Origin of the sequence: Siccirubricoccus phaeus (assembly GCF_008360935.1) — a bacterium.
Taxonomy (GTDB): Bacteria; Pseudomonadota; Alphaproteobacteria; order Acetobacterales; family Acetobacteraceae; genus Siccirubricoccus; species Siccirubricoccus phaeus.
Genome location: NZ_SRXO01000007.1, coordinates 166150 through 270334, shown reverse-complemented (window position 1 = coordinate 270334; position 104185 = coordinate 166150). Strand labels below are relative to the sequence as shown.

Sequence of the window (104185 nt, the reverse complement as noted above, 5' to 3'; positions counted from 1 at the left end):
AGCGAACTATCGGCACCACCTGGCGCAAGGTCGGCGCCATCCTCGACCTCGTCAGCCCAACCGAATGCGCCAACTATCTCGCCAACTCAGGATATGCTTCCGCCTAAACACAGCATGCTCTAGAGCGTGATCGCCGGAGGGCGGCATCGCCCGGAGGCGTGAATCTGCTCTACAATCCATAAGCTAGAGCGGTTTCGCGCTGCACAGTCAGCGTGAAACCGCTCTAGCGCGGGGCGGCACCTGCATCGCCGGCGGAGAGGCGTGGCGGCAAGGCGCCCGGCTCCCCCGGCCGGGCGGCAAAGCCTGCCGGCACATCCTGCCGGGAAAGGGCCGGGATCGCCCTTCCGGCGGCGGCCGGGCGCGGCGATCCGGCCGCCGCCTTCTGGCATGGCGGCTGCAACCGGCCCGGCGCATCCAGGCGGAGGCAGCATGTCCCTGTCCGGCGTCGGCGCGCCATCCACCCCGACCGGCCTGCCCAGCGCGGCGGGCAGCGCCGTGCGGCGGTCGCCGCAGGAGGAATTCCTCGAATTCGCCCGCATGACGCCGGCAGAGCGCATGCGCGCCGCCATGCTCGCGGAAATGGGGCTGACGGAGGAGGAGCTGAAAAATATGCCGCCGGAGAAGCGCGCCGCCATCAATGCGGAGATCGCCCAGCGGGTGCGCGACCAGGTCCTCGCCTCCCGCGAGCGCCAACCCGGCGCCCTGCTCGACCTCTCCGCGTGAGGCGGGAGGGAGTTGCCCGGGCCGGGCATTGCCCTAGAGCAGATCGCCGGAGGGCGGCATCGCCCGGAGGCGTGAATCTGCTCTACGATCCATAAGCTAGAGCGGTTTCGCGCTGCACAGTCAGCGTGAAACCGCTCTAGTGTCCTGCCCGCGAAGTTCGCTGGATTTCCAGCGAACGCAGCGGACAAGCAGGCCACTGAAAACAAAAGCTGGTGGCCCGAGAACGAAGTCCGCAGGATTGCGGAATCGGGACACTAGAGCGTCTTCACGCTGACTGCGCAGCGTGAAGACGCTCTATCTTATTGATGGTAGAGCAGATTCACGCCTCCGGGCGATTCCGCCCTCCGGCGATCTGCTCTAGCCTCGCGGCGAAATCAGGAGAGCTGTCCATGAAGGCCGCTGTCGTCACCGCCGAGGGGCTGAAGGTGCAGGAGGCGCCGGAGCCGGCGCCGAAGCCGCATGAGGTGCTGGTCCGCGTCCGCGCCGCGGGGCTGAACCGCGCCGATCTCGGCGTCGCCGCCGGCCAGGCGCATGGCCGCATCGGCGGGCCGGGCACCATCCCCGGGCTGGAATTCGCCGGGGAAATCGTCGCGCTCGGCGCCGAGGTGCCGCCCGGCCTCGCCCTCGGCCAGCGGGTGATGTGCAGCGGCGCCGGCGGCTACGCCGAATATGCGGTGGCCGATTGGGGCCGGGTCTCGCCCCTGCCCCAGGCCAACATGTCCTGGGAACAGGCGGCGACGCTGCCCGTCGCGCTGCAGACCATGCATGACGCGGTGGTGACGAATGGCGGGCTGCAGCAGGGCGATTCCATCCTGATCCAGGGCGCCAGCTCCGGCGTCGGGCTGATGGGGATGCAGATCGCGAAGCTGATGGGGGCCGCGAAGGTGCTCGGCAGCTCCACCAATCCGGAGCGCCGGGCGCGGCTGGCCGAATTCGGCTGCGACCTGGCGATCGACACCAATGCGGCGGATTGGCCGGAGCAGGTGCTGGCCGCCACCGATGGCCGCGGGGTGGAGGTGATCGTCGACCAGGTCTCGGGGAAGCTGGCCAACGGCAATCTGCGGGCCTGCGCCATCCTCGGCCGCATCGTGAATGTCGGGCGGCTGGGCGGCGCCCGCGCGGAATTCGACTTCGACCTGCATGCGCTGCGGCGCATCCGCTATATCGGCGTCACCTTCCGCACCCGCAGCCTGGAGGAGGTGCGGGAGATCAACCGCCGCATGCGCGCGGATCTGTGGGACGCGGTGGAGGCGGGGAGGCTGGGCCTGCCGATCGACCGGGTGTTCCCGCTGGACGAGGCGCCGGAGGCGCTGGCGCATATGCAGGCCAATGCGCATTTCGGGAAGATCGTGCTGGTATCCCCGTGAAGCCGCTGCGCGGCTCCCCCGGAGGCCCGGCGTCGCCAGATGCCCGCGCCAGACGCCCAGGGCACCGCACGGCCTGCCGCGGCGGGGCAACGGGTGGCGGAGCCGTGGCGCGCGCGGCGAGCCACGGCAGGGGTTCGGGCGAAGGGCCGGCGACAGCCGGGCAAGCTCAGCGCTTCAGCCCCAGCGTCACTTCCCGGTGCCAGATGTAGAGCCCACTCGCCACCAGCACCGCGATGCCGGCGACATCCCAGCCATCCGGGAATTCCCCCCAGACCAGCACCCCCATCAGCGTGGTCCAGACAATGGCGGAATATTCGAAGGGCGCCAGCAAGGTCGCCTCGCCGCGCCGGTAGGCCTCCGTCATGATCACCTGCGCCAGCGCCGAGACCAGCCCGGTGCCGGCCAGCAGCACCCACTGGTCCCATCGCGGCGTCACCCAGACCGGGATGCTCAGCACGCCGCAAACCAAGGCGGAGCCGAGCGCGAACCACAGCACGATGGTGGCGTTCGCCTCTCCCGCCTCGCCCATGCGGCGGATGGAGATCATGGAAACCGCCCAGGCCACCGCCCCCACCAGCACCGCGGCGATGCCCAGCAGCTCCACGCCGCCGCCGCTCCCCGGCATGGCCACCAGCAGCACCCCGCCGAAGCCGGCCAGCACCGCCAGGCCGCGTCGCGGCCCCACCTTCTCGCCCAGCAGCGGCACGGAGAGCAGCGTGAGGAAGAGCGGCATGGTGAAGCCCAGCGCCGAGACCAGAGCGAAGGGCAGCACCACATAGCCGTAGAACGGCCCGGCCATGCCGATGAGGCCGGAGGTGACCCGCACCGCATGCAGCCAGGGCCGCTGCGCCCTGAGCGCCTTCAGCCCGCCCGCCGCCCAGAGCAGCGGCAGCAGCGCCGGAATGGCGAAGAGGTTGCGGCAGAGCATCACCTGCACCAGCGGGATCTCGCCCTGCAGCGCCTTCACCTGCGCCCCGGCCAGGGAGAACAGCGCGGCCGCGGCCAGGATGAAGAGGATGGCGCGGCGGCGCGCGGCGCTGCTCGCGGCGCTCGGCTCTGCCTGGGCGGTCAGGGTCTCGGCGGCGGAAATGGCGGGGGTCCGTAGGGGGCGTTGGGTGCGCAGCCTAGAGCATTTTCAAGTCCGGCGGAATCGCCGGACGACTCGGAAAAATGCGACCAGGCAAAGGGCCAGTGTCCTGCCCGCGAAGTTCGCTGGATTTCCAGCCAACGCGGCGGACAAGCAGGCTACTGAAGACGCAGGCCAGTGGCCCGAGAACGAAGTCCGCAGGACTGCGGAATCGGGACACGAGAGCGGGTTCGCCGAGCGCAGGCGAGGTGGAACCGCTCTGGAGCGGCCGCCCCTGACGGGAACGAGCGCGCCGGCCCAGGGCGAAGGACGCCGCCGCCGGCCTTCGCCTTTTCCGACGCGGAATCGCCTCGGCGTGACATGCGGCCGTGATAGCCAGGCGCCGCAAATTACCCATCCTGGGGCTGGAGCGCGATCGCCCTCGGTGGAACGACCGAAGGCATGGATCGCGTGACCAGCAACGACCTGGAGCATGAGCCGCGAGCGCCGGCGAACGGATCATGCTCCAGGGCCGCCGGCACCGGCGGATCCCGCCCGTCCCATCGCCCCCGGAGACCCTCGCCGCATGACCGCCAGACCGCCCAAGGCCCCGCCCATCCCGCCGCATCCCGGCCTCGAGGTCACGGCGGACGAGATCGCCTGGAGCGGCCGCTTCGCCTTGCAGCTCGTCCGCTTCACCTATCGCCGCTTCGACGGCAGCCGCTCCGCCGAGCTGCTGTGGGAGCTGTGGCGGCGCGGCCGGGGGGTGGCGATCCTGCCCTATGACCCCGTCGCCGATGCCGTGGTGCTGATCGAGCAATTCCGCCTGCCGGCCCTGGCCGCCGGGCTGAATGCCGTGATGACGGAATGCCCGGCCGGGCTGCTGGAAGCGGGGGAGGACCCGGAACTCGCGGGGCGGCGGGAACTGGAGGAGGAGACCGGGCTGGTCGGCCAGCGCTTCGAGAGCATCGGCCGGTACATGCTGATGCAGGGCGGCTGCGACGAGACGATGCATTTCTTCGCCGCCCAGGTGACGCTGCCGGAGGCGGGCGGCACGACCCACGGCCTGGTGCAGGAGGGGGAGGATATCCGGCTGCGCATCCTGCCCGCGGCGGAGGCCTTCGCGCTGCTGGACGCCAACCGCATCGAGAATGTTTCCGCCGCGGTGTGCCTGTGGTGGCTGCGGCATCACCGGGAGAGGCTGCAGGGGGGGTGGAGGTGAATGGGGGCTTTGCCCCCATACCCCGGCAGAGGGCTCTGCCCCTGAACCCGACGGTGGGTGCCGCCAACCCCTCCTCCCCGGACCCCGGTCCGGGTCGCCGGTTCACCCTGTCGACGCAGACCGGGCCAGGTTGGCGCCGCCGCCGCCAGCCTGGCGCTGGGTCCGCCCGGGCTTGCCACCCGGCCCAAGCCGGGGGCATGAAGTCCCATGCCGACCGATCTGCTCTACCGCGATGACGCCTATCTGCAGGAGGCGAAGGCCACCGTCCTGGCCGCCGGGCCGGAGGGGATTCTGCTGGACCGCACCCCCTTCTACGCCCAGGCCGGCGGCCAGCCGGGCGATGCCGGGCTATTGCGCTGGGCACAGGGCGAGGCGCCGATCCTGAAGGCGGTGAAGGGCCCGGAGGATACGGTGCTGCACCTGCCCGCCGAGGGCGCCCCCCTGCCCCCGGTGGGCGCCGAGGTGACCGCCGCCATCGACTGGCCGCTCCGCCACCGCCATATGCGCATGCACACCGCCCTGCATCTGCTGTGCAGCCTGATCCAGGGCGCCGGGGTCACCGGCGGCCAGATCGGCGCGGAGCGCTCGCGCCTCGATTTCGACCTCGCCGCGCCGCCGGCGAAGGAGACGCTGACCGAGGCGCTGAACGCCCTGATCGCCGCCGACCACCAGGTGGGCGAGAGCTGGATCAGCGAGGCGGAGCTGGATGCCAATCCCAGCCTGGTGCGCACCCTTTCCGTCCAGCCGCCGCGCGGCGCCGGGCGCATCCGCCTGGTGCGCATCGGCGCCGAGGCCGCGCCGGTGGATCTGCAGCCCTGCGGCGGCACCCATGTGCGCGGCACGGCGGAGATCGGCCGCGTCGAAGTGACGAAGCTCGAGAACAAGGGCAAGCAGAACCGGCGGGTCTATCTCGTCCTCGCCGAGGGCGGGTGAGGCGCTGCCGGCAGGGGAGTGAGCGCGATGGAGATGCTGGTCTCGACCGAATGGCTGGCCGCCGAGCTGGGCAAGCCGGACCTGATCGTCTTCGACACCACGAAATACCTGCCGAACGAACCCTTCGACGGGAAAGCGAAATACCTGGAGGCGCATATCCCCGGCGCCCGCTTCTTCGACATCGACGTGGTGGCGGACCCGGACTCCGACCTGCCGCACATGATCCCGACCGCGGCACGGTTCGAGAAGCTGCTCGGCGCGCTCGGCGTTTCCACTGCCAGCCGGGTGGTGTTCTATGACCAGAAGGGCCTTGCCTCCGCCGCCCGCGGCTGGTGGCTGATGCGGCTGTTCGGCCACCACGCCGCCGCGGTGCTGGACGGCGGATTGCCGAAATGGCTGAAGGAGGGCCGGCCCACCGAGGCCGGCGAGCCCCTTGCCCCGGCCCCCACGCATTTCACCGCTGATTTCCAGGCGGAGCTGGTGAAGGGCATCGGCGATGTGAAGCGCATCATTCGCCAGGGCGGCGGCGGGGCGCTGATCCTCGATGCCCGCAGCAAGGGCCGCTTCGACGGCACGGCGCCGGAGCCGCGGCCCGGCCTGCCCTCCGGCCACATGCCCGGCGCCGCCAGCGTGCCTTACAATGAGCTGCTGAACGCCGACCAGACCTTCAAGGACCCGGAGGCGCTGAAGGCGCGCTTCGAGGCGGCGGGGGTCACGGCGGAGCGGCCGGTCGTCACCTCCTGCGGCACCGGCGTCACCGCCTGCATCCTGGCGCTCGGCCTGCTGCGCGCCGGCTTCCCTGAGGCCGCCGTCTATGACGGCTCCTGGACCGAATGGGCCGGCCGGCCCGAAACCCCGAAAGCGATCGCCTGATGACCGAAGACCCGAAGAAGCACGGCTTCGCCACCCGCCTTTCCCATGCCGGGCGCGCCGGCACGCATGTGCATGGCTTCGTGAATCCGCCGGTGCATCGCGGCTCCACCGTGCTCTTCCCCAATGTCGCGGCGCGGCGGGAGGGCGCGAAGCACCGCTTCGACCAGTACATGACCTACGGGACCCAGGGCGGCCCTACCCATTACGCGCTGGAAGACGTGATCGCCGAGATCGAGGGCGGCAGCCGCGCGCTGATCGTCGGCACCGGCCTCGCTGCCGTCGCGGTGCCGCTGCTGGCCTATCTGAAGGCCGGCGACCATTGCCTGATGCCCGATAGCTGCTACGGACCGGCGCGCAACCTCTGCGACGGGCTGCTGCAGGGCTGGGGCATCGAGACGACCTATTACGACCCGGTGATCGACGCCGCCGGCCTCGCCGCGCTGTTCCGGCCGAACACCAAGGTGCTGTACACCGAAAGCCCCGGCAGCCACACCTTCGAGGTGCAGGACGTGCCCGCTTTGGCCGAGGTGGCGCACGCCAAGGGCGCCCGCGTGCTGATGGACAACACCTGGGGGATCCACCATTTCAAGCCCTTCGCCAAGGGCGTGGACGTCTCCATCCAGGCCCTGACCAAATATGTCGGCGGGCATTCGGATGTGCTGCTCGGCAGCGTCACGGTGAACAGCGAGGCGGAGTGGCGGACGGTGCGCGGCACCGCCTCGCTGCTCGGGCAATATGCCTCGCCGGACGATGTCTGGCTGGCGCTGCGCGGCGTGCGGACCATGGCGGTACGGCTGCAGCGGCAGCAGGCGAGCGGGCTGGAAGTGGCGCGCTGGCTGGAGGCGCGGCCGGAGGTGCAGCAGGTGCTGCACCCCGCTTTGCCGAGCCATCCGCAGCATGCGCTGTGGCGGCGCGACTTCACCGGCGCCTGCTCGCTCTTCGGCGTGGTGTTCCAGCCGCGCTACACGGTGGAGGGCGTCAGCCGCTTTATCGATGCGCTGCAGCTCTTCGGCATCGGCGCGAGCTGGGGCGGGTTCGAGAGCCTGGCGATCCTCACCAGCGGCCATGTGACGCGCACCGCCGGCGGCGCCGGGTTCGGCGGGCCGATGGCGCGCATCCATGTGGGGCTGGAGGAGCCGGCGGATCTGATCGCCGACCTGGAACAGGGGCTGACGAAGCTGGAGGGGTAGACCGGGCTCCGCTCCGACCCATGCCCTGGATGCAGGACGGTTCCGCGGCTCGGGTGGGTGCCGCCCCCGGCTTTCCCCGCTAGGCTCCGCCCGATAGCTTCGGGAGGACTCCGCCATGCCGTCATTGCGCGACCTGCGCGGAACCCCGGCCCTGCCCATCCTCATCGGCGCTTCCCTCATGCTCAGCCTCGCCATGGGGCTGCGGCAGAGCTTCGGCCTGTTCATGGCGCCGGCGGTGGCCGATCTCGGCATGGCCGTCGCCGACTACACCCTGGCGATCGCGGTGCAAAACCTGGCCTGGGGGCTGCTGCAGCCCTGGTCGGGCGCGCTGGTCGCCCGTTTCGGCTACCGGCCGGTCATGCTGGGCGGCACGCTCGCCTATGTGCTGGGGCTGGTGGTGATGGCGACGGCCAGCAGCAAATACGGCATCTGGCTGGGGGCGGGCGTGCTGATCGGGCTGGCGCTGGCCTGCACCACCTCCTCCATCGCCATGGGCGTCGCGGCGCGGCCGGTGCCGGCGGCGCTGCGCAGCTCCATCATGGGGCTGGTCTCGGCGGCGGGATCGCTGGGCGCGCTGTTCTCGGCGCCGCTCGGCCAGGCGCTGACCGCCGGCTGGGGCTGGCGGGCGGGGGTGCTGGGCTTCGTCCTGGTGGCGCTGGCGATGATCCCGGCGGCGCTGGTCGCGGGGCGGGTGGACCGGGTGCCGATGCCGGCAACGCGCGGCGAGGCCGGCTCCGCCGGCGACGCGCTGCGCCTCGCCATGCGCAGCCCCGCCTATCTGGTGATGGCGGGCGCCTTCTTCATCTGCGGGCTGCAGCTCGTCTTCCTGACGACGCACCTGCCCTCCTACCTCGCCATCTGCGGCATGGACCCGATGCTCTCGGCCCAGGCGCTGGCGGTGATCGGCGGCTTCAACGTGCTGGGCAGCCTGTTCTTCGGCTGGGCCGGCGGGCGCTGGTCCAAGCCGGCGCTGCTGGGGGGCATCTATCTCTGCCGCTCGGTGGCGCTCGGCCTCTATTTCGTCATGCCGCCGACGCCCTTCGGCACGCTGGTCTTCGCCGCGGTGATGGGCTTCCTCTGGCTCGGCGTCGCGCCGCTGACGGCCGGCATCGTGGTCGGCCTGTTCGGCCTGCGCTGGCAGCCCATGCTGAGCGGCATCGCCTTCACCAGCCACCAGATCGGCAGCTTCCTCGGCGCCTATGGCGGCGGGCTGCTGTTCGACGCGCTGGGCTCCTACGACCTGGCCTGGAAGCTCGGCGTCGGCATGGGGCTGGTGGCGGGGACGGTACAGCTTCTGGCGGCCTTGCCGGGGCGGCCGGGGGTAGGAAGGCCGGCGGTGGCGTGAATGGGGGCTTCGCCGCCATGCCCCCAGCAGGAGGCTCTGCCCCTGCCCGGGGTTCGGAGGCGAAGCCCCTGATCAGCCCGCAGCCGCGCAGGCAGCGCAGACCCCTTCCAGCTCCACCGTCGCCTTCCCCGGGGTGAAGCCCACCGCCCGGGCGGCCCGGTTCAGTGCCAGGGTCACCCCCGGATCGCTGATTTCCGCGGTACGCCCGCAGCGCCGGCAGATCAGGAATTGGTGCGGATGGTCATGCGCCTCTCCGCAATCGCAATCCTCCGGGTGGTCCAGCGCGTCGATGCAGCCGATGAAGGCGTTCAGCCGTTCCACCTTGTGGATCAGCCCCTGCTCCACCAGGAAGTCCAGCGCCCGGTACACGGTGGGCGGCGCCGCCCCGGCCCGGCTCTGCTTCAACTGGTCCAGCAGCGCATAGGCGCCCACCGGCTGCGGCGCGGAGATCACCAGCCGCAGCACCTGCCGCCGCAGCTCGGTAAGCTGGGCGCCGCGGCGGGCGCAGAGCGCTTCCGCCCGGTCGAGGCTGGCTTCCGTCGCCCCTGCGTCCATCGACTCCTCCTGAACCATCGCCGGTGCCATATATAGTCGCATGACCGCCGATCCCACGATTCAGGCCCCACCGGCCCAGATTGTCGCCAACCCGCAGGCGCGGGCCCGGCTGCTGGACATGATCCGCTTCAATTTGCGCGGCCTGGTGCCCTGCATCGCCCAGCAGCACGATACCGGGGAAGTGCTGATGCTGGCCTGGATGAACCGGGAGTCCATCGAGGAAACGCTGAAGAGCGGACGGATGGTCTATTACTCCCGCTCCCGCAAGGAGCTGTGGCGGAAGGGCGAGACCTCCGGCCAGGTGCAGGCGCTGGTGGATCTGCGGCTGGATTGCGACGGCGACGCGCTGCTGGCGCTGGTGGACCAGACGGGGGTCGCCTGCCATACCGGGCGGCGGAATTGCTTCTTCTTCGCCCTGCGCGATGGCCGCGTGGTGAAGCTCACCCGGCCTGAGGTGGAACCGGAGGAGTTGTACGGCGCATGAGCCCGCCCCCTCCCGTTCCGGTCACGGTGCTGACCGGCTTCCTTGGCGCCGGCAAGACCACGCTGCTGAACAAGCTGCTGCGCCATCCGGCGCTGGCCGAGACGGCCGTGCTGATCAACGAATTCGGCGAGATCGGGCTGGACCACCTGCTGGTGGAACGGCTGGATGGCGATACGGTGCTGCTGAATGCCGGCTGCCTCTGCTGCACGGTGCGCGGCGACCTGGTGCGGGCGCTGCGGGACCTGGCGCAGCGGATCGAACAGGGGCATGCGATCCGCCGGGTGGTGGTGGAGACCACCGGGCTGGCGGATCCGGCGCCCATATTGCAGACGCTGATGAGCGACCCGCTGGTGCTCTTCCGCTACCGGCTGGACGGGGTGGTGACGCTGGTGGATGCCGTCACCGGCATGGCGACGCTGGACGCGCAGATGGAGGCGGTGAAGCAGGCCGCCGTCGCCGACCGGCTGGTGCTGACCAAGACCGATCTGGCGACGCCGGAGAAGCTGGCGGCGCTGCGCGAGAGGCTGCGGGCGCTGAACCCCGGCGCGCCGCTGCTGGCGGCGGCGCATGGCGAGATCGCGCCGGCGGAGCTGCTGGATTGCGGCCTCTACGACGCCGCCCGCAAGCATCCGGATGTGAAGCGCTGGCTCGATGCGGAGGCCTTCGCGGCGCAGGAACACGACCATGCGCATGGGCACGACCATGACCACCATCATGGGCATCACCATCACCATCACCATCATGGCCACGCCCAGCAGCACGCGCATGACCCCAGCCGGCACGATGCACGCATCCACAGCTTCTGCCTGACCTTCGACGAGCCCCTGCCCTGGGACGGCCTCGCCACCTGGCTGGAGGTGCTGACCATGACGCGCGGCGAGAATGTGCTGCGCATCAAGGGCATCCTGAACCTGGAAGGGCAGGAGAGCCCCATCGCCATCCATGGCGTGCAGCACCTGTTCCATCCGCCGGTGAAGCTCGCCGCCTGGCCGGAAGGGGATGACCGCAAATCACGCCTGGTCTTCATCCTGCGCGACCTCGACCGGGCGACGGTGGAGAAGGGGCTGAAGGCCTTCGCCGAAAGCGCGCGGCAGGAGGCAAGGGTCGCGCGCGGCTGAGGCGGCCGCCTGCGGGTGTGCGTCCGGGCCGGAGTCGCGGCCCTCCCCTGCCGGCCGGAAGGGTCCCCGCCCGGCCTGAAGGGGTAAGCCGTTCTGGACATTGTGCTTCCGCCGCGCGGCCATGCCGGCTGTTTCCAGCCGGCGGGAACGTGCTCTAGCATCCTTGTCGGCACGGGGAACGCCCCGCCCGCTCGCTTCGGCCAGCGCCCTGCCATCCCGGCAGGCAGCCTGGCCACCCAAGCTGCTCCCCCCGAGGCGCCATGACCGCGAACCCCACCGCCTGCCTGCTCATCATCGGCAATGAGGTCCTTTCCGGCCGCACCCGCGACGCCAATCTGCAATACCTGGCGACGCGGCTCGGCGAGATCGGCATCCCGCTGCGCGAGGCGCGGGTGATCCCCGACGTGCCGGAGACGATCATCGACACGGTGAACGAATGCCGGGCGAAGTTCACCCATGTCTTCACCACCGGCGGCATCGGGCCGACGCATGACGACATCACCAGCGAATGCGTTGCCCGCGCCTTCGGCGTGCCCTGGGAAGTGCATGCGGAAACCCGCGCCATCATGGCGGCGGACTATGCCCGTCGCGACCCGCCGGTGGAGTTCAACGCCGCCCGCCTGCGCATGGCGACGCTGCCGCGCGGCGCGGTGCCGATCCGCTGCACGGAGACGACGGCGCCCGGCTTCTCCATGGAGAATGTGCATGTGATGGCCGGCGTGCCGCGCATCATGCGGAGCATGTTCGAGGCGCTGGCGCCGACGCTGCAGGGCGGGCAGCCCATCACCTCGCGCAGCGTACATGCGGATTTCGTCTATGAGGGGCAGATCGCCGAGGGGCTGAGCGCCATCCAGGCGGAATTCCCGGCGCTCGATCTCGGCAGCTACCCCTATTACCGGCGGCGGCCGGATGGCGGCATGGGTGGCGGCGTGGCGCTGGTGGCGAAGGGGACGGAGCCCGGCGAGGTGGCGGCGGCGGCGCAGGCGATGTTCGCGCTGCTGGCGCGGTTCGGCGAGGCGCGCGAGGGCGAACCGGCGCCGGAATGAGGGAGGGCGCTGCCCTCCTCGTTGGACGCAGTGCGTCCAACCCCACCCGCAAAGGGCCGAAGGGCCCTTTGAACCTTTGAGTCTGGACCCATCGGTCGAGGCGCCAAACTCAAGGTTTCCAAAGGCCCTTCGGCCTTTGGCGGGTGGGAGCTCGAGGGAGGGCAGAGCCCTCCCTCGACACTACCTTTCCACGAACCGCGCCAACCGCACCGCCGTATGCCCCGGGCTGGTCCTGAGGCTCGGCATCACCAGCACGCAGTCGTCATGCGGCGTGCGCACCTCCTCCTCGCCGTCCAGCGCCAACAGCGTGTTCCGCTCCGGCACCACATAGCCGCCGCGAAAGGGACGGATGAAGGCGAAGCCGGCGGTCCGCGCCGTCACCGTCCGTGTCACCTCCACCAGCCTGGCCGGCCCCGGCTTCGGCCCCGCCGGCACCAGCACCGTATCCCCCAGCCCAACCGTGGCGTAGTGCCGCAGCAGCCGCGCCGCCGTGCTTTCCATGGTGGCGACCGTCGCCGCCTCCCAATGCGCGCCGGCCTCCAGCAGGATGGCGGTGCGCTGCGCCGCCGGCGCCGTGAAGGCGGCGAAGTCGATCAGCCTGCGGCCGCCGAGATGCCCGTCATCCGCCACCACCAGCGCCGGCTCGCCCAGCGTCAGCCCCAGCGCCGCCGCCCGCGGCGACCGCCCGGCCAGGATCAGCGGATCGGAGGGCCAGAGCATGGAGTGCAGATCCAGCAGCACATCCGCCGATTCGAAAACCGGCCGCAGCAGCCTGGCCCGCCGCAGCTCGGAGGAGCGGCGCCCGCCCTCCAGCGTCTCCAGATCCCAGACCCGGTTCAGGTCCTCGTCCACGAAGCGGCTAGCGGTGGGGTCGCTGGGGTCGAAGCGCGCATAGGCGTCCAGATTGCCGAAGACCAGGGTCAGCCGCCCGCGCGAGGGCCGCAGCCCGGCCCGCAGCCAGCGGTCCAGCACCACCGCCCCGCCGATCTCATTGCCGTGCAGCACCGCCACCACCACCAGATGCGGCCCGGGCGCCGAGGCGGCGAAGCTCCACACCCCCGGCAGCACGTTGCCGCCGAGATGCGGGCGGATATCCGGCGCGGCGATGCGCACGGCCAGCCGCGCCGCCTCGCCGGGATTCTGGCCGGCGGCAATGGCAGCAAGGGCGGGGGAGAGCTCCGACAGCATGGTCAGGCGCAAAGCGCCCCACCCAGCCGGTCCAGCAGGTCGAGGCAGGCCAGGATCTCGCTCTCCGCGATCCATTCCTCCGGCTGATGTGCCTGGGCGATGTGGCCCGGGCCACAGACGATGCTGGGCACGCCGGCGCCCTCATACAGCCCGGCTTCCGTGCCGTAGCTGACACGGCCGGCGCTGTTGCGGCCGGTCAGGCGCTGCACCAGCAGGGTCAGGGGCGCATCCTCCGGCAGGTTGCAGGCGGGCAGGACGGAACGCGGGGAGATGCGCATGGCGCAGCGCGGCCCGCCGGGCAGCAGCGGGGCCAGGGCCACCGCCTCCATATGGCGCTCGAAGCCGGCCAGCACGGTGCGGTAGTCGTCGCCCGGCACGCTGCGCACCTCGAAGGTGAAATCGGCGCGGTCGGGGACGATGTTCAGGATGGTGCCGGCATTCAGCGTCCCGGCATGCACGGTGGTGAAGGGCGGGTCGAAGCCCTCCGCCCGGCGGCCCTCGCGGGCGAAGCGGCGGCCTTCCCGGGCCAGCCAGGCGACGCCCTCCGCCGCGGCGTGCAGCGCATTCGCCGTCTCCCCGGCGCGGGAGGAATGGCCGGAGAGGCCGGTGATCGTCACGTCCCAGCTCGCATAGCCCTTATGGGCGATGACCGGCACCATGCCGGTCGGCTCGCCGACGATGCAGGCGGCGGGCAGTGGGCCGAGCTCCGCCAGCATCGGCGCCAGGGTGCGGGCGCCGTTGGCGGTGGTCTCCTCGTCATGGGTCAGCAGCAGATGGACCGGCCGGGCGAGGTCCAGGGCGGCGTAGCGCGGCATCATCGTGATGGCGCAGGCGGCGAAGCCCTTCATGTCCGAGGTGCCGCGGCCGATCAGCTTCCCGTCCTGCCGGCGCAGGGCGAAGGGGTCGGCCAGCCAAGCCTGGCCCTCCACCGGCACGCAGTCCACATGGGCGGAAAGCGCCGTGCCGCCGGGGATGGCCGGTCCGACCATGGCGTAGAGATTGGCCTTGCCCGCCTCGGCCGTGGGCAGGAGGCGGCAGGGGATGCCGCGCGACTCCAGCCAGCCCTGCACCATGTCGAGCAGGGGCAGGTTGCTGTTGCGGCTCGTCGTGTCGAACGCCACCAGGCTCTCGAGCATCCCGAGCGCCTCGGCGAGCATCCCGTCGTCCTTCGCCATCCCAAGTCTCCCGGGCACAGTCTATACAGGGTGCGCTGGGCGGCAATCGGGGGGGGTGGGCGTTAGCGGGGTCGTGGCCCGCGCGGCTCGCATTCCATCCTGCCGTCCGGATGGCGGCGCCAGGCATAGAGCCCGTCGCTGGTGCGGAAGCGGCGCCAGCCATGGTCCCGCCGGGCGAGCAGGCGGATGCCGCCGCGCGGGCCGATGATGTCCCAATCGTCGATGTCGCAAGCGATGCGCCACTCCGTCGGGCCGTCACGCACCATGACCACGCCGGGGATCTGCTGGTTGCCGACAATGCCGGGCCAAGCGAACAGCAGGAAGACCTCCAGCCTGCCATCACCATTGAGGTCGGTTACGACATGGCGGAGATGGATCGAAGGGTCGAAGTTGAAGGCGGAGCCGGACTCGTTGTCACGCCCCAGGCGATTGCCATCCAGGTTGATCGCCATTTCCTCGGCAATCCAATGGTCCGTCTGGCGGAAGGCGTGCAGGGCGGCCGCGACAGTCGGATCGAAGCGATCCCAGGGCCGATGCTTCGCGGTCGCGAAAGCGGCCTGGGACAGGAGCACAAGCATCAAAAGCACCGCGAAGCCGTGCCTCATTGATGGACTCTCTCGTATGGGGTGACAGCGAACGCGCGCAGGCGGCGCTCCACCTCGTTGAACCTTGAGAGATCGCCGCGCCCCCGAACGGGTGCCGGTATGGGTTGTCCTGCTGCGCGGTGTTCGAGGTATCGGCTGACGGTGCGGGCGCCCTCGCGATGCGCTGCGGCTGCCAGGCCTGATTCAGTCACCGGAACAGGACCGCCGCGGAGGCCCGGCAGATCCTGCCCGACAAAGCGATAGGCCCCCCGTGCTCTCAGTTGATCCTCGTTGCGGCCCATGACGTCCGTAAGCGCAGCCTCCTGTGCTGCGGGGTTCGCCAGAAACTCCGCCTCGCTGCTGACACCCGCGGCACGCGCACGAACGGTCCAATTGCCATGTTCGTCGCGCCATCTTGCATCCCAAAGCGGGTTTGGTTGGAGTTGATATCGGCCGAGCGCACCCGATGGATTGCGGGCCCCATAGCCGAAATCCCCATCGGTTCGCTGCGTCTCTTCCGCCGCGATCTGCTCCCGCCATTGCTGATTCGGTTGCCCCTCCCAGGCGCGTGCAGGGGCAGGCGGGGCTTGCCGCGCTGCATCCCTGGCCGGCGTTTGGTCGGCACCTGTCCTGGCCCGTCCCCGGGTCAGGACGACCTCGCTTTCCGCTTCATTCCCGCAGTCGGGGTTGCTGCGCTGATAGCCGCTCACCTCCTCCGGCCTGCCATTCCGGATGCGGGTGTAACCGCGGACTGCCACCACGCAGTCCCCACCCGATCCGCCGGCCGGCGGCGCACCGGCGAAGGGAGCATCGGCGAAGCCGGGGCGAAGTGCAGGAGACAGAGCGGCCATTGGGGCACCTCATCAGAAAGAGAATTTAATCCTATATCAATTGCCGTCGAAATTCAAGAACGAATTGCCAACATGGCGCTTGGGTTGTCGTCTCTGCCGCTTTCCCGGGAAGCCCCTATGCTCGGGCCCCACCACCGCTGAGAGCCATCGCCGTGCCGCCCAGCCCCCGCCCGCCCCGCATCGCCATCCTCGGCCTGCACCTGGAAGCCAATGCCTTCGCCCCGCCCACGCTGCGGGAGGATTTCGCCCGGCAATGCCTGGAACAGGGCGAGGCGATCACCGCCCTGGCGCGCGGCGGCCCCAGCCATCTGCCGGGCGAGATCCCCGGTTTCTACGCCCGCATGGATGCCACCGGCCCCTGGCAGCCCGTGCCGCTGCTGATCGCCGCCGCGCCGCCCGGCGGGCCGATCGAGCAATCGGTGTTCCTCGATTTCCTCGATGCGATGCAGCGCGGCCTGGCCGCCGCCCTGAAGCTGGACGGCGTCTATATCGCCAGCCATGGCGCCAGCAGCGCCACGGCCGACGAGGACAGCGACGGCACCATCGCCGCCATGGTGCGGCGGGTGGTCGGGCCGGCGGTGCCGATCGTCGCCGGCCACGATCTTCACTGCAACGTCAGCGAGGCGCTGGTCGCGGCGGTGGATGCGCTGGTGGTGTACCGGACCAACCCGCATGTGGACATGGCCGCCCGCGCCGCCGAATCCGCCGATCTGCTGCGGCGGATGCTGGCCGGGCTGCGCCCGGTGCGGGCCTTCCGGCGCCTGCCCATCACCCCGCCCAGCGTCACCCTGCTGACCGCCGCCGGCCCCTATGCCGAGGCGATCCAGGCCGCCGAGGCGGAGATGGCGGCCGACCCCGCGGTGCTGAACGCCTCCGTCGCCGGCGGCTTCGTCTTCAGCGATCTGCCGAAATGCGGGATGACGGTGACGGTCACGGCCGTGGATGCCAGGACCGCGGAAGCGGTGGCGGAGCGGCTGGCGCAACGCCTTCGGGCCGCGACGCCGCGCTTCACGGCGCGGCTGACGCCGCTGGAGACGGCGGTGGCCGAGGCCGTGGCGGCGGGGCGCGGCGAGGCGCCGCCGGTGCTGCTCGCCGATGTCGCCGACAACCCCGGCGGCGGCGGCCGCGGCAACACCGCCTGGCTGCTGCAGGCGCTGCATGCGGCGGGGGCGCGGGGCGTGGTGCTCGGCGTCTTCGTCGATCCGGCCCTGGCCGCGGCGGCGCATGCAGCCGGAGAAGGCGCCGCGATCGAGGCGGTGTTCAATGCGGTGGAAAGCGAATTCTCCAAGCGCTTCGCCGCGCCGGCGAAGGTGCTGGCGCTGCGCGACGGGCGCGGCATCGGCCGGCGCGGCACCATGGCCGGCCGGCGCTTCGAGCTCGGCCCCTCGGCGCTGCTGGAGCTGGCAGGCAGCGGGCTGCGCGTTGTGGTCGGCTCCCTGCGCCGTCAGTTGCATGAGCCGGCGATGCTGGAGATGCACGGCATCGACATCGGCGCGGCGCACTGCGTGGTGGTGAAGAGCCGCGGGCATTTCCGCGCCGGCTTCGACGAGTTCTTCCCCGACGCGCGCATCCTGGAAGTGGACGCGCCCGGGCTGACCAGCCCGGTGCTGCAGAACTTCCCCTGGAAGCGGCTGCCGCGGCCGGTTTTCCCGATCGACGCAGAAGCGGGCGCATAGGGGGCCTCCCCCGTTGGCGGCAGCGCCGCCACCTCCCCCGGCCCCCAATGTGCGTTTGCGGTCGAACCTGCCGACTCCGACCGGGGTCCGGGGCCAGGTCCTGGCCCCGGCGGGAGTGCAGAGGGCGGCGCCCTCTGCTGGGGGCTTGGGGGCAAAGCCCCCAACGGGCGAGCCCCCTACAGGAAATCCCGCAGCATCGCCACCAGCGGCACATCCGCCGGCGGCATGGGGTAGTCGCCCAGCTTCTGCGGCCGCACCCAGGCCAGCTTCTGCCCTTCCGCCCCGCGCACCGTGCCGCCCCAGCGCCGGCACAGATACAGCGGCATCAGCAGGTGGAATTTCTCATAGGTATGGGAGGCGAAGGTGAAGGGGCCGAGGCAGGCCTCCGTCACGTCGATATCCAGCTCCTCCTTCAGCTCGCGGATCAGGGCGCGCTCCGGCGTCTCCCCCACATCCACCTTGCCGCCGGGGAATTCCCAGAGGCCGGCCATGCTCTTCCCCTCCGGCCGCTGCGCCAGCAGCACGCGGCCATCGCTGTCCACCAGCGCCACGGCGGCGACCAGCACGATGGGCTTCGGCGGCGGCGCCGGCCTGGCCGCCGCCAGCGCCGCGCGGTCGCCGCGGAACAGCAGCACCGGCATCTTGCCGCCACGGGAGAGGAAGGGCTGCACCCCCTCCCCCGCCGGTCGCAGCCCGAGGCGCTGCAGCACCGCCTGGGACCGCAGGTTGTCGCGCAGCGCGCTGGCGTGGATCTCGGCGAGGCCCAGCGACTCGAAGGCCCAGGCGCAGAGGGCGCCGGCCGCCTCCGGCGCCAGCCCCTGGCCCCAGGCGCGGCGGCCGATCCAGTAGCCTAGCTCCGCCCGGCGCTTCTCGCCACGCTCTTCCCGCGGGCGGTCGCGGTCCAGGGTCAGGCCGATGCAGCCGACCAGCGCGCCGGCCTGCTCGATCGCCAGGTGCCAGGCCTCGCCGGCCGCCATCTGCGCCCAGGTGGCGGCGATCCATTCATCGGCCAATTCGCGGGGATAGGGGAAGGGCACGCGCGCCAGGGTCTTCGCCACCTCCCAGTCATTCACCAGGCGGTGGAGCGGGGCGGCGTCCTCGGGCGAGAGCGGGCGCAGCGTCAGCCGCGCGGTGTGGAGGGGGGTGAAATCGGGCGGCACGGAGTCCTCGGGAGCTGCCCCGGTATAGCCCGGACCCGGCCCGGCCCATACCGGTCCGGCGGCTTCTTGCGCGGCCGATCCGCGGGGTGGCCGGGCGGCGATCACGGGGGGACGACCGAAGCGGGATCGGAGCCCCAACCGGAGGTGGCGGTCGGGGGCAGCGATCCGCCTCCGGGCCGGGCGCCAGCGGCACGCCTCCGCTGCGGCGCCTCGCCGGCCGGTTGCCGCCTCCCCCGGGGGCCCCCGCTGCCGCGACCCTCGGCCGTGCCCCGGGGCTCACGCCGCCGGCACGGATGGCGGCGGCTTCCGCGCAACCAGCAGGATATCCAGCGGCCGTGCCCCTCGTGGCAGGCCGAACCAGCGCGCTGCCTTGGTCCCCAGCCACAGCGCCGCCGCCCCGGCCAGGTGCCAGCGCCAATAGGGCTTCACCCAGGCCCCTGGCGCAGTCCGGAAGGGCGTCAGCCGCAGCGCCCAGTGCAGCGAGGCCTGGGAGGGGTAGGTGGCCAGCGGCCCCACCTGCTCCACCTCCAGCCCCAGCGCCGCCGCCAGGGCGCGGCAGGCGCCCGCGTCCCACCAGCTCAGATGATGCGGCGGCAGGTTGACCAGGTTGTTGGGGAAGTCGGTGTGCGGCGAGGGCCAGATGGGCATGGCCAGCACCAGCCGCCCGCCCGGCTTCAGGCAGCGTGCCATGGCCGCCGCCATGCCCAGCGGGTCCGCCACATGCTCCAGCACCTGGAAGGCGCAGGCCAGGTCATAGGCGCCGGGGCAGCGCGCCGCATGCGCCGCGACCGTCTCGGCGCTGATGGGCGGGCTGCCGGGGGGCGGCGCGCCATGCGGCTCCAGCCCCTGGTAGCGGATGCCCGCCGGCAGCAGCCCGGCAAAGGCGCCATGGCCGCAGCCGACATCCAGCACCGCGTCCCCCGGCCGCGCCAGGGCGGCGCCGGCGCGGAAATCCCCCCGCGTCGCCGCCTCCCCGGCCATGGTCTCATGCGCCCGCACGCGGCCGTAGAGCGCGGCGTAGAAGCCCGGGCTGCCCGGCAGGGCGGGGTCGAAGAAGGCCAGGCCACAGGGGGAACGCCAGAGATTGACCCGCCCCTGGTCCCGCCGCAAGGGCGCCGGCTCCACCCGCGCCCCCCGGCGCCAGAGGTCGTAAAGCAGCTTGGCCGGGATGGATTGCAGCAGCTCCGCCGCCGGTTCGCCGGTGATGGGGCAGGGCGGCGGCGGCGGCTCAGCCAAGCGGGGGGAACCGGGCGACCACCCGCACCGCCTCCGGCCCCTCCACCCGGTATTCCACATGCCGCCAGCGCACCAGCCGCGTGCGCAGCATGCTCCAGCCCAGCAGGGCGACCAGCCCATCCGCCAGCGGCGGCAGCGCACCCGCCAGCATCTGCACCGCCAGGGCAGGGCGGCTGTCCCGCGCCCCGATCCGTGCGCCGATCCCGGCATGGGCGACAGCCCTGGTGACGCCGCTGGCGGCGAACATGCCGAGCAGCAGCAGCGCCCAGGGCGCCGGCGCCTGGCTCAGCGCATAGAGCCAGCCGAGGACGGAGAGATGGGACACGCCCATCAGCAGCGTCCAGAAGCCGGGCTGGCAGATCCGCACCACCTGAAGCTGCCGCCGCATGAAGCGGAGCTGGTCCATTGTGTCGCCATCCTTCGGCGTCGGCACGGTGATGGCGCCGCGCGGCAGCACGCGCAGCCCGCGCCGCCGCGCCGCCTGGCCGATGGTGAGGTCGTCCACCAGCGCCCGGTCCAGCAGCCGCGGCAGGTCCAGCACCGCCAGGGCGCGGCGGGAGAGGCCGACCGTACCGCCCCAGACCAGGCCGAAGCGCGGCGGCAGGATCAGCACCGCCCCCATCCGGTCGATCCAGGCCACCAGATGGCCGATGAGGCCCCGACCCTCCAGCGACTGCCAGCGGAAGCCGGTGACGATGTCATGCGTGCCGAGGATGGCCGGGGAGGCGGCGGCGGAAAGCCACCAGGGCTGCGGGCGGATATCGGCATCCAGCAGCACCGCCGCGTCATCCTCCTCATCCACCAGGCTGATGCCCTTGATGATGTTGGTGTTCTTCTGCCCCCGCCAGGGGACGTGGCCGGCCAGCACCACCTGCACCGGGAAGGGGCAGCGATGCGCCAGGGCGGTGATGCGGGCATGGGCCGGGTCCAGCCTGGATTCCACCGCCACCACCAGGCGCCGGGGCTGCAGGCTCTGCGCCGCCAGGCAATCCAGCAGCGCCTCCAGCCCGGGCTGCGGCCCGGTGATGGGCAGGATCAGGGTCACCCGCCCCTCCGCCTTCACCGCCGGCAGGCGCAGCCGCCGCCAGCGCCACAGGGCATGGCCGGCGAAGAGCAGCGCCGGCAGCAGCGCGGGCAGAACAGCTTCGAACATTCCGTCCAATCTAACTCAATTTCCGCCCCCTGGCGCTGAGCCGGACGGCATGGCGCGCCGGCTCGCTGCCCGGAGCGGCCGCGGCAGGAACGGCCCGCCTTCCGGCCAGGTCGGTAAAATGTTGTAGACTTTATACTTTACGAGAGCAAACCAGGATCCGGATGGAAGGCGGCCGGCGCCTCCGTCACGCCCCCCGCCCTGCCACGGGCTCGCCAAGGCCCGGCGCCCGTCCCGAGTCGCGGCGCGCCTCGGCCAGCGGGAGGGCGCCCATGGCCGCGGGCGGCGGGCGGCCAGCGGCGAAACCGGGCCCCCGGGATCACGTTGGGGGGGCGAACCTTCCGATGGACCCGACCCATGCGGATTCTGCTGCTGCCATTCGCCCTCTGCGCCGGCTTGCTGGCTGTCCCGGCCCTGCCGCAGGCCCAGACCACCACCGGCTCGCCCGGCGCCGGGACCGCGCGGCCCCTCCCGTCGCCACCCGCGCCGCCGCCACGCAGCGGCGACCGCTCGGGCTCGGATGCCTCGCCCAGCGCGCCGATCGACCTGGGGCCGCGGACGCCGGAGGCGAACCAGGCGCATCGGGGCGGCGGCGCGGTTCTGGAGGGCGCGCCCGGCGCGCCCGCCCCGGCGCCGCAGCCGACCCCGCCGCTCAACCGGCCGGCGCCAGGGCGCTGACGGGGAAGGGTGCGGCCGGGCGCCCGGGCCGGCCCGTTGCGCCGATGCCCGGGCGGCGCCCGTTGCGGGCCAGGCGACGCGCGGCCTGCCGCTGTGCCGGCGAGGCGGGCGGTCCGGCGGTCAGGACCGGTAGGACCCGTTGATGTCGATATAGCCATGGGTGAGGTCGCAGGTCCAAACCCGGGCCTTGCCCTTGCCCAGGCCGAGATCGATGGTGATCTCCACCTGCCGCCCCTTCATATGCGCGACCACGGGCGTCTCGTCATAGCCCGGCACCACGCCGCCTTCCCTGGCCATCCAGGTGCCGCCGACCGCCACCGAGATCAGGTCGCGATCCGCCGGCTCCCCCGCCTTGCCCACCGCCATGACGATGCGCCCCCAATTGGCGTCCTCGCCGGCGATGGCGGTCTTCACCAGCGGCGAATTCGCCACCGCCATGGCGACCCTGTGCGCCGAGCGGGCGGTCTTCGCGCCGGTCACGTTGATCTCGATGAGCTTCTGCGCCCCCTCCCCGTCCTTCGCCACCTGCAGGGCGAGGTCGAGCAGCAGATCGTCCAGCGCCCTGGCGAAGTCGCGCAGGATGGCACCGCCTTCGGCCGGCACGCGCTTGTGCTTCGCCTCGCCCGTGGCGAAGAGCAGCAGCGTGTCGCTGGTGGAGGTGTCGCTGTCCACCGTGATGCAGTTGAAGCTCCTCGCCACGCCCTTGTTCAGCAGCGCCTGCAGGGCGGCGGCTGGGATCTTCGCATCGGTCGCGACGAAGCTCAGCATGGTCGCCATGTCCGGCGCGATCATGCCGCTGCCCTTGGCGATGCCGGCGATAGTCACCGTGGTGCCGGCGATCTCCGCAGTGCGCACCGCGGCCTTCGGGAAGGTGTCGGTGGTCATGATGCCGCGGGCGGCCTCCGGCCAGCGCTCCGGCGAGAGCGCGGCGTGCAGGGCCGGCAGGGCGGCGGTCAGCTTCTCATGCGGCAGGGTCTCGCCGATGACGCCGGTGGAGGCGAGGAAGACCTCGCGCGGCTTGCAGCCGACGAGCTGGGCGGCGGCCTCGGCCGTGGCATTCACCGCCTCCCGCCCCGCCTTGCCGGTGAAGACATTGGCGTTGCCGGCATTCACCACCAAGGCGCGCGCGCGGCCACCCTTCAGCGCGGCGCGGCACCAATCCACCGGCGCGCCGGGGCATTGGCTTTTGGTGAAGACACCGGCGACGGTGGTGCCGGGGGCGAAGACCAGCATCGTCAGGTCGGCGCGGCCCTTGTAGCGGATGCCCGCCTCGATGATCCCCAGGCTGACGCCGGCGACAGCCGGCATCTCGGGCATCGGTACCGCGAGCGGCGATACCGGCAGATCCTTACCCGCCATGTGGCATTCCCCCTTCAGGCGCGCGGGGAGAGACGGCCCCCGCAGTGATGCAGGACGCCCTTATGCCGCCGCTGCCGCTACTGCAAAAGCCCGATCCGGCGCAGCAGCACCGCCTTGCCGGCGGCATCCTCGCGCATGCGCGCCGCGAAGGCGGCGCTGTCCAGATAGGGCCGGCTGGGCTGCAGGGTGCGGCGGGCCATCGCCACATAAGCTTCATCCGTCACCGCGCCGGCGCAGGCTTCCTCCAGCCGGGCCTTGATCGGCGCCGGCAGGCCGGCGGGGGCCAGCACGCCGCCATAGCTGGCGGCGGAGACCTCATAGCCCAGCTCCTTCACCGTCGGCACGCCGGGGAAGGCGGGGGAGCGCTCAGCGGCGAAGAGGGCGATGGTGCGCACCGGCTGGCTGACCGCGAAGGCGGCGACGGTGATGCCGAAATCCACCCGCCCGGCCTGCACATCCACCACCACGGCGCCGTCGCCGCGATAGGTGATGGGCTCCAGCTCCACCCCCGCCGCCTGGGCCAGGGAAACGCCCGCCAGGTGCTGGATGGAGCCGATGCCGAGATGGCCGAATTGCAGGCTGCCCTTTTCCCTGGCCGCCGCCAGCAGGCCGGAGAGGTCGCGCAGCGGGGAGTCCGGGCGGACGATCAGAGCGAAGGCGTGGTCGTAGGTCTGGCAGATCCCGTCCAGCGACTCACGGGTGTAGCCGAGATCGCCCCGGAGCATGGGGTTGACGATGAGGGGCGTGGTGGCGGTGAAGGTGAGGGTGTAGCCATCCGGCGCCGCCCTGGCGACGGCGGCGACGCCGACGCTGCCCGCGGCGCCGTCCCGATTCACCACCACCACGGGCTGGCCGAGGCGGGCGGAGAGGCCGGGGGCCAGGGCGCGCGCCAGCAGATCCGTGGTGCTGCCGGCGGGATAGGGGTTGATGAGCTGGATCGGATAGCTGGGCCAATTCTGCGCCGCGGCAGGCAGGGCCAGCAGCGCCAGGACGGCGGCCCATAGGGCGTTCCGCATTGTCGTTTCCTCCGTGGAGGAGGCATCTGAGCAAGGCAGGCACGCGGGGTCGAGAGGGGGCGCTGCCCCCTCTCGACCCCGCCAAGGGCCGAAGGGCCTTTGGAAACCATGAGTCTTGGACCCGTGGGTCGAAGCGCCAAACTCAAGGGTTCCAAGGGCCCTTCGGCCCTTGGCGGGGAGAGTTTGAGAGGGGCAGAGCCCCTCTCAACGCCTAGCCGGGGGCGGCGCCGCCCCATCCAGCAGCGAGGGCGCCGGCGCCGCCGGCTCCACCCTTTCGACCTGCACCGCCCCCCGCAGCCGCGCCACCACCGCCTGCACCTGTTCCTGCATCATCGTCTGCCGCAGCTCCGCGCGGCTCTCCTCGAAGCTCGGCGCCGCGGCCCGGCGCCGCGCCTCCACCTTGATGATGTGCCAGCCGAAGGGGCTGCGCACCGGCGCCGGGGTAACCTGCCCCGGCTGCAGGGCGAAGGCTGCCTCGGCGAATTCCGGCACCATGTCGGATTTCTTGAAGAAGCCGAGATCGCCGCCATCCCGCGCCCCCGGGTCGCGCGAGCGGCGCCGCGCCACCTCGGCGAAATCGGCGCCGGGGCGATTCACCTCGGCCAGGGCGGTGCGGGCATCGGCTTCCGAGGTCAGCAGGATGTGCCGCGCATGCACCTCCTCCTCCCCCTGGCGGGTGGCGGCATCCCGGTCATAGCGGGCACGGACCGCCTCCTCCGTCACGGTGGAGGCCACTTCCCGGCTGAGGATGGCCTGCTGCAGCTCCTGCTCCTCCGCCCGGCGGATACGGCGGCGCACCTCCTCATCCTGGTCCAGCCCGGCAGCGCGGGCGGCGATGACCAGCGCGCGTTCGGTGATGGTGCGGTCGAGGAGCTGGCGGCGGATCTCCGGCGGCAGCACCTGCGCCAGCATCGCCGGCGGCAGGCTGCGCATGTCCTGCGGCAGCACTTCGGACGCGGTGGCGAGCATGTCCGATTGCCGGATCGGCTCGCCATTCACCCGGGCGAGGACCGGGTCCTCCTCCGGCGCCTGGGCATAGGCGACGAGCGGCACGGCCAGGCAGGCGGCGAGCAGGGTGAGGCGGGAGGACATGCAGGGCAGGCTCCGGGAGGCGCGGGACAATGGCGGATGGGGCCAGGCGGAGCAAGGATGCGGGCTGTCAGGCCGCCCCCGGGCCCTTCCCGCCCCCCGCGGGGGCTGGACGCCGTGTCCAGCGCGTGGGAGTGCCGCTCCGCCACGGCAGGATCTGGGCGCCCAGCCCCGCTGCGTCCACCCCCCCCGCCCTGCGAAGGAGTGCCCGTGAGGGGCGCCGCCTGCCGCGCGAGGAGGCCGGCGTGCCCCTCTCGCCGCATCCGCTGCCCTGCGAGGGGGCCGGGCCGTTCCGCTACGCGAAACTATGGGGGCCTGCCCAGGCCGCGTCGATCCTGCCCCTGCGAAGGGCCCTCCCCCGCTGCGCTGGGGCGGGCGTCGCCCACGCCATGCCGGTCCCGCCCTGCGAAGGGTCCCTCCACCACTACGCAGGGGCGCGGGCGTCACCCACGCCACGCCGGTCCCGCCCTGCGAAGGGCCCTCCCCTGCTGCGCCGGGGCGCGGGCGTCCACCCAGGCCGCGCCGATCGCCCGCCCCGGGAAGGAGGGGTCGAAGGTGGCCGCCGCCACGTCCGGGGTGTCCACCCCGCTCTTCCCCGCAGGACGGGCGAGGCAGCCGGTCAGGCCGGTTCGGCGTCCCGTGCCGCCATCATGGCGCGGAAGGCCGGCCGGGCCTGGCAGGCGGCCAGCCAGGCCGCGACGCGCGGCGCCGCCTGGAACAGCGCCGGCGCCGGCTGGGCATAGCGCAGCACCTCCGCCAGGTTCAGATCGGCCACGGTGAAGCGGCCGCCCACCAGATGGCCCGTCGCCGCCAGCGCCCGGTCCAGCACCGCAAAGGGCGCCGCCAGCGCCGCCACTGCCGCCGCCGCCCTGGCCGGCTCCCGCTCCGCCACCGGCTTCGCCGCCAGATGGTAGAGCACCTCGAGGGCGTATGGCTCCGCCTCGGTGACGGCCCAGATCGCCCATTGGGTCATCAGCGCCTCCTCCGCCGGGTCGCGCGGGCCCAGCTCCCCGCCATATGACCGGGCGAGGTGGAGGTTGATCGCCAGCGACTCGAACAGCACCAGCCCGCCATCCACCATCGCCGGAATCCGGCCATTGGGGTTGATCGCCAGGAATTCCGGCGAACGAGTGTTCAGCGGCGCCCCGACCGCCAGCGGGTCCGGCAGGCGGTAGCCCTGGATGACCGGCACATGCCGGAATTCCAGCCCGATCTCCCCCGCCAGCCAGAGGTTGCGCGAGGCGCGCGAGCGGTAGCAGCCATAGATCGTCAGCATCGGGGTCCCTCCTGTCCCGGGACCTTCCACATCCCCGGAACATCCGGTCAAGCCGGGCAACGTTGACCTGGGCGCGGCCGGTGCCTATCTCTCGCCCCGCGCCGGGGCCCGCGCCATGTCCGCCCGACCGGAGAGGGCGCTCTCCTGCCCGGCTGCCAGCGGCGCCGCCACGGCCCGCCCCCGGAGTCCGAAGACCCGCATGTTCGCTCGCCTCGCCCGCGCCCTGTTCGGCACCAGCAACGACCGTGCGCTGAAAAGCCTGCAGGGCCGGGTGCCCGAGATCAACGCGCTGGAGCCCGCCACCGCGGCGCTCAGCGACGCGGCGCTGCAGGCCCGCACCGCCGAATTCCGCCAGCGCCTGGCCAATGGCGCCAGCCTGGACGACATCCTGCCCGAAGCCTTCGCCACGGTGCGGGAAGCGGCCAGGCGCGTCCTCGGCCTGCGGCATTTCGACGTGCAGATGATCGGCGGCATGGTCCTGCACGAGGGCAAGATCGCCGAGATGAAGACCGGCGAGGGCAAGACCCTGGTGGCGACCCTGCCGGTCTATCTCAACGCCCTGACCGGCAAGGGCGTGCATGTCGTCACGGTGAATGACTACCTGGCGAAGCGCGATGCGGAGTGGATGGGCCGCATCTACCGCTTCCTCGGCCTCACCACCGGCGTCATCGTGCATGGGCTGACCGATGAGCAGCGGCGGGAGGCCTATGCCGCCGACGTCACCTACGGCACCAACAACGAATTCGGCTTCGACTACCTGCGCGACAACATGAAGTACCGGCTGGACGAGATGGTCCAGCGCGACTTCAATTTCGCCATCGTGGACGAGGTGGACAGCATCCTGATCGACGAGGCGCGGACCCCGCTGATCATCTCCGGCCCCTCGGAGGACAGCTCCGACCTCTACCGCCGGGTGGATGAGGTGGTGAAGGCGCTCGTCACCGATAAGGCGACCTACGACAAGGACGAGAAGCAGCGCACCGCGAACCTCACCGAAGCCGGCTCCGAGCGGGTGGAGGAAGCGCTGCGCGAGGCGGGGCTGCTGGAGGAGGGCAACCTCTACGACTTCCACAACGTGACGCTGGTGCATCACGTGAACCAGTCGCTGCGGGCGCATGTGCTGTTCTCGAAGGATGTCGACTACATCGTCCGGGACGACAAGGTCGTCATCATCGACGAGTTCACCGGCCGCATGATGGAAGGCCGGCGCTATTCGGACGGGCTGCACCAGGCGCTGGAAGCCAAGGAACACGTCACGGTCCAGCCGGAGAACCAGACCCTCGCCTCCATCACCTTCCAGAACTATTTCCGGCTCTACCCGAAGCTGGCCGGCATGACCGGCACCGCCGCCACCGAGGCCGACGAATTCGCCGAGATCTACAAGCTCGAGGTCGTCGAGATCCCGACCAACGTCCCGGTCGCCCGCAAGGACATGGACGACGAGGTCTACCGCACCGCGCGCGAGAAATACGAGGCGGTGATCAGGCTGATCGACGAGGCGCGCACCCGCGGCCAGCCCGTGCTGGTCGGCACCACCAGCATCGAGAAGTCGGAGCTGATCGCCGGGCTGCTGAAGCAGCGGAAGATCCCGCACAACGTGCTGAACGCCCGCTACCATGAGCAGGAGGCGGGCATCATCGCCCAGGCCGGCCGCCCCGGCGCCGTCACCATCGCCACCAACATGGCCGGCCGCGGCACGGACATCCAGCTCGGCGGCAATGTGGAGATGCTGGCGCGGGAGGAAGCCGGGGCGAGCGAGGGGCCGGACTACGAGGCGGCCCTGGCCCGCCACAAGGCCGAGGTGGAGGAGGGCAAGGCACGTGCCAAATCCGCCGGCGGCCTCTTCGTCATCGGCACGGAGCGGCATGAGAGCCGGCGGATCGACAACCAGCTCCGCGGCCGCTCCGGCCGCCAGGGCGACCCGGGCGCCAGCCATTTCTTCCTCTCGCTGGAAGACGACCTCATGCGCATCTTCGGCAGCGACCGCATGGGCGGTATGCTGCAGAAGCTCGGCCTGAAGGAGGGGGAGGCGATCATCCACCCCTGGATCAACAAGGCCCTGGAGAAAGCGCAGAAGAAGGTCGAGGCGCGCAACTTCGACACCCGCAAGAACCTGCTGAAATACGACGACGTGATGAACGACCAGCGGCGCGAGGTCTATGCCCAGCGCCGCGCCTTCATGCAGGCGCCGGAGGTGGCGGAGACCATCGCCGAGATGCGGCATGAATGCATCGCGTCCATGGTCGATGCCGCCATTCCGGAGAATGCCTATCCGGAGCAATGGGACCTCACCGGGCTGGAGGCCAAGGTGCGGGACGTGCTCGGCCTCGACCTGCCGGTCGCCGCCTGGGCGAAGGAAGAGGGCATCGACGAAACCCAGGTGCGCGAGCGCATCGAGGCCGAGGCGGAGCGGCACTATGCCGCGAAATCCGCCAATCTCGGCCCGGAACTGATGCGCATGGTGGAGAAATCCCTGCTGCTGCAGGTCTTCGACCAATGCTGGAAGGAACACCTGCTGAGCCTCGACCATCTGCGCCAGGGCATCGGCCTGCGCGCCTATGGCCAGCGCGACCCGCTGAACGAGTACAAGCAGGAAGCCTTCAACCTGTTCAACGCCATGCTGGGCGAGCTGCGGGAGCGGGTGACCGGCGTGCTGATGCGGATCGAGCTGCGGCCGGAAGCCCCGCCGCCGATGCCCGAGCCGGTGACGGTGATGGATCTGCGTCGGCCGGAGCCGGCCCTGGCGGGCGAGGGCCTGGCCATGGCGGAGGCGCCGCGTCCCGCCGCGCTGCCGCTGCCGCCGGCGATGAGTGAGGCGGAGGCCGCCGCCTGGGGCCGCACGCCGCGCAACGCCCCCTGCCCCTGCGGCAGCGGGAAGAAGTTCAAGCACTGCCATGGGCGGGTTTGACGGCTGATCCCGACGCCTGGCGGCGCGTTCCTGGCAGGGCAAAGGCCCTGGGAGGGTGTTATGCGGGCTATGTGGGCATGCGTGCTTCTGGCGGCCGGCTGGGTGGCGCCCGGCCTGGCCCAGACCCCGACTCCGGGCGGTGCGCCGGAAGCGACGGCGCCGCGCGGCCCCATCCAGGGCGGGCGACGGGTCCCCGCCCCGCGCAACGAGGTGGAGGAGCGCCAGCGCGCCGCCGGCGTGGCCGTGCCCGGTGACCGGGAGCGGCGGGAGCTGGAGGAGCTGAACGCCCTTTCCCGCCAATTGGCCCCGCCCGGCACGCCGGTGCCGGCCCCGGACCTGCCGCCTCGGCGCTGAGGCCGCCCGGGTTCATGCGCTCACCGCCGCCGGGGCTGGAGGGGCGGGCAGCATGGCGGCGTCCGACCGGGGGTTGAGGAAGGGCGCTGCCCTTCCTCAAACTCCATCCCGCCAAGGGCCGAAAGGCCCTTGGAACCCTTGAGTTTTGCGGTTGGGCCGTCGGGGCTGAACGCGGGAGGGGCCTCTCTCAGCTCGGCGGCTTCAGCAGCTTCCAGGTGGATGTGGCGAACGCCGCCAGCCCCCCATCCGCTCCGCGCGCTTCCGCGCGCAGGAACCAGGTGCCGCCGCGCCGCATGGCCTCGCCCCGGCACACCACGCGCCCCGCGCGCAGCGGCGCCAGATACTGGATCTTCATCTCCAGCGTCGTGCCCGGCCCGCCGGCATGGCGGTTCAGCAGATGCCCCATGGCGATGTCCAGCGCCGTCGCCAGCATCCCGCCATGCAGCGTGCCCTGCGGGTTGAACATGAAATCCTGTGCCTCGAAGGCCACTTCGCAGGCCTCACCCGGATAGGTGATCTCCAGCCCCATCAGCCGGGCGAGGAAGAAATCCCCGAATGCCTCCTGCTCCCCGGCCACCGCCCGCTCAAAGGCCGCGCGCGCCGCTTCGGCATCGACGCGGCGCTGGTTCAAGCCAGCACCATGCCGGCATAGCCCGATTCGGCCACTTCCGCGCATTTCGCACGGTACTGCGGCGCGCCGCCCTGGTATTGCAGGATGCGGCGTACATCCTTGCCCTCCACGTTGCGGTTCACGCCCGTCGCCCAGGAATCCACCTGGGTGTAGAGCATGCCGGCGGCCAGCTCCTCGATGTGCCGGGACCATTCGGCCTCGGCCTCCGGCGTGGCCTCGAAGCGGGTGATGCCGCGGTCCCGCGCATTGCGCAGCAGCGCCGTGATCCACTCCACATTCTGCTCGATGCAGCGCGGGATGTTGCAGCGGGTGGAGGCGTTGTGCGGCCCGACGATGGTCAGCATGTTGGGGAAGCCCGCCGACATCAGGCCGAGATAGGTCTTCGGCCCCTCCGCCCATTTCTCCTTCAGGGGCAGGCCGCCGACGCCGCGGATGTCGATCCGGTCGAAGCTGCCGGTGATGGCGTCGAAACCGGTGGCGTAGATGATCATGTCGAATTCGTATTCCGCCGCGCTGGTGCGGATACCGGTCTCGGTGACGCGCTCGATCGGCTCCTCCTGCAGATCCACCAGCCGGACATGCGGCAAATTGTAGGCCTCGTAATAGAAGGTCTCCTGCGGCACGCGGCGGGTGCCGAAGCCGTGATTCTTCGGGATCAACTTCTCCGCCGTGGCGGGGTCCTTCACCCGCTGGCGGATCTTGCGGGCGACGAAATCGCTGAACAGCGCATTGGCCTTGGGATCGGTCAGCACGTCGCGGAAATTCGCCATCCAGATGCCGAAGCCGGGCTCGCTGTAGAGCTTCTCCCAGAAGGCCTCGCGCTCCTCCGGCGTCACGTCGAAGGTGCTGCGCGGATCGGTGTCGTGGATGTAGCAGCCGGGCGTTCGCCGCAGCAGCTCGAACATCGCCGGGTAATTGGCCTTGATGCGCGCCTGCTCCTCCTCGGTGATCTTCCGGTTGTGCAGCGGCGTGCACCAATTCGGCGTGCGCTGGAAGACGGTGAGCTGGCCGACCAGCGGCGCGATGGTCTGGATCACCTGCACCCCGGTGGCGCCGGTGCCGATGACGGCGACGCGCTTGCCGGCAAAGTCGACCGGCTCGCGCGGCCAGCGGGAGGTGTGGAAGGACTCGCCGCGGAAATCCTGGATGCCAGGAACGCGGGGCAGCGTATCGGCGGAAAGCGGGCCGATGGCGGTGATGAGGAAACGCGCCAGGAAGCGCTCGCCCGTCTGCAGCGTCACCTCCCAGCGCCGGCTCGCCTCGTCATAGCGCGCGGCGGTGACGCGGCTGTTGAAGCGGATATGCGGGCGCAGTTCGAAGCGGTCCGCCACATGGTTCAGGTAGCGCAGCGTCTCCGGCTGCGCCGCGAAATGCTCCGACCAATTCCACTCCTGCAGCAGCTCCTCGGAGAAGGAATAGCCGTAGGTGTAGCTTTCCGAATCGAAGCGCGCGCCGGGGTAGCGGTTCCAGTACCAGGTGCCGCCGACGCCGCTGCCGGCCTCCAGCACCTGCACCGAAAGCCCCAGCTCCCGCAGCCGGTAGAGCTGGTACATGCCGGCGATGCCGGCACCGATGATGATGGCGTCGAAGCTGGGAGGGCTGGCGAGGGGCTCGGACATGTCCTGATTTCCTGTTGGCCCGGAGGGGCATGCCCCATCTTCGCCAAGCCGCGCCCGGCCCGCAACCCCATGGGACCGCCCGGCCCGGAACGCGAAAAGCCGCGCCGGGCAGCCCGGCGCGGCTTTTCGCCATTCTGGCAGCGGCCGGCCCCGGGTCGCCCGGGACCGGCCGAACCCCTCAGACCAGCACGATGTCGTTCGGGTCGATGCTGGAGACGTTCTGCAGCACGATCACGTCGTTGCCGATGGTGATGATGAGGTCGCTGCCGGAGGTCGAGATGATCGGATCCGGGCCGCCCTCATAGCTGTTCTCGTTCAGCTCGATCTTGTCGATGCCGGTCTCGAAGTCGGTGACGTAGTCGGTACCGGAGCCGTTATGGAAGAAGAAGTGGTCGGCCCCCGCCCCGCCGGTCAGCACGTCGTCGCCGGTGCCGCCGATCAGCGTATCGTCGCCATCGCCGCCCGCCAGGGTGTCATTGCCACCGCCGCCGGAGAGGCGGTCATTCCCGCCGAAGCCGTAGAAGAAGTTGTCGAGAACGTTGCCGGTCAGCTCGTCGTCGAACTGCGTGCCGACCAGGTTCTCGATGGAGATCAGCTGGTCCACAGCGCTGTCAGAGACGGCGATGCCGGTGCCGTCATCATCCAGCGTGCTGCCGATGCCTTCCGAGAGGTCGCGGAAATCGGCCAGGTCGATGCCGTCGCCGCCATCCAGCGTGTCGGAGCCGGCGCCGCCCAGCAGCGTGTCATTGCCGTCGAGGCCGTGGATGTCGTCATTCCCGGCGCCGCCGTCGATGTAGTTGTCATGCGCGTCGCCGCCGAGGATGTCGGCGTAGTTCGTGCCGAACAGCCCCTCGAAGCCGGAGAAGCCGGTGCCGGTCACCGTCTCCGTGCCGAGCTCCAGCGAGGCATCGACGCCGGTGCCGAGGCCGGCGAAGCTCACCACGTCGTAGCCATCGCCGCCCACGAGCGTGTCGGCGCCGCCACCCGAGACCAACGTGTCGTCGCCGAGCCCGCCTTCCAGGCTGTTGGCGCCGGCATCGCCTGCGATGAAGTCGTTGAAGTCGCTGCCGATGACGTTCTCGATGCTGGCGAGCGCGTCGGTGCCCTCGCCCTCGGCGATGCCCGCCTGCAGGTTGACGATCACCGCACTGGCCGCCTGCGCGTAGGTGACGGTGTCGATGCCCTCGGCGCCGATCAGCGTATCGTCGCCCAGGCCGCCGGCCAGCAGATCGTCGCCGCCATTGCCGTAGATGTAGTTGGCGGCATCGTCGCCGATCACCGTATCGGCGAAGGCGGTGGCAACGACATTCTCGATATTCCTGAGGGTGTCGACGCCTTCGCCCACCGCGAGGCCGGTGCTGAGGTCGATGGACACCGGACCGGCGGCGTCGCGGTAATCGACCAGGTCGATCCCGTCGCCGCCATCCATCAGGTCGTCGCCTTCGCCGCCCATCAGCGTATCGGCACCGGCGCCACCGGAGAGGTCGTCATCGCCGGCGAGGCCGACCAGGTAGTTGTCGCCATCATCGCCGGTCAGCGCATCGCCGAAGGCGGTGCCGACCACGCCCTCGATATCGATCAGCGTGCTGCCGCTGATGCCCTCGCTGCCGGTCCCGTCGCCGATATCGAGGCTGACGGTGACGCCGGTGGCGGCGCTGCGGAAATCGGCGATATCATAGCCATCGCCGCCATCCAGCGTGTCCTGGCCGCCGAAGTCGATCAGCGAGTCGCTGCCGGCGCCGCCTTCCAGCACATTGCTGCCGGCGGTGCCGACGATGTAGTCGTCGAAATCGGACCCGGTCGCGTTCTCGATCCCGGCCAGCGTGTCCTCGCCGCCCCCGGCGAGGGCGCTGCCCGCCCCCACGGTGAGGTTGATGAGCACGCCCGTCCCGGCCGCGGCGTAGGAGACGGTATCATCCCCCGTGCCGCCCTCCAGCGTGTCGCCGCTGAGGTCGCCGAGCAGCAGATCGTCGCCCGCCGCGCCGTAGAGGTAGTTGGCGCCGCTATCGCCATGCAGCGTGTCGTCGAAGGCGGTGGCGATCACCTGGTCAATGTTGGACAGCACGTCGGTGCCGTCGCCGGTGGCGATGCCCGCTTCGAGGTCGAGATCGATGGGGCCGGCCGCGCCCGCGTAATTCGCCTGGTCCGTGCCGCCCGGGCCGCCATCGAGGACATCGTCGCCGGCGCCGCCGATCAGCGTGTCATCGCCATCGCCGCCCTGCAGGACGTCGTCGCCGCCCCGGCCATCCAGCCAGGCACCGACCGTGGCCTGAGCGGTGAGGTTGTCGCCGCCGCTGCCACCGATCGCGCCCTCGATCCCGGAGAGGGTGCCGCCATCACTGACAAGGCCGGCATCGAGATCCACCGAGAGGCCAGTGCTGCGGGCGGAGAAATCGGCGATGTCGTAGCCATCGCCGCCGATCAGCGTATCCGGGCCGCCACTGCCGGAGGCCAGCGTGTCATTGCCCGCGCCGCCATCCAGCAGGTTGGCGCCGGCATCGCCGCCGAGATAGTCGTCAGCGCCGGTGCCGATCAGGTTCTCGACGTCGATCAGCGTGTCGACATCGCCGTCATGCAGGCCGAAGCCGAGATCGAGGCCGGCAACCACCGGCCCGGTGAGGCCGCTGTAATCCGCGGTGTCGCCGCCGGCGCCGCCATCGAGGATGTTGCTGCCGGTGCCGCCCACCAGCGTGTCATTGCCGCCGGCACCGGTGAGGACGTCGTCGCCCGCCCCGCCATCCAGCAGGTTGGCGACGTCGTCGCCCGTCAGGTCGTCGCCGAAATCGGAGCCGGTGACGTTCTCGAAAGCGGCCAGCGCATTGCCCAGGCTGTCGAGACCCGTGCTGAGATCGAGGCTGACGCCCGCCGTGGCGTTCTCGTAGCTGACGCTGTCGGTCGCGGCGGTGGTCGCTACCACGCCTTCGATATCGATCAGCGTGTCGAGGTCGCTGCCGTGCACGACCGTGCCCAGCACCGCGTCATAGGCGATCGGCCCGGCCAGGCCGCCGTAATCCGCGGTGTCGCCGCCGGCGCCGCCATCGAGGATGTTGCTGCCGGTGCCGCCCACCAGCGTGTCATTGCCGCCGGCACCGGTGAGGACGTCGTCGCCCGCCCCGCCATCCAGCAGGTTGGCGACGTCGTCGCCCGTCAGGTCGTCGCCGAAATCGGAGCCGGTGACGTTCTCGAAAGCGGCCAGCGCATTGCCCAGGCTGTCGAGACCCGTGCTGAGATCGACGCTGACGCCGGCCGTGGCGCCCTCATAGCTGACGCTGTCGGTCGCGGCGGCGGTCGCCACCACGCGCTCGATGTCGGTCAGCGCGTCGAGGTCGCTGCCATGCTCGACCGTCTCCGCCACCGCGTCATAGGCGATCGGCCCGGCCAGATCGCTGTAATCCGCCGTGTCGACATCCGCGCCGCCGTCCAGCACGTTGCTGCCCGTGCCGCCCACCAGCGTGTCGTCGCCATCGGCGCCGGTGAGGACATCGTCGCCCGCCCCGCCATCCAGCAGGTTGGCGACGTCATCGCCCGTCAGGTCGTCGCCGAAGTCGGTGCCGACCACGTTCTCGATGCCGCTGAGCGTGTTGCCCAGGCTGTCGAGGCCGGCACCGAGGTCGGCGCTGACCCCCGCGCCGAGTGCTGAGTAATCCACGGTGTCGATACCATCATCGCCACCAAGGCCGCCGCCCAGCAGGAGATCAACTCCGCCGCTGCCGGCCACCAGCGTGTCGTCGCCGGCGAAGCCTTGGAAGGTATCGTCGCCCGGCGTGCCAACCAGGGTCTCGCTGGCACTGGTGCCATTTACGAAGGGCATCTTCCCGGCCTCCGAATCACGAACTCGGGCCCGGGGCGAAGTCTGCCCTGGCCTTAGAGTGGTTGAATTGGTTTATACGGTCTTCATATTCGCCGGTGAAGAAGACACCCCGTCTCATTTTGTTGCACTGGTTAAAGCCGGCTTAGGGACACGTATTGCGAGTACCGCACCCAAGCTCCATCAGCCAGCGGCTGAATCGCTTCCGGCGCCACTTCTCACGGTGTCGCGATGCAGCGTAGTCCTCGCCACCGCCAGGATGTGCCTTCACTGCAGGCAGGACGGCTTGACGCCGCAACGGACGGTGTAATGAGTTGTCAAGGCATCCGCTTATGCGTTGACCCTGTCGCAACCCCTGGTTAAAGAAAAGGCAGGTCTTACGGCGCCATTGCGCGTCATTTTCACGCTGGGGTGCGGGCAATGGGCGATTATGCTTCGATCATTGGCGGCGACGGTAGCGAAACGACCCTGGGCGGTATCGGCTCAGGCCAGGACGCCTACTATCACATTGAGTCGTCGGACGTTATTCTGAACCGCGGCGGCACCGACGGTGTCGTGGCGGTGGACGCCACGGGCGCCGGCGACACCTATGTCCAGGGCGGCTCGGCGAATGACATCGTGCTCGGCGGCGCCGGGGACGACAGCTTCAAGGGCGGCGAAGGCGGTGATTCCGCCGAAGGTGGTGCCGGCGACGACGTCGTCGAGGGCAATGGCGGCGACGACACGCTCGACGGCGGCGCCGACGATGACAAGATCAGCGGCGGTGACGGCGCTGACTACCTGATGGGTGGCGACGGCGACGACACCATCGCGGCCGGCGCCGGCGACGACGTGCTGATCGGCGGCCTCGGCGACGATCTGATGATGGGCCAGAGCGGCAACGACATCTTCGTCTTCGATGTCAGCGGCTTCGGCGACGACACCATCTCCGGCTTCCAGGTCGGCGATGTGGTCCACATCGTGCCGGGCGTGAACGGCATCAACAGCCTGGACGACCTGGCTGGCAAGGTAACGGCGGATGGCTCCCAGGTGAAGATCGACCTCGGCGCCGGCGCGACCATCACCGTCAACGTCGCGGGCGTCAGCACCGACGACCTGGTGAACAATCTGAGCGCTTGGGTGAAGGTCCAGGATCTGTAATGGTAAGCCCCTGGCAACCGATGCCTGGTACCAAAGCCTGGTGACGGCGGGGGTTGCCCTGAGCGCGATCGAAAGGGACACGGCGGCATCCGAGGGTGCCGCCGTCCATGTTTCTGCAGGGCTGATTCCGCTCTCGCCGGGGATTGCCGCGGTCGGCTTCCGGACCGGCGCGGCGACGCCGGAGGCTGGGCTGGACCTGCGGGGGCCCAGCTTCGAGCTGGACGGCAACCCGCTGCAAAGCAGCGTCTCCTGGCATCAATTCGACATGGCGCCGGAGGGGGTGCTGCGGCTGCTGCTGCTGCGCAGCCAGAAGGGGCTCGAACCGGGCGGGCTGCTCGGTCTGCGGGCCCGGAATGGCAGCGCCATCCTGCATCTGCGCGGCCTGCAGGATCTCGGCGAGTTGCTGGGCGGCGCGCCGCCCCCTGCCCTCGCCCTTGCCATCCTCCGCTTCCTCGCGGCCAAGGGGCTCGGCGTGCTGCGGGCCGCCGAGGATGCACGCTTCGCCGCCGCCTGCCACGGCTTCGCCGAGCTGACCCTGGCGCCGGACCGGGTGGCCCTGCCGCTGGCCCGCTGCGGCCATGATGCCATCCTCTGGGCCGCCCCGCCCGGCACCGCCGCCGAGGCCGCCGTGCACTACGTCATCGGCCGCCAGCGGATTCGCCGCCTGGCCCTGGCCACGGACCGCTTCATCCTGCCGGACCGCCATCTGGCCGATGGCTTCCTGCTGCCGCCGCACGCGCCGGGCCCGATCCACCTGGCCCCCGCCGGCGGCCCCCTGCCCCGGCTGGCCGAGCTCGGCCGCCGCGGCGATGCCGAATCGCGCAACCTCCACCGTGCCGCCCAGGCGGAGATCCGCCGCCGCGCCCCCGCCGAGCCGTATTTCCGGCAGATGCTGCGCGACCAGGCGCTGCTCGCCCCCGCCCTGCCCTTCCGCCAGGTCGCGGAGCCGGACCAGCCCTTCGGCGGCTCGCTGGACATGGCGGTGCCGGACCCGGCGGGCGGGCTTTTCCTCCGGGGCTGGCTGCGCGACCCGCTCGGCCTGGTCGCCGGCCTGACCCTGGTGGGGGATCAGGAGCAGCCCCTCGACCTGCGCGCCGCGCAGCGCTTCCCGCGGCCGGATCTGCTGAAGACCTATGCCGAGTCGCCGCATGGCGGGGCGCAGGGCAAGCCCGGCTTCGTCGCCTATCTGCCGGCCGCCGCCCGCCGCCCCGTGGCGCAATGGTCGCTGCGGCTGGAGCTGACCACCGGCGATTCCGTGCAGCTCACCGCCCCGCCGGGCCTGCTCCACCCCCAGGCGGCGCGGGAGAAGGTGCTGGGCGCCATCGCCCCGGCGCATGTGACACCGGAGATCCTGACGCAATGCATCGCCCCGCCCGTCGCGCGGCTGCATGCCGAGATCATGGCGGGGCGCGGCCAGCCGGATTCGGTCGCCATCGGCACCGCGCCCGCCCGGCCGCCCGCCTCCTTCGTCATCCCGCTCTACCGCAATCTCCGCTTCCTCCGGCACCAGTACGGCGCCTTCGCCCGCGACCCTGCCCTGGCCGAGGTGGAGCTGATCTATGTGCTGGATTCGCCGGAGCAGCGGGACGAGGTGGAGCACCTGCTGCGCGGCCTGCACGGGCTTTACGGCCGTGCCCTCACCCTGCTGATCCAGCCGGTCAATTACGGCTATGCCGCCGCCTGCAATGCCGGGGCGGAGGTGGCCCGGGCGCCGGTGCTGCTGCTGTTCAATTCGGATGTCGTGCCGGCCGACCGCGGCTGGCTCGGCCCGCTGCTGGCGGCGCTCGAGGCCGATCCGGGGCTCGGCGCGGTCGGGCCGAAGCTGCTCTTCGAGGACGGCTCGCTGCAGCATGCCGGGCTGTTCTTCGAGCGCGGGCCGCGCGGCGAGTGGTTCAACAACCACTACTTCAAGGGCTATCCGCGATACTGGCCGGCCGCGCAACTATCGCGGGAAGTGCCGGGCGTCACCGGCGCCGCCTTCTGCGCCCGGGCGGAGGCCTACCGCGCCGTCGGCGGGCTGACGCTCGACTACGTGATCGGGGATTACGAGGATAGCGACCTCTGCCTGAAGCTGCGCCAGGCGGGCTGGCGCATTGCCTATGTGCCGGGGAGCGAGCTCTACCACTTCGAGCGGCAGTCGATTCGCGAGCATGTCGGCTATGCCCGGACCCTGGCCGGCAATTACAACCGCCTGCTGCATCACGGCCGCTGGGATTCGGCGATCGCGGCGCTGATGGCGCGCATGCCGCGCCCGGCCTCGGCCTTCGGGATGGGCTGAGCGATGAAGCTGCTGGTCCTCTGCCACAACCATCCCGGCCTGCAGCCCGGCGGCACCGAGGTGCTGGCGCGTAACCTGTTCCGCGAGCTGCGCGACCGGCACGGCGTGGAGGGCGCCTTCCTCGCCGCCGTCACCGGCAGCCACCGGGAGCGCCGGCCCGGCACCATGCTGCAGGGCATCGGCGAGGCGGCGGATGAGATGCTGGTCTGGCTCGGCCATTTCGACCGCTTCTTCCTGGCCCAGCCGGATACCTACGGCCTGGCCAGCCTGCTGCCGCTGGTCGCCGAGCTGGCGCCGGACGTGATCCATCTGCACCACCCGCTGCTTTGGGGGGTGGAAGGCATAGATTTGCTGCGCCGGGCCGCGCCGCAGGCGCGGATGATCTTCACCGCGCATGACTTTTTCCCCATCTGCCCGCAGGAAGGCCAGCTCCTCACCACCGATGGAAGGCTGTGCAACGGCCCCTCGCTGGATGCCTGCCAGACCTGCTTCCCCGGCCGGGCCGGGGCGGATTTCGTCATGCGCGGGCTGCAGATGCGCGACGTCTTCCGCGACTTCGACCGCATCCTGACCCCCTCCGCCTTCGCGCGGGAACGCTATGTCGCCGCCGGCTGGCCGGCGGGGCAGATCGAGGTCATCCCGAACGGGCTGCTGCCGGCGCCTCCCGCCCCGCACCGCCCGGCGCCGGATGGCAGGCGCGACCGCATCGGCTTCTTCGGCCATCTCAACCGCTTCAAGGGTGGGCTGGTCCTGCTCGGCGCCTCCCGCCTGCTGCAGGCGGCGGGGGTGGCGCACCGCCTCACCCTGCATGGCGGCGCCGCCTACCAATCCGAATCCTTCATGGAGACGCTGAAGGCCGACCTCGCCGCCACCCCTGCCGCCCAATGGGGCGGGCCCTACCAGGCCGGGCAATTGCCTGGGCTGATGGCGCAGGTCGATTGGGTGGTGGTACCCTCCATCTGGTGGGAGAACGCGCCCCTGGTCATCCAGGAAGCCTTCCTGCATCGCCGGCCGGTGATCTGCGGCGAGATCGGCGGCATGGCGGAGATGGTGCGGGATGGCGTGGACGGGCTGCATGCGCCGGTGAACGACGCCGCGGGCCTCGCCCGCATCCTGAAATATGCCGTCGAAACGGATGGATTGTGGGAAAGGCTGGTGGCTCGTATCGAACCGCCACCGACCATCGCTGAAGTGGCGAAGCGGCACCTTTCCCTCTATCAATCTGTGTTGGAGGCCGTCCCGGCTTAGTATGCCCCCGCGGCGGGCGGCCGAACCCGGCCAGGCCGCGCAGAAGCGCCGCGGAGGTTGCACCGCGGCCAGGTCACCGCTGAGCAAAAGGCCCTGTTGAGCAAAAGGCCCTGTGTCCGAAGACAGTCGAGGCGAGGACGAATGCGGCAAGCCGGTCCGTTCACTTTTCATGCCCGGTTTCGAGGGACTTTCTGATGGCCATGGTGAATGCGCGTAATGCGAGGCGGGAGGTCAGCCAGATGCCGGAAGGGAGCGCGGCGGGACAGGCTGCCCAGGTCGCGTCGGATGTGCGTGGCATGGTGGACAACGCCACCCCCGACCGGCTCTATGGCTGGGCCTGGGACGCCGCCTATCCCGGCTACCGCGTGCCGGTCGAGCTGCGCCTGGCCGGGGAGGTGGTGGCGACCGCCGTCGCCGATTTCGCCCGCCCGGACCTCGCCGCCAACGGCATCGGCGATGGCTGCCACGCCTTCGAATTCGCCCTGACCGGGGAATGGTTCGACCGCCGCGGGGAGCTCAGCCTCACCGGGCTCGGCGCTGACGGCAAATCCTACCCGGTGATGATCCGGCTGCGCCGGCCGGACGATGCCCAGGTCGCCACCCAGCTCCAGCGCGCCGTCGAGGCCATGACGGCGGAGCAGAAGCAGATCCGGGCGGAGCATGCCGCGCTGCGCGCCCGGGCGGAGACCCTGCCGGAGGCCGAGGCGGTAGCCGCCATCGCGCGCGACAATGCCAGCCTGCACAAGCGGCTGGACGAGCTGGAAATGTGGCTCGCCCGGCTGGATATGCGGCTGGCCGACCATGCCGCCCCGGCGAAGGCGGCGGAGGGCGGGCATCTCGACCCCTGGCAGGCGGTGCTGATCGCCCTGCTGGCCAGCGCCGTCAGCGCCGGCCTGGCCGCGGCTGCCGCCGGCTACTGGAGCTGAGGCCGATGTCCGGCAGTAATCGAGCGCAAGCCCCGGAAGCCCTGCTGCGGCAGGCGATCGAGCAAGTGCTGCGGGCTGCCAGCGGCTGGATGATCCTGGTCATCATCCTGAGTCTGCTGGCATTGCTGCTGGGCTACGCCCTGCTCATGAACAAGATGCGGCTGATTGGCGAGATCCCGCGGACCCTGAGCGTCGAGACGGTGGTGTCCGCCACCATCTTCTGGCTGCTGGGGCTGGCGACGCTGGCGGCGGTGAAGGCGCTGAAGCATTATTCCATCGGCAGCATGGCGCGCTACGCGGCGGAGCGTCTGGCGGTGCCGGCGGCGCTGGCGGCCGCCCAGCGCGCCGGGCGGCCGGAAACCCTCTCCGCCGAGGTGCTCAACGATATCGAGCAGCTCCGTGGCGCCTTGGCCGGCTCGGCGACCAGCTCGGCGCTGAACTTCCTCATCAGCCCCGTCCTGCTCGTGCTGGCCGCCTATATCCATATCGCCCTGGGCATCATGGCCCTGCTCTACTGCCTCCTCGCCACCATCCTCAGCCTGCTGCTGGCCCGGGCGAATGAGCGGGCCGCCATGCTCTCCGGCCAGGCCAATGCCCGGGCCTATGGCCATGCCGCGGATGCGATGCGCAGCGGCGAGGCGGTGCTCGCCATGGGCATGCTGCCTGGCCTCGCCCGGGAATGGGTGACGCTCAGCACCGCCGGCGGCGGCGAGGCCTGGCTGGCGGAACGCCGGGCGGAAAGGCTGCGTACCGCGCTCGAGATCCTGATGGGCACCTTCCGCGGCGCCAGCATCGGCATGTTCGCCTTCTTCAGCATCGCTGGCATCAACATCCATTCCGTGATCGCCGGCAGCATCCTGCTGGTCGCGATGGTGGTCTCCCCCTATGTCGGCATCGGTGCCCATGCCAGGACCATCGCCGAGGCCGAAGCAGCCTGGCGCCGCCTGCGCAAGCTGGTGGACGAAAGCGGGGCGCCGGCGGAGGGGCTCGCCTATCCCTGCCCGGAGGGCAGGCTGGTGGTGGAGCACATGTCCTTCGCCTTCCGCGGCCCCAACCCGCCCATCCTGCGCAATATCGACCTGGTGGTGGAGCCTGGCGAGATCGTCGCCATCGTCGGCACCTCGGGCAGCGGCAAATCCACCCTGCTGCGGCTGCTGATGGGGGTGATGCGGCCGAGCATCGGCGGCGTCTATCTGGACGGCCATGCGACCCACCAATGGGACCGCCGCGACCTCGCCCGGCATGTCGGCTACCTGCCGCAGGACAGCCTGCTCTCCCGCGGCACGGTGGAGGAGGTGATCGCCCGGCTGGAAACGCCGCAGCCCGGGCTGGTGCTGGACGCCGCCAAGCGGGCCCAGGCGCATGAGGCGATCATCGCCCTGCCCAATGGCTACGCCACCCCGCTGCTGCAGAGCCACCAGCTTTCCATGGGCCAGCGCCAGCGCATCGCCCTCGCCCGCGCCCTCTACGGCCGGCCGAAGCTGCTGATCCTCGACGAGCTCGCCGGGTCGCTGGACGCCGAGGGCGAGGCGAGCGTCGCCACCCTGCTGCAGGCGCTGCGGGAGGAGCGGACCTCCGTCATCTTCACCACCCACCGGCCGAGCCTGCTCGCCGTCGCCGACCGGGTGCTGACGCTGCGCAACGGCACGCTGGTGCCGGCCGGCGAGGACCAGGCGCGGCTGCCCGGCCGCGGCCGGCCCGAGGCACGGCGCCGCGCCAGGCCGGCGCGGGAGGAAGCGGCATGAGCGTAACCACCCTGCCCGCCAGGGCGCCGGCCATCGGCCCCGACCGCACCGCGCCGCTCCGGCCCAGCCAGTTTGGCGTCACGGCCTTCACCCTTTTCGTGCTGCTGCTCCTCACCCTGGCGCAGCAACTCGGCTTCATCGCCGGCATCCTCTACATGAAGCACATGATGGATGGGGTGATCGAGAGCCGGAACATGGACACACTGGCCGCGCTCAGCCTGATCTTCGTCGGGATGGTCGTGATCAGCAGCGTGGCCGGCCATTTCCGCACCATCATGCTGACCGCCGCGGCCGAACGCTTCGGCCTCCGCCTCAAGCTCGAGGCGATGCAGGCGGCGGTGCGCAACGCGGTCCGCACCGATGCCGGCTCCGCCCTGCCCATCCTGCGCGACATCTCGACGGTGCAGCGCTTCTTCTCCGGCCGCACCCCGGCCGCGCTGCTCGACCTGACCGGTGCGGTCGGCGCCGTCGCGCTGATGTTCTACCTGGATTTCTGGCTGGGGGTGATCGGGCTTGTCGGCATCGCGCTCTCGGCCTCGATGGGCGCCCTGTTGGTGCTGACCACGCGCCGGCTGATGCGGCGCAGCCGCGACCGGCTGGATGCCGCCCAGGCGGAGCTGGGCAGCCAGTTCCTGCATCCGGACACCGTGCGCGGCCTCGGGCTGCTGCCGGCCACGCTGCTCCGCTGGCAGGCGAAATACACCGCTGCGCTGGATGCCGAGGATGCCAGCCAGCACCGCTCCGACACCATGCATGAGCTGGACCATTTCATCTCGCAGCTCGTGCTGATGACCGCCTTCCTCTACGGCATCTGGCAGGTCATCGAGAATGGCGCGACGGCCGGGCTCCTGCTGGCCATCACCTTCACCATGGGCGCCGCCACCCATCCCTTCTCCACCCTGTTCCAGAATTGGTCGAGCTGGGGCCATGCCATGCAGGCCTGGCAGCGGCTGCGCCGGACCATGCGGCGGGACGGCGAGCCGCCGGTACGCCCGCCGGAGCCCGAGGCGGCGACCGGCCTGCTTATCGAGGAGCTCGGCTTCTGGCCGGAAGGCCGCAAGCGGCCGATCCTGCAGGGCATCGGGCTGCGCGTCGCGCCGGGCACGATGATGACGGTGCAGGGGCCGAACGGCGTCGGCAAATCCACCCTGCTCCGCCTGGTGCTCGGGCTGATGCCGCCCACCTCCGGCCGGGTGCTGCTGGACGGGCAGGACACCTGGCATTGCGACCGTGCCGCCTTCGGCCCCCGGATCGGCTATCTGCCGCAGGATGTGCAGCTCCTGGAAGGCGATATCTTCCGCAATATCGGCCGTGGACCGGAGGCGGTGGCGGCCGATGTGGTGGCCGCCGCCCGCGCCGCCGGGGCGCATGAGATGATCGGCCGGCTGCCGCTCGGCTACCAGACGCCGTCCGGCGCCACATCGGGGCTTTCCGCCGGCCAGCGCCGGCTGATCGGCCTGGCCCGCGCCCTCTACCGCCAGCCCCGGCTGCTGGTGCTGGACGAGCCGGAGGTGGGCATGGATGGCCAGACCCGCGGCCTGATGCGGCGCGCGGTGGAGGAGGCCAAAGCCCGCGGCGCCGTGGTGCTGCTGGTGACGCATGAGCCGCGCACCTGGAACGACCTGACCGATCTCCGCCTGCTGCTGGCGAAGAACGGCGAATGGCAGCTACGCCCTGCGGAGCAGGATGCCGACATCATGGGGGCCAGCCTTGCGCGAGTTGATTGACCAGCGGCTGGAGCAGAGCCGCGCCCTGATCCCGGCGACGGAAAGCAACGGCCCCACCGCCCTGCCTCCCCCTATCCCGGTGGAAAAGCTGCTGGAGGCGCGGGTGCAGTCGCCGCCGGTCGGGCGCGTGGCCCGCATGGCGCTGCTGACCCTCGGCCTGACCCTGGTGCCCTTCTTCGGCTGGGCGACCATGACGCGGATGGAGAAATCGGTCATCGCCACCGGCCAGCTCATCCCCGAGGGAAGGCGGAAGACGGTGAACCTGCTGGAGCCCGGCATCCTGCGGACCATGCTGGTCCAGGAAGGCTCGGTGGTGGAGGAAGGCCAGCCGCTGCTGCAGCTCGACGTCACCCAGGCCGAGTCGACGGCCGACCAGGCGCGCAGCCAGTACTGGGGCGGCCGCGCCCGCATCGCCCGGCTGCGGGCGGAACAGGCGGAGGAGCGCAGCTTCACCTTCCCGCCCGACGTCCAGCGCGCCGCGGTGGACTTCCCCGCCGTGCTCACCCTGCTGGAGGCGGAGAAGGCGCTCTTCGCCGCTCGCTGGAACACCTATGACGGCCAGGCCTCGGTGCAGGAACGCGCCATCAGCCAGGTGCGGGAGCAGATCGCCGGCGTGCGCGGCCAGCGCGAGGCGGCGGAGCTGCAGGTGCGCTCGACCCGGGAGCAGATCGCCGGCCTCTCCCGCCTGCTGCAGCAGGGCTTCGCCTCCCGCTTCACCGTGCTGGAACTGCAGCGCACCGAGGCGACCTTCGCCTCCGCCATCCAGACCGCCCTGGCGCAGGAGGGCCAGCTCCGCGAGCAGGTGGCGCAGGCCGAGCGCCAGCTCGCGACCCTGCACCTTACCCGGCTATCCGACATCGCGACGGATCTGCAGACGACGGAGGCCAGCACCGCCACCGCCCTCGCCCAGCTACGCGCGGCGCAGGACGTGCTGAACCGGCGCGAGGTGCTCTCCCCGGAAGCCGGCAAGGTCACGAATATCCAGGCCTTCACCCCGGGCGCCAGCATCGCCGCCGGGCAGCCCATCCTCGACCTGGTCCCGGTGCGCGACCGTTTCATCGTGGAAGCCCAGGTGGCGCCGACGGATATCGAGCAGGTGGCGGTCGGCCAGCGGGTGAATGTCCGCCTCACCTCCTACCGCATGCGCGAATTGCCGGTGATTCCCGGCCAGGTGATCACCGTGGGGGCGGATGCGCAGCAGAATCCGCAGGGCACCAGCTTCTTCAGCGTGCGGGCCGAGCTGGACCAGGCGATGCTCGACCACTTCCCCGACCTGCGGGTCAATGCCGGCATGCCGACCGAGGTCTATATCCTGGGCGAGCGGCGCACCCCGCTTTCCTATCTCTGGGCCCCGATCCGGAATTCCGCCCGGCGCGCCCTGCGCGACTGAGCAGCATGGCGAGAGGGCCGGGTGGAGGCCCCATTGCCTTGGCGCCGGCGCTGCGGCACATGCTGCGCCGCACAATACCCCATGGAGCACGAGCCGCATGCGCATCGACGCGATTCCGATCGGCAAGAACCCCCCCGAGGACGTCAACGTCGTCATCGAGGTCGCGATCGGCGGCGAGCCCATCAAATACGAAATGGACAAGGCGGCGGGCACGCTCTTCGTGGACCGCTTCCTCTACACGCCGATGCGCTACCCGGGGAATTACGGCTTCGTTCCGCATACGCTGAGCGATGACGGCGACCCGATCGACGTGCTGGTGGCGAATACCCGGCCGATCGTGCCCGGTGCGGTCATCAATGTCCGTCCGATCGGCGTGCTGCGGATGGAGGATGATGGCGGCGGGGATGAGAAGATCATTGCCGTGCCGACGCCGAAGCTGACGAAGCGCTACGAGAAGGTTCACAACTACAGCGACCTGCCGCAGATCACCCTCGACCAGATCCAGCATTTCTTCGAGCACTACAAGGATCTCGAGCCCGGCAAATGGGTGAAGTTGCTCGGCTGGGGCGATGCGGCGGAGGCGCGCAAGCTGATCGTCGAGGCGATCGCGCGGGCCAGCGCGGCGGCGTGAGGGGGGACGGGGGGCGGCGCCCCCGCCTGGGGAAGGCTTCCCCCCGGATTCCTGCCATGAATTCGCTGGTTGAATCCCGGGCCGCAGACTCGGAGCCTGCCTCGAAAGGGTCCCGGCGGCGGATCGGCGAGCGGCGCGGCGCTGCCGCGGCGGCGCCAGCCGATGCCGGTGGCATCGGCGAGGCCGGGGAGGTCATGCGAACAGCGCGCCGGCGCATGACCCGAGGGGCGGAAAGACCGCCCGAGACACGCCGCAGACCCTTTTGAGACAGGCTCTCAGACCAGGGTCCGCGGCGCCGGATCCATCCTCCGGCGGCGGGCGGATGCCGGGCGTCCAGCGGGCAGCGCCCCGCCGATCTTTACCTGGCGCAAGCCCGCCGCCCCTCCCCAGCCGCCGCCGGCTCGCCTAGCTATGGGGCCGATGCCTGCCGCCGACCCCGATGCCGCGCTGCGCGTGGCCCTTGCCCGCCACCGCGCCATCGCCAGTTCGCTGCTGGCGCTGATGGCCGCCCTCTTGCTGGCCGGCTATGCCCTGCCCCCCGGCTATGCCACCGAATTGCTGCAGGCCGCGGCCAAGGCCGGGCTGGTGGGCGGCCTTGCCGACTGGTTCGCCGTCACGGCACTGTTCCGCCGGCCGCTCGGCCTGCCCATCCCGCACACCGCCATCATCCCGCGGCAGAAGGAGAGGCTGGGCCAGGGTCTCGGCCGCTTCGTCGCCAACCACGTCTTCACCGAGGCGGAGGTGGCGAGGGTGATCGGCAGGCTGGACCTGGCCGGCATATTGCGCAGCTTCATGGCCGACCCCGCCGCCGCCCGCCCCGCCGCCGAGGCCATGGCCGCCACCCTGCCCCGCCTGCTGGCCAGTCTGGAGGATGGCCGCGCCCGGCGGCTGCTCGGCCGGCTGCTGCCGCGGCTGGCGGGGGGTGCCGGCGGCGCCCGGGTGCTTGCCGGGGCCCTGCGCGCCCTGCTCGCCGGCGGGCGGCACCAGGAGGTGTTCGACCTCGCCATCGGCCAACTCCGCCTTCTGCTGGTGGAGAAGGAGGACCAGCTTCGCACCGCCATCGAGACCAAGGTGCGGGAGGAAGGCGGCCGCCTGGTCGGCTGGGCGCTGGGCGCCACGGTGGCGCGCCGGGCGCTCGCCGCCGTCACCGCCGAGCTGACGCGGATGGAGGCGGCGGACAGCGACCTCCGCCTGGCCTTCGAGGCCTGGCTGACCGCCGAGATCGAGAAGCTGGAGAGCGACCCGGAGCGGATGGCGGCGGTCGGCAAGGCGATGCGCCAGGCGGTGGCGCATCCGAGCGTCGCGGCCTGGCTGGGCGATGTCTGGGCCCGGCTGCGCGCGGCGCTGGAGGCCGATGCGGCCCGGCCGGATGGCCGGGTGGTGGCGCTGCTGGAAGGCGCCTTCGCCAATGCCGGTACGCTGCTGGCGGAGGACGCGGCCGCGCGCGCCCGGCTGAACCGGGCGGCGGAGAGCGTGGTGGCGCGGCTGCTGCCGGCAGCAAGGGCGCAGCTTGCCGGCTTCATCGCCCAGGTGGTGGCGGGCTGGGACACGGCGCAGGTGACGGAGAAGATCGAGCTGCGGGTCGGGCGCGACCTGCAATATGTGCGGATGAACGGGACGCTGGTGGGGTTCCTTGTGGGCGGCGCGCTCTATGCGCTGCTGCAGGCGGTGTTCGGCCGGGTGGCGTTCTGAGGGAGGTCGTTCCGGCACCGCAGATTCTTCTTGTGTATTCCACTCGCAAGCTGTACACATTCGCCCATGCGCACCAACATCGAAATCGATGACGGCCTGATCGCCGAGGCCATGCGCCGCGGCGGCCATTCCACCAAGAAGGCCGCGGTGGAGGAAGGCTTGCGCCTGCTGGTCCGCCTGGCCCGGCAGCGGGAAGCGGCGGAGGCCTTGTGGGGCGCCGACCCGGCCTGGGGCCTGGAGCCCCGCCCCGCCGCCGGGCTCCATGAGGACCAGGCGCCGCTCCGCTGATCGCCGTCGACAGCTCCGTCCTGATCGGCGTGCTGAAGCGGGAGGAAACCCCCGCCACTGCCGCTTTCCGCCGCCTGGCCGGCACCGAGCCGCTGGTCATCGGCGACATCGTCCTGCTCGAGGTGCTGCGGGGCGCCTCCTCCGAGGCCAAAGCACAGACCGTCGAGGCCTGGCTGCGCAGCTTCGCCCTGGCGCCGATGCTGGGCGAAGCCCAGGCGGTGCGGGCCGCGTCGCTGTACCGGCGGCTGCGCGGCCTCGGCATCACCCCGCGCAACACGCCGGATCTCATCATCGCCGGCTGGTGCATCGCCCATGCCGTGCCGCTGCTGCAGCAGGACCGGGATTTCGCCCGCATGGCCGGGCCGCTCGGCCTGGCGCTGCATCCTCTTCCCTAGCCTGGCGCCCGGGGCCAGACTTTCCCCATGAGCCTCTGCCTCGCCATCCTGGACCAATCGACCATCGCCTCTGGCCGCGGCGCCGACGAGGCGATCCGCGAGACCCTGGCCCTGGCGAAGCTGGCCGACCAATGGGGCTATGCCCGCTACTGGCTGGCGGAGCACCACAACAGCCACTCCCATGCCGGCAGCGCGCCGGAGATGCTGGTCGCGGCCATCGCCGCCACCACGCAGCGCATCAGGGTGGGCACTGCGGGGGTGATGCTGCCGCATTACTCGGCGCTGAAGGTCGCGGAGCAGTTCAGGCTGGCGGAGGCGATCGCCCCCGGGCGGATCGATCTCGGCCTCGGCCGCGCCCCGGGCAGCGACGGCCGCACCGCCTTCGCCCTGAATCCCAGGGCCAATGAGGCCGCCGAGGCCTTCCCCAACCAGGTCATGGACCTGCTCGGCTGGCTGGGCGACGGGCTGCCGGAGGGCCACCCCTTCCGCCAGGTCGCCGCCAACCCGCAGATTCCGACCCGGCCGGAGGTCTGGATCCTCGGCTCCTCGGATTACGGGGCCCAGCTCGCCGCCTATTTCGGCCTGCCCTACTGCTTTGCGCATTTCATTTCGGACCAGGGCAGCGAGCAGGTGATGCAGCTCTACCGCGAGCATTTCCAGCCGCATCCCGGCAAGCCCGGAAGGCTGGCGGCGCCGCATGCCGCGCTGGGCGTCTTCGCCCTGACCGCGGATACGGAGGAAGCGGCCTGGCGGCTGTACAAATCCCGCGAGCTGTGGCGGCTGTTCCGCGACACGGGACGCTTCCCGCCGCTGCCGAGCGTGGAGGAGGCCGAGGCCTACCCCTTCCGGCCGCATGAGCGGGAATACCTGGAGCGGCTGCGGGCGAAGGCGGTGGTCGGCGCGCCGGAACAGGTGAAGGCGAAGCTGGACGCCATGGCGGCCGCCCATGGCGCGGCGGAAATCGCGGTGCTGAGCCCCTGCCACGATCCGGCGGCGCGGCAGCGCAGCTACCGGCTGCTGGCGGAGGTGTTCGGGATGGATGGGGGCTCCGACCTCATGCCCCCGCCAGGGGGCTCTGCCCCCAAGCCCCCGCCAGGGGCGCCGCCCCTGGACCCCGCCGGGGAGGGGACCCCTCCCCGGACCCCGGTGTGAGTCTGCGGTTCAACCTGCCGACTCGGGTCAGGGGTCCGGGGGGCTGATGGCAGAGGGCGGAGCCCTCCGCCGGGAAGGGGCGGCGGCACTGCCATAGCCCCTACGCCCCACCGAAATCCCCCGGCCTCTGCCGGTGGCGCTGCCGGTAGGGCCGCCGATGCCGCCACCAATCCAGCACCGGCCCCACGCCCAGCAGCGGCGCCGCTGCCAGCATCGCCAGGGCGAAGCCCGCTGCCCATCGCTGGGCCCCCAGCGCCAAGCAGGCGACGCTCAACCCCGCCAGCCCGCCTGTCGCCACGGCCCCGAGCGCCGCCCAGCCCAGCAGCGCCCGGTGCCGCGCATCCAGCCATTGCGGCGGCGAAGCATGGTCGGTGCGCGGCACGCCGTCGGTGCCGACCTCGTAGAGCCGCCGCGGATCGATTTGAAATGGAGGCTCGCCGCTCAGCGGCGCATCACCACGAAACGGACCGGCCTTCCCCCGCCACGTCGCATGCGCCACCAGAGAGAGCCGAAAGCCACCAGCCCGCCGATGATCGCGACCGGCAGCAGCAGCCCGACGAACAGCACGGCCAGCGCCGCCAGCACCAGCCCGCCCGTCACCAGCGAGACCAGCAGCGCTGCCCCGCCCAGCCGAGCCAGGGCGCGGTCCAGCCACCCGCCCGCACCGGCCGGCGGCTGGCTGTCGCGGAACTCGCCTTCCGGCGTCATGTCGAGCACCGGGGGATGGTGATCCCGGCTGTGCGGCCCGGGCTGCCGGAAATTGTCCATGCCGGGGATGTTGCCCGTCCCCGGCCCCGGTTCAAGCCCACCCCACCCCTTCGGCGGCCGGATACTATTCCGGCTTCACGATCAGCGTGGTGCCGTCCACCCCTTCCACCCGCACCTGCACCGGCCCTTCCGGCACCCGCATGTCCCGTGGCAGGCGGGCCGGCCAGTCGCTGTCGCCGATCCGCACCCGCAGCCCGTGCCGTTCCACCGGCAGCAGCATGCCGCTGCGGCCGATAAGCCCGGCGCCGGGCGCATTCACCCGGGCCCCGCGCGGCGGCCGGCTCTGCCGCAACGTCAGGGAAAGCCAGATGCCGGCCCCCAGCAGCACCAGGAAGCTGGTCGCATCCATGGCGAAGGTGGTGACGGTCACCATCTGCACCAGCCCGGTGCCGATCGCCGCCAGCCCGACCCAGAGCAGGAAGATGCCCGGCAGGATCAGCTCCGCGACCAGCAGCAACAGCCCGGCGAGGATCCAGATCAGCCCCGGCTCCATGGCCTCTCCCCGGCCGGCGGCGCGGGGGGCGTCCCGCCCGGCCCGCGCAGCAGCTCCAGCGCCTGGGCGATGCCGCCCGCCAGCCCCGCCGCTTCCATCGGCACCACCACCAGCTTGTGGGCGGGGTTGGTGCCCATCGCCTCGAAGGCCTTCACATAGCGGTCGGCGATGAAGTAGCGCAGCGCGCTTTCGCCGGCGCCGGCGGCGGCCTCCGCCACGGCGCGGGTCGCCGTTGCCTCGGCCTGGGCCAGGCGCTCCCGCGCCTCGGCATCCCGCATCGCACTCTCCCTTCGGCCCTCGGCTGCCAGGATCAGCGCCGCCTTCTCGCCCTCCGCCTTCAGCAGCGTGGCGCGGCGCTCGCGCTCTGCCGTCATCTGCAGGTTCATGGCGCGCACCAGATTCTCCGGCGGCTCCACCTTGCGCAGCTCCACCCGGCTGACCTTCACGCCCCAGGGATCGGTCGCGCCGTCCAGGATGGTGAGCAGGGAGGAGTTGATCCGTTCCCGCCCCGAGAGCGTCGCGTCGAGGTCCATCTCGCCGATCACGCTGCGGATATTGGTCATGGTCAGCGCCGTCAGCGCCTGTTCCAGGTTCTGCACCGCATAGGCCGCCTTGGCCGGGTCCATCACCCGGTAATAGACGATGCCGTCCACCGCCACCGAGGCGTTGTCCTTGGTGATGACGGATTGCTCCGGGATGTCCAGCACCACCTCCTGCACATTCATCCGGCGGCCGATGGCGTCCACATAGGGGATGATGAAATTCAGCCCCGGCTGCAGCAGCCGGGTGAAGGCGCCGAAGCGCTGCACCGTCCAGACCTCCCCCTGCGGCACGGTGCGGATGCCGCGCGCCGCGGTGAAGACCGCGAGCAGCAGGAGGACGATGAGAACGATCTGGCCACCGGTCATGCGGCGCTCCCCTGGTTTCCGGCCAGTCTAGCCTTCCCCGCACAGGTTGCCGATGCGCATCGGACCGGCGGCGCGGCGGAGGACACCGGCTTGTGTTCGCCGCATCGCCGGCGCATGCGGTTCCTGTGGAGATGGCCGGGGTGAATCGCTAGCCTTTCCGTGGCGGGCAAAGACCCGCAGGGAGGACAACGAGAATGATGCAGCGCCGCAGCCTGCTGCCGGTGCTGGCCGCCCTGCCCCTGGCAGCGCGGGCCCAGCCCCTGTGGACCCCGGACCGCCCCCTCCGCATCCTGGTCGGCTTCGCCGCCGGCGGCAGTACGGACACCACCGCCCGGATCGTCGCCCAGGCCCTCGGCACCGCGCTCGGCCAGCAGGTGGTGGTGGAGAACCGCACCGGCGCCGGCGGCAATGTCGCCTCCGAGGCCTGCGCCCGCAGCGCGCCCGATGGGTACACCATGGTCATGGCCTCCATGGGCACCCATGCGGTGAACCAGTCGCTCTTCCCCAACCTGCCCTTCCATGTGGCGAAGGATTTCTCCGCCATCTCCCTGGTGGTGGAGAGCGCCTGCCTGCTGGTGGTGCATCCCTCCGTCCAGGCCGGCAGCACGGCCGAGCTGATCGCCCTGGCCAAGGCGCGGCCCGGCGGGCTGAATTACGGCACGGGGGGCGGCGGCACCTCCCAGCACATCGCTGCCGTGCTGTTCGAGCAGCAGGCGGGGGTGCGCATGAACCCCATCCATTACCGCGGCGGGGCGCCGGCCATGGCGGATCTCGTTTCCGGCCGGATCGACCTGATCTTCTCCCCGGTGGTGGAGAGCATCACGCAATACCGCACCGGGCAGGTGCGGGCGCTCGGCATCACCTGGCCGAAGCGGGCGGAGGAGCTGCCGGAGGTGCCGGCGGTGGCGGAGGCGGTGTCGGGCTACAGCTTTCGGAGCTGGCTCGGCCTCTTCGCCCCGGCCGGCACGCCGGCGCCGGTGGTGGCGCGGCTTTCGGAGGAGACGGCCAAGGCAGTGCGGCAGCCGGCGGTGGGGGAGCGGCTGCAGCAGCTCGGCTACCGGCCGGTGGGCAGCACGGCGGAGGATTTCGCCAGCTTCCAGCTCGCCGAGATCGCGCGCATGGCGGAGGTGGTGAAGGCGTCGGGGGCCTCCGTCGAGTGAGCGTGCCGCCCGCCGGAGGCGGCGATGGCGCCCGGCCGTGCCTGCATCCACGCTGTGGGAGGTGACAATAGGCGGCGGCACGGGCATGTTGCACGACATACGCCAGGAGAATAGCATGCACCGCCCGCCCCCCTTCACCCAGCGCAGGCGCCGCGCGTGATCGGCCGCCGCCCCCTGCTCGCTGCCGGCGCCACGCTCCTCGGTCCCTTGGCCGCACCGCGCCTTGGCGCCGCCCAGGCGCCGCGCGTGCTGAAATTCGTCCCCCAGGCCGATCTCGGCATCGCCGATCCGGTCTTCACCGCCGCCTATGTCACGCGCAACCACGCGCTGATGGTGTTCGACACGCTCTATGGCATGGATGACCAGCTCCGCATCCAGCCGCAGATGGCGGCGGGCCACACCACCTCCGCCGAAGGGCTGCAATGGGAGATCCGCCTGCGCGAGGGGCTGCGCTGGCATGATGGCGAGCAGGTGCTGGCGCGCGACGCGGTGGCCAGCATCCGCCGCTGGGCAAGGCGGGACAGCATCGGCGGCTCCCTGCTGGCGGCGACGGAGGCGCTGGACGCGCCCGACGACCGCACCATCCGCTTCCGGCTGAAGCGCCGCTTCGACCTGCTGACCTATGCGCTGGGCAAGGCCGGCTCGCCGGTCTGCGCCATCATGCCGGAGCGGATCGCGGCCACCGACCCCTTCCGCCAGATCACCGAGATCATCGGCAGCGGCCCCTTCCGCTTCGTCGCCTCGGAGCAGGTCTCCGGCGCCCGCGTGGTCTATGAGCGCAACCCCGCCTATGTGCCGCGCGCCGAGGGCACGCCGAGCTTCACCGCCGGGCCGAAGGTGGTGCATTTCGACCGGGTGGAGTGGCAGGTGATCCCCGACCCCTCCACCGCCGCTGCGGCGCTGCGTACCGGCGAGGTGGATTGGTGGGAGGCGCCGACCTTCGACCTGCTGCCGCCCTTGCTGCGCGACCGCCGGATCAAGGTCTGGACGCCGGATCCGCTGGGCTACATCGCGGTGATGCGCTTCAACCAGCTCGTCCCGCCCTTCGACAATGCGGCGCTGCGCCGCGCCTTGCTGCCGGCGCTGAACCAGGCGGATTTCATGGCCGCGGTGGTGGGCGATGTGGCGGATGGCTGGCGAGAGGGCATCGGCGCCTTCCCGCCCGGCACGCCGCTGGCCAATGATGCCGGCCTGGCCGCCCTGACCAACCCGCGCGACGTCGCGGCGGCCAGGCGCGCGGTGCAGGCGGCGGGGTACAAGGGCGAGAAGGTGGTGGTCCTCTCGCCCTCCGACTTCCCGACGCTGAAGGCGCTGGCGGATGTCGGCGCCGACCTGCTGAAGCAACTCGGGCTGAACGTGGATTACCAGGCGACCGATTGGGCGACGATGCGCCAGCGTCTGGGGCGGCGGGAGGGGCCGGAGCAGGGCGGCTGGAACGTCTTCCACACCTATTGGTCGGGGCTCGATCAGCTCGACCCCGCGGTGCACCAGTATCTGCGCGGCACCGGCACGGCGGCGAGCAATGGCTGGCCGACCAGCCCCCGGCTGGAAGCACTGCGCGACGAATGGCTGGCGGCCACGACCGAGGGGGACCGGCTGCGCCTGGCGCGGGAGATCCAGGCGCAGCTTTTCGTCGACATCCCCTATTTGCCGCTCGGACAGATCATGGCGCGGACGGCGCACAAGGCGGAGCTGGCCGGGATGCTGGGCGGGTTCTCGCTGTTCTGGAATCTGCGGCGGGGGTGAGGCGGGGGCTCCGGCCCATGCCGGGAGAAACGAGAAGGCAGATCGGGGGCTTCGCCCGTTGGCGGCGGCGGCGCTGCTAGCAGAGGGCGCTGCCCTCTGCACTCCCGCCGGGGCCAGGACCTGGCCCCGGACCCCGGTCTGAGTTCTGGACCCGACGGTTGAACCGGCAGGCTCAGGCCAGGGCCCGGAGGGGAGGCCCCCATGGAGTGTTGCAGGGGTGTGAAATCCGTCGGTAGAAACTTGTCCGGATGTCTGGCCAAGTTTAGGGTCCGGCCAGTCGCCGCCCGGGAGCCATCGCCATGCCCGACCCCCGCCTTGCCCGCATCGAGGAGCTGCTGACCCTGAAGGCCGATGGCCAGTACGGGCTGCACGACGTCACCCAGCGCCAGCACGCCCTGCAATCCGCCTGGGCGGCGGAGCAGGAGGGCGGCGACGCCGCGCTCATCACCGCCTCCCTGCTGCATGACGTCGGGCATCTGGTGCATGACCTCGGCGAGAACCCGGCCGAGCAGGGCGTGGACGACAGGCATGAGGAGCTGGGCCATGCCTTTCTCACCGCCTGGTTCGGGCCGGAGGTGACGGAGCCGGTGCGGCTGCATGTCGCCGCCAAGCGCTATCTCTGCGCCGTAGAGCCGGATTACTTCGGCAAGCTGTCGAAGGATTCGGTGCTCAGCCTCGCGCTGCAGGGCGGGCCGATGTCGGCCGCGGAGGCTGCTGCCTTCGCCGCCCTGCCGGAGGCCGAGGCGGCGGTCCGGCTCCGCCGCTTCGACGAGGCGGCGAAGGTGAAGGGGCTGGAGACGCCGCCGGTGCGGCATTTCCTGCCCTATGTCGCGGCCTGCCTGAAGCCGGCGGCGTAGCCACTCCCGCCACGCAGCAATCCGGTCGAGGCACGCTCTCGCCTGCGCTCGACGGGGTCGAAGGGGTCGCTCTCGACGCTCAGTAGATCCCCATCGCCAGCCCGGCGGCGAAGGCCGTGCCCAGCTCCTCGCAGCGCGCCAGCGCCTCGGCGGGGATGGTCTTCGGCGCCAGGATCGCCTCCGGCGTCTGCGCCCGCGTGCAGACCAGCACCGGCTCGGCGATCTCCCGCAGCCGCCAGCCCGTGGCGATGCGCCGCATCTGACGAATGGCGTTCTGCCCGTCGCTGCCGGCGCAGACCAGCAGCGCATGCGGCCGCCCCTCGATCCGCCCGAGCACCGGGTAATAGCAGCGGTCGAAGAAATCCTTCATCGGCCCGGCGATCGCCGCCAGCGTCTCCGGCGAGGCGAAAAGATAGCCATCCGCCGCCAGCACATCCGCCGGCCCCGCCGCCGCGGCACGGCGCAGCACCACCCGCCCCTCCGCCGCCGCGCCGCGCGCCGCCGCCTCCGCCATTTGCCGGGTGCCGCCCGTGCTGGAATGGTACACCACCAGCAGCGTCTTCATCGTCGCCGCACCTGCGCTATCTTGTCGCCAGGGGGAAGGAAACCCATGCGCATCGAAATCCTCTGCACCGGCGACGAGATCCTCACCGGCAAGACCATCAACACCAATTACAGCCATATCGCCCGAAGGCTGGTCGAGGTCGATCTCGGCGTCACCTGGGGCACCGTGGTGGGCGACGACCGCGACGCGCTGCGCGCCGCCTTCCGCGAGGCCGCCGCCCGCGCCGATGTCGTCATCGTCAATGGCGGGCTCGGCCCCACCGTGGACGATCTCTCCCAGGAAATGGCCGCCGAGGCCGCCGGCGTGCCCCTGGTGCTGCACGCGCCCTGGTTGGCCCGGATGGAAGCCTTCTACGCCAGCCGCAACCGCCCCATGCCGCCCAACAACCGCAAGCAGGCCATGCTGCCGCAGGGGGCGGAGTTCATCGACAACCCGATCGGCACCGCCTGCGGCTTCGCGGTGACGATCGGTGGCGCCCGCTTCTACTTCACCCCCGGCGTGCCGCGGGAAATGCATCGCATGCTGGATGAGCAGATCATCCCCCGCCTGCTGGCGATGGAGGGCCGCGCCGGCGTGACACGGCTGAAGCGCTTCCACTCCTTCGGCATCGGCGAAAGCCGCGCCGACCAGATGCTTTCGGGCCTCGAAGCGATGGCGCCGGAGGGCGCGGTGAAGCTCGGCTTCCAGGCGCACTACCCGCAGCTCGAGACCAAGCTGGCGGCGCGCGCGGCGGATGCGGCGGCGCTGGAGGCGATCCTGGCGCCGCTGGAGGCGGAGGTGCGGCAGCGCCTCGGCAATTTCATCATCGCCGAGGATGAGCAGAGTCTGGAAGGCGCGGTGATCGCCGCGCTGGATGTCGGCACGCTGGCGGTGACGGAGACGCTGACCGGCGGCGGCATCGCCGCGCGGCTGGTGCAGGTGCCGGGGGCGGAGACGCGCTTCCGCCAGGGCCTGGTGCTGCCGCCCATGGCGGCGGATGGCGCCACGGCGCTGGCCCAGGCGGCCAGGCTGCGGGCGGAAAGCGGCGCCAGCCATGCGCTGGCGGTGCTGGCGGCGGTGGACAAGGGCGGCGGCCGCATCGCCATCGGCCTGGTGGATGGCGGCGGCGAGGTAGTGCGGGAAGCGCTGCTGGTCGGCGACCGGGAGCGGGTGCGGCTGGGCGCGGCGGAGATGGGGCTGGACGTGCTGCGCCGCTGGCTGCAGGGGCTGCCGGTGGATGAGGCGGTGGATTTCGAGCGGCGGGGCTGACCACCCCGCGCCGCCCCGCGGCGCGGGTCCCATTGGCGGCGGTGCTACCTCCGCAAGGCGGGAGAGGGTTGGGGGCGCTTCCCCGCCCCTACCCCAGCCGTCCCAGCAGGAAATCCACCTCCGCCATCGTCTCCGCCGAGAGCTTCGGCCCCGGTGCCCGCAGTGCCGCGCTGGCGATGAGGCCGCGCTTCTGCAACACGTATTTCCGCACCGCCAGCCCCAGCCCCGGCTGCAATTCCGTGCGGATCAGCGGCAGGTGCCGGTCGAACACGTCCTGCGCCGCCACGCGCTCGCCCGCCGCCATCAGCCGGCAGACCGCCACCAGCATCTCCGGGAAGGCATAGCCCGTCATCACCCCATCGGCGCCGCGCGCCAGCTCCTCCGGCAGGAATTGCCCGCCATTGCCGCCGAGGATGGCGAGGCGCCGCAGCTTCCCCTCGGCCGAAAGCCGCCGCAGCGCCGTCAGCTTGTCGAGCCCCGGCCAATCCTCCGCCTTCAGCATGACGAGGCGCGGATCCTCCGCCATGCGCCGGATCATCCCGACCGCGAGATGAAGGTGCCGGTCGCCTGCGGATAGTCCTGCAGCACATAGGGCGCCGGCGCCACCGCCTCGGAGGCCTGGGCCATGTAGGCGATCACGGCGTCGTCGCCGCGCTGCCCGCCGGGAGGGGCGATCATCACGCCGGCCGCGCCGGCCTCCATGGCGCCGCGCGCCAGCGCCCGCATGCTGGCGAAGCCCGGGGCGGAGACGCCGACGATCACCGGCACCCGGCCATCGACGCGCCGCAGCACGCGCCGGGCGAATTCCAGCGCCTCCGCCGCTTCCAGCTTCGGCGCCTCGCCCATGATGCCGAGGATGGTGAAGCCCGCGGCGCCGGCGGCGAGGAAGCCCTCGATCATCCGGTCGGTGCTGGCGAGGTCGAGCGCCCTCGCCTCGGTGAAGGGCGTCGGCGTGATGACGAAGACGCCGCGCGCGCTCTCATCCAGCAACATCAGGCGGCGCTCCTCGACGTGTCGCCAAGGGACATGGTCAGCGGCGGCTGCACCTCGGGCGAGAGCACCGGCTCATAGGGGTGGCCGGCGGTGCGGGCGGCGAGGTCGGCCTTGGCCGCCGCCACCAGCGCCGGGTCGCGGATGGCGTCCACCGCCGTGCCGGCCATCACCTTCGCCACATGCACCATGCCCTTATGCGCCGCCGGCAGCATCCCCTGCGCCGTGAGCTGCCAGGAATGGCCTGGCGTGCCGATGGCGTAGGTGGCACCGCGTGCCTGCACCGTCGGCACCACCCAGGAGACATCGCCGACATCGGTGGAGCCCATCATCGGCGCGCCCTTCACCTCAAGGCCCGGCACCACGTCGCAGAGCGAGACGCCTTTCCGCATCGGCAGCCCGATGCGCCGCCAGGCCGAGGCGATGTCCTCCTCGCTCAGCGTCGCCTGGAATTCGGCGGCCTTGGCGTGATCCGCCTCGTCGAAGGGCGGCGGGCCGAGCCGCTCCAGATTGGCCTGCATGGCGCGTTCCAGCGGCGTGTTGCCGAGCAGGTTGGAGACGCCGGAGACCACCTTCGCCGCCATCTTCGTCTCGGTCATCAGTGCCGCGCCCTCGGCGATCTTGCGCACGCGCGCGATCAGGGCGCGCAGCTCCACCAAATCCCGCGCCCGGATCAGGTAGCGGACCTTGGCGGTGGGCTGTACGACGTTGGGCGCGACCCCGCCGGCATCCAGATAGGCGTAGTGGATGCGGGCGTCGCTCGGCATGTGTTCCCGCATGTAGTTCACGCCGACATTCATCAGCTCCACCGCATCCAGCGCCGAGCGGCCGAGATGCGGCGCCGCCGCGGCGTGGGAGGCGCGGCCCTGGAAGCTGAAATCGATGCGGGTATTGGCCAGCGACACCGCTTCCTGCACCGCCGCGAAGGCCGCCGGATGCCAGGAGATGGCGATATCGACATCGGCGAAGGCGCCGTCCCGCACGATGAAGCCCTTGGCGGCGCCGCCTTCCTCGGCCGGGCAGCCATAGTAGCGGACGCGGCCGGGCAGGTTGTTCGCCGCCAGGAAATCCTTCACCGCCGTCGCCGCCAGCAGGGAGGCGGCGCCGAGCAGATTATGCCCGCAGCCATGGCCGAATCCCGGGCCGGGCAGCGGCCGCTGCTCCGCCACCCCGGCTTCCTGGGAAAGCCCCGGCAGCGCGTCATACTCGCCGAGGATGGCGATGACCGGCCCGCCCTCCCCCGCCTCGCCCATGACGGCGGTGGGGATGCCCGCCACCTGCTCCGTCACCCGGAAGCCCTGCTCCCGCAGCATGGCGGTGTGCTCGGCGCAGGAACGGGTTTCGGTATAGGCCAGCTCCGGCATGTGCCAGATGCGGTCGGAGAGCGCCGTGAATTCCGGCACCTTGGCGTCGATCAGGCGCCAGATTTCCTCGGTGTTCTGCGTCATGCTCAGGCCCGTGCCTTCAGGGTTCCGGATCATGGCCGGCAAGGTGCTGGCCGCCGCCAGCGATGGCCATCCTTGCCTCCCGAGACATCATATCAGCGAGGGGAAGCCGCCGGGCAGGCATAGTGACCCGGCGGGGCCATGGGTCAATCGGGCCGGATGCGGGCCGCCGCCACCACCTCCCGCATCTCCGCCACCTCCCGCCGCAGGAAGCCGGCGAAATCCGGCGGGGCCATCGGCGCCGGCAGGGCGCCCTCGGCGGCCAGGTGGCGGGCATAGGCCGGCTCCGCCACCACTTCGTTCACCACCGCGTTCAGCCGGGCCAGCAGCCCGGGCGGCAGGCCGCGCGGCGCGAACAACCCCCACCAGATCGCCGCCTCATACTCGATGCCGGATGCCTTCACCGAGGGCGCGGGCGGCGCGTCGCCCGGCCGGTCATCCCCGGTATAGGCGAGGATGCGCAGCAACCCGGCGCGGACCTGCCCGGACGCGGCGGCGAGGGTGGTGAACATCACATCCACCCGGCCGGCGACCAGATCGGTCAGCGCCGGGGCGGTGCCGCGATAAGGCACGTGCTGCAGCTTCGTGCCGGCACGCAGGTTGAACAGCTCCGCCACGATATGCGTGGTGCTGCCGGGGCCGGAGCTGGCGAAGTGCAGGCTGCCGGGCCGCGCCTTCTCCGCCGCCACCAGCGCCGCCATGTCCTGCAAGGGTGACGAAGCGGGCACCAGCACCACCAGCGGCGACCGGGCGAGCAGCGCCACCGCTTCGAGTTCCGCCGCCGGATCGAACCCCGTGCCCTGCACCGGCCCGATGGCGGTGACGGAGGAGGTGGTGACCAGCAGCGTGTAGCCATCCGGCGCCGCCTGGGCCGTCAGCGTCACCCCCACCGCGCTGCCGGCGCCCGGCCGGTTCTCCAGCACGAAGGGCTGGCCGAGCTTCGCGTGCAGCCGCTCCGCCAGCGGCCGGGCGATGACGTCATTGCTGCCGCCCGGAGTGAAGGGGATGATGATCCGCACCGGCCGGCCGGGCCAGGCCGGCGCCTGGGCCCGGCCCCGGGACACCAGGCCGGGCGCAGCCAGGCCCGGGAAGGCCAGGCCGACCGCCGCAAGGCCGGGCAGCAGGCGGCGCGGGATGCCGTTCCGCATGGCGTTTCCTGTTTCGCGTCTTGCGGGAAGCCTGCCCGAGCTGCCGCCCCGAGGCAATCCGTGCCGCGGCACGATCCATGCTTGAGCAACGACGTGTTGAGTGTGGATCGAAGGGCCACCACGCTGCGCGTTCTGCTTGTGGACAGCGACCGGGAGCGGGCGGCCGCCGTGGAGCAGGGCCTGGTCACGGCCGGCTGCACCGTGGTCGCGGTCGCCGCCGGCATCGACGATCTGGTGCAGCGGGTCCGGGACACCGGCGCCGAGGTGATCGTCTGCGGCCTCGACGACCCCTCCCGCGACGAGCTGGAAGGCATGCGCGCGCTGCACCGGGACGAGCCGCGGCCGGTGGTGCTGTTCGCCGAGAAGGCCGAGCCGGAGCAGATCGAGGCGGCGCTGGAAGCGGGCGTCGCGGCCTATGTGGTGGAGGGCATGGCGCCGGCGCGCGTCCGGCCGGTGATGGAGGTGGCGATCCGCCGCTTCCGCGCGCATCAAAAATTGCAGCAGGAGCTGGCGGCGGCGCGCAGCGACCTGGAGGAGCGGAAGCTGGTGGACCGCGCCAAGGCGCTGCTGATGCGGCGGGACCGGCTGAGCGAGCCGGAAGCCTATCGGCGGCTGCGGCGCATGGCGATGGACCGGGGCAAGCGCCTGGCGGCGATAGCCGCCAGTCTTCTGCAGGAAAACGGGGCAGATTGATCGAAATATAGTCTAAACGTACGCCACGTCGGCCATGTGCCTACGGGATACGCATTTTTCTTGACCCGCCGCCCAAGGCGCCCGTAGAAAATCCCCAGGCGGCGGCGCGCAACGGCGTGCGCCACGTGGTGAGGCGCAACGCGGCGCCCCACCCGGTCCCCGCTTCCCTGATCCCGCGGTCCAATGGCGGCCCGCATCTGGCTTTCCGGCCGGAGGTCCGCCCAGATGCCGTTGGACAGCGATTCCCCCGTTCGCCCGGCCCTGAAGCGCCCCGTGCTGCGCACGCTGCGCATCGGCTGCGTGCCGCTGACGGATGCCGCCCCGCTGCTGGTGGCCGAGGAGCTCGGGCTGTTCGATTCCGTCGGGCTCCGGGTTGCGCTCTCGCTCGAAGCCTCCTGGGCGGCCATCCGCGACAAGCTCGCCTTCGGTGCGCTGGATGCGGCGCATCTGCTCGGCCCGCTGCCCCTGGCGCTGGCGGCGGGGCTGGACGGGGTGAAGGCGAAGCTGACGGTCGCCGCCGGCATCGGCGCCAATGGCAACACCATCACCCTCTCCCGCCCGCTCGCCGAGGCGCTGGGCCGCTTCACCCCGCCGCTCGCCGCCAGCGCCTTCGCCGCGCTGGTCCGCAGGCGCGACGGCGCGGGGGAAAGGCCGCTCACCCTGGCCGTCGTCTTCCCTTATTCCTCGCACAATTACCTGCTGCGCTACTGGCTCGCCTCGGGCGGGCTGGATCCGGACCGCGACCTCCGCCTCGTCACCGTGCCGCCGCCCATGGTGGCGCAGCGGCTGCAGGACGGGCTGATCGACGGCTTCTGCGCCGGCGAGCCCTGGGGCAGCCAGGCCGCGGCGCTGGGCGTCGGCACCATCGCCCTCTCCTCCGGCGATATCTGGCCGAACCATCCGGAAAAGGTGCTGGCCTTCGACGCCGCCTATGCGGCGCAGGACCCGGAAAGCGCCATCGCCTGCACCGCGGCGCTGATCGCCGCGACGCGCTGGCTGGAGGAGCCGGCGAACCAGGCGGAGGCGGTGCGCATCCTGCAGCGCCGCGCCTTCCCCGGCCTCGCCGCGCCGACCATCGCCGCCGCCTTCGACGGCATGGCCCAGGGCCTGCCCCAGGCCGCCCCGCTGCGCTTCCGCACCGCCACCCTGCCGCGACGCGAGCAGGCCGCCTGGTTCCTACGGCAGATGCGCCGCTGGGGCCATGTGCCCGCCGGGCTTTCGGACAGCGCCGCCCTCGCCCCCTGGCGCCAGGATATCTGGCGCGCCGCCGCCGCCCGCCTGCGGGAGCCGGAGCCCCCCATCGCCTCGCAACCGCCTGCCGACCTGCCGGAGACCGCCTGACCATGCGCCTCACCCGCCGCCACGCGATCGCCGCCACCGCGTCCCTGCTCGCTGCCGCCCGCGCCGCCACGCCGCGCGGCGCCTTCGCACAAGCACCGACGACGCCGGAGGTGAAGAAGGCGATCCTCGGCTACATCGCGCTGACCGATGCCGCGCCGCTCATCATCGCCAAGGAGAAGGGCTTCTTCGCCAGGCACGGCCTGCCGGATGTGGAGGTGAACAAGCAGGCGAGCTGGGGCGCGACGCGCGACAATCTCGTCCTCGGCGGCGAGCGCGGCGGCATCGACGGCGCGCATATCCTGACGCCGATGCCCTATCTGCTGACCACCGGCCGCGTCACCCAGAACAACCAGCCGGTGCCCATGGTGATCCTGGCCCGGCTGAACACCAACGGCCAGGCGCTCTCGGTCGCTGAGAAGCACAGGGCCCTGAAGCCGACCATCGACGCCGGCACGCTGAAGCGGGCGCTGACCACCGAGAGCAAGGTTGCGATGACCTTCCGCGGCGGCACCCATGATCTCTGGATCCGCTATTGGCTGGCCGCCGCCGGCATCGACCCGGACAGGGACGTGCAGACCATCGTCGTGCCGCCGCCGCAGATGGTGGCGAACATGAAGGTCGGCACCATGGACGCCTTCTGCGTCGGCGAGCCCTGGAACGACCAGCTCGTTAACCAGAAGATCGGCTTCTCCGCTGCCGTCACCGGCGAGCTGTGGCGCGACCATCCGGAGAAGTCGCTCGGGCTGCGCGCCGATTGGGTGGAGAAGCACCCGAACGCCGCGGTGGCGCTGACGGCAGCGGTCATCGAGGCGCAGCGCTGGTGCGACCAGGATGCGAACAAGCCGGAGATGTGCAGCATCATCGGCCGCCGCGCCTGGTTCAACGTGCCCGTCGCGGACATCCTCAACCGCAGCCGCGGCAACATCGACTACGGCGATGGCCGCAAGGTGGAGAGCAGCCCGCTGCTGATGAAATTCTGGCGCGACCATGCCAGCTACCCCTTCCCCAGCCACGATCTCTGGTTCCTGACCGAGGATATCCGCTGGGGCGTGCTGCCGGAGGGGACGGACACCAGGACGCTGATCGCCCAGGTAAACCGCGAGGCGATCTGGCGCCAGGCGGCCGAGCGCGCCGGGGTGCCGACGGGGGAGCTGCCGAGCGGCCCCAGCCGCGGCCGCGAGACCTTCTTCGACGGCAAGGTCTTCGACCCCGACAACCCCGACGCCTATCTCGCCTCCCTCTCCATCAAGAAGCTGGCCGGAGCCTGACGCGATGAACATGCTCGCCCCGAAACCGGCCGCGGCCACGGCCGCGCTGTCCCGGCCCCTGCCGGCGGCGCTGCCGCGGGCCGCGCGGCTGAAGCCCGTGCTGCTGCAGGTGCTGCCGCCGCTGCTGGTGCTGGCGGCGCTGGTCGGGTTGTGGGAATTCGCCGCCAGCGGCCCTGGCGCGACGCTGCCACCGCCGAGCAAGGTGTGGGAGGATGCGCGGGACCTGATCGTCGACCCGTTCTTCGACCGCGGCGGGCTGGACAAGGGGCTGTTCTGGCACTTGCTCGCCAGCCTGCAGCGCGTCGCGCTCGGCTTCGCGCTGGCAACCGTGGCCGGCGTCGCCCTCGGCCTGCTGATCGGCACCTCGGATTTCGCCATGCGGGGGCTGGATCCGCTCTTCCAGGTGCTGCGCACCGTGCCGCCGCTGGCCTGGCTGCCGCTCTCCCTCGCGGCGTTCCGGGAGGCGCAGCCCAGCGCGATCTTCGTGATCTTCATCACCTCGATCTGGCCGATCATCATCAACACCGCAGTCGGCGTGCGCAACGTGCCGCAGGATTACCGCAACGTCGCCGCCGTCATCCGCCTGCGCGGCCCGGCCTATTTCTGGAAGATCCTGCTGCCCGCCGCGGCGCCCTACATCTTCACCGGCCTCAAGATCGGCATCGGCCTGTCCTGGCTGGCGATCATCGCAGCGGAGATGCTGATCGGCGGCGTCGGCATCGGCTTCTTCATCTGGGATGCGTGGAACAGCTCCAACCTCTCGGACATCATCGTGGCGCTGATCTATGTCGGGCTGGTGGGCTTCGCGCTGGACCGGCTGGTGGCGCTGGCCGGGCGCCTCGTCACCCATGGCACGGCCGCGAGCTGAGGAGAGATTCTCATGGACCGCTTCCTCGACATCTCGCAGCTCTCCGTTGCCTTCCCCCGCGCGCCAGTGCCGGTGCTGCGGGAGATCGACCTGACGATCCGCCGCGGCGAATACGTTGCCGTCATCGGTCATAGCGGCTGCGGCAAGTCCACCCTGCTGAACGTCATCGCCGGCCTGCTGCCGGCGACGGCGGGCGGCGTGGTGCTGGAGGGACGCGAGGTGGAGGGCCCCGGCCCGGACCGCGCCGTGGTCTTCCAGAACCATTCCCTGCTGCCCTGGCTCACCTGCTACCAGAACGTCAAGCTCGCGGTGGACCAGACGCTGTCGAGGACCATGTCGCGCGCCGCGCGGCATGACTGGGTGCTGGAGAACCTCGCCTTGGTCCGCATGACGCATGCGAAGGACAAGCGGCCGAACGAGATCTCCGGCGGCATGAAGCAGCGCATCGGCATCGCACGCGCCCTGGCCATGCGGCCGAAGGTGCTGCTGCTGGACGAGCCCTTCGGCGCGCTGGACGCGCTGACCCGGGCGCATCTGCAGGACCAGGTGATGGAGATCCACGCGCAACGCGGCACCACAGTGGTGATGATCACCCACGACGTGGACGAGGCGGTGCTGCTCGCCGACCGCATCGTCATGCTGACCAACGGGCCGAACGCCAGGATCGGCGAGGTGCTGGAGGTGGAGCTGCCGCGGCCACGCGACCGGCTGGCGCTGGCGGCCGATCCGCGTTTCGTCGCGGCGCGCAGCGCGGTGCTGGAATTCCTCCATGCGCGTCACGCCAACCCGGCGCTGGCCGCGGCCTGAGCGCCCATCCCATGCGCATCCTGGTCGTGGGAGCGGGGCCGGCCGGCACGCGCTGCGCCCTTCGTCTGGCCGAATCCCTGCCCGCCGCCCGCGTGACGCTGGCCGGCGCGGAGGCGGCGCTGCCCTATGACCGGGTGGCGCTGTCGAAGCTGCTGACCGGCGAGGCGGAGGTGGCGGGCCTCATCACCCATCCGCTCGCCGCGCTGCGTGGGGCCGGCATCGCCTACCGCCCGGCGACGCCGATCGCCGCCATCGACCGCGCAGCCGGGGCCGCGGTGACGGCGCGCGGCGAGGCGCTGCGCTATGACCGGCTGGTGCTGGCCACCGGCTCCGCCGCCATCCGGCTCAACCTGCCGGGCGCGGCGCTGCCGGGGGTGGTGGCCTACCGCACGCTGGAGGATGTGCAGGCCATCCGCCGAGCCGCAATCCAAGGCGCGCGCGCCGTGGTGATCGGCGGCGGGCTGCTGGGGCTGGAGGCGGCGGTGGGCCTCGCCGCGCGCGGCATGAAGGTGACGGTGGTGCATGCCGTGGGCTGGCCCATGGAGCGCCAGCTCGACGCCACGGCCGGGGAGTTGCTGACCCGCCGGCTCGGCCTGCGCGGCATCGCCTTCGCCATGCCGGCGAGCACGGTGGCGATCGAGGGCGCCACCCGCGCCACCGGCGTGCGGCTCTCGGATGGCAGCCTGGTCCCGGCTTCGCTCGTCGTCATGGCGGTCGGCATTCGGCCGCAGGTGACGCTGGCGGAGGCGGCGGGGCTCGCCATCGGCCGCGGCATCCAGGTGGATGACGCCATGCGGACCAGCGACCCTGCCATCACCGCCATCGGCGAGTGCGCGGAGCATCGCGGCCGCTGCATCGGCCTTGTCGCGCCGGCGCTGGAGCAGGCCGAGATCGCCGCCCGCGCCATCGCCGGGGAGGCGGTAGCCTGGGCGCCCCGCGCCGATGCCGCGGCGCTGAAGGTCTCCGGCACCGCGGTCTGGTCGGCGGGCGACATCGCCGCGGCGAATGCGGAGAGCATCGTGCTGCGCGACGAGGCAGCGGAGAGCTATCGCCGCCTGCTGCTGCGGGATGACCGGCTGATCGGCGCCGTGCTCTATGGCGACACGGCGGATGCCGGCTTCTACCTGGACCTGATCGCCTCCGGGCGAGCCCTGGGCGGCCGGCGCCAGCTCCTCGCCTTCGGCCCGGCGCATTGGCGGGAGGCTGCGTGATGCCGCAGGACGGATTCAGCCTGGAACAGCAGGAATACCTGAAGGGCTTCATGGCCGGCGTCGAGGCGCGCCGCGGCGCGCTGCGCCCCGCCGCCGCCGAGGGTGCGCCGCCCGATGCGCTGCGCGCGGCGCAGGACAAGGTGCTGGCCGCGGGCGGCAAGCTGGTGCCGCAGGAACAGGCGAAGCGGGAGAAGCACCCGCTGGACCGTTGGGAGGAACTCACCGCCCGCGCTGCCGAGGGGCGCTTCCCCAGGCCGATCGACGATTTCATCGGCCGCTATCACGGGCTGTTCTATGTCGGCCCGGCGCAGGAGGCCTTCATGTGCCGCCTGCGCATCCCGGGCGGCATCCTCTCCGCCTGGCAGCTTCGCGGCATTGCCGAGATCGCCGAGGAGTGCGCCGGCGGCTATGCCGACATCACCACCCGCGCCAACCTCCAATTGCGGGAAATCCCGGCGGCGAAGGGGCCGGAGGTGGTGATGCGTCTCGGCGATCTCGGCCTGCTGCCGCGCGGCACGGGGGCGGATAATATCCGCAACATCACCGCCTCGCCCACCGCCGGCATCGATGCGGCGGAGCTGATCGACACGCGGCCGCTGGTCCGCGCGCTGCACCACCACATCCTCAACACCCGCGACCTCTTCGCCCTGCCGCGCAAATTCAACATCGCCGTCAGCGGCGGCGGCGTGGTGGAGGTATTGCAGGAGACCAACGATATCGCGCTGACGGCGGTGGAGACGGCCGAGGGGGTGCGCTTCCGCCTGACCCTCGGCGGCATCACCGGCCATCGCGACTTCGCGCGGGAGACCGGCGTGGCGGTGGCGCCGGCGGAAATGGTGGCGGTCTGCGACGCCATCCTGCGCGTCTTCATCGCCGAGGGCTGCCGCACCGACCGCGCCAAGGCCCGGCTGAAATACGTGCTGGACCGCATGGGGGTGGAGGGCTTCCTCGCCGCGGTGGAGCAGCGCCTCGGCCGCCCCCTGCCCCGCGCCGCCGCGATTTCGCCGCCACCGGTGCCGGCGAAGCACGGGCATATCGGGGTGCATGCGCAGAAGCAGGCGGGGCTCTGCTATCTCGGCATCACCACCCCGGTCGGCCGGCTGAGCGTGGAGCATCTGCGCGGCCTCGCCGATATCGCCGAGCGCTGCGGCAGCGCGACGCTGCGGCTGACGGTCTGGCAGAACCTGCTCATCTCCGACATCCCCGAATCCCGCATCGCGGAGGCCAAGGCGGCCGTCGCCGAGCTCGGCCTGGGCTGGGCAGCGAGCGCGATCCGCGGCGGCCTGGTCGCCTGTACCGGCAATGCCGGCTGCAAATTCGCCGCCGCCGACACCAAGCGCCACGCGGCGGAGCTGGCGGCATTCCTGGAACGCCGCATCGCCCTGGATGCCCCGCTGAACATCCATCTCACCGGCTGCCACCATTCCTGTGCGCAGCACTACATCGCCGATATCGGCCTGCTCGGCGCGAAGATCGAGCGCGGCGAGGAGATGGTGGAGGGCTACGATCTCCATGTCGGCGGCGGCGCCGGGCCGGAGCAGAAGATCGGCCGCCTGATCCGCCGCGTGGCGGCGGAGGAGCTGGGCGAGGCCGTGCTCGCCCTGCTGCGGGCCTGGCAGCAGGGCCGCGCCGCGCCCGGCGAAAGCTTCCACCAATGGTGCGCCCGCCAGCCCGATGCGGCCCTGGCCGAGGCACGGGCGCTGGAGGACGCATGAACGCGATCTCGCCCTTCACCGGCGCTTTCCCCGGCCCCGCCCCGGTGCCCGTGATCCCGGAAAGCGCCCCCTTCAGCGCGGCCCAGCGCGCCTGGCTGAACGGCTTTCTCGCCGGGCTCTATGGCAGCGCCGAAGCCGGTGCGGCCCCCGCCCCGGCGGTGCCGGCGGAAGAGGATTTCCCCTGGCACGACCCCGCGCTGGAGCTGGCGGAGCGGCTGGCCCTCGCCGAAGGCAGGCCCCGCGCGCGCCGGCTGATGGCGGCCATGGCGCAGCTCGATTGCGGGCAATGCGGCTATGTCTGCCAGAGCTATGCCGAGGCCCTGGCGAGCGGCGCCGAGACCAGCGCCAGCCTCTGCGTTCCCGGCGGCAAGCCCACGGCCAAGGCGCTGAAGGCGCTGCTGGCGGAGGCCGAGGCGCTGGCCGCCCCCGCGCCCGCTGCGACGCCGAAGCCGCAGGGGCCGGTGGGGGAGCCGGTCGGCTTCCTCAGCGCCGCGCGGCTGACCGGCGAGGGCTCCGCCAAGGATGTGCGGCATGTGGTGCTGGACCTTTCCGCCAGCGGCCTCGCCTATCAGCCGGGCGATTCCCTCGGCGTGGTGGTGGAGAATGATCCGGCGCTGGTGGCGGCGGTGATGGCGGCGCTGGGCGCCGAGGAGTCACTGCGCCCGGTGCTGGCGCGGGAGAAGGACATCGCCCGCCCGCTGGACCGCACCACCGACCTGCTGGCCGGCGCGGCGAAGGACCCGCGCGAGGCGGCGATGCTGCGCAAGCTCTCGGACGGCGATGACGATGCCGAGCCGCGGGAGGCCGACCTGCTCGACCTGCTGCAGGCTTTCCCTTCGGCGCGGCCGCCGGTCGCCGACCTCATCGCCTCCCTGCCCGCGCTGAAGCCGCGGCTCTATTCCATCGCCTCCTCGCCTCTGGCGGCGCCGGGGAAGGTGGAGCTTTGCGTCGGCGTGGTGCGGGCGGAGCGGCGCGGGCGCGTCAGGGATGGCGTCGCCTCCTGCCACCTCGCCTTCCGCGCCGCGCCGGAGGCGCCGCTGCGCGCCTATGTCCAGGCCAGCCATTTCCGCCTGCCGGAGAAGCCGGACACGCCGGTCATCATGGTCGGCCCCGGCACCGGCATCGCGCCCTTCCGCGCCTTCCTGCAGCACCGCGCCGCCACCGGCGCGCGCGGCCGCAATTGGCTGTTCTTCGGCGACCAGCGGAGCGCCACGGATTTCCTCTTCGCCGCCGAGATCACGGCCTGGCAGCGGGAGGGCGTGCTGACCCGCCTCTCCCTCGCCTGGTCCCGCGACGGCGCGCGGAAAGTGTATGTGCAGGACCGGATGCGGGAGGATGCCGGAGATCTCTGGCGCTGGCTGCAGGATGGCGCCCATTTCTACATCTGCGGCGATGCCAGCCGCATGGCGAAGGATGTGGATGCCGCACTGCGGCAGATCGCCATGGACCAGGGCGGGATGAGCGCCGACCAGGCGCGCGACTGGATCGTCGCCCTGGCCCGCCAGCACCGCTACCAGCGCGATGTCTATTAGGACCCCGCGACGTCTGATCCCCATGACGTCGCTGCGTGCCGCCATGAGGGCCCCGATGGCAATCCCCACGACGTCGCTGCGCGATGCCGCGGGGGGGCCGATGAGCGCCGGATGCCGGACGCTTCGGTACGTCCTGTCGCGGCAAAGCCGCGGCAGCGTTACGACAGATCCGCTTGAGATGGGCGCGTCAGCATGACCGAGACCTGCAGCTCCGAGCCGCGCCCCGTCCGCACCACCTGCCCCTATTGCGGCGTCGGCTGCGGCGTGCTGGCGGCGCCGGACGGCACGCTGCGCGGCGACCCGGAGCACCCGGCCAATCGCGGCCGGCTGTGCAGCAAGGGCACCGCCCTCGGCGAGACGCTGGACCAGCCCGGCCGCCTGCTGCATCCGGAGGTGGCTGGCCAGCGTGCCTCCTGGGATGCCGCGCTGGATGCGGTGGCGGAGGGGTTTCGGCGCGCCCTGGCGCAGCACGGGCCGCAAGGCGTTGCCCTCTATGTCAGCGGCCAGTTGCTGACCGAGGACTATTACGCCGCGAACAAGCTTGCGAAAGGCTTCCTCGGCACCGGGAACATCGACAGCAATTCCCGCCTCTGCATGGCCTCCGCCGTCGCCGGCCATCGCCGGGCCTTCGGCGAGGATCTGGTCCCGGGCGTGTATGAGGATCTCGAACTCGCCGATCTGGTGGTGCTGGTCGGCTCCAACCTCGCCTGGTGCCATCCGGTGCTGTTCCAGCGGCTGCAGGCGGCGAAGGCGTCGCGGCCGGGGATGCGCCTCGTCGTCATCGACCCCCGCCGCACCGCCACCTGCGAGGGCGCCGATCTGCATCTGCCCATCGCCCCGGGCGCCGATGTCGCGCTGTTCAACACCCTGCTGCGCCACCTGCATGCGCGGGGCTTCCGCAGCACGGCGCCGGGGCTGGACGCGGCGCTCACCGCCGCGGCGGGCGAGACGGGACTCGACCCAGCCCTGCTCGCCACCTTCCTCGACTGGTTCGCGCAGACGCCGCGCACCGTCACCCTGTTCAGCCAAGGCACCAACCAATCCTCGGCCGGCGCGGACAAGGCGAACGCCATCATCAATTGCCACCTGCTGAGCGGCCGCATCGGCCGGCCCGGCGCCGGCCCCTTCAGCGTCACCGGCCAGCCCAACGCCATGGGCGGGCGGGAAGTGGGCGCGCTGGCCAACATGCTCGCCGGCCACCTGGACTGGGACCGCCCGGCGGAGGTCACGGCGCTGCGCGCATTCTGGCGTGCCCCCAGCCTTGCCACCGGCCCCGGGCCGACGGCGGTGGAGCTGTTCCGCGCCGCCGGCGAGGGCCGCATCGGCGCGCTCTGGGTGATGGCGACCAACCCGGCCGTCTCCCTGCCGGACAGCGAAGCCGTGCGGGCGGCGATGGCGCGCGTGCCCTGCCTCGTCGCCTCCGACTGCACCCGCGACTCGGACACCGTGGCGCTGGCCCGCATCCGCCTGCCGGCCCTGGGCTGGGGCGAGAAGGACGGCACCGTCACCAATTCCGAACGCGTCATCAGCCGCCAGCGCCCCTTCCGCCGCTGGCCGGGCGAGGCGCGGCCGGATTGGTGGATCGTGGCGCAGGTGGCGGCCCGGCTGGGCTGGGCCGAGGCCTTCGCCTGGGACGGCCCGGCCGCCATCTTCCGCGAGCACGCTGCGGTGACGGCGCTGGCCCGCCCGGCGCCGCGCGCCTTCGACCTCTCCGGCCTCGCCGGGCTGGACGACGCCGCCTACGCCGGCATGGCGCCCATCCGCTGGCCCGTGCCGCGCCAGGGCGAGGCCGGCGGCCGGCTGGCGCCCGCGGCACGCTTCGTCCCCACCCCCTTCCGCCCCCCCGCCCATGCCACCGATGCCGCCTTCCCGCTGCGCCTGAACACCGGCCGCCTGCGCGACCAGTGGCACAGCATGACCCGCACCGGCCTGGTCCCCCGGCTGATGGCGCACCACCCGGAGCCGACCGCCTCCCTGCACCCCGAAGACGCGGCAGGGCTGCAACCGGGCGGCCTGGTCCGGGTGGAAAGCCGCTGGGGCAGCGCCGTGCTGCGGCTGAAGCTGGAGGCAGGCCAGGCCCGCGGCAGCCTCTTCATCCCCATGCACTGGACCGACCGCTTCGCCCCCGCCGCCCGGGTGAACGCCGCGGTGAACCCGGCGGTGGACCCGGTCAGCGGCCAGCCGGAACTGAAGCACACCCCCGTGCGGGTCGTGCCGGCGCCCATGGCCTGGCACGGCTTTCTCCTGGCCCGCCGGCGCCTGGCACCGGAGATCGCCGATTGGGCGGCGCTGCTGCCGGCCGAAGGCGGCATCTGGCGGCACGAGCTGGCCGGCACGGACCGCCCGGCCGAAGCCTTCGCCCGGCTGCGATCCCTGGTGGCCGAACCCGGCGCCGCCTGGGTGGTGCTGGAGGATGCGGCCATCGGCCTGCACCGCGCCGCGCTGCTGCGGGAGGGCAGGCTGCTGGCGGCCCTGTTCCTGGGCCGGGAGCCCGAGCTGCCGCCGCGCGACTGGCTGCCGGGGCTGTTCGGCCAGACGGCGATCGGGCTGGAAGCAAGGCGCTCCCTGCTGGCCGGGGTGCCGGCGGATGGCCCGCCCCCCTCCCCCACCATCTGCGTCTGCCATGGAGTCAGCGCCGCTTCGATCCTCGGCTGCGGCGGAGGGGATGTGGCGGCGGTGGGGGCGGCGACCGGGGCCGGCACTGGCTGCGGCTCCTGCAAGCCGGAAATCGCCGCGCTGCTGGCGCGGATGCCGGTGCCGGCCTGAAGCGCAGGAGCCGAAGGTAAGAATGGGGGCCCCGCCCGTTGGCGGCAATGCCGCCACCCCCCGCCGGGGACTGGACCGGTCCCCGGACCCCGGTGCGGGTTTGGACCCGATGCTTCAATCGCAAACTCGGGCGGGGGAAGCCCTTCCCCGGCGGCCGCTCGATCACCCGGGCCGCGGACGCCGGTACAGAATGCGCTGCATCTCCGGCAGGAAGCGCTCGGCCACGAAGCCCGCCTTCTCCAGCACGCGGCGGGAACCGGCATTCTCCGGATGGGCGAAGGCGGTCAGCAGCGGCAGGCCCAGCGCCGTGTCGGCCAGATGGGTGCAGGCCAGGGCCAGCTCGCTGGCATAGCCCTGGCCCCAGGCCGCCGGCGCGAAGAAATAGCCCAGCTCGATGCCCCAGCCCGGCTCGAACGGGTCCTGGTAGAGCCCGCCCCAGCCGATGATCCGCCCCTCCTCCCGCAACCGGATGGTCCAGGGCGCCACCCCGTCCAGGCGCCGCCGCCGCTCATGCGCCGCGATCCGGCGGCGGCACTCGCGCAGCGAGGCATCGGCATGGGTGTGCCGCATCGCCGCCGCATCGCCAAGGAAGGCGAAGAGTGCCGGCGCCTCGGCCAGGCGCGGCGGGCGGAGCGCCAGCCGCCGCGTCGGCAGCTCGGCGACGGGGCTCAAGCCGGGATCACCCGTTCCACCGCCACACCGCGCACGTCCATCTCGTATTCCAGGCTGATCACCGGCGGGCGGCAGTAATGCCAGGTCACGCCATGCCGGGCGGCGCCGCGGCGCACCAGTTCCTCGCCCAGGAAGGGGTGGATGTCGTGCACCGTGTAGATCTGCACGCCGGTGGCGCTGGCCCAGCCGCCGCCCAGCGCCGCCATGCGCCGCTCCATCTCGCCCAGCACGAATTGCGCCTTGCGCAGCATACCGGCCGGGGAAAGGTCGCCGAGGGCGATGGTCTGCTCCGAATAGCTGCCCTTGCCTTCGGTGCTCTCGCCGCTGCCGGCATTGACGAAGCTCGGGCCCGCGCCGGCTTCCGGCACGGTGTAGCTGAAGGCGTGGAAGCCCGGCTCGGCGGGCGGCGCCAGCTCCGGGCAGACATTGCTGCGGGCGACGGGGTTCACGCTGCCTTCCATGATGCCCCATTCGCCCAGCACCTTGGCGTAGCCGAGGTTGAACTGGCGGAAGCCGGCCTCGGTGAACTGGCCCGGGGAGCGCAGCTCGCAGGCGCAGAAGGCGGTCAGCGGCCGCCCCAGCGCCTGGAGATAGGCGGCGATGCGGGCGAAGCCGGCAGCCAGCGGCACCGGATCGGCGAAGCGCACCCGCTCGATCCGGAAGCCGGGCAGCGCGGCGACGCCGGCGGAATACTGGAAGACGGCGGGGATGAAGCGGTAGCCGTCGGCCGGCCGTTCCTTGGTCTCGTACATGGCAGCCTCCGCGATGCGAGCGCGCATGGTGCCACCGATTCGCCCGCGGGGAAGCGCCCCGTGGCGCCGGCAGGCTCAACCCTCGGGTCTGAAACTCCCACCGGGGTCCGGGGGGTGGTCCACCCCCCGGCGGGGTCCAGGGGCAGCGCCCCTGGCGGGGGCCTGGGGGCGGAGCCCCCGATCACCCCTCCCCCATCCGCAACGCCTCGATGGTCCGCTGTGCCTCCCCCGCCTCGATCCCCAGCCGCACCAGCGCGAAATCCGCGATGCCGAGGGCGATTTCCCGCTCCCCCATCACCACCAGGCCGATATTCCCGTCCTCCGCCAGCGCCGCCATGGCCACGTCGTCATGCGCCCGGGCGGCGGCCAGGATGCCGGGGTTGCCGTGCCGGGCGAGCTGCAGCATGCGCTGCGCCGCCACCGCATCCGGCAGGGCCAGCACCAGCAGCCGGGCCTCGGCCGGGCGGGCGGCTTGCATCACCTCCGGCCGTGCCGCATCGCCCCACAGCACGGGCAGCCCGGCGGCCATCGCCGCCTCGGCGACGCGCCGGTCCGCCTCCACCACCAGCACGGGCAGGCCGTGCCGGCGCAGCGCCGCGGCCACCACCCGCCCCACCCGGCCATAGCCCACCAGGATGGCGTGGCCCGGCGGCACTGCCCCTTCCGGCGGGCGGATGGCCGGCCCCTGCCCGGCTGCCTGCCAGGACCGCCAGCGCGGCCGCTGCCCCAGCCACCCCGCCACCCGCAGCAGCCCGTGCTGGCTCAGCGGCGTCAGCAGGATGGCGCCGAAGGCGGCGGCAATCACCGGAGCATTGGCGCTCGCCGGCAGCACTTTCTCCACCACCGCCAGCTTGCCGAGCAGGAAGGAGAATTCGCCGATCTGCGCCATGGCGCCGGCGACGATCGCCGCCGTCGCCGCCTCCACCCGCAGCAGCAGCAGGACGCCGAAGGTGGCGGCACCGGTGCCGAGCAGCACGGCGAGCAGCGCCGCCACCGAGACGATGGGCGCCTGCAGCAGGCCGCGCGGGTCCAGCAGCATGCCGACCGAGACGAAGAAGAGGGCGGCGAAGACGCGCTGCAGCGGCATCACCTCCGCCGTCGCCTCATGGCCGAGGTCGCTCTCCCCCAGCAGCATGCCGGCGAAGAAGGCGCCGAGGGCGAAGGAGACGTGGAAGATGGCCGCCGCGCCGAAGGAAACGCCGAGCGCGGCGACGATGACGCCGAGAGTGAACAGCTCCCGCGAGCCGCTGCGTGCCAGATGCGCCAGGGCCCAGGGCAGGCCGCGCCGGCCCAGCAGCAGGACCGAGGCACCGAAGGCGAGCAATTCCAGCAGGCTGCGCCCCAGCACCTGCGGCAGCTCGGCGAGGCCGGCGCCGGCCATGGCCGGCACCAGCACCAGCGCCAGCACCGCCACCAGGTCCTGCATCACCAGCCAGCCCAGCGCGATGCGCCCGGCCTCCGAGGTCAGGTTGCCGCTGCGTTCCAGGCTGCGGGTGGCGACCGCGGTGGAGGCGATGGCGAGCATCAGCCCGAACACCAGCCCCGCCTCGGGTGCGAGGCCGAAGCCCAGCATGCCGACGCCAAGCCCGATCGCCGTGCCCAGCGCGACCTGCGCCAGCGCCCCCGGCACCGCGACGCGCCACACCGCCAGCAGATCCTGCAGCCGGAAATGCAGCCCGACGCCGAAGAGCAGCAATCCGACGCCGACCTCGGCCAGCATCTCGGTCAGCGCCGCATCCGCGACGAAGCCCGGCGTATAGGGGCCGACCATCACCCCGGCGACGAGGTAGCCGAAGAGCGGCGGCAGCCGCAGCGCGCGCGCCGCCACCCCGAAGGCCAGCGCCAGTGCCAGCGCCATGACCAGGGTGGCCAGCATGGAAGGTGCATGGTCCATTAGCCGCTCCTACAGGCGGCGGCCGGGCGCGTCAGCCTCCGGCGCCGGCGGCCCGGCGCCGCCCTTGCGTTCCCGGGCCTTGCCCGCAAACCTCAGGGGCAGGACAGTGCCGCGCCACTCCGCTACCATGCCGGCGGTCCAGGAGGAGACGATCATAATGGGCACCAGCTTCCGGCTCGGCGACCTCACCATCCACCGCATCATCGAGGAGGAGCGGCCGCTCTTCGATCCGCTGGAATTCTTCCCGACCCTGACGAAGGAGGTGCTGGAGGAGAACCGGAGCTGGCTGGAGCCGACCAGCATCGACCCTGCCACCGGCAAGCTCATCCTCTGCATCCAGAGCTACATCGTGGAGACGCCGCACCATAAGATCCTGGTGGATACCTGCGTCGGCAACCACAAGGACCGGCCGACCCGGCCCTTCTGGCACCAGAAGACCGACGAGACCTGGCAGCGCAACCTGGCCGGGGCGGGCTTCCGGCCGGAGGATATCGACTATGTGATGTGCACCCATCTGCATGTCGATCATGTCGGCTGGAACACCCAGCTCAAGGATGGTCGCTGGGTGCCGACCTTCCCCAAGGCGCGCTACATCTTCGGCGCGAAGGAATACGCCTATTGGGAGGCCGAGCATAAGAGGACGCCGAACCCGGTCATCGCCGACAGCGTGCTGCCCATCGTCGAGGCCGGCCAGGCGGAGCTGGTGGCGACGGACCATGCGATGAACGACCATATCCGCCTGATCCCGACGCCGGGCCACACGCCGGACCACTATGCGGTGGAGCTGGGCAAGGGCGATACCCTGGGCGTGCTGACCGGCGACCTGATCCACTCGCCGATCCAGGCGCGCTATCCGGAGCTCGGCATGCGGGCCGATGTGGATTCCGCGCAGGGCGCGGTGACCCGGCGGAAATTCCTGGAATGCCATTGCGATTCCGGGCGGCTGATGTGCACCGGGCATTTCGCCTCCCCCTCCACCGGGCATTTCACCCGCTGGGGCGACGGCTTCCGCTTCATGCCCGCCGAGGGCTGAGATGGCAGGCGAGGTCCGGGTGGAGCGGCGGGGCGGGGTGGCGTTCGTCACCCTCGACCACGCGGCGAAGCTGAACACGCTGAACCCGGCGCTGATGCGGGAATTCATCGCCGCCATGGCCGGGCTTGCCGCGGAGGAAGGGCTGACGGCCGCGGTGCTGACCGGGGCGGGGCCGAAGGCCTTCATCGGCGGCGCCGACATCAACGTCATGGCCGGGCTGGCGGATGGCGGGGCGGCGCGGGAATTCATCACGCTGGTGCATGGGTGCTGCCAGGCGGTGCGGGACTGCCCGGTGCCGGTGATCGCCCGCATCCAGGGCTGGACGCTGGGGGCAGGGCTGGAATTGGCCGCCGCCTGCGACCTGCGGCTAGCCGCCGACACCGCCCGGTTCGGCATGCCGGAGGTGCGGGTCGGCATCCCTTCGGTGGTGGAGGCGGCGCTGCTGCCGGGGCTGATCGGCTGGGGCCGCACGCGGCGCCTGCTGCTGCTGGGCGAGACCATCGGCGCCGCCGAGGCGGCAGAATGGGGGCTGGTGGAGAAGGTGGTGCCGGCGGCGGCGCTGGACGCGGCGGTGGAGGAGTGGCTGGGGCTGCTGGGCGAGGCCGGGCCGCGGGCGCTGCGGCTGCAGAAGGCGCTGATCCGGCGCTGGGAGGAGCTGCCGATGGCCCAGGCGATCGCGGCCGGGATCGACAGCTTCGCCAGCGCGTGGGAGAGCGAGGAGCCGAAAAGGATGCTGGGGGCGTTTGCCCAGCGCCGGCGTTGAGGAAGGACGTCGCGCCATAAGGCGCGCCTTACGGCGCGACCCTTCCTCGAACTCCATCTCGCCAAGGGCCGAAGGGCCCTTGGAACCCTTGCGTCCTGGACCCGTCGGTCGAGGCGCCAAACTCAAGGTTTCCAAAGGCCCTTCGGCCTTTGGCAGGGGAGAGCTCGAGAGGGGGCAGCGCCCCCTCTCGACACCCTACATCGCCACCCCTTCATCCGGCATCGCCTCCGCCGCCGGCAGATCGTCCTTCGGCTGGTCCCGCCACTCGCTGCGCTTCTTCCAGGCCCGGCGCGCCAGGCAGGCGCCGCCGACAATTCCGACACCCACGCCGACGCCAGCCAGGAACGGCCCCACCGCCGTAATCACGGCCAGGCCGCCGGCCATGGCCAGCGGGTTGCAACGCGGCAGCAACATCATTGTCATCCTTCCATCTGGGCTGCGAAGAATGGCGCGCCCGGCGCCGGGGGCAAGGGCGCCCGCTTCGGCTCGCGATAGGTGAAGCCCCCGCCGGCGCTGGCGGCCTCCGCCACCGCCTGGGCCAGCAACGCATGATGTGGCGAAAGGGCGCAGGCCGGATCGGCAGCGGCGGCATCGCCCGCCAGGGCGAAGGCCTGGCAGCGGCAGCCGCCCCAATCTACCTCCGCCCGGGCGCAGCCCTGGCAGGGCGCCCGCATCCAGCCCGTGCCGCGGAAGCGGTTGAAGGCCTCCGACTCCTCCCAGGCCGCCCGCAGCGAAACAAGGCGCACATCGGGGAAGTCGAATCCCGGCAGGCTTTCCGCCGCATGGCAGGGCAGCACGCGGCCGACAGGCGAGACCGCCAGGAAGCGCCGCCCCCAGCCGCCCATGCAAGGCTTCGGCCGCTGCGCATGGTAGTCCGGCACCACGTAGTCGATGACCAGCCGCCCCTTCAGCGCCGCCCGCGCCGCCTCGACGGCCGCCGTCGCCGCTTCGAGCTGGGCGCGGGAGGGCAGCAACGCCGCGCGGTTGGCCAGCGCCCAGCCGTAATACTGCACATGCGCCACTTCCAGCCGCTGCGCCCCAAGCGCCAGCGCCAGTTCGATCAGCCCGGGAAGCCGGTCCAGGTTCTGCCGGTGCACCACGGCGTTCAGCGTCAGCGGCAGCCCGGCCGCGCGCACCAGCCGCGCCGCCGCCAGCTTCCGCGCATGCCCGCCGGCGAGGCCGCCGATGCGGTCGGCGCTCGCCGCCTCCGAATCCTGCACCGAGAGTTGCACATGGTCGAGCCCCGCCGCGGCCAGCGCCGCCAGCCTCGCCTCATCCAGCAGCACGCCGGCGGTGATGAGGTTGGTGTAGAGCCCCGCCCCGCTCGCCGCCGCCACCAGCGCCGTGATGTCGCGCCGCGCCATCGGCTCCCCGCCCGAGAGATGCACCTGCAGGCAGCCCAGCGCCGCCGCCTCGCGGAACACCCGCGCCCAGGTTTCGGTGTCCAGCTCCGCCCCCGGCCCGGCCAGCGTCACGGGGTTGGAACAATAAGGGCAGCGCAAGGGGCAGCGATGCGTCAGCTCGGCCAGCAGGGCGAGCGGCGCGGCGATCATCCGCCCGTCACCACGCCCCGGTCGCGCAGATCGGCGAACAGCGCCAGCACATCGCCCTCCACCAGCGCCCGCGGCGCGTCGTAGCGGGTGAGCAGATCATCCACGATGGCGGCGATGCTGCGCGCGCCATCCACCAGGCGGAGGATCTCCAGCGCCGTCTCATCCGGCACGAACATCCGCTCCGGCCCCATCACCACCCATTGGCCGCGCGCCTTGTCTTCCCGCAGCTTCATGCCCGGGGCGAAGCGGGGGGCGGTGTCCGGCGTCACGCCGCGTCCCCCGGCCGGAAGGCGCCCGGCGGCGGCAGGCCCGGCGCGACATAGGCGAAATGCAGCGCGTCGAGCTGCGCCCAGAGCAGGTCGCATTTGAAGCGCAGCGCCGCCAGCACCTGCTCCTGCTCCGCGCGCGTCCGCGCCTCCCGCTTCACATAGTCCAGCGCGAAGGCGACGTCCTGCGGCGCCTGGCTCAGCCGCGGGGTGAAATACGCGAGCGTCTCGGCCGTGACGAAATCGTAGTTCCGCAACATGCCGGAGACGCGTTCCGAGATGATGCCCGGCGAGAACATCTCTGTGAGTGACGACGCCACGGCTTCCAGCAGGCTGCGCTCGCGCACGAAATGCACATAGGCGTCCACCGCGAAGCGCGTCGCCGGCAGCAGGCCTTGCAGGGAGACCACATAGTCGCGGTCCAGGCCGAGGCCGTCGGTCAGCTTCAGCCAGCGTTCCACGCCGCCCGGCTGCACGCCGTCGCCATCATGGTCCAGCAGGCGGCGGCGCCATTCGCGGCGCAGCGCCGGCGTCGGCAGCCGCGCCAGCAGGGCGGCATCCTTCGCCGGGATGCTGGCCTGGTAGTAGTAGCGGTTCAGCGCCCAGGCCTGCACCTGCCCCTTGCTCAGCCGCCCGCCATGCAGCGCGTGATGGAAGGGGTGGTGGATGTGGTAGCGCTCGGCGCCGATGGCGCGCAGCCGTGCTTCCAGCGCGTCAGGGGAAAGCAGCCCGGCCTCGCTCACAGCGCGATCTCCATCCCGTCCTCGGCCACTTCCCAGCCAGCCGCTTCCGCCACGGCGCGCTCCGGGCTGTCCGCCAGCAGGGCCGGGTTGGTGTTGTTGAGGTGGATCAGGATGCGGCGGCGCACGCCGAGGCGGGCGAAGCCGGCCAGCACGCCCTCCGGCCCGTCGATGCTCATATGCCCCATGCGCTGGCCGGTCTTGCTGCCCACGCCGGCGCGGATCATCTCGTCATCCCGCCACAGCGTGCCGTCGAAGAGCACGCAGGCGGCGCCTTCCAGCCGGGCGGCCAGCGCCGGCGTCAGCGCGGCGCAGCCGGGGATGAAGAACAGCGTCGCGCCGCCGGCGGACAGCGCCAGGCCGATCGTCTCGCCAACCTCCGCCCGGCCGGGATCCTCGCCATCGCGTTCCTGGAAGAGCGGCACCTTGCCTGGCACGGCGAAGGCCTCGACCCGCAGCCCGAGCGGCGCCCCCTCGCCATCGCACAGCGCCTCCGCCCGGCCGAGCGGCAGCGCGCGCCGCGGCACGAGCGCCGGATCCAGCGCGTTGAAGACGGGATTCGCCGCCAGCACCGCCAGCGCCGGCGCGGCGCCGTAGAGGCCGAAGCCCTGGCGCTCGCGCAGCGTGAGCAGCCCGGCGATGGTGTCGATCTCGGCCCCTGTCAGCACCACGGCGGCGATGGGCGAATGCCGCAGCGCCCCGGGCGGCGGGTCGGGATGCAAGGCGGGCGTCGCCTCGATCTGCGCCCGCAGATCGGGCGAGGCGTTCAGCAGCACCCAGCGCCGCCCATCGGCGGACACGGCCACCGAGCATTGCGTCCGCGCCGGCGCCGCCCGGTCGCCGGAGCGCGCACGCCGGCAGCCGGGCCCGGCGGAATTCCATTGCGGAAACCCACCCCCGGCGGCCGCCCCCAGGATGATGGCGCGCACCTTGCCCCCTGCCGCGAACCGGCCCGACGGCCGGGCCGGTTCAGCCCAGCTCGGCGCAGGCGTAGGCGTTGATTTCCAGGGCGAGCGAGATCTCGGTCACGCGCGGGGTCTTCCAGGCCATGGCGTCCTCCGGCTTTGTCTCTGGCCACCGCAGTCTGGCGATGGCGGGAGCAGGGATCAAGCGGCGCGGCGCAGCCCCGGGGTGAAGAGGCTGCAAGGATGGCAATCGGCATCGCTTTCAAGGCCAGGCAGGCCGGCAGGGGTGGCCGGCCGGGCCGACGATGCCAGACCCCGCGGCAGCCCGGCCGGCCGATGATGCCGGCCGGGCAACGGCTCGGCGGCTCGGCGCTGGCGAGGAACCGGGAGCCCGAGGAAATGGTGCGGCCTCCCCTCCCCGCCCCCCCGTTTCGCCGCCAGGCCCGCGCCAAACCGGCCGGACGGCTTGAATGGCCCGGACCCAGCGCCTAGAGACCCGGTTCCGGCCGCCGCAGGGCGGCCTTGGTCTTTGAGGAGCGGGTCATGGGCTACAGGGTCGCGGTCGTCGGCGCCACCGGGGCGGTGGGGCGCGAGATGCTGAAGACCCTCGCCGAGCGCGACTTCCCGGTGAGCGAGGTCATCGCCCTCGCCTCGGGCCGTTCGGCGGGGCTGGAGGTCTCCTTCGGCGAGAAATCCGTGCTCAAGGTCAGGAACCTCGAGACCTTCGACTTCAAGGGCGTCGATATCGGCCTGTTCTCCCCGGGCGCCTCGGTCTCCGCTCTGCATGCGCCGCGGGCCGCCGCCGCTGGCTGCGTCGTCATCGACAACACCAGCCAGTTCCGCATGGAGCCCGACATCCCGCTGGTGGTGCCGGAGGTGAACCCGCACCACCTGAAGCAATTCAGCAAGCGCAACATCATCGCCAACCCGAATTGCAGCACCATCCAGATGGTCGTGGCGCTGAAGCCGCTGCACCAGATCGCCCGCATCAAGCGCGTCGTCGTCGCCACCTACCAGTCGGTCTCCGGCGCGGGGAAGGAGGCGATGGACGAGCTCTTCAACCAGACCCGCGCGGTCTATGTGAACGACCCGACGGTGCCGGAGCAATTCACCAAGCCCATCGCCTTCAACTGCATCCCGCATATCGACAAGTTCATGGATGACGGCTTCACCAAGGAAGAATGGAAGATGGCCGTCGAGACCCGGAAGATCCTCGACCCCGACATCCAGGTGGTGGCGAGCTGCGTCCGCGTGCCGGTCTTCATCGGCCATTCCGAAGCGGTGCATGTGGAGTTCGAGAGCGAGATCACCGTGGAGCAGGCCTGGGACACGCTGCGCGAGGCGCCCGGCGTGCAGGTGGTGGATAAGCGGGAGGATGGCGGCTACGTCACCCAGCTCGACGCCGCCGGCGAGGATGCGGTCTTCGTCAGCCGGCTGCGGCGCGACCCCACCGTGCCGCATGGCCTGGCCTTCTGGTGCGTCTCCGACAATCTCCGCAAGGGCGCGGCGCTGAACGCGGTGCAGATCGCCGAGGCGCTGGTGGAGCAGGGGCTGCTACGGAAGCCGAAGGCGGCGTAAGCCGTGCCGCCGGGGCGGCTTACGCCGTTCCGCCCCGGGCTTGCCGCCCATCCGCCCCGATGCGATGGTCCGGTCCCTGGAGTCACCCATTTCCCACCCCCGGGCCGCGGACGCCCGGGCATCGCCGAGGACAGCCATGGCCGCGAAGATCAAGGTAAAGACCCCCGTCGTCGAAATGGACGGGGATGAGATGACCCGCATCATCTGGGGGTTCATCAAGGACAAGCTGATCCTGCCCTACCTTGATATCGATCTGAAGTATTACGACCTCGGCATCCAGAAGCGCGACGAGACGGACGACCAGATCACCGTCGACGCCGCCAACGCCACCAAGCAGTACGGCGTCGGCGTCAAGTGCGCGACCATCACCCCGGACGAGGCGCGCGTCGCGGAATTCGGCCTGAAGAAGATGTGGAAATCCCCGAACGGGACCATCCGCAACATCCTGGACGGCACCATCTTCCGCGAGCCCATCATCTGCCAGAACGTGCCCCGCCTGGTGCCGCACTGGTCGAAGCCGATCGTCGTCGGCCGCCACGCCTATGGCGACATCTACCGCTCGGTGGAGATGAAGGTGCCGGGCGCCGGCACGGTGAAGATGACCTTCACCCCGGAAGGCGGCCAGCCGCAGGAGATCGGCGAATTCGCCATGCCCGCCACCGGCGGCGTGGCGATGATGATCCACAATTTGAACAAGTCGATCGAGGGCTTCGCCCGCGCCTCCTTCAATTACGGGCTGCAGCGCAACTACTCGGTCTATTTCAGCCACAAGAACACCATCCTCAAGGCCTATGACGGCAACTTCAAGGACATCTTCCGCAAGATCTACGACGAGGAGTTCAAGGCGGAGTTCGAGAAGCGCGGCCTGACCTATGAGGACCGGCTGATCGACGACATGGTCGCCACCGCACTGAAGTGGGAAGGCGGCTATATCTGGGCCTGCAAGAACTACGATGGCGACGTGCAGTCGGACATCGTGGCGCAGGGCTTCGGCTCGCTCGGGCTGATGACCTCCGTGCTGCTCTCCCCGGATGGGCAGACGGTGGAATCGGAAGCCGCCCACGGCACCGTCACCCGCCACTACCGCGAGCACCAGAAGGGCCGCGAGACCAGCACCAACCCGATCGCCTCGATCTTCGCCTGGACCCGCGGCCTCGCCTATCGCGGCAGGTTCGACAACACGCCGGACGTGACCGCCTTCGCCGAGACGCTGGAGAAGGTCTGCGTCAGCACGGTGGAGAGCGGGTCCATGACCAAGGACCTCGCCCTCCTCATCAGCAAGGACCAGCCCTGGCTGAACACCCAGGCCTTCTTGGCGAAGCTGGATGAGAACCTGAAGAAGGCGATGGCCTGAGGCCAGGCCCGGGCGGTGGCCGAAGGGCCGCCGCCTGCCGGGGAAGGCCCCGCCCGGCCTGGCCGCGGCGGGGTTTTTCTTGCCCGCCCGGCGGGGCATTATCACTGATTTAATCCGCCGCGCCGGGCAAACCGTCTAGGGAGGGGTGCATGCGCCGCTGCCTCCTCGCGCTCCTCCTGCTGCCGGCCGCCTGCGCCGAGGCCCCGCCGCCGGATGCGGCGCACCCAGGGGTGCGGCAGCGCGTGTTGGGCCGCGCCGCCGATATCGGCACGCTGGTGCGGGCGGCGCCGCTCTGCGGCCGGCCCCTGCCCGTCTCCGCCCAGGACCGTGCGGCGCGGCTGGAAACCGCCGCCCTGACCCTGCGGCAACAGGAGGCCGGCACGGAAGGCCGCGACGCCTTCCTGCGCAGCATGGCGCCGCCGAGCTTCGACCCCCGCCAGCGCGGCGGCGACCGCGGCACCTGGTGCAGCGCGCGGGAGGCCGAGATCACCCGGCTGCAGGCGATGCTGACAGGGCCGGAAGGCGAGGCGCTGGCAGCGGAGGCGGAGCGCCTGGCGCCGCCGGAGTAGTTGAGAGGGGCTTTGCCCCCCTCAAACTCCCCCCACCAAAGGCCGAAGGGCCTTTGGAAACTTTGAGTCTGCCGATTCGAACCGCCTACCGGTTGGCGCCGGGGCGCAGGCGCAGGCCGGGGCGGAGATTGGTGAAGGGCAGCACGGCCGGGTCGGCCACCACAGGCCCCGGCGCCGCCACCACGATCACCCTCTCCGCAATCGGCTGGAAATGCGCGCGGAAATGCACGCTGCTCTTCAGTGCCAGAATCTTCTGCTCACTGGGCTCCACGCCGATATGGGTGAACAACGCCTGATCCAGCGCCTGCATCTTCCGCGTCACCACGATCACGCGGACGCCGGACGAAATCCGGATCAGCGCCGTCGGTCCCAGATCGGCCGGGTTGCCCTTGGACATCGGGCCGGTGCCGGTGAAGCGGCCATCCGTTAGTGCCTCCACCACCGCCGTCACCGCCAGCGGCGCGCCATCGCTCTTGCCGCCCAAGGAAAGGCTGAGCGTCGCCCCGACCCCCGCCGCATGGCAGGCGGCGGCACTCTCCGCATCATTGATCAGGCCGAGCACCGCGCCTTGCGCATCCTGCCGGATCAGCTCCGCCAGCAGCCCGGTGGTGTCGCCATGGCCGCCACCGCCGGGATTGTCCTGGGTATCGGCCATCACCACCGGCCGGCTCGCGCCCCGCGCCGCCGCGATGGCCTCCGCCACCCCCTCCTCCGCGCTGGCGACGCCGCCGGCGAAATCCGGCTCATGCGCATCCATCCAGGCCTTCAGCCCGGCGACGGCCAATTGCGCCGCTTCCGGCGTCGGCGCATAGGCGGCGATGGCAACGCCGCAGCCGGGGAAATCCGCATAGGGAAAGCCGAAGCAGAAGGCCAGCTCGGCGCAGCCATGCAGCGTTTCCAGCCGCGCCCGCTCCGCCAGCACATCCGCCATGGGCGAGACCAGCGTGCACTGCATGGTGAGCGGGATGAGGAAGTCGATCTCCGCGAAGGCCCGCGCCCAGGGTGCACCTCGCTTTATGCGCTCCAGCAGCAGCCGCGCCGCCTGGGCGCCGGCCGGCTTCATGTCCACATGCGGGTAGGTCCGGTAGGGCACCAGCGCATCCGCCAGATCCACCATCTGCCGGGTCATGTTGGCATGCGGGTCGAGGCTGACGGTGATCGGCAGCTCCGGCCCCACCACGGCACGCACGCGGCGCAGCAGCTCGCCCTCCGCATCGTCATGCCCCACCGCCACCATGGCGCCGTGCAATTCCAGATAGATGCCGTCCAGCGGCGCCTGCTCCAGCGCGTCGGAGAGCGCGGCGACCAGCAGCGCAGCGATGCGCTCGAAGGCCTCGGCGGTGACGGGGCCGGCGGGGTTGGCGAAGCACCAGGTCAGCGGCACCAGCTCGGCGCCGGCGGCTTCCAGCACCTCGATGGCGCCGGCGGTCGGCACGCTGGTCGGCCGCACCGTCTCCACCAGCGTGGCGGCGCGTTGCAGCCCGGGGAAGCCGCCGGGCTTGAGGAATTCCCGCCAGCCGGTCGGCACCGGGGCGAAGGAATGGCTTTCATGCTGGAAGCCGGCGATGGCGATGCGCATGGGTCAGGAGCCTTTGGTTGGCAGGGCCGGTTCACGCGGCGGCGCCGCTACGCGGTCGGCCGCTTGCTGTTCGCGGTTTCGATCACGGCCTCCGCCAGCACGCGCAGGCCGATCTCTGCCCATTCGCGGGAGATCGACTCCGTCGGGTGGTGGCTGATGCCGCCATGGCACGGGATGAAGAGCATGACGGCCGGCATGCGCGATGCCGCATGATAGGCATCATGCCCGGCGCCGGAGAGCATGTCGCGCTGCTTCGCGCCGTGCCGCGTGGCGGCCGCGCGCAGCCTGGCGGCCAGCGACGCGTCGAATTCCACGCGGGGGAAGGCCCAGTAGGTCTCGCGCGAGACGGCGACGCGGCGGCGCGCGGCGATGGCGCTCCACTCCTCCTCCGCCGCCGCCCATAGCGCGTGCAGCGTCTCGGTCGAGGGGTGGCGGTAATCCATGGCGAAGCGGGCACCGCCCGGCACCACGCCATCCGCACCCGGTTCCACGATGACGCGGTTGACGGTGCAGCGGCCCTCCGGCGCGCGGGTGAGCAGGATGCGCTCGGCGGCGACCATCATCTCGGCTGCGGCCAGCAGCGCATCCTGGCGCATCTCCATCGGCGTGGTGCCGGCATGGCTGTCCTTGCCGTGCACGCTCACCATGGCGCGCTCCGTGGCGAAGCCGCCGGTGACGATGCCAAGGTCATAGCCCTCCGCCTCCAGCGTCGGGCCCTGCTCGATATGTGCCTCGAAATAGGCGGCGGCGTCGCGCAGCGCGGCGGGGTCGGCGGTGCCGGCCCAGCCAGTGCGGGCCAGCGCATCGCCATAGCGCTCGCCATCGTCGATGGCGCGGCGGCCCAGCACCTCGGCCTCGCTCAGCACGCCCATGGCGCCGGCGGCGCCGATCATGCTGGGGGAGAAGCGGCAGCCTTCCTCGCTGGTCCAGTTCACGAGGACGATGGGCGCTTCCGTCACCGTGCCGCTTTCGTGCAGGGCGCGCAGGATTTCCAGCCCCGCCAGCACGCCATAGGGCCCGTCGAATTTGCCGCCCGTCGGCTGCGTGTCCAGATGGCTGCCGACCAGCACCGGCTTGCGCGCCGAGTCCCTGCCCTCCCGCCGCAGCGCCATGTTGCCGAGGCGATCGACGCTGAGCGTCAGCCCGATCTCCTGCCCCCAGCGCGCCAGCAGCGCCCGCGCCTCGCCATCCAGCGCGGAGAGGGCTGGGCGGTTATTGCCACCCTCTGGCGTGGCGCCGATGCGCGCCATCTCCATCAGGCTGTCCCACAGCCTGTCCACGGACAAAGGCAGGTTGATCGGGCGCGACCGGTTCGACGCATGCGTCGAACCGCCCTCGCTGCCGCCCGGACGGTCGGAGGCGCTCACGGCTTCACCAACCCCGCCGCCGCCAGCGCCGCATCCGCCAGCACCTGCATCCCGGCCGTCGCCCATTCCGGCGTGATGCTTTCCGCCTCGTTGTGCGAGAGGCCGCCATGGCAGGGGGTGAAGATCATCACCGTCGGCACCTTGCGCGCCATATAGACCGCGTCATGGCCGATGGCGGTCGGCATCTCCTGATATTTCAGGCCACGGGCGATGGCGGCGTCGCGGGCATGCGCGACGAGACCAGCATCGAAGGGCGTCAGCGGCGAATGCCAGAAGGGCGAGACCGTCGCCTTCACCTTGCGCGCCGCGCTGATGTCAGCGGCACGCGCCGTCAACGCCTCGCCCATCCGCGCCAGCGCCTCCGGATCGCTATGGCGGAAATCGACGCTGAAGAAGACCCGGCTGGGCGCGACGTTGCGAGAGGCGGGATAGACCTCCACCACGCCCACCGTGCCGCGGCCCTTCTCGCCGTTCGGTGCCAGCGTCGTCAGCGCGATCTCCTCCACCGCCGAGATCAAAGGCGCCGCCGCCATCATCGCATCCCGCCGCCCGGCCATGGGGGAGCCGCCATGCGCCTCCTCGCCTTCCACCACCACCTCGAACCAGCTCTGCGCCAGGGCATGGGTGACGATGCCGACATCGAGCCCGGCATCCTCCAGCAGTTTTCCCTGCTCGATATGCAGTTCGAGATACGCCCCCACCTTCTGCAATTCGGCCGGGTCGGCCGTCCCCTGCCAGCCGATGCGCTTCAGCTCCTCGCCGAACACCGCGCCGGCGGCGTCGCGCTTCGCCAGCACCTCCGCCTCGGTGAAGATGCCCATGGCGGCGCCGCTGCCCATCATGGGGGGTGCGAAGCGGGCGCCTTCCTCGTTGGTCCAGTTGATCAGCAGCAGCGGCGCCTCGGTCTCGGCGCCCGCCTCATGCAGGGCGCGCATCACCTCCAGCCCCGCCAGCACGCCGAGCACGCCGTCGAATTTCCCGCCCGTCGGCTGGGTGTCCAGATGGCTGCCGATGGCGATGGGGGCGCGGGACGGGTCGCGCCCCTCCCGCCGGAACACCATGTTGCCCAGGCGATCCACACTCAGCGTCAGCCCGCAGGCCTCGCCCCAACGCTGGAAGAGGGCGCGCCCCTCGGCATCCACATCCGTCAGGGTCTGGCGGTTGCTGCCGCCCTTCGGCGTGCCGCCGATCTTCGCCATCTCCATCAAACTGTCCCAGAGCCGCGCCCCGGAGAGCGGCAGATTCGTGCTCATCTCTTCTCCACCCCGCACCACGCCGCCATCGCCAGTGCGATGGTCCGGGTGATGTTATGCATGCTGTCCAGCCTGACATTCTCGTCAATGCCGTGGATGTCGACCGCATCCGGCCCGAAACAGGCGACCGGCGTCCCCTGGTAGAGCTGGAAGAAGCGGCCATCGGTCAGCCCCGTCGCCGGGTAGTCGCGCAGCGTGCCGCCCGTCGCCTCGGCGTGGCTGCGCCGTGCCAGTTGCACGATTTCGGCTTCGGTGTCGAACAGGCACGGGTCGGCCATGAAGCCCTTGAATTCCAGTTTTACGAGTGCGCCGCGCAGCCTTTCATGCTGCTTCGCCTGCTCGACGATGCGTTCGACGTCGCGCTTCGTCTCGGCCGCGGTGTACCCCAGCATCACGCCGACGCGCAGCCCGATGCGGCAGCGCGTGGCGACGGAGGAATTCCACTCCCCGCCCTCGATGGTGCCGAGGTTGACGTTCACCGGATGGTTGTTGCCGTGGAAGGCCGGGTGGATGCGCTCCGCCCGGTTCATCTCCGCCTCGTACGCCTTGAAGGCGGCGGCGATGATGCTCGCGGCCTCGATGGCGTTCAGCCCAGCCTGCATGTCCCGCACATGCGCCGGCCTGCCGCTGACCGTGACCCAGGCCCAGACCACGCCGACTTCGGCGGTGTAGAGCGCCTCCACACCAGGCCCCGGCTCCGGGATGATGACGGCCTCCGGCTTCGGCAGGGCCAGCATGGTGGCCAGCGCGCCATTGCCGCTGCATTCCTCCTCGATCACCGCCTGCAACTGCACCTCGGCGGCGGGTTGCAGCCCGGCCAGGCGGAAGGCCTCGAAGGCGGCGCAATAGCTGACGATGCCCGCCTTCATGTCGCCGGCGCCACGGCCATAGATGCGACCGTTGCGGATCGCCGGCTCATAGGGCGGCGTCTCCCACATATCGGCCGCGCCTTCCGGCACCACATCCACATGCCCTTGCAAGGCGAGGCTGCGCCCCGCCACCGCCCGCGGCCGGTGGATGGCCACCACATTGTCCCGCCCCGCATAGGGGATGAGTGGCGGCGAGAAGCCGGGGTGGTCACGCAGCCTGTCCGGCTCCACCGGCACGCGCTGCGGCGAGAGGCCCAGCGCTTCATAGATCCGCGCCATCTCGTTCAGCGCGGCGGCCTCATTGCCCAGCGTCGAGGGGCAGCGCACCAGGCGGGAGAGCGTTTCCACCTCCCACTCCCGCAGCGAATCGACCGCCTCCAGGATCGCCCGGCGCGCCCCTTGGTCCAGCATTTCCGTCCCTCGTCAAACCGCCGGCGGAGTCCAGCCCCTTCCCGGGATGCTGTCCAGCAATTGCCGGGTATAGGGGTGCTGCGGCGCGGAGAACACCTCGGCCGTGGGCCCCTGCTCCACGATCGCACCGCGCTGCATCACCGCCACCCGGTCGCAGACCTGCGCCGCCACGCGCAGATCATGGGTGATGAAGAGCATGGTGAGGCCCAGGCGTTCCCGGATATCCGCGAGCAGCGCCAGCACCTGCGCCTGGACGGAGACATCCAGCGCCGAGACCGGCTCGTCGGCGATCAGCAGCTCCGGCTCCATCGCCAGCGCGCGGGCGATGCCGATGCGCTGGCGCTGGCCGCCGCTGAATTCATGTGGGTAGCGTTCCATGGCGCCGGGGTCGAGCTGGACCAGCGCCAGCAGCTCCCGCGCCTTGGCCAGCGCCTTGCCGCGCGCGACGCCGTGGGTGATGGGGCCCTCGGCGATCGCCTCTCCTACCTTCCGCCGCGGGTTCAGCGAGGCATAGGGGTCCTGGAAGATCATCTGGATGCGCTGGCGGAAGGGCTTCCAGGCATTGCGCGACAGCGGGCGGAGATCCGTGCCGTGATAGGCGATGGTGCCGGTCTCCGGCTCCACCAGCTTCACCACGCAACGCGCCAGGGTGGATTTGCCGCTGCCGCTTTCGCCGACCAGCCCCAGCGTCTCGCCGCGCCGCAGGATGAAATCCGCGTCGTGCACGGCGCGCACCACGGCGCGGGCGCCGAACATGCCGCCGCGGCGATAAGTCTTCTCCACCCCCTTCACGTCCAGAACTGGTGCAGTGGTGACCTGCGGCCGGGAGTCTGGCGCACCATGCGGCACAGCGGCGATCAGCGCCCTGGTGTAGGGGTGCTGCGGGTGGTTCAGCACCTCGGCCGCCGGCCCCTGCTCCACGATGCGGCCGCGCTGCATCACGGCGACGCGGTCGGCGATCTCCGCTACCACGCCGAAATCATGGGTGATGAACATCACCCCCGTGCCGCGGCGCGACTGGATCTCGCGGATCAGCCGCAGGATCTGCATCTGGGTGGTGACGTCCAGCGCCGTGGTCGGCTCGTCGGCGATCAGCAGCGTCGGTTCCAGCGCCAGCGCCATGGCGATCATCACCCGCTGGCGCTGGCCGCCGGAAAGCCGGAAGGGGTGGCTGCGGGCGATCGCCTTCGGGTCCGGCAGGTTCACCGCCGCCAGCAGCTCCGGCACCCGCTTCGCCGCATCCGCGCCGGCGCCGTGCACGCGCAACGCCTCGGCAATCTGGTCGCCGACGCGCATCAGCGGGTTCAGTGCGGTCATCGGCTCCTGGAAGATCATCGCCATGCGGCTGCCGCGCAGGCGGCGCATGGCCTCGGGCGAGAGGGCCAGCACGTCCTTTCCCTCGAAGCCGATGGCGCCGGAGGTCACCGGCAGGCCGCGCGGCAGCAGCCCCATCACCGCATTGGCGGTGATCGACTTGCCGGAGCCGCTTTCGCCGACGACGCAGAGGATCTCGCCGGCGGAGATGGACAGGGAGATGCCCTCCACCGCATGCGGCCGGTCGCCGCCTTGCGGCAGGGCGACGGTGAGGTTCTCGACGGTGAGAAGAGTCATCGTCCCCTCCCCCGCAGCGCGGGGGAGGGAGTCGCATCCATCCTCATGCCGCGCCTCCCCGCTGCCGCGCAAGGCGTGGATTCAGCGCGTCCGACAGCCCCTCCCCCACCAGGTTCAGCGCCAGCACCGTCAGGAAGATGGCGAGCCCGGGAAACACGCTCATCCACCACGCCAAGCGGATGACGGAGCGGCCGGCGCCGATCAGGAATCCCCAGGTCATCAGGTTCGGGTCGCCCAGGCCGAGGAAGGAGAGCGCGCTCTCCAGCAGGATGGCGCTGGCCACCATCAGCGAGGACAGCACGATGATGGGTGAAAGCGCATTGGGCAGGATGTCCCCCAATACGATGGCGAGCCGCGTCTTCCCCAGCACCTCCGCCGCCTGGACGAATTCCCGCGACCGCAGCGACAGGAACTCCGCCCGCACCACCCGTGCGACCGGCGGCCAGGAGACGATGGCGATGGCAAACACCACGGAGATGATGGAGGGGGTGAAGATCGCCACCAGCAGGATCGCCAGGACGAAGCTCGGAATGGTCTGGAAGAATTCGGTGAAGCGCATCACCGCATCATCCGCGACGCCGCCGAGATAGCCGGCAATGGCGCCCAGCGACACGCCGATGCAGAGCGCCGCCACGGTGGAGACGGCGCCGACCAGCAGCGAGATGCGCGCGCCATGGGCGATGCCGGCGGCCACGTCGCGCCCCAAACTGTCGCTCCCCAGCAGCATGTCCATCTCGCCCGGCGGCATGAAGGGCGCCGCCGCCATGTCCCAGGGGCTGCCAGGGAAGAGCCAGGGCGCCGTCGCCGCCAGCAGGATGACGAGGACCAGGATGAGCAGCCCGACCACCGCCCCCTTGTTGCGGCGGAAGCGCCGCCAGAAGTCACGCATGCGATCGAACCCCGTCTTTGCGCCCCCGATTGACGTTCCGCTTCTCGCGCCTGCGGCGCTGCGGCATTCCGGCGCGCCGCAGGCGCGACGCTCCACGATCGGGGGCGGTCACCCCGCCACCTCCACTCGCGGGTCGATCACCGCGTAGAGCAGATCCGTCACCAGGTTGAACAGCACCACCATCACGCCGGTGCAGAAGAAGACGCCCAGCAGCACGGGGTAGTCGCGCGCCAGCAGCGCCTCGAAGGCCAGGCGGCCGATGCCGGGCCAGGCGAAGACCGTCTCCACCAGGATGGCGCCGCCGACGAGCTGCCCGGCCTGGATGCCGGCGAAGGTGATGACCGGCAGCAGCGCGTTGCGCAGCACATGGGCACGCAAGATACGGCCCTCCGGCACGCCCTTGGCCCGCGCCGTCTTGACGAAATCCTGGTCCGCCACCTCCAGCATCGTTGCCCGCGTCAGCCGGCAATAGACCGCGAGGTAGAACAGCCCCAGGGTCAGCGCCGGCAGCAGCAGATGCTTCGCCAGGTCGAGGGCGAAGGCGAAGCCGTGCAGCTCCACGCCGACGGTGCCCATGCCGAAGCTCGGCAGCCATTCCAGCCAGACGGAGAAGACCAGCACCAGCATCAGCCCTACCCAGAACAGCGGCGTCGCGTAGAAGGTCAGCGCCAGCACGGTGATGAGGCTGTCCGCCCAGGTGCCGACGCGCCGCGCCGCCAGCGCCCCCAGCGTGACGCCGCCGGCGATGGCGAAGGCGAAGGCCGCGCCGGTCAGCAGCAGCGTCGCCGGCAGGCGTTCCAGCACCAGCTTCGCCACTGGCTGCTGCTGCCGGTGAGAGAAGCCGAGATCGAGCTGCGCCACGCTCTTCAGATAGATCCAGAGCTGGGTGTGCAGCGGCTGGTCCAGGCCGAACTGCTTCCGGAGCTGCTCCATGAAGGCGGCATCCGCCACGCCGGACTGCCCGGCGATGACGCTCGCCGGGTCGCCGGGGGCCGCATGCACCAGCAGGAAATTGCACACGATGATGGCGAAGACCACCAGCACCGCCTTCACCGCGCGCCGGGCCAGGAAGCCCGGCAGCTTCGACGCCTCCATCAGGAGGCGAGGAACATGTCGTCGAAGCCGGTATGCACCCCGGTGCCGGTGGTGATGACGTTGTGCAGCTTCTTGTCGTAGATCGTCGGGAAGGTGAGCTCCATCAGCCAGATCTGCGGCACTTCCTCCACCAGGATCTTCGTCACCTCGGTGAAGTGGCGCTGCCGGGTCGGCGCGTCGGCGGCGTCGCGGGCGGCGAAGAACAGCTCATCCACCTTCGGGTTGGCGTAGCCACCCGTGTTGGTGAAGGTGACCTTCTGGATGTTGTTGGAGACATAGCTGCGCTCGACGCCGAGGGTCGGGTCGCCAAGCTGGTAGAGGAAGTTGATCGAGGTCTCGTATTCCCAGGCGCCGATGCGGCGCGACCAGCCGCCGGCATCGGTGCTCTCCATCTCAAGCTGGATGCCGATCTGCCGCATGGATTGGCGCAGATATTCGGACAGCCGCGTCCAGATCTCGCCATAGGGCAGCATCAGGTGCTTCAGCGTGGCGCGCACGCCCTGTGCGTTGGGCTTCAGCCCGGCGGCGTCCAGAAGCTGGTTCGCCGCCCGCACATCGAAGGGCGCGAGCTTCACATTCGGGTCGTAGAATCGCGTGGTCGAGGAGATGGGCCCTGTCGCCGCCTTGCCCACGCCGAACCACAGCCGGTTGACGATGAAATTGCGGTCGATCGCCATGGACATCGCCTTCCGCACCCGCGGGTCCCCCAGCGGCCCGACCCGGTGATTGATCTCCATCCAAGAGAGCGGGGACATGTACTCCCACCCCTTCGTCTCGACCGTGAGATTCGGCCGGGCGCGGAGCTGCGGCACGTCGAAGGGCTCGATGTCGTTGGCCTGGGTCAGCAGCACCTGGCCGGTTTCCAGCGCCAGGCGGCGGCTCTGGCTGTCCGGCACGATGCGGTAGATGATGGCGTCCAGATAGGGGCGGTTCGGCTTCCAGTAGCCGTCGAAGCGGTCCAGTCGGATGAAATTGCCGCGCTGCCATTCGGTGAATTTGAACGGCCCGGTGCCGATCGGCCTGGCATTCACCGGGTTGGTGCGGAAATCCGTGCCGTCGAAGATATGCTTCGGCACGATGCAGCAGGCCGTCGCGTCGAACATCAGCAGGAAGGGCTGGAACGGCTTCTTCAGCGTGATGCGGAGGGTGTGCGGGTCCGCCGCCTCGCAGACATCGATGTTCTGGAACACGGTGCGGGCGCGCGGCGCCAGCTCCATGTGGAATTTCATGATGGAGAAGACCACGTCATCGGCCGTCATCGGCTGGCCGTCGTGGAATTTGACGTTCTCCTGCAGCTTGAAGACGTATTCGCGGCCGTCCTCGCTAATCGTCCAGCTCTTCGCCAGCATCGGGATCGGTTCCAGCGTGGGCGAATAAGTCAGCAGGCTCTCGAAGATCTTGCTGGCGGCGACCAGCGTCGGGCCCTGGTTGTTCACGCCCATCTGCAGCACGGGCGGTTCGGGGTTCAGCACCGTGGTCAGGATGCCGCCGCGGCGGGGCGTGATGCCCTGGGCGAGCGCATCGCTGGCCCGCATCAGCAGGGGCGCGGTCGAAGCGGCGGCCATCAGGCCTCGTCGCGTGATGTTCATGCTTGGTCCCCAGATGATTCCGCCGAGGCGAACAACCGCCCCCCGGACAAGGCAGGTGCGGCCGGCTGTCGCCCGGTCCCGCCACGCCCATGCGAATCTCGTGCCGGGGTGTTCCCGTGGCGCGCCGCGCGGGCTAGCTTCGGCCGATGCGGGCCTTCTTCCATCCGGACCAGCGGCGCCACACGCCGCGCTTCTTCCTCATTCGCGGCCAGATCCGGCCGAATTTCGAGATCCCGGCGCGGGCCGAGGCGCTGTTGGAAGGCCTTTCCGCGCTGCGCCTGGCGCCGGAGAATGCCGCCCTGCCGGCGCGGGCGATGCTCGAGAGCGTGCACGCCCCGGACTACCTCGACTACCTGGCTGGCGCGGCGGCGGCCTGGGCGGCGCTGCCCGATGCCGGGCCGGAGGTGGTGCCCAATATGCACGCGACTGCCGACGCCCTGGCCAATGGCGCGCGCCGGCCGGAGAGCATCGTCGGCCAGGCCGCCTGGTACAGCGCCGACAATGCCTGCCCGATCGGCCCCGGCACCTGGGAGGCGAGCCTCGCCGCCGCCGGCGTGGCGCTCGCCGCGGCGGCAGAAGCCGCCGCCGGCCGCACCGCCTACGCCCTCTGCCGCCCGCCCGGCCACCACGCCTATCGGGCGCGCGCCGGCGGCCATTGCTACCTCAACAACGCCGCCCTGGCGGTGCAGGCGCTGCGGCGCGCCGGGGCGAAGCGGGTCGCAACACTCGACATCGACAGCCACCATGGCAACGGCACCCAGGGGATCTTCTGGGAGGATGGCGGGGTCTTCACCTTCTCCACCCATGGCGACCCGAACCGCTACTACCCCTTCTTCACCGGCCATGCCGAGGAGCGCGGCGCCGGCCCCGGCGAGGGGCTGAACCTCAACGCCCCCCTGCCCTTCGGCACCGGCGATGACGGGTGGCTGAAGGCCATCCGCAGCGGCATCGCGGCGGCGGAGCGCTTCGGCGCCGAGGCGCTGGTGGTCTCCCTCGGCTTCGATGCCAGCGAGCATGAGCCGCTGAACGCCCTCGCCGTCACCGCGGATGGCTTCGCCCGCGCCGGCGCCCTGCTCGGCGGCATGAAGCTGCCCAGCGCCATCATCCAGGAAGGCGGCTATTGCGTGGAGTGGCTGGGACGGCTGCTGGAACGCTTCCTCACCGGCTGGGGAGAGGCGGCGTGACCCTCCTCACCCTCGACACCCATGTCGACATAGGCTGGCCGAACCCGCCCGATCCCCGCACCGAGACGAAGCAGCAGGTGGATTTCCCGAAGATGGCGCGGGGCGGGATGCGCGCCGTGGTCTTCATCGCCTATGTGCCGCAGGGCCGGCGCGACGCGGCCGGCCACGAAGCCGCCGCGGCGCGGGCGGAGGCGATGCTGCACCATATCCGGGAGCGCGCCGATGGCCGCGCCTTCCGCTTCTGCGCCACGCCCGGGGAGCTGGAAGCCTGCCATGCGGCCGGCGCGCTCGGCGTGCTCTCGGCGGTAGAGAATGGCTACGCCATGGGCCGCGACCTCGGCGCGCCGACGCGCTGGCGGGCGCTCGGCGCCTGCTACCTGACGCTGACGCATGACGGGCATAACGAGCTCGCCGACAGCGCCAGGCCGAGGCCGGCGCTGGGCGACGGGCCGGAGGAGCATGGCGGCCTTTCTGCCTTCGGGCGCCAGGCGGTCGCGGCGCTGAACGCGGCGGGGATGCTGGTGGATGTGTCGCATGTCTCGAAGCGCGGCATGCTGCAGGCGGCGGCGCTCTCCCGCTCGCCCATCGTCGCGACGCATACCGCCTGCCGGGCCCTCTGCGACCATCCGCGCGGCGTCGATGACGAGCAATTGGACGCGCTGAAGGCAGTGGGCGGGCTGGCCCAGATCACCGCCGTCGGCGCCTTCCTGCGCCGCGTGCCGGATGGGCAGAAGAACCCCGCCAGCGTCGAGGACATGGCCGACCATGTGGACCATGCGGTGCGCCGCATCGGCATCGAGCATGTCGGCGTCAGCTCCGATTTCGACGGCGGCGGCGGCGTCATCGGCTGGCCGGATGCCGCGGAGACGCCGGGGCTGACGGCGGCGCTGCGGGCGCGCGGCTATGGCGAGCGCGAGTTGGGCCTGCTGTGGTCCGGCAATTTCCTGCGCCTCTGGCGGCGGGCGCAGGCGCTCGCCGCGGGCTAGGCATGTCCGGGCGGAGCGGCGACGCCGGGCCGGCGCGGTTCAGGCCGGCGCAGCCCGCCCGCGCCGCCCCCTAACCTGCGCCTGGAGCGTGATCGGTTGAGGTCGAATCGACCGAAACCGTGAGTCACGCGACCGAACAATGAGCTAGAGCAGATCGCCGGAGGGCGGCATCGCCCGGAGGCGTGAATCTGCTCTACAATCCATGAGCTAGAGCGGGGCGGGTGAGCGCAGCCCAACCGATCCCGCTCTAGGTCCTCGCATAGGGGCAGCCCCCTTCCGCCACGGGCCGGAACGCCTCCTCCGCCGGGGTGGTGGCGATCAGCTTCATATAGTCCCAGCCGCCGCGGCTCTCCCCCGGCGCCTTGGCCTGGAACAGATAGGTCGGGTGCAGCTTGCGCCCATCCTCCCGCACCCGTCCGGGGCCGAAGGCGTCGTCGTCGGTCGGCATCGCCTGCATCGCCTGCACCGCCTCCAGCCCGGAGGCCTTCGCCCGCGCCGCGCCGATGGCGGCCACCGCCTTCAGGTAGTGCAGCACGGCGGAGTAGCACTGGAATTGCACGCTGTTCGGCCAGTGGCGATTCGGCAACCCGGGCTGCAGCCGGCGCGTCAGCGCCCGCGTCCGGTCGTTGAGGTCCCAGTAGCTGCTCTCCGTCAGCGTCAGCCCCTGGGCCGAATGCAGGCCCAGCGTGTGCACGTCCACGATGAAGCCGATCATGGCGGCGACCCGGATGTTGCGCCCGGCCAGGCCGAATTCCTGCCCCTGCTTCACGCAATTGATCATGTCCGTCCCGGCATTGCACAGCGCGATGACATCCGGCCGCGTCGCCGCGGCGGAGACCAGGAAGGAGGAGAAATCCGTGGTCGCCGGAAAGGGATAGACCGAGGCGCCGACCACCTCGCCGCCGAAATCCCGCACCACCCGCGTCACCTCCCGCTGCACCGAATGGCCGAAGGCGTAGTCGGCGGTGATGCAGTACCAGCGCTTCGCCCCCGCCTTGGCCAGCGCCCCGCCGGTGGAGCGGGCATTGGCCCAGCTATCGGTGGTCCAGTGCACGGTGTTCGGGCCGCATTGCGGGCCGGTGATGTCCACCGAGGCGCCGCCGCTGTTGAGCTGGACCTTGTTCTTCTCCCGCGCCAGGCCGTTCAGCGCCAGGGCGATGGCGCTGTTGTTCACATCCGCCACCGCGTCCACCGCCTCGCGGTCGAACCACTGGCGGACGATGTTGAGACCGATATCGGCCTTGTTCTGGTGGTCGGCCTGCAGGATCTCCACCCGCAAGCCGCCGGCGGCGCCGAAATCCTGCACCGCCTGGCGGGCGGCGACGACGCAGCCCGGGCCGCTGATGTCGCGATAGGGGCCGGACATGTCCGTCAGCACGCCGATGCGGATGACGGGCGCCTGCGCCCCGGCCTGCCGCGCGCCGATGGCGGCCATGGCGCCGAGCGCGAGCGCGCCCCGCCGGGAAAAGACCATGCGTTTGCCTCCCTTCCTGGTTCGGCCCTTCGGGGCCGGCCTGGCGGTCCGCTGCGGCCCGCCGGCTTTTGCTCGCAGTCCCCGCCACTCCCGCACGGGCCAGGATCGGCCGCGGAAAGCGCAGGCGGTCAGGCTGGAACGGATACCGGCCGGGATTCAAGCGCGGCGTGGGCAGGCGGCCTGCCGCCCCATGCCGGCTCGCACCCGACCCCGGGCGGCCTGGCTTCAGCGGCATCGCCCCGGGCGGGCTGCCAACGCCTTGCCTTGCCGCCGCCATGGCATCGCCGGCCTTGCCCGGTAGTCAAGGCAGCAGCAGAGAAGGACTCCCAGCCATGCCGCGCCTGCCGTTGCTCGCCGCCTGCCTTGGCCTGTCGCTGCTCGCCCCGGGGGTCGCGCTGGCCGATCCGTGGCAGGATGAGAGCGGGCATGGCCGCGGCGCACCCGCCGGAAGCGGGCGGGACCACGACCGCCATGACCGGCAGTGGCGCGAGGCCTGGCGCGAGCGCGGCGACGGCCATCGGAGCGAGCGGGCGCCTGCCCAGCCCTGGCACGCCGCGCCGCCGATCCCGCCCGGCCATTTGCCGCCGCCGGGCGAAGCCCGCGCCTGGTATCCGGGGCTGCCACCCGGCCACCAGCCGCCACCCTTCGGGCGGTAAGCCGGCGCAGCGCCGCCACGGCCCGGAGGAATGAGGCTTCAGTTGCGCGAGCGTAGCGGCTAGCTTCCGCCATATGCTCATCGCCCGCATCGCCACCTTCGCCTTCTCCGGTATCGAGGCCATGCCGGTGGAGGTGCAGGTGCAGATCGCCTCCGGCCTGCCCGCCTTCACCATCGTCGGGCTGCCGGACAAGGCGGTGGCGGAGTCTCGGGAAAGGGTGCGGGCGGCCATGGCCGGCATGGGGCTTTCCCTGCCGCCGCAGCGCGTGCTGGTGAATCTGGCGCCGGCCGATATCCCGAAGGAAGGCTCGCATTTCGACCTGCCCATCGCGCTCGCCGTGCTGGCGGCGATGGCGGTGCTGCCGCGCGAGGAGATGGCCGGCTATGCCGCGCTCGGCGAACTCTCGCTGGATGGCAGCATCCAGCCCGTCGCCGGCGTGCTGCCTGCGGCGCTCGGCGCCTCGGCGCGTGATCTTGGCCTGATCTGCCCGGCGGCGCAGGGCGGCGAGGCGGCCTGGGCCGGGCGGATCGAGGTGCTGGCGGCGCCCGACCTGCCCGCCCTGCTGAACCATTTCCGCGGCTTGCAGGTGCTGAGCCCGCCCGAGCCGCCGCCGCCCGATGCCGTCGCGCCCCGCGGCCCCTGCCTTTCCGAGGTGAAGGGGCAGGAAACCGCCAAGCGTGCCCTCGAGATCGCCGCTGCCGGCGGCCACAACCTGTTGATGATCGGCCCGCCAGGCGCCGGCAAATCCATGCTGGCAGCGCGGCTGCCCGGGCTGCTGCCGGACCTCTCCGCGGCGGAGGCGCTGGAGGTCAGCATGGTGCATTCCGTCGCCGGGCTGCTGCGCGACGGCCGCCTGGTGGTGCGCCCGCCCTTCCGGGAGCCGCATCATTCGGCCAGCCAGCCGGCGCTGATCGGCGGCGGCAACCGGGCGAAGCCGGGGGAGATCAGCCTCGCCCATCTCGGCGTGCTGTTCCTGGACGAATGGCCGGAATTCCCCCGTCCGGCGCTGGAGGCGCTGCGCCAGCCCATGGAGACGGGGCGCGCCAGCATCAGCCGCGCCAATGCCCACATCACCTATCCGGCGCGATTCCAGTGCATCGCGGCGATGAATCCCTGCCGCTGCGGTTATCTGGGCGAGGCCAGGCGGGAATGCGGCAAGGCGCCGCGCTGCGGGGAGGAGTATCAGAACCGCCTCAGCGGCCCGCTGCTGGACCGCATGGATCTGACGGTGGAAGTGCGACCGGTGCCGCCCGCCGAGCTCTTCCACGCTCCCGCCGGCGAGACCAGCGCCACGGTCGCCGCGCGGATCGAGGCCGCCCGGGCGCGGCAGCGCGCCCGCTACGGCGAGGACGGCCCGCGCTGCAACGCCGCCGCGCCGGATGCCGCGCTGGAGCAGGCGCTGGCGGTGGATGGCGCCGCCCGCGCCCTGGCGGAGCAGGCGGCGGAGAAATTGCGCCTCTCCGCCCGCGGCATCACCCGCACCCTGCGCGTGGCCCGTACCATCGCCGACCTGGCGGCGAACGAGACGGTGCAGCGCGCGCATGTCGCGGAGGCGCTGGCCTTCCGCAACCGCGGCCTGGCGCGGGTGGCGCTGCTGGATAAGGCCTGACGCCGGGCACCTGCCGAACCATCGCCGGCGTGAACCGGCGAGGAGGTGCGGAACCGTGCTGCCTCACCTCGCCGGCGGAGGGCTGGTCCAGCGCTCCTGCGCCACGGGGTCGCTCCATGCCGAGCCCAGCGGCTGAAGGATCACCCAGGTCTCCGCAAGCCTGCCATCCTCGATGCGGTAGGCCTGCAGGCCTGCGCGGCTGCGGGCCTCGCCAGTGCTCTGGTCGGTCCATGTCATCGTGAAGCGGTACCAGGCACGGCTTCCGTGCAAGGCGTGATCGTAGACCACGATGCGCACATCCGGCCGGTCCTGCCTGAGCCTGGCGAGTTCAGCGGCGTAGGCTTCGCGCGTGACGGTCCGGTCTCCGGCTTCATCGTGCCGGATATAGGTCGGCGCAACGCAATCGGGGACCAGATCGTATTGGCCCTCATGCCAGACCCGCTCCCACCGGTCGAACAGGTCGCGCAGGACAGACTCGTCGGACATCTCTGAACTCCATTTCGCCCAGGCCGAGCCTGCCGCCGCCGCGCGACCCGGTAAAGAACAAAATGTGTACAATGGCCGGCCGGCGGGCGAGCATCAGGCGCCGGGTCCCATCCGCTGGCGGGCTGACGAAGCCGGGGATTTCAGGCGCCTTTCGGTCCTTGGCGGCTGGGGCTGGGCGCCGCGCTGCGCCCAAGGCGGAGGGCAGCGCGCGCCCTCCTCAACCCACGCTGCCGGCCCGGCGCATCACCCCGCCCCATTTCTCGTATTCCTCGCGCAGGATGCGGGCATGCGCCGGCGCATCCGCCTGCACCTGGGCGTAGCCACGCCGCGTCAGCTCCGCCTTCAGCGGTTCCTCGCGCGCGGCCTGCAGGAAGGCGCCGCCGATCTTCTCCACCTGCTCCGGCGCCAGCCCTGCCGGCGCGTAGAAGCCCCAATGCGCCGCCACCACCACATTCGGCAGGCCGGATTCCCGGAAGGTGGGCAGTTCCGGCGCCAGAGCCTGGCGTTCCGCCCCGCTGGTCGCCAGCGCCCGGATGGTGCCCGCCTGCATCAACCCGAGGATGGCGTTCAGCGCGGAGAAATTCACGTCGAGATGCCCGGCGACCAGATCGTTCGCCGCCTGCCCCGCCCCGGAATAGGGCACGAAATTCATGCGGATGCCCGCCTGTTCCTGCAGCAGCAGCGCCGCCAGATGCGCCGTGCCGCCGATGCTGCCTGTCGCGTAGGTGATGCGCCCGGGTTCCGCCTTCGCCAGGGCGATGAATTCCGGCAGCGTCTTCGCCGGCAGGGAGGCCCGCACCACCAGCGTGGTCGGCGCCGAGGCGACGGAGGCCAGCGGCACCAGGTCGCGGAAGATGTCGAAGGGGAGCTGCTGATGCAGCGCCGGCAGCACCGGCAGGGTGGTGTCGCAGCAGAGCAGCGTGGTGCCGTCCGGCTGCGCCCGCGCCACGGCCTCCACGCCGACGATGGCGCTGGCGCTCGGCCGGTTCTCCACCGCCACCGGCACGCCGAGCAGTTCCGCGGCGCGCGGCGCCAGCAGCCGGGCCAGCACATCCGTATTGCCGCCGGCGGAGAAGGGGATGATCAGCCGGATCGGCCGCCGCGGCTGGGCATGCAGCGCCGGCGCTGCCATGGTGGCGCCGGCGGCGAGGAGGGCGCGGCGGGTGAGGATGGGTCTCGGCATGGGGGTACTCCTGCGCAGTGCGGCTTCAGGCCATGCCGCCATCG

General features: G+C 71.4%; 94 protein-coding genes (1 of these 94 cut by a window edge). 48 read left to right on the top strand and 46 right to left on the bottom strand.

Annotated features, from left to right (window positions below):
- Nucleotides 1-429 precede the first annotated feature (429 nt).
- The gene (locus E5N76_RS12695; RefSeq protein ID WP_149537663.1) at nt 430-723 is read left to right on the top strand and encodes a hypothetical protein; all 294 of its coding nucleotides are present in this window, start codon (nt 430-432) and stop codon (nt 721-723) included.
- 389 nt (nt 724-1112) lie between these two features.
- A complete protein-coding gene (locus E5N76_RS12690; RefSeq protein WP_149537662.1) occupies nt 1113-2090 on the top strand; it encodes a zinc-binding dehydrogenase in 978 nt (325 codons plus the stop codon).
- Nucleotides 2091-2256: 166 nt separating this feature from the next.
- Here the strand turns inward: E5N76_RS12690 and E5N76_RS12685 are convergent, their stop codons facing one another.
- Nucleotides 2257-3108 carry a DMT family transporter gene (locus E5N76_RS12685; protein ID WP_268921303.1) on the bottom strand — a complete coding sequence of 284 codons (852 nt, stop codon included), beginning with the start codon at nt 3106-3108 and terminating at the stop codon, nt 2257-2259.
- Nucleotides 3109-3742: 634 nt separating this feature from the next.
- On the opposite strand from E5N76_RS12685, the gene E5N76_RS12680 reads away from it, so the two are divergent.
- The 5 genes from E5N76_RS12680 to E5N76_RS12660 all read left to right on the top strand — a co-directional run bounded on the left by E5N76_RS12680 (nt 3743) and on the right by E5N76_RS12660 (nt 8719).
- A complete protein-coding gene (locus E5N76_RS12680; RefSeq protein WP_149537660.1) occupies nt 3743-4378 on the top strand; it encodes an NUDIX domain-containing protein in 636 nt (211 codons plus the stop codon).
- A 207-nt stretch (nt 4379-4585) separates the two neighbouring features.
- A complete protein-coding gene (locus E5N76_RS12675) occupies nt 4586-5311 on the top strand; it encodes an alanyl-tRNA editing protein (protein WP_149537659.1) in 726 nt (241 codons plus the stop codon).
- 27 nt (nt 5312-5338) lie between these two features.
- Nucleotides 5339-6184: a sulfurtransferase gene (locus E5N76_RS12670; protein ID WP_149537658.1), complete on the top strand. Its 846-nt coding sequence runs from the start codon at nt 5339-5341 to the stop codon at nt 6182-6184.
- A complete protein-coding gene (metC, locus tag E5N76_RS12665; protein WP_149537657.1) occupies nt 6184-7374 on the top strand; it encodes a cystathionine beta-lyase in 1191 nt (396 codons plus the stop codon). Before E5N76_RS12670 ends, metC begins: the two co-directional genes overlap by 1 nt.
- 115 nt (nt 7375-7489) lie before the next feature.
- Nucleotides 7490-8719 carry an MFS transporter gene (locus tag E5N76_RS12660; RefSeq protein ID WP_149537656.1) on the top strand — a complete coding sequence of 410 codons (1230 nt, stop codon included), beginning with the start codon at nt 7490-7492 and terminating at the stop codon, nt 8717-8719.
- A gap of 72 nt (nt 8720-8791) precedes the next feature.
- On the opposite strand, the gene E5N76_RS12655 is transcribed toward E5N76_RS12660, so the two are convergent.
- Complete coding sequence (locus tag E5N76_RS12655; protein WP_235907685.1) at nt 8792-9274, bottom strand: Fur family transcriptional regulator; 483 nt, start codon at nt 9272-9274, stop codon at nt 8792-8794.
- A gap of 40 nt (nt 9275-9314) precedes the next feature.
- Between E5N76_RS12655 and hisI the strand changes: the two genes are divergently transcribed.
- From hisI to E5N76_RS12640, 3 genes are all read left to right on the top strand, one after another.
- Nucleotides 9315-9758: a phosphoribosyl-AMP cyclohydrolase gene (gene hisI, locus E5N76_RS12650; RefSeq protein WP_149537654.1), complete on the top strand. Its 444-nt coding sequence runs from the start codon at nt 9315-9317 to the stop codon at nt 9756-9758.
- The gene (locus E5N76_RS12645) at nt 9755-10876 is read left to right on the top strand and encodes a CobW family GTP-binding protein (protein ID WP_149537653.1); all 1122 of its coding nucleotides are present in this window, start codon (nt 9755-9757) and stop codon (nt 10874-10876) included. Before hisI ends, E5N76_RS12645 begins: the two co-directional genes overlap by 4 nt.
- A gap of 260 nt (nt 10877-11136) precedes the next feature.
- The gene (locus E5N76_RS12640) at nt 11137-11922 is read left to right on the top strand and encodes a competence/damage-inducible protein A (RefSeq protein WP_149537652.1); all 786 of its coding nucleotides are present in this window, start codon (nt 11137-11139) and stop codon (nt 11920-11922) included.
- A 180-nt stretch (nt 11923-12102) separates the two neighbouring features.
- Here the strand turns inward: E5N76_RS12640 and E5N76_RS12635 are convergent, their stop codons facing one another.
- The 4 genes from E5N76_RS12635 to E5N76_RS12620 form a co-directional block, all read right to left on the bottom strand.
- Nucleotides 12103-13110 carry a M14 family metallopeptidase gene (locus tag E5N76_RS12635; protein ID WP_149537681.1) on the bottom strand — a complete coding sequence of 336 codons (1008 nt, stop codon included), beginning with the start codon at nt 13108-13110 and terminating at the stop codon, nt 12103-12105.
- A gap of 2 nt (nt 13111-13112) precedes the next feature.
- On the bottom strand, nt 13113-14285 hold the full coding sequence (gene argE / locus E5N76_RS12630) for an acetylornithine deacetylase (protein WP_149537651.1): 1173 nt from the start codon (nt 14283-14285) through the stop codon (nt 13113-13115).
- Between the two features lie 62 nt (nt 14286-14347).
- Nucleotides 14348-14863, bottom strand: coding sequence for a hypothetical protein (locus E5N76_RS12625; protein ID WP_149537650.1), 516 nt, complete (start codon nt 14861-14863; stop codon nt 14348-14350).
- 23 nt (nt 14864-14886) lie between these two features.
- A complete protein-coding gene (locus E5N76_RS12620; protein ID WP_149537649.1) occupies nt 14887-15720 on the bottom strand; it encodes a hypothetical protein in 834 nt (277 codons plus the stop codon).
- 152 nt (nt 15721-15872) lie between these two features.
- Between E5N76_RS12620 and E5N76_RS12615 the strand changes: the two genes are divergently transcribed.
- A complete protein-coding gene (locus tag E5N76_RS12615; protein WP_207791961.1) occupies nt 15873-17396 on the top strand; it encodes a M81 family metallopeptidase in 1524 nt (507 codons plus the stop codon).
- Nucleotides 17397-17572: 176 nt separating this feature from the next.
- Here the strand turns inward: E5N76_RS12615 and E5N76_RS12610 are convergent, their stop codons facing one another.
- From E5N76_RS12610 to E5N76_RS12600, 3 genes are all read right to left on the bottom strand, one after another.
- A complete protein-coding gene (locus E5N76_RS12610; protein WP_187830135.1) occupies nt 17573-18556 on the bottom strand; it encodes a bifunctional GNAT family N-acetyltransferase/(deoxy)nucleoside triphosphate pyrophosphohydrolase in 984 nt (327 codons plus the stop codon).
- A 276-nt stretch (nt 18557-18832) separates the two neighbouring features.
- Nucleotides 18833-19792, bottom strand: a complete 960-nt coding sequence (locus tag E5N76_RS12605) for a class I SAM-dependent methyltransferase (protein ID WP_187830134.1) — start codon at nt 19790-19792, stop codon at nt 18833-18835.
- Entirely contained in the window at nt 19785-20945 is a 1161-nt protein-coding gene (locus E5N76_RS12600; RefSeq protein WP_149537647.1) for a glycosyltransferase family 2 protein, read from the bottom strand. The genes E5N76_RS12605 and E5N76_RS12600 overlap by 8 nt, the downstream gene beginning before the upstream one ends.
- A gap of 354 nt (nt 20946-21299) precedes the next feature.
- Here E5N76_RS12600 and E5N76_RS12595 point away from each other — a divergent pair, with 354 nt between their 5' ends.
- Nucleotides 21300-21620 (top strand): hypothetical protein, encoded by a 321-nt coding sequence (locus E5N76_RS12595; RefSeq protein WP_149537646.1) that lies wholly within the window; start codon nt 21300-21302, stop codon nt 21618-21620.
- Nucleotides 21621-21740: 120 nt separating this feature from the next.
- Here the strand turns inward: E5N76_RS12595 and argJ are convergent, their stop codons facing one another.
- The 4 genes from argJ to E5N76_RS12575 all read right to left on the bottom strand — a co-directional run bounded on the left by argJ (nt 21741) and on the right by E5N76_RS12575 (nt 26360).
- A complete protein-coding gene (gene argJ, locus E5N76_RS12590) occupies nt 21741-22979 on the bottom strand; it encodes a bifunctional glutamate N-acetyltransferase/amino-acid acetyltransferase ArgJ (RefSeq protein ID WP_149537645.1) in 1239 nt (412 codons plus the stop codon).
- A 77-nt stretch (nt 22980-23056) separates the two neighbouring features.
- Complete coding sequence (locus tag E5N76_RS12585) at nt 23057-23995, bottom strand: tripartite tricarboxylate transporter substrate binding protein (protein WP_149537644.1); 939 nt, start codon at nt 23993-23995, stop codon at nt 23057-23059.
- 204 nt (nt 23996-24199) lie between these two features.
- Nucleotides 24200-25087, bottom strand: a complete 888-nt coding sequence (locus tag E5N76_RS12580; RefSeq protein ID WP_149537643.1) for a peptidylprolyl isomerase — start codon at nt 25085-25087, stop codon at nt 24200-24202.
- A 616-nt stretch (nt 25088-25703) separates the two neighbouring features.
- A complete protein-coding gene (locus E5N76_RS12575; RefSeq protein ID WP_149537642.1) occupies nt 25704-26360 on the bottom strand; it encodes a glutathione S-transferase family protein in 657 nt (218 codons plus the stop codon).
- Between the two features lie 199 nt (nt 26361-26559).
- Between E5N76_RS12575 and secA the strand changes: the two genes are divergently transcribed.
- Both secA and E5N76_RS12565 read left to right on the top strand, forming a co-directional pair.
- Nucleotides 26560-29268, top strand: coding sequence for a preprotein translocase subunit SecA (secA, locus tag E5N76_RS12570; RefSeq protein ID WP_149537641.1), 2709 nt, complete (start codon nt 26560-26562; stop codon nt 29266-29268).
- An 81-nt stretch (nt 29269-29349) separates the two neighbouring features.
- Entirely contained in the window at nt 29350-29622 is a 273-nt protein-coding gene (locus tag E5N76_RS12565; RefSeq protein ID WP_149537640.1) for a hypothetical protein, read from the top strand.
- A 187-nt stretch (nt 29623-29809) separates the two neighbouring features.
- Here E5N76_RS12565 and E5N76_RS12560 read toward each other — a convergent pair whose 3' ends face one another.
- The 3 genes from E5N76_RS12560 to E5N76_RS12550 all read right to left on the bottom strand — a co-directional run bounded on the left by E5N76_RS12560 (nt 29810) and on the right by E5N76_RS12550 (nt 35683).
- Nucleotides 29810-30253 carry a PaaI family thioesterase gene (locus tag E5N76_RS12560; RefSeq protein WP_207791960.1) on the bottom strand — a complete coding sequence of 148 codons (444 nt, stop codon included), beginning with the start codon at nt 30251-30253 and terminating at the stop codon, nt 29810-29812.
- Nucleotides 30250-31872 carry a flavin-containing monooxygenase gene (locus E5N76_RS12555; protein WP_149537638.1) on the bottom strand — a complete coding sequence of 541 codons (1623 nt, stop codon included), beginning with the start codon at nt 31870-31872 and terminating at the stop codon, nt 30250-30252. The genes E5N76_RS12560 and E5N76_RS12555 overlap by 4 nt, the downstream gene beginning before the upstream one ends.
- A gap of 178 nt (nt 31873-32050) precedes the next feature.
- Nucleotides 32051-35683: a beta strand repeat-containing protein gene (locus E5N76_RS12550; RefSeq protein WP_149537637.1), complete on the bottom strand. Its 3633-nt coding sequence runs from the start codon at nt 35681-35683 to the stop codon at nt 32051-32053.
- A gap of 417 nt (nt 35684-36100) precedes the next feature.
- Here E5N76_RS12550 and E5N76_RS12545 point away from each other — a divergent pair, with 417 nt between their 5' ends.
- The 12 genes from E5N76_RS12545 (at nt 36101) to E5N76_RS12490 (ending at nt 50292) form a co-directional block, all read left to right on the top strand.
- Complete coding sequence (locus E5N76_RS12545) at nt 36101-36820, top strand: calcium-binding protein (protein WP_149537636.1); 720 nt, start codon at nt 36101-36103, stop codon at nt 36818-36820.
- A 40-nt stretch (nt 36821-36860) separates the two neighbouring features.
- A complete protein-coding gene (locus tag E5N76_RS12540; protein WP_149537635.1) occupies nt 36861-39098 on the top strand; it encodes a glycosyltransferase in 2238 nt (745 codons plus the stop codon).
- A gap of 3 nt (nt 39099-39101) precedes the next feature.
- Nucleotides 39102-40346, top strand: a complete 1245-nt coding sequence (locus E5N76_RS12535) for a glycosyltransferase family 4 protein (RefSeq protein ID WP_149537634.1) — start codon at nt 39102-39104, stop codon at nt 40344-40346.
- 239 nt (nt 40347-40585) lie between these two features.
- Nucleotides 40586-41272 carry a hypothetical protein gene (locus tag E5N76_RS12530; protein ID WP_149537633.1) on the top strand — a complete coding sequence of 229 codons (687 nt, stop codon included), beginning with the start codon at nt 40586-40588 and terminating at the stop codon, nt 41270-41272.
- A 5-nt stretch (nt 41273-41277) separates the two neighbouring features.
- Complete coding sequence (locus E5N76_RS12525; protein WP_149537632.1) at nt 41278-43017, top strand: ATP-binding cassette domain-containing protein; 1740 nt, start codon at nt 41278-41280, stop codon at nt 43015-43017.
- Nucleotides 43014-44744, top strand: coding sequence for an ATP-binding cassette domain-containing protein (locus tag E5N76_RS12520; RefSeq protein ID WP_149537631.1), 1731 nt, complete (start codon nt 43014-43016; stop codon nt 44742-44744). The genes E5N76_RS12525 and E5N76_RS12520 overlap by 4 nt, the downstream gene beginning before the upstream one ends.
- Nucleotides 44728-46134: an HlyD family type I secretion periplasmic adaptor subunit gene (locus E5N76_RS12515; protein WP_187830133.1), complete on the top strand. Its 1407-nt coding sequence runs from the start codon at nt 44728-44730 to the stop codon at nt 46132-46134. The genes E5N76_RS12520 and E5N76_RS12515 overlap by 17 nt, the downstream gene beginning before the upstream one ends.
- A gap of 97 nt (nt 46135-46231) precedes the next feature.
- The gene (gene ppa / locus E5N76_RS12510; RefSeq protein WP_149537629.1) at nt 46232-46765 is read left to right on the top strand and encodes an inorganic diphosphatase; all 534 of its coding nucleotides are present in this window, start codon (nt 46232-46234) and stop codon (nt 46763-46765) included.
- A gap of 420 nt (nt 46766-47185) precedes the next feature.
- A complete protein-coding gene (locus E5N76_RS12505) occupies nt 47186-48457 on the top strand; it encodes a DUF445 domain-containing protein (protein WP_235907684.1) in 1272 nt (423 codons plus the stop codon).
- Nucleotides 48458-48523: 66 nt separating this feature from the next.
- On the top strand, nt 48524-48745 hold the full coding sequence (locus E5N76_RS12500) for a type II toxin-antitoxin system VapB family antitoxin (RefSeq protein ID WP_149537627.1): 222 nt from the start codon (nt 48524-48526) through the stop codon (nt 48743-48745).
- Nucleotides 48742-49140 (top strand): type II toxin-antitoxin system VapC family toxin, encoded by a 399-nt coding sequence (gene vapC / locus E5N76_RS12495; RefSeq protein ID WP_149537626.1) that lies wholly within the window; start codon nt 48742-48744, stop codon nt 49138-49140. The genes E5N76_RS12500 and vapC overlap by 4 nt, the downstream gene beginning before the upstream one ends.
- Before the next feature lie 27 nt (nt 49141-49167).
- Nucleotides 49168-50292 carry an LLM class flavin-dependent oxidoreductase gene (locus E5N76_RS12490; RefSeq protein WP_149537625.1) on the top strand — a complete coding sequence of 375 codons (1125 nt, stop codon included), beginning with the start codon at nt 49168-49170 and terminating at the stop codon, nt 50290-50292.
- Nucleotides 50293-50392: 100 nt separating this feature from the next.
- On the opposite strand, the gene E5N76_RS12485 is transcribed toward E5N76_RS12490, so the two are convergent.
- The 4 genes from E5N76_RS12485 to E5N76_RS12470 form a co-directional block, all read right to left on the bottom strand.
- Complete coding sequence (locus tag E5N76_RS12485; protein WP_149537624.1) at nt 50393-50674, bottom strand: hypothetical protein; 282 nt, start codon at nt 50672-50674, stop codon at nt 50393-50395.
- A 59-nt stretch (nt 50675-50733) separates the two neighbouring features.
- Nucleotides 50734-51060, bottom strand: a complete 327-nt coding sequence (locus E5N76_RS12480) for a hypothetical protein (protein ID WP_149537623.1) — start codon at nt 51058-51060, stop codon at nt 50734-50736.
- 64 nt (nt 51061-51124) lie between these two features.
- Nucleotides 51125-51553 (bottom strand): NfeD family protein, encoded by a 429-nt coding sequence (locus E5N76_RS12475; RefSeq protein ID WP_149537622.1) that lies wholly within the window; start codon nt 51551-51553, stop codon nt 51125-51127.
- Entirely contained in the window at nt 51538-52461 is a 924-nt protein-coding gene (locus tag E5N76_RS12470) for an SPFH domain-containing protein (RefSeq protein ID WP_149537621.1), read from the bottom strand. Before E5N76_RS12470 ends, E5N76_RS12475 begins: the two co-directional genes overlap by 16 nt.
- A gap of 194 nt (nt 52462-52655) precedes the next feature.
- Here E5N76_RS12470 and E5N76_RS12465 point away from each other — a divergent pair, with 194 nt between their 5' ends.
- The 3 genes from E5N76_RS12465 to E5N76_RS12455 all read left to right on the top strand — a co-directional run bounded on the left by E5N76_RS12465 (nt 52656) and on the right by E5N76_RS12455 (nt 56224).
- Nucleotides 52656-53621, top strand: coding sequence for a Bug family tripartite tricarboxylate transporter substrate binding protein (locus E5N76_RS12465; protein WP_149537620.1), 966 nt, complete (start codon nt 52656-52658; stop codon nt 53619-53621).
- 156 nt (nt 53622-53777) lie between these two features.
- On the top strand, nt 53778-55367 hold the full coding sequence (locus tag E5N76_RS12460) for an ABC transporter substrate-binding protein (protein WP_149537619.1): 1590 nt from the start codon (nt 53778-53780) through the stop codon (nt 55365-55367).
- A 299-nt stretch (nt 55368-55666) separates the two neighbouring features.
- Nucleotides 55667-56224, top strand: a complete 558-nt coding sequence (locus E5N76_RS12455) for a phosphonate degradation HD-domain oxygenase (RefSeq protein WP_149537618.1) — start codon at nt 55667-55669, stop codon at nt 56222-56224.
- Nucleotides 56225-56303: 79 nt separating this feature from the next.
- Here E5N76_RS12455 and E5N76_RS12450 read toward each other — a convergent pair whose 3' ends face one another.
- Nucleotides 56304-56789, bottom strand: coding sequence for a flavodoxin family protein (locus E5N76_RS12450; protein WP_149537617.1), 486 nt, complete (start codon nt 56787-56789; stop codon nt 56304-56306).
- A gap of 45 nt (nt 56790-56834) precedes the next feature.
- On the opposite strand from E5N76_RS12450, the gene E5N76_RS12445 reads away from it, so the two are divergent.
- Nucleotides 56835-58037 (top strand): CinA family nicotinamide mononucleotide deamidase-related protein, encoded by a 1203-nt coding sequence (locus E5N76_RS12445; RefSeq protein WP_187830132.1) that lies wholly within the window; start codon nt 56835-56837, stop codon nt 58035-58037.
- Nucleotides 58038-58125: 88 nt separating this feature from the next.
- Here E5N76_RS12445 and E5N76_RS31585 read toward each other — a convergent pair whose 3' ends face one another.
- The 4 genes from E5N76_RS31585 to E5N76_RS12430 all read right to left on the bottom strand — a co-directional run bounded on the left by E5N76_RS31585 (nt 58126) and on the right by E5N76_RS12430 (nt 61620).
- Complete coding sequence (locus E5N76_RS31585) at nt 58126-58575, bottom strand: dihydrodipicolinate synthase family protein (RefSeq protein ID WP_235907683.1); 450 nt, start codon at nt 58573-58575, stop codon at nt 58126-58128.
- The gene (locus tag E5N76_RS31580) at nt 58572-59030 is read right to left on the bottom strand and encodes a dihydrodipicolinate synthase family protein (protein ID WP_235907682.1); all 459 of its coding nucleotides are present in this window, start codon (nt 59028-59030) and stop codon (nt 58572-58574) included. Before E5N76_RS31580 ends, E5N76_RS31585 begins: the two co-directional genes overlap by 4 nt.
- A complete protein-coding gene (locus E5N76_RS12435; RefSeq protein WP_235907681.1) occupies nt 59030-60508 on the bottom strand; it encodes a M20 family metallopeptidase in 1479 nt (492 codons plus the stop codon). The genes E5N76_RS31580 and E5N76_RS12435 overlap by 1 nt, the downstream gene beginning before the upstream one ends.
- Nucleotides 60509-60618: 110 nt before the next feature.
- Entirely contained in the window at nt 60619-61620 is a 1002-nt protein-coding gene (locus E5N76_RS12430) for a Bug family tripartite tricarboxylate transporter substrate binding protein (protein ID WP_149537615.1), read from the bottom strand.
- 81 nt (nt 61621-61701) lie between these two features.
- Here E5N76_RS12430 and E5N76_RS12425 point away from each other — a divergent pair, with 81 nt between their 5' ends.
- The 9 genes from E5N76_RS12425 (at nt 61702) to E5N76_RS12385 (ending at nt 73821) form a co-directional block, all read left to right on the top strand.
- Nucleotides 61702-62313, top strand: a complete 612-nt coding sequence (locus tag E5N76_RS12425; RefSeq protein WP_235907680.1) for an ANTAR domain-containing response regulator — start codon at nt 61702-61704, stop codon at nt 62311-62313.
- Nucleotides 62314-62538: 225 nt separating this feature from the next.
- Nucleotides 62539-63654 carry a CmpA/NrtA family ABC transporter substrate-binding protein gene (locus E5N76_RS12420; protein ID WP_187830131.1) on the top strand — a complete coding sequence of 372 codons (1116 nt, stop codon included), beginning with the start codon at nt 62539-62541 and terminating at the stop codon, nt 63652-63654.
- Nucleotides 63655-63656: 2 nt separating this feature from the next.
- Nucleotides 63657-64922: a CmpA/NrtA family ABC transporter substrate-binding protein gene (locus tag E5N76_RS12415; RefSeq protein WP_149537613.1), complete on the top strand. Its 1266-nt coding sequence runs from the start codon at nt 63657-63659 to the stop codon at nt 64920-64922.
- Between the two features lie 4 nt (nt 64923-64926).
- Complete coding sequence (gene ntrB / locus E5N76_RS12410; protein WP_207791958.1) at nt 64927-65790, top strand: nitrate ABC transporter permease; 864 nt, start codon at nt 64927-64929, stop codon at nt 65788-65790.
- A 12-nt stretch (nt 65791-65802) separates the two neighbouring features.
- On the top strand, nt 65803-66597 hold the full coding sequence (locus E5N76_RS12405; protein ID WP_149537612.1) for an ABC transporter ATP-binding protein: 795 nt from the start codon (nt 65803-65805) through the stop codon (nt 66595-66597).
- A gap of 11 nt (nt 66598-66608) precedes the next feature.
- The gene (locus tag E5N76_RS12400; protein ID WP_149537611.1) at nt 66609-67808 is read left to right on the top strand and encodes an NAD(P)/FAD-dependent oxidoreductase; all 1200 of its coding nucleotides are present in this window, start codon (nt 66609-66611) and stop codon (nt 67806-67808) included.
- On the top strand, nt 67808-69523 hold the full coding sequence (locus tag E5N76_RS12395) for a NirA family protein (RefSeq protein ID WP_149537610.1): 1716 nt from the start codon (nt 67808-67810) through the stop codon (nt 69521-69523). Before E5N76_RS12400 ends, E5N76_RS12395 begins: the two co-directional genes overlap by 1 nt.
- A complete protein-coding gene (locus E5N76_RS12390; RefSeq protein ID WP_149537609.1) occupies nt 69520-71055 on the top strand; it encodes a sulfite reductase subunit alpha in 1536 nt (511 codons plus the stop codon). Before E5N76_RS12395 ends, E5N76_RS12390 begins: the two co-directional genes overlap by 4 nt.
- 192 nt (nt 71056-71247) lie before the next feature.
- Nucleotides 71248-73821, top strand: a complete 2574-nt coding sequence (locus E5N76_RS12385) for a molybdopterin oxidoreductase family protein (RefSeq protein WP_149537608.1) — start codon at nt 71248-71250, stop codon at nt 73819-73821.
- 162 nt (nt 73822-73983) lie between these two features.
- On the opposite strand, the gene E5N76_RS12380 is transcribed toward E5N76_RS12385, so the two are convergent.
- From E5N76_RS12380 to E5N76_RS12370, 3 genes are all read right to left on the bottom strand, one after another.
- A complete protein-coding gene (locus tag E5N76_RS12380; RefSeq protein WP_149537607.1) occupies nt 73984-74493 on the bottom strand; it encodes a GNAT family N-acetyltransferase in 510 nt (169 codons plus the stop codon).
- Nucleotides 74490-75272 (bottom strand): 2-amino-5-chloromuconate deaminase CnbZ, encoded by a 783-nt coding sequence (gene cnbZ, locus E5N76_RS12375; RefSeq protein ID WP_235907679.1) that lies wholly within the window; start codon nt 75270-75272, stop codon nt 74490-74492. Before cnbZ ends, E5N76_RS12380 begins: the two co-directional genes overlap by 4 nt.
- A 154-nt stretch (nt 75273-75426) precedes the next feature.
- Nucleotides 75427-77139 carry a cation:proton antiporter gene (locus E5N76_RS12370; protein WP_149537606.1) on the bottom strand — a complete coding sequence of 571 codons (1713 nt, stop codon included), beginning with the start codon at nt 77137-77139 and terminating at the stop codon, nt 75427-75429.
- 157 nt (nt 77140-77296) lie between these two features.
- On the opposite strand from E5N76_RS12370, the gene E5N76_RS12365 reads away from it, so the two are divergent.
- Together E5N76_RS12365 and E5N76_RS12360 are read left to right on the top strand one after the other, a co-directional pair.
- Nucleotides 77297-78172, top strand: coding sequence for an MBL fold metallo-hydrolase (locus tag E5N76_RS12365; RefSeq protein ID WP_149537605.1), 876 nt, complete (start codon nt 77297-77299; stop codon nt 78170-78172).
- 1 nt (nt 78173) lies between these two features.
- Nucleotides 78174-78935: an enoyl-CoA hydratase gene (locus E5N76_RS12360; protein ID WP_149537604.1), complete on the top strand. Its 762-nt coding sequence runs from the start codon at nt 78174-78176 to the stop codon at nt 78933-78935.
- Between the two features lie 195 nt (nt 78936-79130).
- Here E5N76_RS12360 and E5N76_RS12355 read toward each other — a convergent pair whose 3' ends face one another.
- The 6 genes from E5N76_RS12355 to pqqA are packed head-to-tail and all read right to left on the bottom strand — an operon-like array spanning nt 79131 to nt 82604.
- The gene (locus E5N76_RS12355; RefSeq protein ID WP_149537603.1) at nt 79131-79349 is read right to left on the bottom strand and encodes a hypothetical protein; all 219 of its coding nucleotides are present in this window, start codon (nt 79347-79349) and stop codon (nt 79131-79133) included.
- Nucleotides 79350-79354: 5 nt separating this feature from the next.
- Entirely contained in the window at nt 79355-80488 is a 1134-nt protein-coding gene (gene pqqE, locus E5N76_RS12350) for a pyrroloquinoline quinone biosynthesis protein PqqE (protein WP_149537602.1), read from the bottom strand.
- A complete protein-coding gene (gene pqqD / locus E5N76_RS12345) occupies nt 80485-80757 on the bottom strand; it encodes a pyrroloquinoline quinone biosynthesis peptide chaperone PqqD (RefSeq protein ID WP_235907678.1) in 273 nt (90 codons plus the stop codon). Before pqqD ends, pqqE begins: the two co-directional genes overlap by 4 nt.
- Entirely contained in the window at nt 80754-81497 is a 744-nt protein-coding gene (gene pqqC / locus E5N76_RS12340) for a pyrroloquinoline-quinone synthase PqqC (RefSeq protein WP_149537600.1), read from the bottom strand. The genes pqqD and pqqC overlap by 4 nt, the downstream gene beginning before the upstream one ends.
- Nucleotides 81494-82423, bottom strand: a complete 930-nt coding sequence (gene pqqB / locus E5N76_RS12335) for a pyrroloquinoline quinone biosynthesis protein PqqB (RefSeq protein ID WP_149537599.1) — start codon at nt 82421-82423, stop codon at nt 81494-81496. Before pqqB ends, pqqC begins: the two co-directional genes overlap by 4 nt.
- A 40-nt stretch (nt 82424-82463) precedes the next feature.
- Complete coding sequence (pqqA, locus tag E5N76_RS30080) at nt 82464-82604, bottom strand: pyrroloquinoline quinone precursor peptide PqqA (protein WP_207791957.1); 141 nt, start codon at nt 82602-82604, stop codon at nt 82464-82466.
- Between the two features lie 338 nt (nt 82605-82942).
- Here pqqA and E5N76_RS12325 point away from each other — a divergent pair, with 338 nt between their 5' ends.
- From E5N76_RS12325 to E5N76_RS12315, 3 genes are all read left to right on the top strand, one after another.
- Nucleotides 82943-83977 carry an aspartate-semialdehyde dehydrogenase gene (locus E5N76_RS12325; RefSeq protein WP_149537598.1) on the top strand — a complete coding sequence of 345 codons (1035 nt, stop codon included), beginning with the start codon at nt 82943-82945 and terminating at the stop codon, nt 83975-83977.
- A 136-nt stretch (nt 83978-84113) separates the two neighbouring features.
- Nucleotides 84114-85331, top strand: a complete 1218-nt coding sequence (locus E5N76_RS12320; RefSeq protein WP_149537597.1) for an NADP-dependent isocitrate dehydrogenase — start codon at nt 84114-84116, stop codon at nt 85329-85331.
- A 149-nt stretch (nt 85332-85480) separates the two neighbouring features.
- Nucleotides 85481-85900: a hypothetical protein gene (locus E5N76_RS12315; RefSeq protein WP_149537596.1), complete on the top strand. Its 420-nt coding sequence runs from the start codon at nt 85481-85483 to the stop codon at nt 85898-85900.
- Nucleotides 85901-85985: 85 nt separating this feature from the next.
- Here E5N76_RS12315 and E5N76_RS12310 read toward each other — a convergent pair whose 3' ends face one another.
- The 8 genes from E5N76_RS12310 to E5N76_RS12275 all read right to left on the bottom strand — a co-directional run bounded on the left by E5N76_RS12310 (nt 85986) and on the right by E5N76_RS12275 (nt 96539).
- Complete coding sequence (locus E5N76_RS12310; RefSeq protein WP_149537595.1) at nt 85986-87479, bottom strand: M81 family metallopeptidase; 1494 nt, start codon at nt 87477-87479, stop codon at nt 85986-85988.
- Nucleotides 87480-87526: 47 nt separating this feature from the next.
- Complete coding sequence (locus E5N76_RS12305; protein WP_235907677.1) at nt 87527-88759, bottom strand: M20 family metallo-hydrolase; 1233 nt, start codon at nt 88757-88759, stop codon at nt 87527-87529.
- A gap of 83 nt (nt 88760-88842) precedes the next feature.
- Nucleotides 88843-90099, bottom strand: a complete 1257-nt coding sequence (locus E5N76_RS12300) for a Zn-dependent hydrolase (RefSeq protein WP_149537593.1) — start codon at nt 90097-90099, stop codon at nt 88843-88845.
- A complete protein-coding gene (locus E5N76_RS12295) occupies nt 90096-91379 on the bottom strand; it encodes an ArgE/DapE family deacylase (RefSeq protein WP_149537592.1) in 1284 nt (427 codons plus the stop codon). The genes E5N76_RS12300 and E5N76_RS12295 overlap by 4 nt, the downstream gene beginning before the upstream one ends.
- A 12-nt stretch (nt 91380-91391) precedes the next feature.
- A complete protein-coding gene (locus E5N76_RS12290) occupies nt 91392-92990 on the bottom strand; it encodes an ABC transporter ATP-binding protein (RefSeq protein WP_149537591.1) in 1599 nt (532 codons plus the stop codon).
- Nucleotides 92991-93033: 43 nt separating this feature from the next.
- Nucleotides 93034-93879 carry an ABC transporter permease gene (locus tag E5N76_RS12285; protein ID WP_149537590.1) on the bottom strand — a complete coding sequence of 282 codons (846 nt, stop codon included), beginning with the start codon at nt 93877-93879 and terminating at the stop codon, nt 93034-93036.
- A gap of 108 nt (nt 93880-93987) precedes the next feature.
- Nucleotides 93988-94974, bottom strand: a complete 987-nt coding sequence (locus E5N76_RS12280; protein ID WP_149537589.1) for an ABC transporter permease — start codon at nt 94972-94974, stop codon at nt 93988-93990.
- Complete coding sequence (locus tag E5N76_RS12275) at nt 94974-96539, bottom strand: ABC transporter substrate-binding protein (protein WP_235907676.1); 1566 nt, start codon at nt 96537-96539, stop codon at nt 94974-94976. The genes E5N76_RS12280 and E5N76_RS12275 overlap by 1 nt, the downstream gene beginning before the upstream one ends.
- Before the next feature lie 170 nt (nt 96540-96709).
- On the opposite strand from E5N76_RS12275, the gene E5N76_RS12270 reads away from it, so the two are divergent.
- Both E5N76_RS12270 and E5N76_RS12265 read left to right on the top strand, forming a co-directional pair.
- The gene (locus tag E5N76_RS12270; protein ID WP_149537588.1) at nt 96710-97747 is read left to right on the top strand and encodes a histone deacetylase family protein; all 1038 of its coding nucleotides are present in this window, start codon (nt 96710-96712) and stop codon (nt 97745-97747) included.
- The gene (locus tag E5N76_RS12265; RefSeq protein WP_235907675.1) at nt 97744-98733 is read left to right on the top strand and encodes a dipeptidase; all 990 of its coding nucleotides are present in this window, start codon (nt 97744-97746) and stop codon (nt 98731-98733) included. The genes E5N76_RS12270 and E5N76_RS12265 overlap by 4 nt, the downstream gene beginning before the upstream one ends.
- A 247-nt stretch (nt 98734-98980) precedes the next feature.
- Here E5N76_RS12265 and E5N76_RS12260 read toward each other — a convergent pair whose 3' ends face one another.
- Nucleotides 98981-100207, bottom strand: coding sequence for an ABC transporter substrate-binding protein (locus E5N76_RS12260; RefSeq protein ID WP_149537587.1), 1227 nt, complete (start codon nt 100205-100207; stop codon nt 98981-98983).
- 332 nt (nt 100208-100539) lie between these two features.
- On the opposite strand from E5N76_RS12260, the gene E5N76_RS12255 reads away from it, so the two are divergent.
- Complete coding sequence (locus E5N76_RS12255) at nt 100540-100863, top strand: hypothetical protein (RefSeq protein WP_149537586.1); 324 nt, start codon at nt 100540-100542, stop codon at nt 100861-100863.
- A 73-nt stretch (nt 100864-100936) separates the two neighbouring features.
- Nucleotides 100937-102472 (top strand): YifB family Mg chelatase-like AAA ATPase, encoded by a 1536-nt coding sequence (locus E5N76_RS12250; RefSeq protein WP_149537585.1) that lies wholly within the window; start codon nt 100937-100939, stop codon nt 102470-102472.
- 63 nt (nt 102473-102535) lie between these two features.
- Here E5N76_RS12250 and E5N76_RS12245 read toward each other — a convergent pair whose 3' ends face one another.
- The 3 genes from E5N76_RS12245 to E5N76_RS12235 all read right to left on the bottom strand — a co-directional run.
- Entirely contained in the window at nt 102536-102958 is a 423-nt protein-coding gene (locus tag E5N76_RS12245; protein ID WP_149537584.1) for an ester cyclase, read from the bottom strand.
- A 217-nt stretch (nt 102959-103175) separates the two neighbouring features.
- A complete protein-coding gene (locus E5N76_RS12240) occupies nt 103176-104141 on the bottom strand; it encodes a Bug family tripartite tricarboxylate transporter substrate binding protein (RefSeq protein ID WP_187830130.1) in 966 nt (321 codons plus the stop codon).
- A gap of 25 nt (nt 104142-104166) precedes the next feature.
- A protein-coding gene (locus E5N76_RS12235) for an SDR family NAD(P)-dependent oxidoreductase (RefSeq protein WP_149537582.1) crosses the window boundary here: on the bottom strand, nt 104167-104185 show its 3' end. Its footprint extends 743 nt past the window's final position; 19 of the gene's 762 nt are visible here — the last part of the coding sequence; its start codon lies beyond the right edge, outside the window — the gene reads right to left on this strand; it ends in the stop codon at nt 104167-104169.

Excerpts from the sequence above, each read along its gene's own strand:
- E5N76_RS12655 (WP_235907685.1), bottom strand. The coding sequence starts at position 9,274 with ATGGACGCAGGGGCGACGGAAGCCAGCCTCGACCGGGCGGAAGCGCTC.
- ppa (WP_149537629.1), top strand. The coding sequence starts at position 46,232 with ATGCGCATCGACGCGATTCCGATCGGCAAGAACCCCCCCGAGGACGTC.
- E5N76_RS12245 (WP_149537584.1), bottom strand. The coding sequence starts at position 102,958 with ATGTCCGACGAGTCTGTCCTGCGCGACCTGTTCGACCGGTGGGAGCGG.
- E5N76_RS12595 (WP_149537646.1), top strand. The coding sequence starts at position 21,300 with ATGCGGATTCTGCTGCTGCCATTCGCCCTCTGCGCCGGCTTGCTGGCT.
- E5N76_RS12550 (WP_149537637.1), bottom strand. The coding sequence starts at position 35,683 with ATGCCCTTCGTAAATGGCACCAGTGCCAGCGAGACCCTGGTTGGCACG.
- E5N76_RS12470 (WP_149537621.1), bottom strand. The coding sequence starts at position 52,461 with ATGACCGGTGGCCAGATCGTTCTCATCGTCCTCCTGCTGCTCGCGGTC.
- E5N76_RS12390 (WP_149537609.1), top strand. The coding sequence starts at position 69,520 with ATGAACGCGATCTCGCCCTTCACCGGCGCTTTCCCCGGCCCCGCCCCG.
- E5N76_RS12360 (WP_149537604.1), top strand. The coding sequence starts at position 78,174 with ATGGCAGGCGAGGTCCGGGTGGAGCGGCGGGGCGGGGTGGCGTTCGTC.
- E5N76_RS12310 (WP_149537595.1), bottom strand. The coding sequence starts at position 87,479 with ATGCGCATCGCCATCGCCGGCTTCCAGCATGAAAGCCATTCCTTCGCC.
- E5N76_RS12490 (WP_149537625.1), top strand. The coding sequence starts at position 49,168 with ATGAGCCTCTGCCTCGCCATCCTGGACCAATCGACCATCGCCTCTGGC.
- E5N76_RS12395 (WP_149537610.1), top strand. The coding sequence starts at position 67,808 with ATGCCGCAGGACGGATTCAGCCTGGAACAGCAGGAATACCTGAAGGGC.
- E5N76_RS12455 (WP_149537618.1), top strand. The coding sequence starts at position 55,667 with ATGCCCGACCCCCGCCTTGCCCGCATCGAGGAGCTGCTGACCCTGAAG.
- argE (WP_149537651.1), bottom strand. The coding sequence starts at position 14,285 with ATGGCGAAGGACGACGGGATGCTCGCCGAGGCGCTCGGGATGCTCGAG.
- E5N76_RS12535 (WP_149537634.1), top strand. The coding sequence starts at position 39,102 with ATGAAGCTGCTGGTCCTCTGCCACAACCATCCCGGCCTGCAGCCCGGC.
- E5N76_RS12600 (WP_149537647.1), bottom strand. The coding sequence starts at position 20,945 with ATGTTCGAAGCTGTTCTGCCCGCGCTGCTGCCGGCGCTGCTCTTCGCC.
- E5N76_RS12445 (WP_187830132.1), top strand. The coding sequence starts at position 56,835 with ATGCGCATCGAAATCCTCTGCACCGGCGACGAGATCCTCACCGGCAAG.
- E5N76_RS12580 (WP_149537643.1), bottom strand. The coding sequence starts at position 25,087 with ATGTCCTCCCGCCTCACCCTGCTCGCCGCCTGCCTGGCCGTGCCGCTC.
- E5N76_RS12680 (WP_149537660.1), top strand. The coding sequence starts at position 3,743 with ATGACCGCCAGACCGCCCAAGGCCCCGCCCATCCCGCCGCATCCCGGC.
- pqqE (WP_149537602.1), bottom strand. The coding sequence starts at position 80,488 with ATGATCGCCGCGCCGCTCGCCCTGCTGGCCGAGCTGACGCATCGCTGC.
- E5N76_RS12290 (WP_149537591.1), bottom strand. The coding sequence starts at position 92,990 with ATGACTCTTCTCACCGTCGAGAACCTCACCGTCGCCCTGCCGCAAGGC.
- E5N76_RS12240 (WP_187830130.1), bottom strand. The coding sequence starts at position 104,141 with ATGCCGAGACCCATCCTCACCCGCCGCGCCCTCCTCGCCGCCGGCGCC.
- E5N76_RS12285 (WP_149537590.1), bottom strand. The coding sequence starts at position 93,879 with ATGCGTGACTTCTGGCGGCGCTTCCGCCGCAACAAGGGGGCGGTGGTC.
- E5N76_RS12480 (WP_149537623.1), bottom strand. The coding sequence starts at position 51,060 with ATGGACAATTTCCGGCAGCCCGGGCCGCACAGCCGGGATCACCATCCC.
- E5N76_RS12660 (WP_149537656.1), top strand. The coding sequence starts at position 7,490 with ATGCCGTCATTGCGCGACCTGCGCGGAACCCCGGCCCTGCCCATCCTC.
- E5N76_RS12475 (WP_149537622.1), bottom strand. The coding sequence starts at position 51,553 with ATGGAGCCGGGGCTGATCTGGATCCTCGCCGGGCTGTTGCTGCTGGTC.
- E5N76_RS12365 (WP_149537605.1), top strand. The coding sequence starts at position 77,297 with ATGGGCACCAGCTTCCGGCTCGGCGACCTCACCATCCACCGCATCATC.
- E5N76_RS12695 (WP_149537663.1), top strand. The coding sequence starts at position 430 with ATGTCCCTGTCCGGCGTCGGCGCGCCATCCACCCCGACCGGCCTGCCC.
- E5N76_RS12670 (WP_149537658.1), top strand. The coding sequence starts at position 5,339 with ATGGAGATGCTGGTCTCGACCGAATGGCTGGCCGCCGAGCTGGGCAAG.
- E5N76_RS12620 (WP_149537649.1), bottom strand. The coding sequence starts at position 15,720 with ATGGCCGCTCTGTCTCCTGCACTTCGCCCCGGCTTCGCCGATGCTCCC.
- E5N76_RS12430 (WP_149537615.1), bottom strand. The coding sequence starts at position 61,620 with ATGCGGAACGGCATCCCGCGCCGCCTGCTGCCCGGCCTTGCGGCGGTC.
- E5N76_RS12465 (WP_149537620.1), top strand. The coding sequence starts at position 52,656 with ATGATGCAGCGCCGCAGCCTGCTGCCGGTGCTGGCCGCCCTGCCCCTG.
- E5N76_RS12270 (WP_149537588.1), top strand. The coding sequence starts at position 96,710 with ATGCGGGCCTTCTTCCATCCGGACCAGCGGCGCCACACGCCGCGCTTC.
- ntrB (WP_207791958.1), top strand. The coding sequence starts at position 64,927 with ATGAACATGCTCGCCCCGAAACCGGCCGCGGCCACGGCCGCGCTGTCC.
- argJ (WP_149537645.1), bottom strand. The coding sequence starts at position 22,979 with ATGGCGGGTAAGGATCTGCCGGTATCGCCGCTCGCGGTACCGATGCCC.
- E5N76_RS12250 (WP_149537585.1), top strand. The coding sequence starts at position 100,937 with ATGCTCATCGCCCGCATCGCCACCTTCGCCTTCTCCGGTATCGAGGCC.
- cnbZ (WP_235907679.1), bottom strand. The coding sequence starts at position 75,272 with ATGCGCGCTCGCATCGCGGAGGCTGCCATGTACGAGACCAAGGAACGG.
- E5N76_RS12690 (WP_149537662.1), top strand. The coding sequence starts at position 1,113 with ATGAAGGCCGCTGTCGTCACCGCCGAGGGGCTGAAGGTGCAGGAGGCG.
- E5N76_RS31585 (WP_235907683.1), bottom strand. The coding sequence starts at position 58,575 with ATGATCCGGCGCATGGCGGAGGATCCGCGCCTCGTCATGCTGAAGGCG.
- E5N76_RS12295 (WP_149537592.1), bottom strand. The coding sequence starts at position 91,379 with ATGCTGGACCAAGGGGCGCGCCGGGCGATCCTGGAGGCGGTCGATTCG.
- E5N76_RS12415 (WP_149537613.1), top strand. The coding sequence starts at position 63,657 with ATGCGCCTCACCCGCCGCCACGCGATCGCCGCCACCGCGTCCCTGCTC.
- E5N76_RS12645 (WP_149537653.1), top strand. The coding sequence starts at position 9,755 with ATGAGCCCGCCCCCTCCCGTTCCGGTCACGGTGCTGACCGGCTTCCTT.
- E5N76_RS12325 (WP_149537598.1), top strand. The coding sequence starts at position 82,943 with ATGGGCTACAGGGTCGCGGTCGTCGGCGCCACCGGGGCGGTGGGGCGC.
- E5N76_RS12355 (WP_149537603.1), bottom strand. The coding sequence starts at position 79,349 with ATGTTGCTGCCGCGTTGCAACCCGCTGGCCATGGCCGGCGGCCTGGCC.
- E5N76_RS12420 (WP_187830131.1), top strand. The coding sequence starts at position 62,539 with ATGCCGTTGGACAGCGATTCCCCCGTTCGCCCGGCCCTGAAGCGCCCC.
- E5N76_RS12400 (WP_149537611.1), top strand. The coding sequence starts at position 66,609 with ATGCGCATCCTGGTCGTGGGAGCGGGGCCGGCCGGCACGCGCTGCGCC.
- E5N76_RS12530 (WP_149537633.1), top strand. The coding sequence starts at position 40,586 with ATGCCGGAAGGGAGCGCGGCGGGACAGGCTGCCCAGGTCGCGTCGGAT.
- E5N76_RS12435 (WP_235907681.1), bottom strand. The coding sequence starts at position 60,508 with ATGATCCGGAACCCTGAAGGCACGGGCCTGAGCATGACGCAGAACACC.
- E5N76_RS12260 (WP_149537587.1), bottom strand. The coding sequence starts at position 100,207 with ATGGTCTTTTCCCGGCGGGGCGCGCTCGCGCTCGGCGCCATGGCCGCC.
- E5N76_RS12370 (WP_149537606.1), bottom strand. The coding sequence starts at position 77,139 with ATGGACCATGCACCTTCCATGCTGGCCACCCTGGTCATGGCGCTGGCA.
- E5N76_RS12625 (WP_149537650.1), bottom strand. The coding sequence starts at position 14,863 with ATGCTTGTGCTCCTGTCCCAGGCCGCTTTCGCGACCGCGAAGCATCGG.
- metC (WP_149537657.1), top strand. The coding sequence starts at position 6,184 with ATGACCGAAGACCCGAAGAAGCACGGCTTCGCCACCCGCCTTTCCCAT.
- E5N76_RS12385 (WP_149537608.1), top strand. The coding sequence starts at position 71,248 with ATGACCGAGACCTGCAGCTCCGAGCCGCGCCCCGTCCGCACCACCTGC.
- E5N76_RS12520 (WP_149537631.1), top strand. The coding sequence starts at position 43,014 with ATGAGCGTAACCACCCTGCCCGCCAGGGCGCCGGCCATCGGCCCCGAC.
- E5N76_RS12555 (WP_149537638.1), bottom strand. The coding sequence starts at position 31,872 with ATGTCCGAGCCCCTCGCCAGCCCTCCCAGCTTCGACGCCATCATCATC.
- E5N76_RS12500 (WP_149537627.1), top strand. The coding sequence starts at position 48,524 with ATGCGCACCAACATCGAAATCGATGACGGCCTGATCGCCGAGGCCATG.
- E5N76_RS12450 (WP_149537617.1), bottom strand. The coding sequence starts at position 56,789 with ATGAAGACGCTGCTGGTGGTGTACCATTCCAGCACGGGCGGCACCCGG.
- E5N76_RS12575 (WP_149537642.1), bottom strand. The coding sequence starts at position 26,360 with ATGCTGACGATCTATGGCTGCTACCGCTCGCGCGCCTCGCGCAACCTC.
- E5N76_RS12505 (WP_235907684.1), top strand. The coding sequence starts at position 47,186 with ATGCCTGCCGCCGACCCCGATGCCGCGCTGCGCGTGGCCCTTGCCCGC.
- E5N76_RS31580 (WP_235907682.1), bottom strand. The coding sequence starts at position 59,030 with ATGTTGCTGGATGAGAGCGCGCGCGGCGTCTTCGTCATCACGCCGACG.
- E5N76_RS12255 (WP_149537586.1), top strand. The coding sequence starts at position 100,540 with ATGCCGCGCCTGCCGTTGCTCGCCGCCTGCCTTGGCCTGTCGCTGCTC.
- E5N76_RS12545 (WP_149537636.1), top strand. The coding sequence starts at position 36,101 with ATGGGCGATTATGCTTCGATCATTGGCGGCGACGGTAGCGAAACGACC.
- E5N76_RS12525 (WP_149537632.1), top strand. The coding sequence starts at position 41,278 with ATGTCCGGCAGTAATCGAGCGCAAGCCCCGGAAGCCCTGCTGCGGCAG.
- hisI (WP_149537654.1), top strand. The coding sequence starts at position 9,315 with ATGACCGCCGATCCCACGATTCAGGCCCCACCGGCCCAGATTGTCGCC.
- E5N76_RS12315 (WP_149537596.1), top strand. The coding sequence starts at position 85,481 with ATGCGCCGCTGCCTCCTCGCGCTCCTCCTGCTGCCGGCCGCCTGCGCC.
- E5N76_RS12300 (WP_149537593.1), bottom strand. The coding sequence starts at position 90,099 with ATGAGCACGAATCTGCCGCTCTCCGGGGCGCGGCTCTGGGACAGTTTG.
- secA (WP_149537641.1), top strand. The coding sequence starts at position 26,560 with ATGTTCGCTCGCCTCGCCCGCGCCCTGTTCGGCACCAGCAACGACCGT.
- E5N76_RS12280 (WP_149537589.1), bottom strand. The coding sequence starts at position 94,974 with ATGGAGGCGTCGAAGCTGCCGGGCTTCCTGGCCCGGCGCGCGGTGAAG.
- E5N76_RS12275 (WP_235907676.1), bottom strand. The coding sequence starts at position 96,539 with ATGGCCGCCGCTTCGACCGCGCCCCTGCTGATGCGGGCCAGCGATGCG.
- E5N76_RS12635 (WP_149537681.1), bottom strand. The coding sequence starts at position 13,110 with ATGCTGTCGGAGCTCTCCCCCGCCCTTGCTGCCATTGCCGCCGGCCAG.
- E5N76_RS12640 (WP_149537652.1), top strand. The coding sequence starts at position 11,137 with ATGACCGCGAACCCCACCGCCTGCCTGCTCATCATCGGCAATGAGGTC.
- E5N76_RS12675 (WP_149537659.1), top strand. The coding sequence starts at position 4,586 with ATGCCGACCGATCTGCTCTACCGCGATGACGCCTATCTGCAGGAGGCG.
- E5N76_RS12320 (WP_149537597.1), top strand. The coding sequence starts at position 84,114 with ATGGCCGCGAAGATCAAGGTAAAGACCCCCGTCGTCGAAATGGACGGG.
- E5N76_RS12585 (WP_149537644.1), bottom strand. The coding sequence starts at position 23,995 with ATGCGGAACGCCCTATGGGCCGCCGTCCTGGCGCTGCTGGCCCTGCCT.
- E5N76_RS12405 (WP_149537612.1), top strand. The coding sequence starts at position 65,803 with ATGGACCGCTTCCTCGACATCTCGCAGCTCTCCGTTGCCTTCCCCCGC.